This window comes from Bradyrhizobium sp. CSA207 (assembly GCF_029051685.1).
In the GTDB taxonomy this organism is placed as follows: Bacteria; Pseudomonadota; Alphaproteobacteria; order Rhizobiales; family Xanthobacteraceae; genus Bradyrhizobium.
In genome coordinates, this window is record NZ_JAACFT010000029.1 from 1 (window position 1) to 108,662 (window position 108,662).

Annotated in this window: 110 protein-coding genes and 4 pseudogenes; 58 read left to right on the top strand and 56 right to left on the bottom strand. The window is 64.0% G+C overall.

Annotated features, from left to right (window positions below):
• Window positions 1-32 precede the first annotated feature (32 nt).
• The 7 genes from GWG65_RS28550 to GWG65_RS28580 all read left to right on the top strand — a co-directional run bounded on the left by GWG65_RS28550 (window position 33) and on the right by GWG65_RS28580 (window position 6,847).
• The gene (locus GWG65_RS28550) at window positions 33-350 is read left to right on the top strand and encodes a proton-translocating transhydrogenase family protein (protein ID WP_007596278.1); all 318 of its coding nucleotides are present in this window, start codon (window positions 33-35) and stop codon (window positions 348-350) included.
• A gap of 43 nt (window positions 351-393) precedes the next feature.
• Complete coding sequence (locus GWG65_RS28555) at window positions 394-1,791, top strand: NAD(P)(+) transhydrogenase (Re/Si-specific) subunit beta (protein ID WP_275198856.1); 1,398 nt, start codon at window positions 394-396, stop codon at window positions 1,789-1,791.
• A gap of 210 nt (window positions 1,792-2,001) precedes the next feature.
• Window positions 2,002-2,799, top strand: coding sequence for an alpha/beta hydrolase (locus tag GWG65_RS28560; RefSeq protein WP_275198857.1), 798 nt, complete (start codon window positions 2,002-2,004; stop codon window positions 2,797-2,799).
• Window positions 2,753-4,234 (top strand): sodium:proton antiporter, encoded by a 1,482-nt coding sequence (locus GWG65_RS28565; protein ID WP_275198958.1) that lies wholly within the window; start codon window positions 2,753-2,755, stop codon window positions 4,232-4,234. The genes GWG65_RS28560 and GWG65_RS28565 overlap by 47 nt, the downstream gene beginning before the upstream one ends.
• Before the next feature lie 48 nt (window positions 4,235-4,282).
• On the top strand, window positions 4,283-5,380 hold the full coding sequence (locus GWG65_RS28570) for an ionic transporter y4hA (RefSeq protein ID WP_275198858.1): 1,098 nt from the start codon (window positions 4,283-4,285) through the stop codon (window positions 5,378-5,380).
• Between the two features lie 60 nt (window positions 5,381-5,440).
• Complete coding sequence (locus GWG65_RS28575) at window positions 5,441-5,725, top strand: cupin domain-containing protein (protein WP_275198859.1); 285 nt, start codon at window positions 5,441-5,443, stop codon at window positions 5,723-5,725.
• Between the two features lie 90 nt (window positions 5,726-5,815).
• A complete protein-coding gene (locus tag GWG65_RS28580) occupies window positions 5,816-6,847 on the top strand; it encodes a hypothetical protein (protein ID WP_275198860.1) in 1,032 nt (343 codons plus the stop codon).
• A gap of 27 nt (window positions 6,848-6,874) precedes the next feature.
• On the opposite strand, the gene GWG65_RS28585 is transcribed toward GWG65_RS28580, so the two are convergent.
• Both GWG65_RS28585 and rpsU read right to left on the bottom strand, forming a co-directional pair.
• Complete coding sequence (locus tag GWG65_RS28585) at window positions 6,875-7,522, bottom strand: tetratricopeptide repeat protein (RefSeq protein ID WP_275198861.1); 648 nt, start codon at window positions 7,520-7,522, stop codon at window positions 6,875-6,877.
• 125 nt (window positions 7,523-7,647) lie between these two features.
• Window positions 7,648-7,953, bottom strand: a complete 306-nt coding sequence (gene rpsU / locus GWG65_RS28590; RefSeq protein ID WP_148742902.1) for a 30S ribosomal protein S21 — start codon at window positions 7,951-7,953, stop codon at window positions 7,648-7,650.
• 262 nt (window positions 7,954-8,215) lie between these two features.
• On the opposite strand from rpsU, the pseudogene aqpZ reads away from it, so the two are divergent.
• A pseudogene (aqpZ, locus tag GWG65_RS28595) lies at window positions 8,216-8,938 on the top strand (aquaporin Z).
• 37 nt (window positions 8,939-8,975) lie between these two features.
• On the opposite strand, the gene GWG65_RS28600 reads toward aqpZ, so the two are convergent.
• Window positions 8,976-10,082 (bottom strand): 5-(carboxyamino)imidazole ribonucleotide synthase, encoded by a 1,107-nt coding sequence (locus GWG65_RS28600; RefSeq protein ID WP_275198862.1) that lies wholly within the window; start codon window positions 10,080-10,082, stop codon window positions 8,976-8,978.
• On the bottom strand, window positions 10,079-10,567 hold the full coding sequence (gene purE, locus GWG65_RS28605; RefSeq protein WP_275198863.1) for a 5-(carboxyamino)imidazole ribonucleotide mutase: 489 nt from the start codon (window positions 10,565-10,567) through the stop codon (window positions 10,079-10,081). The genes GWG65_RS28600 and purE overlap by 4 nt, the downstream gene beginning before the upstream one ends.
• Before the next feature lie 142 nt (window positions 10,568-10,709).
• Between purE and GWG65_RS28610 the strand changes: the two genes are divergently transcribed.
• Window positions 10,710-11,411 (top strand): GGDEF domain-containing protein, encoded by a 702-nt coding sequence (locus tag GWG65_RS28610; RefSeq protein ID WP_275198864.1) that lies wholly within the window; start codon window positions 10,710-10,712, stop codon window positions 11,409-11,411.
• Between the two features lie 2 nt (window positions 11,412-11,413).
• Here GWG65_RS28610 and GWG65_RS28615 read toward each other — a convergent pair whose 3' ends face one another.
• The 3 genes from GWG65_RS28615 to GWG65_RS28625 all read right to left on the bottom strand — a co-directional run bounded on the left by GWG65_RS28615 (window position 11,414) and on the right by GWG65_RS28625 (window position 12,230).
• Window positions 11,414-11,665: a hypothetical protein gene (locus GWG65_RS28615; protein WP_275198865.1), complete on the bottom strand. Its 252-nt coding sequence runs from the start codon at window positions 11,663-11,665 to the stop codon at window positions 11,414-11,416.
• A 22-nt stretch (window positions 11,666-11,687) separates the two neighbouring features.
• Window positions 11,688-11,906 carry a hypothetical protein gene (locus GWG65_RS28620; RefSeq protein ID WP_275198866.1) on the bottom strand — a complete coding sequence of 73 codons (219 nt, stop codon included), beginning with the start codon at window positions 11,904-11,906 and terminating at the stop codon, window positions 11,688-11,690.
• Window positions 11,907-12,023: 117 nt separating this feature from the next.
• Window positions 12,024-12,230, bottom strand: a complete 207-nt coding sequence (locus tag GWG65_RS28625; RefSeq protein WP_027545541.1) for a DUF465 domain-containing protein — start codon at window positions 12,228-12,230, stop codon at window positions 12,024-12,026.
• A 326-nt stretch (window positions 12,231-12,556) separates the two neighbouring features.
• Between GWG65_RS28625 and GWG65_RS28630 the strand changes: the two genes are divergently transcribed.
• A complete protein-coding gene (locus tag GWG65_RS28630; RefSeq protein ID WP_275198867.1) occupies window positions 12,557-12,736 on the top strand; it encodes a DUF465 domain-containing protein in 180 nt (59 codons plus the stop codon).
• 107 nt (window positions 12,737-12,843) lie between these two features.
• On the opposite strand, the gene GWG65_RS28635 is transcribed toward GWG65_RS28630, so the two are convergent.
• On the bottom strand, window positions 12,844-13,947 hold the full coding sequence (locus tag GWG65_RS28635; protein ID WP_275198868.1) for an NAD(P)/FAD-dependent oxidoreductase: 1,104 nt from the start codon (window positions 13,945-13,947) through the stop codon (window positions 12,844-12,846).
• 202 nt (window positions 13,948-14,149) lie between these two features.
• On the opposite strand from GWG65_RS28635, the gene GWG65_RS28640 reads away from it, so the two are divergent.
• The 5 genes from GWG65_RS28640 (at window position 14,150) to GWG65_RS28660 (ending at window position 21,407) form a co-directional block, all read left to right on the top strand.
• Window positions 14,150-16,837 carry an EAL domain-containing protein gene (locus GWG65_RS28640; protein ID WP_275198869.1) on the top strand — a complete coding sequence of 896 codons (2,688 nt, stop codon included), beginning with the start codon at window positions 14,150-14,152 and terminating at the stop codon, window positions 16,835-16,837.
• A gap of 139 nt (window positions 16,838-16,976) precedes the next feature.
• Window positions 16,977-18,455 carry a glycerol-3-phosphate dehydrogenase gene (locus tag GWG65_RS28645; RefSeq protein ID WP_275198870.1) on the top strand — a complete coding sequence of 493 codons (1,479 nt, stop codon included), beginning with the start codon at window positions 16,977-16,979 and terminating at the stop codon, window positions 18,453-18,455.
• 51 nt (window positions 18,456-18,506) lie between these two features.
• Complete coding sequence (locus GWG65_RS28650) at window positions 18,507-19,679, top strand: ABC transporter ATP-binding protein (protein WP_275198871.1); 1,173 nt, start codon at window positions 18,507-18,509, stop codon at window positions 19,677-19,679.
• Window positions 19,676-20,590 (top strand): ABC transporter permease subunit, encoded by a 915-nt coding sequence (locus GWG65_RS28655; RefSeq protein ID WP_275198872.1) that lies wholly within the window; start codon window positions 19,676-19,678, stop codon window positions 20,588-20,590. The genes GWG65_RS28650 and GWG65_RS28655 overlap by 4 nt, the downstream gene beginning before the upstream one ends.
• Window positions 20,591-20,594: 4 nt before the next feature.
• Window positions 20,595-21,407 (top strand): ABC transporter permease subunit, encoded by an 813-nt coding sequence (locus GWG65_RS28660; protein ID WP_275198873.1) that lies wholly within the window; start codon window positions 20,595-20,597, stop codon window positions 21,405-21,407.
• A 103-nt stretch (window positions 21,408-21,510) separates the two neighbouring features.
• Here GWG65_RS28660 and GWG65_RS28665 read toward each other — a convergent pair whose 3' ends face one another.
• From GWG65_RS28665 to GWG65_RS28680, 4 genes are all read right to left on the bottom strand, one after another.
• Window positions 21,511-22,362 carry a carbohydrate ABC transporter permease gene (locus GWG65_RS28665; RefSeq protein WP_275198874.1) on the bottom strand — a complete coding sequence of 284 codons (852 nt, stop codon included), beginning with the start codon at window positions 22,360-22,362 and terminating at the stop codon, window positions 21,511-21,513.
• Window positions 22,359-23,231 (bottom strand): sugar ABC transporter permease, encoded by an 873-nt coding sequence (locus GWG65_RS28670; RefSeq protein ID WP_148742882.1) that lies wholly within the window; start codon window positions 23,229-23,231, stop codon window positions 22,359-22,361. Before GWG65_RS28670 ends, GWG65_RS28665 begins: the two co-directional genes overlap by 4 nt.
• A 96-nt stretch (window positions 23,232-23,327) precedes the next feature.
• Window positions 23,328-24,713 (bottom strand): ABC transporter substrate-binding protein, encoded by a 1,386-nt coding sequence (locus GWG65_RS28675; protein ID WP_275198875.1) that lies wholly within the window; start codon window positions 24,711-24,713, stop codon window positions 23,328-23,330.
• Between the two features lie 319 nt (window positions 24,714-25,032).
• On the bottom strand, window positions 25,033-26,013 hold the full coding sequence (locus tag GWG65_RS28680) for a LysR family transcriptional regulator (RefSeq protein WP_275198876.1): 981 nt from the start codon (window positions 26,011-26,013) through the stop codon (window positions 25,033-25,035).
• Between the two features lie 118 nt (window positions 26,014-26,131).
• Between GWG65_RS28680 and GWG65_RS28685 the strand changes: the two genes are divergently transcribed.
• Together GWG65_RS28685 and dctA are read left to right on the top strand one after the other, a co-directional pair.
• Window positions 26,132-27,205, top strand: a complete 1,074-nt coding sequence (locus tag GWG65_RS28685; RefSeq protein ID WP_275198877.1) for a 4-oxalomesaconate tautomerase — start codon at window positions 26,132-26,134, stop codon at window positions 27,203-27,205.
• A 66-nt stretch (window positions 27,206-27,271) separates the two neighbouring features.
• Window positions 27,272-28,657, top strand: a complete 1,386-nt coding sequence (dctA, locus tag GWG65_RS28690; RefSeq protein ID WP_275198878.1) for a C4-dicarboxylate transporter DctA — start codon at window positions 27,272-27,274, stop codon at window positions 28,655-28,657.
• A 76-nt stretch (window positions 28,658-28,733) separates the two neighbouring features.
• Here dctA and GWG65_RS28695 read toward each other — a convergent pair whose 3' ends face one another.
• Window positions 28,734-30,674: an AsmA family protein gene (locus GWG65_RS28695; RefSeq protein WP_275198879.1), complete on the bottom strand. Its 1,941-nt coding sequence runs from the start codon at window positions 30,672-30,674 to the stop codon at window positions 28,734-28,736.
• Window positions 30,675-30,948: 274 nt separating this feature from the next.
• Here GWG65_RS28695 and GWG65_RS28700 point away from each other — a divergent pair, with 274 nt between their 5' ends.
• Window positions 30,949-31,656, top strand: a complete 708-nt coding sequence (locus GWG65_RS28700) for a CoA transferase subunit A (RefSeq protein ID WP_148742876.1) — start codon at window positions 30,949-30,951, stop codon at window positions 31,654-31,656.
• Window positions 31,657-31,731: 75 nt separating this feature from the next.
• Complete coding sequence (locus tag GWG65_RS28705) at window positions 31,732-32,382, top strand: CoA transferase subunit B (RefSeq protein WP_275198880.1); 651 nt, start codon at window positions 31,732-31,734, stop codon at window positions 32,380-32,382.
• 433 nt (window positions 32,383-32,815) lie between these two features.
• Here GWG65_RS28705 and GWG65_RS28710 read toward each other — a convergent pair whose 3' ends face one another.
• From GWG65_RS28710 to GWG65_RS28720, 3 genes are all read right to left on the bottom strand, one after another.
• Window positions 32,816-33,694, bottom strand: a complete 879-nt coding sequence (locus tag GWG65_RS28710; protein ID WP_275198881.1) for an SUMF1/EgtB/PvdO family nonheme iron enzyme — start codon at window positions 33,692-33,694, stop codon at window positions 32,816-32,818.
• 52 nt (window positions 33,695-33,746) lie between these two features.
• Complete coding sequence (gene nirK, locus GWG65_RS28715) at window positions 33,747-34,844, bottom strand: copper-containing nitrite reductase (RefSeq protein WP_275198882.1); 1,098 nt, start codon at window positions 34,842-34,844, stop codon at window positions 33,747-33,749.
• A gap of 222 nt (window positions 34,845-35,066) precedes the next feature.
• Window positions 35,067-35,279, bottom strand: coding sequence for a hypothetical protein (locus GWG65_RS28720; protein WP_275198883.1), 213 nt, complete (start codon window positions 35,277-35,279; stop codon window positions 35,067-35,069).
• A 160-nt stretch (window positions 35,280-35,439) separates the two neighbouring features.
• Between GWG65_RS28720 and hemN the strand changes: the two genes are divergently transcribed.
• A complete protein-coding gene (gene hemN / locus GWG65_RS28725; protein ID WP_275198884.1) occupies window positions 35,440-36,792 on the top strand; it encodes an oxygen-independent coproporphyrinogen III oxidase in 1,353 nt (450 codons plus the stop codon).
• Between the two features lie 248 nt (window positions 36,793-37,040).
• Window positions 37,041-37,238 carry a DUF1858 domain-containing protein gene (locus GWG65_RS28730; protein ID WP_275198885.1) on the top strand — a complete coding sequence of 66 codons (198 nt, stop codon included), beginning with the start codon at window positions 37,041-37,043 and terminating at the stop codon, window positions 37,236-37,238.
• 181 nt (window positions 37,239-37,419) lie between these two features.
• Here GWG65_RS28730 and GWG65_RS28735 read toward each other — a convergent pair whose 3' ends face one another.
• Window positions 37,420-38,130: a Crp/Fnr family transcriptional regulator gene (locus GWG65_RS28735; RefSeq protein WP_275198886.1), complete on the bottom strand. Its 711-nt coding sequence runs from the start codon at window positions 38,128-38,130 to the stop codon at window positions 37,420-37,422.
• A 132-nt stretch (window positions 38,131-38,262) separates the two neighbouring features.
• On the opposite strand from GWG65_RS28735, the gene GWG65_RS28740 reads away from it, so the two are divergent.
• A complete protein-coding gene (locus GWG65_RS28740) occupies window positions 38,263-39,474 on the top strand; it encodes an NnrS family protein (protein ID WP_275198887.1) in 1,212 nt (403 codons plus the stop codon).
• Between the two features lie 161 nt (window positions 39,475-39,635).
• Window positions 39,636-41,315 (top strand): mucoidy inhibitor MuiA family protein, encoded by a 1,680-nt coding sequence (locus GWG65_RS28745; protein WP_275198888.1) that lies wholly within the window; start codon window positions 39,636-39,638, stop codon window positions 41,313-41,315.
• A gap of 149 nt (window positions 41,316-41,464) precedes the next feature.
• On the opposite strand, the gene GWG65_RS28750 is transcribed toward GWG65_RS28745, so the two are convergent.
• The 5 genes from GWG65_RS28750 to GWG65_RS28770 form a co-directional block, all read right to left on the bottom strand.
• Window positions 41,465-42,820, bottom strand: a complete 1,356-nt coding sequence (locus tag GWG65_RS28750) for an esterase-like activity of phytase family protein (protein WP_275198889.1) — start codon at window positions 42,818-42,820, stop codon at window positions 41,465-41,467.
• An 83-nt stretch (window positions 42,821-42,903) separates the two neighbouring features.
• On the bottom strand, window positions 42,904-43,800 hold the full coding sequence (locus GWG65_RS28755) for a carbohydrate ABC transporter permease (RefSeq protein WP_275198890.1): 897 nt from the start codon (window positions 43,798-43,800) through the stop codon (window positions 42,904-42,906).
• Window positions 43,793-44,749, bottom strand: a complete 957-nt coding sequence (locus GWG65_RS28760) for a sugar ABC transporter permease (RefSeq protein WP_275198891.1) — start codon at window positions 44,747-44,749, stop codon at window positions 43,793-43,795. Before GWG65_RS28760 ends, GWG65_RS28755 begins: the two co-directional genes overlap by 8 nt.
• 153 nt (window positions 44,750-44,902) lie before the next feature.
• Window positions 44,903-46,252, bottom strand: coding sequence for an extracellular solute-binding protein (locus GWG65_RS28765; protein WP_275198892.1), 1,350 nt, complete (start codon window positions 46,250-46,252; stop codon window positions 44,903-44,905).
• 86 nt (window positions 46,253-46,338) lie between these two features.
• Window positions 46,339-47,382: a C-terminal binding protein gene (locus tag GWG65_RS28770; protein WP_275198893.1), complete on the bottom strand. Its 1,044-nt coding sequence runs from the start codon at window positions 47,380-47,382 to the stop codon at window positions 46,339-46,341.
• A gap of 258 nt (window positions 47,383-47,640) precedes the next feature.
• Between GWG65_RS28770 and GWG65_RS28775 the strand changes: the two genes are divergently transcribed.
• On the top strand, window positions 47,641-49,326 hold the full coding sequence (locus tag GWG65_RS28775; RefSeq protein ID WP_275198894.1) for a methyl-accepting chemotaxis protein: 1,686 nt from the start codon (window positions 47,641-47,643) through the stop codon (window positions 49,324-49,326).
• 148 nt (window positions 49,327-49,474) lie between these two features.
• On the opposite strand, the gene GWG65_RS28780 is transcribed toward GWG65_RS28775, so the two are convergent.
• Together GWG65_RS28780 and GWG65_RS28785 are read right to left on the bottom strand one after the other, a co-directional pair.
• Window positions 49,475-50,452: a tripartite tricarboxylate transporter substrate binding protein gene (locus GWG65_RS28780; protein ID WP_275198895.1), complete on the bottom strand. Its 978-nt coding sequence runs from the start codon at window positions 50,450-50,452 to the stop codon at window positions 49,475-49,477.
• A 96-nt stretch (window positions 50,453-50,548) separates the two neighbouring features.
• On the bottom strand, window positions 50,549-51,484 hold the full coding sequence (locus GWG65_RS28785) for a DMT family transporter (RefSeq protein ID WP_275198896.1): 936 nt from the start codon (window positions 51,482-51,484) through the stop codon (window positions 50,549-50,551).
• A 93-nt stretch (window positions 51,485-51,577) separates the two neighbouring features.
• On the opposite strand from GWG65_RS28785, the gene GWG65_RS28790 reads away from it, so the two are divergent.
• Window positions 51,578-51,979 (top strand): DUF1330 domain-containing protein, encoded by a 402-nt coding sequence (locus GWG65_RS28790; RefSeq protein WP_275198897.1) that lies wholly within the window; start codon window positions 51,578-51,580, stop codon window positions 51,977-51,979.
• A gap of 188 nt (window positions 51,980-52,167) precedes the next feature.
• On the opposite strand, the gene GWG65_RS28795 is transcribed toward GWG65_RS28790, so the two are convergent.
• Window positions 52,168-52,800 carry a TetR/AcrR family transcriptional regulator gene (locus GWG65_RS28795; RefSeq protein WP_275198898.1) on the bottom strand — a complete coding sequence of 211 codons (633 nt, stop codon included), beginning with the start codon at window positions 52,798-52,800 and terminating at the stop codon, window positions 52,168-52,170.
• A 73-nt stretch (window positions 52,801-52,873) separates the two neighbouring features.
• On the opposite strand from GWG65_RS28795, the gene GWG65_RS28800 reads away from it, so the two are divergent.
• Both GWG65_RS28800 and GWG65_RS28805 read left to right on the top strand, forming a co-directional pair.
• Window positions 52,874-53,278: a hypothetical protein gene (locus GWG65_RS28800; RefSeq protein ID WP_275198899.1), complete on the top strand. Its 405-nt coding sequence runs from the start codon at window positions 52,874-52,876 to the stop codon at window positions 53,276-53,278.
• 111 nt (window positions 53,279-53,389) lie between these two features.
• Window positions 53,390-53,794, top strand: coding sequence for a VOC family protein (locus tag GWG65_RS28805; RefSeq protein WP_275198900.1), 405 nt, complete (start codon window positions 53,390-53,392; stop codon window positions 53,792-53,794).
• Between the two features lie 61 nt (window positions 53,795-53,855).
• Here the strand turns inward: GWG65_RS28805 and GWG65_RS28810 are convergent, their stop codons facing one another.
• The 3 genes from GWG65_RS28810 to mgtA all read right to left on the bottom strand — a co-directional run bounded on the left by GWG65_RS28810 (window position 53,856) and on the right by mgtA (window position 59,133).
• The gene (locus GWG65_RS28810) at window positions 53,856-54,788 is read right to left on the bottom strand and encodes a DMT family transporter (RefSeq protein WP_275198901.1); all 933 of its coding nucleotides are present in this window, start codon (window positions 54,786-54,788) and stop codon (window positions 53,856-53,858) included.
• Between the two features lie 154 nt (window positions 54,789-54,942).
• The gene (locus tag GWG65_RS28815) at window positions 54,943-56,505 is read right to left on the bottom strand and encodes an NAD(P)/FAD-dependent oxidoreductase (RefSeq protein WP_275198902.1); all 1,563 of its coding nucleotides are present in this window, start codon (window positions 56,503-56,505) and stop codon (window positions 54,943-54,945) included.
• Window positions 56,506-56,592: 87 nt separating this feature from the next.
• Window positions 56,593-59,133 carry a magnesium-translocating P-type ATPase gene (gene mgtA / locus GWG65_RS28820; RefSeq protein ID WP_275198903.1) on the bottom strand — a complete coding sequence of 847 codons (2,541 nt, stop codon included), beginning with the start codon at window positions 59,131-59,133 and terminating at the stop codon, window positions 56,593-56,595.
• A 364-nt stretch (window positions 59,134-59,497) separates the two neighbouring features.
• On the opposite strand from mgtA, the gene GWG65_RS28825 reads away from it, so the two are divergent.
• Window positions 59,498-60,790 carry an adenylosuccinate synthase gene (locus tag GWG65_RS28825; RefSeq protein WP_275198904.1) on the top strand — a complete coding sequence of 431 codons (1,293 nt, stop codon included), beginning with the start codon at window positions 59,498-59,500 and terminating at the stop codon, window positions 60,788-60,790.
• A 37-nt stretch (window positions 60,791-60,827) separates the two neighbouring features.
• On the top strand, window positions 60,828-62,429 hold the full coding sequence (locus tag GWG65_RS28830; protein WP_275198905.1) for a hypothetical protein: 1,602 nt from the start codon (window positions 60,828-60,830) through the stop codon (window positions 62,427-62,429).
• Between the two features lie 95 nt (window positions 62,430-62,524).
• Here the strand turns inward: GWG65_RS28830 and GWG65_RS28835 are convergent, their stop codons facing one another.
• The 3 genes from GWG65_RS28835 to GWG65_RS28845 form a co-directional block, all read right to left on the bottom strand.
• Entirely contained in the window at window positions 62,525-62,800 is a 276-nt protein-coding gene (locus GWG65_RS28835) for a hypothetical protein (RefSeq protein WP_275198906.1), read from the bottom strand.
• 256 nt (window positions 62,801-63,056) lie between these two features.
• Entirely contained in the window at window positions 63,057-63,278 is a 222-nt protein-coding gene (locus tag GWG65_RS28840) for a hypothetical protein (protein ID WP_275198907.1), read from the bottom strand.
• Between the two features lie 53 nt (window positions 63,279-63,331).
• Window positions 63,332-63,577 carry a hypothetical protein gene (locus GWG65_RS28845; RefSeq protein WP_275198908.1) on the bottom strand — a complete coding sequence of 82 codons (246 nt, stop codon included), beginning with the start codon at window positions 63,575-63,577 and terminating at the stop codon, window positions 63,332-63,334.
• 143 nt (window positions 63,578-63,720) lie between these two features.
• On the opposite strand from GWG65_RS28845, the gene GWG65_RS28850 reads away from it, so the two are divergent.
• The gene (locus GWG65_RS28850) at window positions 63,721-64,146 is read left to right on the top strand and encodes a DUF5413 family protein (protein WP_275198909.1); all 426 of its coding nucleotides are present in this window, start codon (window positions 63,721-63,723) and stop codon (window positions 64,144-64,146) included.
• 61 nt (window positions 64,147-64,207) lie between these two features.
• Window positions 64,208-64,750, top strand: a complete 543-nt coding sequence (locus GWG65_RS28855) for a DUF4112 domain-containing protein (protein WP_275198910.1) — start codon at window positions 64,208-64,210, stop codon at window positions 64,748-64,750.
• A gap of 76 nt (window positions 64,751-64,826) precedes the next feature.
• Here the strand turns inward: GWG65_RS28855 and GWG65_RS28860 are convergent, their stop codons facing one another.
• The 10 genes from GWG65_RS28860 to napE all read right to left on the bottom strand — a co-directional run bounded on the left by GWG65_RS28860 (window position 64,827) and on the right by napE (window position 72,560).
• Window positions 64,827-65,123, bottom strand: coding sequence for a hypothetical protein (locus tag GWG65_RS28860; protein ID WP_275198911.1), 297 nt, complete (start codon window positions 65,121-65,123; stop codon window positions 64,827-64,829).
• 214 nt (window positions 65,124-65,337) lie between these two features.
• On the bottom strand, window positions 65,338-65,502 hold the full coding sequence (locus GWG65_RS28865; protein ID WP_275198912.1) for a DUF3309 family protein: 165 nt from the start codon (window positions 65,500-65,502) through the stop codon (window positions 65,338-65,340).
• Between the two features lie 110 nt (window positions 65,503-65,612).
• On the bottom strand, window positions 65,613-66,032 hold the full coding sequence (gene msrB, locus GWG65_RS28870) for a peptide-methionine (R)-S-oxide reductase MsrB (RefSeq protein ID WP_275198913.1): 420 nt from the start codon (window positions 66,030-66,032) through the stop codon (window positions 65,613-65,615).
• A 29-nt stretch (window positions 66,033-66,061) separates the two neighbouring features.
• The gene (gene msrA / locus GWG65_RS28875) at window positions 66,062-66,766 is read right to left on the bottom strand and encodes a peptide-methionine (S)-S-oxide reductase MsrA (RefSeq protein WP_275198914.1); all 705 of its coding nucleotides are present in this window, start codon (window positions 66,764-66,766) and stop codon (window positions 66,062-66,064) included.
• A gap of 188 nt (window positions 66,767-66,954) precedes the next feature.
• Window positions 66,955-68,070, bottom strand: coding sequence for an ATP-dependent RecD-like DNA helicase (locus GWG65_RS28880; protein ID WP_275198915.1), 1,116 nt, complete (start codon window positions 68,068-68,070; stop codon window positions 66,955-66,957).
• A gap of 304 nt (window positions 68,071-68,374) precedes the next feature.
• The gene (locus tag GWG65_RS28885; RefSeq protein WP_275198916.1) at window positions 68,375-69,028 is read right to left on the bottom strand and encodes a NapC/NirT family cytochrome c; all 654 of its coding nucleotides are present in this window, start codon (window positions 69,026-69,028) and stop codon (window positions 68,375-68,377) included.
• Entirely contained in the window at window positions 69,025-69,495 is a 471-nt protein-coding gene (locus tag GWG65_RS28890) for a nitrate reductase cytochrome c-type subunit (RefSeq protein ID WP_275198917.1), read from the bottom strand. The genes GWG65_RS28885 and GWG65_RS28890 overlap by 4 nt, the downstream gene beginning before the upstream one ends.
• A complete protein-coding gene (gene napA / locus GWG65_RS28895; protein ID WP_275198918.1) occupies window positions 69,492-72,005 on the bottom strand; it encodes a nitrate reductase catalytic subunit NapA in 2,514 nt (837 codons plus the stop codon). Before napA ends, GWG65_RS28890 begins: the two co-directional genes overlap by 4 nt.
• Window positions 72,006-72,021: 16 nt before the next feature.
• Window positions 72,022-72,351, bottom strand: a complete 330-nt coding sequence (locus GWG65_RS28900) for a chaperone NapD (protein ID WP_275198919.1) — start codon at window positions 72,349-72,351, stop codon at window positions 72,022-72,024.
• Window positions 72,352-72,377: 26 nt separating this feature from the next.
• A complete protein-coding gene (napE, locus tag GWG65_RS28905) occupies window positions 72,378-72,560 on the bottom strand; it encodes a periplasmic nitrate reductase, NapE protein (protein WP_275198920.1) in 183 nt (60 codons plus the stop codon).
• Window positions 72,561-72,766: 206 nt separating this feature from the next.
• Between napE and GWG65_RS28910 the strand changes: the two genes are divergently transcribed.
• The 3 genes from GWG65_RS28910 to GWG65_RS28920 all read left to right on the top strand — a co-directional run bounded on the left by GWG65_RS28910 (window position 72,767) and on the right by GWG65_RS28920 (window position 76,530).
• On the top strand, window positions 72,767-73,882 hold the full coding sequence (locus GWG65_RS28910; RefSeq protein WP_275198921.1) for a helix-turn-helix domain-containing protein: 1,116 nt from the start codon (window positions 72,767-72,769) through the stop codon (window positions 73,880-73,882).
• 86 nt (window positions 73,883-73,968) lie between these two features.
• Window positions 73,969-75,216: an acyltransferase family protein gene (locus GWG65_RS28915; protein ID WP_275198922.1), complete on the top strand. Its 1,248-nt coding sequence runs from the start codon at window positions 73,969-73,971 to the stop codon at window positions 75,214-75,216.
• 105 nt (window positions 75,217-75,321) lie between these two features.
• Window positions 75,322-76,530 (top strand): LLM class flavin-dependent oxidoreductase, encoded by a 1,209-nt coding sequence (locus tag GWG65_RS28920; protein ID WP_275198923.1) that lies wholly within the window; start codon window positions 75,322-75,324, stop codon window positions 76,528-76,530.
• Between the two features lie 102 nt (window positions 76,531-76,632).
• Here the strand turns inward: GWG65_RS28920 and GWG65_RS28925 are convergent, their stop codons facing one another.
• The 9 genes from GWG65_RS28925 to GWG65_RS28965 all read right to left on the bottom strand — a co-directional run bounded on the left by GWG65_RS28925 (window position 76,633) and on the right by GWG65_RS28965 (window position 82,245).
• Window positions 76,633-77,241 (bottom strand): hypothetical protein, encoded by a 609-nt coding sequence (locus GWG65_RS28925; protein WP_275198959.1) that lies wholly within the window; start codon window positions 77,239-77,241, stop codon window positions 76,633-76,635.
• 187 nt (window positions 77,242-77,428) lie between these two features.
• A complete protein-coding gene (locus tag GWG65_RS28930) occupies window positions 77,429-78,217 on the bottom strand; it encodes a 3-hydroxybutyrate dehydrogenase (RefSeq protein WP_275198924.1) in 789 nt (262 codons plus the stop codon).
• Window positions 78,218-78,294: 77 nt separating this feature from the next.
• Complete coding sequence (locus GWG65_RS28935) at window positions 78,295-79,086, bottom strand: acetoacetate decarboxylase (RefSeq protein ID WP_275198925.1); 792 nt, start codon at window positions 79,084-79,086, stop codon at window positions 78,295-78,297.
• A gap of 29 nt (window positions 79,087-79,115) precedes the next feature.
• On the bottom strand, window positions 79,116-80,285 hold the full coding sequence (locus tag GWG65_RS28940; protein WP_275198926.1) for a DUF3734 domain-containing protein: 1,170 nt from the start codon (window positions 80,283-80,285) through the stop codon (window positions 79,116-79,118).
• A 136-nt stretch (window positions 80,286-80,421) separates the two neighbouring features.
• The gene (locus GWG65_RS28945; protein WP_275198927.1) at window positions 80,422-81,048 is read right to left on the bottom strand and encodes a PepSY domain-containing protein; all 627 of its coding nucleotides are present in this window, start codon (window positions 81,046-81,048) and stop codon (window positions 80,422-80,424) included.
• Window positions 81,049-81,058: 10 nt separating this feature from the next.
• The gene (locus GWG65_RS28950) at window positions 81,059-81,607 is read right to left on the bottom strand and encodes a hypothetical protein (protein WP_275198928.1); all 549 of its coding nucleotides are present in this window, start codon (window positions 81,605-81,607) and stop codon (window positions 81,059-81,061) included.
• Between the two features lie 39 nt (window positions 81,608-81,646).
• On the bottom strand, window positions 81,647-81,865 hold the full coding sequence (locus tag GWG65_RS28955; RefSeq protein ID WP_275198929.1) for a hypothetical protein: 219 nt from the start codon (window positions 81,863-81,865) through the stop codon (window positions 81,647-81,649).
• A gap of 18 nt (window positions 81,866-81,883) precedes the next feature.
• On the bottom strand, window positions 81,884-82,042 hold the full coding sequence (locus GWG65_RS28960; RefSeq protein WP_275198930.1) for a hypothetical protein: 159 nt from the start codon (window positions 82,040-82,042) through the stop codon (window positions 81,884-81,886).
• A complete protein-coding gene (locus GWG65_RS28965; protein WP_275198931.1) occupies window positions 82,039-82,245 on the bottom strand; it encodes a hypothetical protein in 207 nt (68 codons plus the stop codon). The genes GWG65_RS28960 and GWG65_RS28965 overlap by 4 nt, the downstream gene beginning before the upstream one ends.
• Window positions 82,246-82,407: 162 nt before the next feature.
• Here GWG65_RS28965 and GWG65_RS28970 point away from each other — a divergent pair, with 162 nt between their 5' ends.
• The 4 genes and pseudogenes from GWG65_RS28970 (at window position 82,408) to GWG65_RS28985 (ending at window position 83,817) form a co-directional block, all read left to right on the top strand.
• On the top strand, window positions 82,408-82,698 hold the full coding sequence (locus GWG65_RS28970) for a hypothetical protein (RefSeq protein ID WP_275198932.1): 291 nt from the start codon (window positions 82,408-82,410) through the stop codon (window positions 82,696-82,698).
• A gap of 4 nt (window positions 82,699-82,702) precedes the next feature.
• Complete coding sequence (locus GWG65_RS28975; protein ID WP_275198933.1) at window positions 82,703-83,140, top strand: hypothetical protein; 438 nt, start codon at window positions 82,703-82,705, stop codon at window positions 83,138-83,140.
• A 65-nt stretch (window positions 83,141-83,205) separates the two neighbouring features.
• Window positions 83,206-83,331, top strand: a pseudogene (locus GWG65_RS28980) (helix-turn-helix domain-containing protein); the annotation flags it as partial.
• A gap of 12 nt (window positions 83,332-83,343) precedes the next feature.
• Entirely contained in the window at window positions 83,344-83,817 is a 474-nt protein-coding gene (locus GWG65_RS28985) for a TetR/AcrR family transcriptional regulator (protein WP_275198960.1), read from the top strand.
• Window positions 83,818-83,842: 25 nt separating this feature from the next.
• On the opposite strand, the gene GWG65_RS28990 is transcribed toward GWG65_RS28985, so the two are convergent.
• On the bottom strand, window positions 83,843-84,505 hold the full coding sequence (locus tag GWG65_RS28990; RefSeq protein ID WP_342760677.1) for a TetR/AcrR family transcriptional regulator: 663 nt from the start codon (window positions 84,503-84,505) through the stop codon (window positions 83,843-83,845).
• Between GWG65_RS28990 and GWG65_RS28995 the strand changes: the two genes are divergently transcribed.
• From GWG65_RS28995 to GWG65_RS29015, 5 genes are read left to right on the top strand one after another with little or no spacing between them, the layout of a single operon-like run.
• Window positions 84,465-85,574: a sensor histidine kinase gene (locus GWG65_RS28995; RefSeq protein WP_275198935.1), complete on the top strand. Its 1,110-nt coding sequence runs from the start codon at window positions 84,465-84,467 to the stop codon at window positions 85,572-85,574. The two genes, GWG65_RS28990 and GWG65_RS28995, sit on opposite strands and share 41 nt — an antisense overlap.
• The gene (locus GWG65_RS29000) at window positions 85,571-86,698 is read left to right on the top strand and encodes an efflux RND transporter periplasmic adaptor subunit (protein WP_275198936.1); all 1,128 of its coding nucleotides are present in this window, start codon (window positions 85,571-85,573) and stop codon (window positions 86,696-86,698) included. The genes GWG65_RS28995 and GWG65_RS29000 overlap by 4 nt, the downstream gene beginning before the upstream one ends.
• A complete protein-coding gene (locus GWG65_RS29005) occupies window positions 86,695-87,768 on the top strand; it encodes an efflux RND transporter periplasmic adaptor subunit (protein ID WP_275198937.1) in 1,074 nt (357 codons plus the stop codon). The genes GWG65_RS29000 and GWG65_RS29005 overlap by 4 nt, the downstream gene beginning before the upstream one ends.
• Entirely contained in the window at window positions 87,765-90,914 is a 3,150-nt protein-coding gene (locus GWG65_RS29010) for an efflux RND transporter permease subunit (protein WP_275198938.1), read from the top strand. The genes GWG65_RS29005 and GWG65_RS29010 overlap by 4 nt, the downstream gene beginning before the upstream one ends.
• 14 nt (window positions 90,915-90,928) lie before the next feature.
• Window positions 90,929-91,444: a hypothetical protein gene (locus tag GWG65_RS29015; RefSeq protein ID WP_275198939.1), complete on the top strand. Its 516-nt coding sequence runs from the start codon at window positions 90,929-90,931 to the stop codon at window positions 91,442-91,444.
• Between the two features lie 9 nt (window positions 91,445-91,453).
• Here GWG65_RS29015 and GWG65_RS29020 read toward each other — a convergent pair.
• A pseudogene (locus GWG65_RS29020) lies at window positions 91,454-91,633 on the bottom strand (hypothetical protein); the annotation flags it as partial.
• Here GWG65_RS29020 and GWG65_RS40495 point away from each other — a divergent pair.
• The 6 genes and pseudogenes from GWG65_RS40495 to GWG65_RS29045 all read left to right on the top strand — a co-directional run.
• A pseudogene (locus tag GWG65_RS40495) lies at window positions 91,602-91,706 on the top strand (TetR/AcrR family transcriptional regulator); the annotation flags it as partial. The pseudogenes GWG65_RS29020 and GWG65_RS40495 overlap by 32 nt on opposite strands.
• A 221-nt stretch (window positions 91,707-91,927) precedes the next feature.
• A complete protein-coding gene (locus tag GWG65_RS29025; RefSeq protein WP_275198940.1) occupies window positions 91,928-92,920 on the top strand; it encodes an ABC transporter substrate-binding protein in 993 nt (330 codons plus the stop codon).
• Between the two features lie 129 nt (window positions 92,921-93,049).
• Window positions 93,050-93,409, top strand: a complete 360-nt coding sequence (locus GWG65_RS29030) for a DUF2200 domain-containing protein (protein WP_275198941.1) — start codon at window positions 93,050-93,052, stop codon at window positions 93,407-93,409.
• Window positions 93,410-93,522: 113 nt separating this feature from the next.
• Window positions 93,523-94,311 carry a helix-turn-helix transcriptional regulator gene (locus GWG65_RS29035; RefSeq protein ID WP_275198942.1) on the top strand — a complete coding sequence of 263 codons (789 nt, stop codon included), beginning with the start codon at window positions 93,523-93,525 and terminating at the stop codon, window positions 94,309-94,311.
• A gap of 179 nt (window positions 94,312-94,490) precedes the next feature.
• Window positions 94,491-95,192, top strand: a complete 702-nt coding sequence (locus GWG65_RS29040; RefSeq protein WP_275198943.1) for a hypothetical protein — start codon at window positions 94,491-94,493, stop codon at window positions 95,190-95,192.
• A 305-nt stretch (window positions 95,193-95,497) separates the two neighbouring features.
• Window positions 95,498-96,352: a L,D-transpeptidase gene (locus GWG65_RS29045; protein WP_275198944.1), complete on the top strand. Its 855-nt coding sequence runs from the start codon at window positions 95,498-95,500 to the stop codon at window positions 96,350-96,352.
• A 16-nt stretch (window positions 96,353-96,368) separates the two neighbouring features.
• On the opposite strand, the gene GWG65_RS29050 is transcribed toward GWG65_RS29045, so the two are convergent.
• A complete protein-coding gene (locus GWG65_RS29050; protein ID WP_275198945.1) occupies window positions 96,369-96,539 on the bottom strand; it encodes an RNA polymerase sigma factor region1.1 domain-containing protein in 171 nt (56 codons plus the stop codon).
• A 247-nt stretch (window positions 96,540-96,786) separates the two neighbouring features.
• On the opposite strand from GWG65_RS29050, the gene GWG65_RS29055 reads away from it, so the two are divergent.
• Window positions 96,787-97,317 (top strand): hypothetical protein, encoded by a 531-nt coding sequence (locus GWG65_RS29055; protein WP_275198946.1) that lies wholly within the window; start codon window positions 96,787-96,789, stop codon window positions 97,315-97,317.
• Window positions 97,318-97,516: 199 nt separating this feature from the next.
• Here GWG65_RS29055 and GWG65_RS29060 read toward each other — a convergent pair whose 3' ends face one another.
• Window positions 97,517-98,422 carry a tetratricopeptide repeat protein gene (locus tag GWG65_RS29060; protein ID WP_275198947.1) on the bottom strand — a complete coding sequence of 302 codons (906 nt, stop codon included), beginning with the start codon at window positions 98,420-98,422 and terminating at the stop codon, window positions 97,517-97,519.
• Between the two features lie 583 nt (window positions 98,423-99,005).
• Here GWG65_RS29060 and GWG65_RS29065 point away from each other — a divergent pair.
• The 8 genes from GWG65_RS29065 to GWG65_RS29100 all read left to right on the top strand — a co-directional run bounded on the left by GWG65_RS29065 (window position 99,006) and on the right by GWG65_RS29100 (window position 106,460).
• On the top strand, window positions 99,006-100,172 hold the full coding sequence (locus tag GWG65_RS29065; protein WP_275198948.1) for a cytochrome P450: 1,167 nt from the start codon (window positions 99,006-99,008) through the stop codon (window positions 100,170-100,172).
• A gap of 540 nt (window positions 100,173-100,712) precedes the next feature.
• Complete coding sequence (locus GWG65_RS29070) at window positions 100,713-101,663, top strand: sulfonate ABC transporter substrate-binding protein (RefSeq protein WP_275198949.1); 951 nt, start codon at window positions 100,713-100,715, stop codon at window positions 101,661-101,663.
• Window positions 101,664-101,701: 38 nt separating this feature from the next.
• Window positions 101,702-102,655, top strand: a complete 954-nt coding sequence (locus tag GWG65_RS29075; RefSeq protein WP_275198950.1) for a sulfonate ABC transporter substrate-binding protein — start codon at window positions 101,702-101,704, stop codon at window positions 102,653-102,655.
• Window positions 102,652-103,845 carry an FMNH2-dependent alkanesulfonate monooxygenase gene (ssuD, locus tag GWG65_RS29080; RefSeq protein ID WP_275198951.1) on the top strand — a complete coding sequence of 398 codons (1,194 nt, stop codon included), beginning with the start codon at window positions 102,652-102,654 and terminating at the stop codon, window positions 103,843-103,845. The genes GWG65_RS29075 and ssuD overlap by 4 nt, the downstream gene beginning before the upstream one ends.
• Complete coding sequence (ssuC, locus tag GWG65_RS29085; RefSeq protein ID WP_275198952.1) at window positions 103,842-104,648, top strand: aliphatic sulfonate ABC transporter permease SsuC; 807 nt, start codon at window positions 103,842-103,844, stop codon at window positions 104,646-104,648. Before ssuD ends, ssuC begins: the two co-directional genes overlap by 4 nt.
• A gap of 7 nt (window positions 104,649-104,655) precedes the next feature.
• Window positions 104,656-105,492 (top strand): ATP-binding cassette domain-containing protein, encoded by an 837-nt coding sequence (locus GWG65_RS29090; protein WP_275198953.1) that lies wholly within the window; start codon window positions 104,656-104,658, stop codon window positions 105,490-105,492.
• Window positions 105,493-105,525: 33 nt separating this feature from the next.
• Window positions 105,526-106,107 carry a flavin reductase family protein gene (locus tag GWG65_RS29095; RefSeq protein ID WP_275198954.1) on the top strand — a complete coding sequence of 194 codons (582 nt, stop codon included), beginning with the start codon at window positions 105,526-105,528 and terminating at the stop codon, window positions 106,105-106,107.
• A gap of 197 nt (window positions 106,108-106,304) precedes the next feature.
• Entirely contained in the window at window positions 106,305-106,460 is a 156-nt protein-coding gene (locus GWG65_RS29100; RefSeq protein ID WP_275198955.1) for a hypothetical protein, read from the top strand.
• Window positions 106,461-106,589: 129 nt separating this feature from the next.
• On the opposite strand, the gene GWG65_RS29105 is transcribed toward GWG65_RS29100, so the two are convergent.
• Both GWG65_RS29105 and GWG65_RS29110 read right to left on the bottom strand, forming a co-directional pair.
• On the bottom strand, window positions 106,590-107,738 hold the full coding sequence (locus tag GWG65_RS29105; protein ID WP_275198956.1) for a M20 family metallopeptidase: 1,149 nt from the start codon (window positions 107,736-107,738) through the stop codon (window positions 106,590-106,592).
• 236 nt (window positions 107,739-107,974) lie between these two features.
• Window positions 107,975-108,427, bottom strand: a complete 453-nt coding sequence (locus tag GWG65_RS29110) for a nuclear transport factor 2 family protein (protein WP_275198957.1) — start codon at window positions 108,425-108,427, stop codon at window positions 107,975-107,977.
• Window positions 108,428-108,662: the final 235 nt, after the last annotated feature.

Sequence of the window (108,662 nt, forward strand, 5' to 3'; positions counted from 1 at the left end):
GAACTTCCAGCCGAAAGCCTAGGAGAGCCGCCATGGAGCACATTGCACAGGTCGTCGACCCCTTCGTCTTCCGGCTGTCGATTTTCGTTCTCGCCGTTTTCGTCGGCTATTTCGTGGTGTGGTCGGTAACCCCGGCGTTGCATACGCCGCTGATGAGCGTGACCAACGCGATCTCGTCGGTGATCGTGGTCGGCGCGCTGCTCGCGGTCGGCGTCGGCATGATCTCGAGCGGCTCGGGCTGGGCGCGCGGCTTCGGCTTCATCGCGCTGATCTTCGCCTGCGTGAACATTTTCGGCGGCTTCCTTGTCACCCAGCGCATGCTGGCGATGTACAAGAAGAAAGTGAAGTGAGCGGCGTGCACCTCGGGGTGACGAAGACAATGGGGGACCTGAGATGAACGCCAATCTGGCTGCAGTTCTGTATCTCGTGGCGGGTGTGCTGTTCATTCTGTCACTGCGCGGGCTGTCCAGCCCCGCCTCATCCAGGCAGGGCAATTTCTTCGGCATGATCGGCATGGCGATCGCGGTCGCGACCACGCTGGCCAGCCATCCGCCGGCAGACGGCCTCGCTTGGCTGCTGGTCATCCTCGGCATCGCCATCGGCGGCAGCGTCGGCGCCGTGATTGCGCGCCGGGTGCCGATGACCTCGATGCCGGAACTGGTCGCGGCCTTCCACTCGCTGGTCGGTATGGCCGCAGTCCTGGTCGCCGCCGGCGCGTTCTACGCGCCCGAGGCCTTCGACATCGGCGCGCCGGGCAACATCCATCCGCAGAGCCTGGTCGAGATGTCGCTCGGCGTCGCCATCGGCGCGCTGACGTTCACCGGCTCGGTGATCGCGTTCCTGAAGCTGTCCGCCCGCATGAGCGGCGCGCCGATCATCCTGCCGTTCCGCCATGCCATCAACATTGTGCTGGCGCTGGCGCTGGTGTTCTTCATCGTCGGCCTGGTGCTGTCCGGCAGCGCGCTCGACTTCTGGCTGATCGTCATCCTCGCGCTGGCGCTCGGCGTCCTCATGATCATCCCGATCGGCGGCGCCGACATGCCGGTCGTGATCTCGATGCTGAACTCCTATTCGGGCTGGGCGGCGGCGGGCATCGGCTTCACGCTCGGCAACTCCGCACTGATCATCACCGGCGCGCTGGTCGGGTCGTCGGGCGCGATCCTGTCCTACATCATGTGCCACGCGATGAACCGCTCCTTCATCTCGGTCATCCTCGGCGGCTTCGGCGGCGAGACCGCCGCGGCCGGCGGCGCGACCGGCGAGCAGAAGCCGGCCAAGCTCGGCTCGGCGGATGATGCTGCCTTCATCATGAAGAACGCCTCTAAGGTGATCATCGTGCCCGGTTACGGCATGGCGGTGGCGCAGGCCCAGCATGCGCTGCGCGAAATGGGCGACATCCTGAAGAAGGAAGGCGTCGAGGTGAAGTACGCGATCCACCCGGTCGCGGGCCGCATGCCCGGCCACATGAACGTGCTGCTGGCGGAAGCCAACGTGCCCTATGACGAGGTGTTCGAACTCGAGGACATCAACTCCGAATTCGCGCAGGCCGACATCGCCTTCGTGATCGGCGCCAACGACGTCACCAATCCGGCCGCCGAAGAGGACAAGACCTCGCCGATCTACGGCATGCCGGTGCTGCAGGTCTGGAAGGCCGGCACCGTGATGTTCATCAAGCGGTCGCTCGCCTCGGGCTATGCCGGCATCGACAATCCGCTGTTCTATCGCGACAATACCATGATGCTGCTCGGGGACGCCAAGAAGGTCACCGAGAACATCGTCAAGGCGATGTAGCAGCCGAGGCAGGCGGACCGTGGCCCTGAACAAGGAGTGGCGCCGGTCCCATCGCATGCCGCCGAAGGCGACGCGGGAGCAGCGCGTCGCCTGGCATGCCGCCCACGTGGCGGCGTGTGGCTGCCGCGAGATCACTTGAGTATCCGGCTCGACGTCATGAAATTGCTGCGGAGCCGTCGCAAGCCCTAAGTCGGGAGCGGCGGCGCAGTCATGGCATTCGTGAAATGGATCGTTCTCCTGCTTGTGTCCGGCTATCTCGCCGGTCTCATCGTGCTGTATGTCAGGCAGCGCGAGATGCTGTTTCCGATCCCGACCGCCGCGCGTACGACGCCGGCAGCGGCGGGCTTTCGGGAAGCCGATGAGCATGTCCTGACCTCGTCGGACGGCGAGAGGGTCATTGTCTGGCACGCTCCGGCAAAGCCCGGCCGGTCCGTCGTCCTCTATTTCCACGGCAACGGCGACTCTCTGGCCGGCCTGGTCGGCCGTTTCAAGGCCATCACGGCCGATGGCACCGGCCTCGTCGCGCTGTCCTATCGCGGCTATGCCGGCTCGAGCGGCGCGCCGAGCGAGCAGGGGCTGTTGCTCGATGCCGCGGCCGCCTACGCTTTCACGAGCGCGCGCTACGCGGCGGAACGGATCATCGTCTGGGGCTTTTCGCTCGGGACCGGCGTTGCGGTCGCTGCCGCTTCCGAGCATCCGGTGGGCAAATTGATCCTTGAGGCACCTTACACGTCGGCCGTCGATCTTGCCGCCTCGCTCTACCGGTTCGTTCCGGTCCGCCTGCTCATGCGCGACCCGTTCCGTTCCGACGAGCGCGTTGCCCGCGTCACGGTGCCGCTATTGGTGATGCATGGTACCAATGACCTTGTCATTTCGATCGTGTTCGGAGAGCGTTTGTTCGCGCTCGCGCATGAACCGAAGCAGTTCGTGCGGTTTGCGGGAGGCGGACACGACAATCTCGATTCTTTCGGCGCGATCGAAACGGCGAGGCGATTCATTGCGTCCTAGGCAATTCGGCGCAAGGTACGCGGTCCCGCTCATCGCTCTGATCGTCGCACTCCTGCCGCAGGATGCGCGCGCTGCAACCGGGCTCGACGGCGCGGCAATGCGCTGGCCTTATGCGCTGCCGTTCTCAGGCCTGCTGCTGTCGATCGCGCTCGGTCCGGTGCTGTTCGCAAAATACTGGCACTATCACTACGGCAAGATTGCCCTGGCCTGGTCGGTCCTGGCACTTGCGTCCCTCGCCTGGCTCGCCGGGGGCATGGCAATGCTCGCGGCATTCGCCCACGCCATGCTCGGTGAGTACCTTGGCTTCATCGTGCTGCTGTTCGCGCTCTACGTCGTCGCCGGGGGCATCCTGGTCAACGGCGATCTCAGGGGCACGCCATGGACCAACGCCTGCATCCTGGCCCTGGGCACGCTGATGGCGAGCATCGTCGGCACGACGGGGGCGGCGATGATCCTGGTCCGCCCCTTGATCCGCGCAAATCTGGCACGGCGCCACAATTCGCATGTCTTGGTCTTCTTCATCATCCTGGTCGCCAATGTCGGTGGTGCGCTGAGCCCGCTCGGCGATCCTCCGTTGTTCGTCGGCTTCCTGCATGGCGTCGACTTCTTCTGGACCACCCGGAACATCTGGTCGCAGACCGCGGTGGTCGCGGGGCTGCTGCTTGCGGTCTTTGTCGTCGTCGATGTCATGCGCTATCGCGCCGAGCCCGCCGTCCGTGCATCGGCCGGCCCGGTTGCGCCGATCCGGATCCGCGGTCTCGTCAATGTGGTGTTGATCGCAGCGATCATCGCCAGCCTTCTTATGTCGGCGATGTGGGAGCCGGGGATCTCCTTCGATGTTCTTGGCACCCAGATCGGACTGCAAGACCTTGTCCGCAACGCCCTGCTGCTCGCGATTGCCGCGCTCTCGGTCTGGCTCACGCCGGACGAGCACAGGCTGGCCAACGGTTTTGCCTGGGAGCCGATCCGCGAGGTCGCAAAACTGTTTGCGGGCATCTTCACCGCCATCATTCCGGTGCTGGCGATGCTGGACGCCGGCCACCACGGCGCATTCGCCTGGCTGCTGTCGGCAGTGACGGCGCCGGACGGGACGCCGCGCGAGGTCGCCTATTTCTGGTTCACCGGATTGATGTCGGCGTTTCTCGACAATGCGCCGACCTATCTGTTGTTCTTCGAGCTCGCGGGCGGTGATCCACAAGTCCTCATGGGTGAGCTTGGCGGTACGCTCGCCTCGATCTCGATGGGCGCGGTCTACATGGGCGCGCTGACCTATGTCGGCAACGCGCCGAATTTCATGGTGAGCAGCATTGCAAACGAAAGCGGCATCAAGATGCCGGGCTTCTTCGGCTATCTGCTGCGGGCAGGGGCGGTGCTGATCCCGCTATTCCTGCTGCTGACCGTGCTGCCGGTCGCGCCGCTCCTGCACTGGCATTGAATCTGGCGCGCCATTTGATACTGCTGTTCCTGAAAATGGAGCCGGTGAATGAGCGCGCATAGCCCGATGCCTCGATCGGCCTGGGTATTTCCGGCCCTCGCCGTCCTGTTGTTCGTCGCCGTCACCGCGACCGACTATACGTTCACCTTGTCGCTGGGCGGACTCGTCTTCGCGGTCATCCTGCTCGTGATCCTGTTCGGGACGGTGTTCGCGGCCGTTCATCACGCCGAGGTGATTGCCGAACGGGTCGGCGAACCCTACGGGACGCTCCTGCTGACGCTCTCCGTAACCATCATCGAAGTGGCGCTGATCACCACGATCATGCTCGGCGACAAGCCCGCGCCGGAGCTGGCGCGCGACACCGTGTTTGCCGTGGTGATGATCGTCTGCAACGGGCTGGTCGGGCTCTGCATCTTCATTGGCGGGCTGCGTTACCGGGAGCAGGGCTTTCAGCTCTCCGGCGCCAACGTCTATCTCAGCGTGCTGTTCGCGCTGGCGACGATTACGCTGATCATGCCGAACTACACGACGACCACGCCGGGCCCGGTCTATTCGGCGGCCCAGCTCGGCTTTGTCGACGTGGTCACGCTCGCGCTTTACGGGGTGTTTCTCTACACGCAGACGGTCCTGCACAAGGATTACTTCGTCCATGAACGGGCGGCGGGCGAGGGCGGCCAGGCCCATCTGTCGGGCGGAATGTTCGTGCTCAGCATCGTGCTGCTGCTGGTCTCGCTGCTGGCTGTGGTGCTTCTGGCCAAGAAATTCTCGCTGGTGGTCGATGCGGTCGGCGCCAGGATCGGTGCGCCACCGGCCTTTGCCGGCCTTCTGGTCGCGCTTCTGATCCTGTTGCCGGAAGGTGTCGCGGCCGTTTCGGCGGCCCGCAAGAACGATCTGCAGAAGAGCATCAACCTTGCGCTCGGGTCGTCCCTAGCGACCATCGGGCTGACCATCCCGGCCGTCGGCGTTGCCACCTACGTGTTCGACAAGGAACTCGAGCTTGGACTCAACGAGCAGGGAATCGTCCTGCTGGCGCTGACCTTCTTCCTGAGCATGCTGACTTTCGGCACGGGCAGAACCAACGTCCTGTTCGGGCTGGTGCATTTGGTGGTATTTGCCGTCTACGTGTTCATGGTCTTCGTCCCCTAAAGCGCGATGCGATCGAATCGCCGCGCTTCAGGCTATTGGTTGCGTCCCAGGAGGGTTCCGATGCTTGCCGCCAAATCCGAGGTTCAGATCGACAACGAGGAGGTCCGGGTCACCGAGTGGCGGCTGGCGCCGGGCAGCGCGACCGGGCATCACACCCACGGGATGGACTACGTGATCGTTCCCGTTGTCGCCGCCGAAATGACCATCGTGGCGCCCGGCGGCGAGCGCTCCAAGACGCAGCTTGCGGTCGGAAAATCCTATTTTCGCAAGGCCGGCGTCCAACATGATGTGCTTAACGAAACCTCAACCGAGATCGTGTTCCTTGAGATCGAGCTGAAGCCGTAAGTCCGGCGTTACTATTTGCCATCGATCGGTCGCAGTTGATCCCTTACTATGCCTCAAAGTTCCCGCATCAGATCGCGGGGAGTGGCCGGAATGCTGAAATACATCGCTAAAATTTCGATGGATATCTTCCCCTCGGTGCTCGCGACGATCATCGGGGCGTACATCGTTAATCATTATATCAATGCCAAGCCGGCGGCGGATGCGCCTGCGGCCGTGGTGGCGCCCGCCCAAGCCGGCAAGAACGGCAAGCCCGCCGATGTCGCCAACCTCCCGGCGCCGGGTGTCAAGGCCAAGGGCATCTCCGAGAAGAGCGTGACCGACAAGCCGGCGGCCGAGAAGCCCGCCGATCACCCGGCCGCCGAGACCAAGGCTGCGGACTCCAAAGCTGTGGATTCCAAGGCTGCCGAGACCAAGGCTGCCGAGACCAAGGCTGCGGACGTAACACCGGCCGAGACCGCGCCGGCCGGCCCGCGCGGCCGAACTTCGGCGCGTGAGAAGGCCGCCGCCGCCAAGTCCACCCCGGCTGTTGCCGCTCCCGCGACCGCTGCTCCGGTGGTCGAGGCCAGTTCGGCGCCGACTGCAGCCTCGCCAGCCGCAAGCCCCGACGCCAACGATCTCGTCCGTGCCGCGATCGAGCGTTTGCGCAAATCCTCTGAGAGCAAGTCCCCTGAGAGCAAGTCCCCTGAGAGCAAGTCCCCTGAGAGCAAGTCGCCTGAGACCAAGTCTGTCGACAAGGCGCCGGAGCTGGCGCCGCAGGAAGCTGGCCGCGCACCGGAAGCGGGACCCCGCGTTCAGGAAGCGCCGCGCGTCGTGACCGCGGCGCCGTCGATGGTGCGCCCGCTGCCGCCGCCGATCACGGTGTCGACACCGCCAACCGAGACCTATGGCAACGGACCGTCGCCGGCGAATCCGCCCTACACGGCCTCGGTCGGTAACGACAATGCCAACCGGCTGACGCCGCCGGCTGACATCCCCGTCCCGATGATTGCGCCGCCGCTCGACCTGCGTGCCGACGCTGACGGCCCGATGCCGCGGCCCAAGACCAACGTCGCCGACGAGATGTTGTCCGGCGTCAAGTCGATGTTCCACGCCGTTATTCCGAAGAGCGTCACCCCGGATTAAGAAGGCGCCTGCGTTGCGCTCGAGCCCTCAGCCGCCGACGCGGGCAAGGCCGCTGCGCGCGGCGTCGTCGCGCGGACGAAGCGAGACAGCCTTGGTGTAGGACGCCGCCGCCTTGGTCCTGTCGCCCAGCCGCTCATAGACCTGTCCTCGTGTCGTCCAGACCTGGGCATTGTGCGGCTCGGCCTCCGAAGCCTCGTCAAGATCGGCCGCAGCCTCCTTGACCTTGCCGACGGCGAGATAGCTGACGGCGCGGCCAAGCAGCGGCTCAGCCTTCTGCGGGTTGAGCCCGTTTGCCGCACCGAAATCGGCGATCGCAAGCTCGTGCTCGTTGCTGCCCTGGTAGATTAGGGCACGGCCGTAGAGAGCCTGTGCGTTGTAGGGATCGAGCGCGACAGCGCGATTGAACTCGTCGAGCGCCGCGACTGTATCTCCGGACTTCGCCAGGGCCTGGCCTTTGACCGTATGGCTTTGCGCTTCGCTGATACTGCCGGCACTGACAGCGCTTTCGGTGGCCACTGCCTTAGGCGCTTCCTGAGGCTTTTCCTTTTCGGGCATCAGCGAGCCCAGGTCGAAGGAGCAGCCGCAGAGCGCGATTGACACCAGAGCCAGCGTGAACGGTCGCTGCCAGGTTCGGCATGCGCGTGCCAGGCTGAGCTCAGGGAAAGGGAGGGCCATCTACGGTTGGCTCGCGCTGGTGCCGCATCGGTAGTGCCCCGTCCCAGAAAAGGCACCTCTACAAAACAATAACGCGGGCCCGGGGCCCGCGTTATCGAAAACTCAGTCTTGTAAATTCGGCAAGATCAGCGGGGTCCGCGCGGACCGGCACCCGGGCCACTACGGCCGCCAGCAGCACCACGATCGCCGCCGGGACCCGCGCCGAACACCGGCTTCGGCTTCATCGGCAACAGGCCTTCACGCTGCAGCTTCTTGCGGGCGAGCTTGCGCGCGCGGCGCACGGCTTCGGCCTTCTCGCGGGCCTTCTTCTCGGAGGGCTTTTCGTAGTGACCGCGGAGCTTCATCTCGCGGAAAATGCCCTCGCGCTGCATCTTCTTCTTCAGCGCCTTGAGAGCTTGGTCGACATTGTTATCGCGGACGAGAACCTGCACGCGGCATCCTCTTCGGTGGATCGGATTTGAATTCTGGTAAGTCTAAGGGGATGGCAAAAGCGCAAGCCCTTAACCTTGAGGGCGCGGATGTATCAGACAAAACTCGACATGTCCACCGGCGAAGCGGCTTATCGGGCCAAGTTGCGCCATTAAATCGGGCGAAAACTTCGCCTTGCGGTCGCATTTTGGGTGATTTGGTGCCAAAAGGCGGGCCGTTTTCCGGAGGTTGATCCGGAAATCTGGAAATCAGGGGAGACGCCACATGGATATGAAGAAATATGCCGCCGAGGCCATCGGTACCTTCTGGCTCACTTTCGCAGGCTGCGGCAGCGCAGTAATCGCGGCCGGTTTTCCCTAGGTCGGCATCGGCCTGGTCGGCGTGTCCCTCGCGTTCGGCTTGAGTGTGGTCACCATGGCCTATGCGATCGGCCATATCTCGGGCTGCCATCTCAACCCAGCCGTTACGGTCGGACTCGCCGCCGGCGGCCGCTTTCCAACTGGGCAGATCCTGCCCTACCTGATTGCGCAGGTGGCTGGCGCGATCGTGGCGGCGTGGCTGCTCTACGTCATCGCAAGCGGGGCTCCCGGGTTCGACGTCACCAAGGGCTTCGCATCGAACGGCTACGACGCGCATTCGCCCGGTCAATACAGCATGATCGTGTGCTTCATCACCGAGGTAGTGATGACCATGATGTTCCTGTTCATCATCATGGGCTCCACTCATGGCCGCGCGCCCGCCGGTTTTGCGCCGCTCGCGATCGGGCTCGCGCTGGTGATGATCCATCTCGTCAGCATTCCCGTCACCAACACGTCGGTGAACCCGGCGCGCAGCACGGGACCGGCTCTGTTCGTCGGCGGCTGGGCGCTGGCGCAGCTCTGGCTGTTCTGGGTGGCACCCCTGATCGGTGGCGCGCTGGGCGGCGTGATCTATCGCTGGCTCAGCGAAGAGCCCACCGGCGTCGTCGCGGGCGCGAAGACGGCGTGATCGGAGAGCGGGATCGCAGGCAATCGCCGCGGTCCCGTTACTTGCTTGTTGCCGGCTTGACTTCGGTGACGTGGCCCATCTTGCGGCCGGGGCGCGGCGCGCCCTTGCCGTAGATGTGGACGGTCGCGCCCGGGGCGGTCAGCCATCTCTCGTAATCGTTGATCTCGTCGCCGATCAGATTGGTCATGGTGACGAGCTCGCCGTGGCGCACGGGCCTGCCGAGCGGCCAGCCGGCGATGGCACGGATGTGCTGCTCGAATTGGGAGACGGACGCACCGTCGAGCGTCCAGTGTCCGGAATTGTGCACGCGCGGGGCGATCTCGTTGACCAGCACCTTCGGTCCGGTGCCATTGGCGAGAACGAACATCTCGACGGCGAGTACGCCGACATAGTCCAGTGCGTTGGCGATTTTACCCGCGATGCTGCGGGCTTCCTCCGCCAGCGCGTCCGGAATCGACGCGGGCGCCCGCGACACTTTCAGGATGTGGTCGCGATGCTCGTTCTCGGTGACGTCGAAACACTCGACCTGGCCCGCGGTCGAGCGCGCGGCAATCACGGAAATCTCGCGCTCGAACGGCACGAAAGCTTCCAGGATGGCCTGCTTGGTACCGAGGCTGGTCCAGATCCTGGCGATGTCGTCGCCCTGGCGGATGATGGCCTGGCCTTTGCCATCGTAGCCGAAGCGGCGGGTCTTCAGCACGGCCGGGAGTCCGATCCGGACGATCGCTTCGCGTAATGAGGCGACCGAGGTGACGTCGGCGTAAACGGCGGTGCCGATGCCGAGCCGCGTGACGAAATCCTTCTCGGCGAGCCGATCCTGGGTGGTCTCGAGGATTTTGCGGTTGGGCAGGACCGGGCGGCGCGCATCCAGCACCATCGCGGCGGCCGCCGGCACGTTCTCGAACTCGTAGGTGATGACGTCGACGTCATTGGCGAACATTTCCAGCGCCTCGACATCGGCATATTCGGCGCAGGTCGCATTCAGCACGACGTCGAAGGCCGGCGAATCCGGGTCGGGCGAGAACACCTGGCAGCGCAGGCCGAGCCGCGCCGCCGACATTGCCAGCATCCGGCCGAGCTGTCCGCCGCCGAGGATTCCGATGGTGTCGCCGGGCTTCAGCTTCACCGGTCTGGTGTCCGTCACGCCCTATCCTCCGGGCGTTCGGCAACCGCCTCGGTCTGCGCCTTGCGCCAGGCGGAAAGGCGGTCGGACAGAGCCGGGTCGGACAGCGCCAGCACGCTTGCGGCGAGCAGCGCCGCGTTGATCGCGCCCGCCTTGCCGATGGCGAGGGTGCCGACCGGGATGCCCGCGGGCATCTGGACGATCGAGTACAGCGAATCCACGCCCTTGAGCGTCCTGGATTCCATGGGAACGCCGAAGACGGGGAGTTCCGTCAGCGCTGCAGCCATGCCGGGCAGATGCGCGGCGCCGCCGGCGCCGGCAATGATGACCTTGTAACCCGCCGCCTTGGCGCCCTTGGCGAAAGCGAACAGCCGGTCCGGGGTCCGGTGGGCCGAGACGATGCGGGAGTCGGCGGCGATGCCGAGCGCTGCAAGCGTGTCGGCGGCATGCCGCATTGTGTCCCAGTCCGACTGGCTTCCCATGATAATGGCGATCGGCGCGGTCATGACGTCTATTGTGCTCGGGAAAACAGAAACATAGGCCAGATTAATGGTTCCGGCCGGCGGATCGCAAGGCGGTGGCAAGGAGAAGGGAATGCACTATCCTGTCTTGGTGAATCCCCGCAAGCCTTCATTGAGCAGGATGCCCATGAAGAAACCAAAAAGGGCGAGCGCTGCGAAGGCCAAAAAGGGCCCCAAGACCAGCGCGAGCCGATCCAGGACAGCACCCAAGCGTTCTGCAGGGCCGGCCCGTCGCGTGGCGCCGGCCGATGACGGCGCCAAGGCGGCTGTCCGCAACCTGCGGAGCAAGCTCAAGGCGGCGCTGCAACGTGTCGCGGAACTTGAGGCGGCCGCCGACACGGATTTCCTGCTCGACATCCCGAACCGGCGCGGCTTCGAGCGCGAGCTCAACCGCGCCATTGCCTATATGAAACGTTATCGCGCCAGCGGCGCGCTGATCGTGCTCGACGTGGATCGGCTGAAGCCGGTCAATGATTCCTTCGGCCACGCCGCCGGCGATGAGGTGCTCAAGGCGATTGCGGGAGTACTGAAGCGGCAGATCCGCGCGTCGGACGTGGTCGGCCGGCTCGGCGGCGACGAGTTCGCGCTGCTGTTGTGGAATCTCAGCGAGACCGATGCCAAGGCAAAGGCGGCGATTTTCGAGCAGGCGGTCGACGAATTGTCCTTCGTCTTCCGCGGCCAGCGCGTGACTGCCGGCGCTTCCGCCGGCGTCGCGCTGCTCGGCCCGCAATCCGATGCGGCTCGTGCGCTGGAGGAGGCCGACGCCGCCATGTATGTCCGCAAGGCGCAACGGCGGCATGAGCCGTGCATCAGGCTCGTCAGCAACTGACTTTAGAGCGTGGCGAGGTCTTCCGGCACGTTGCCGAATTTGCGCAACAGCGTTGCGTCACCGAATTCGCCGGTCATGGGATCGCCGGTGCGGCTGAATGCGACTGCGCCGATGTGGCCGGCACCGCGCGCCAGGATCTCGGCGCGCCGCAGCGCTGCGGCCGAGGATTGACATTCCTCAGCCGCGCCCGCGACCGGCGATCCGTCGGCATCCATTAAAAAGGGCATTGCAACGTAGTAGGTCACGTCCGACATGGCGTTGCTCCAAGGGGTGAACTCAGGCGGCGCTGCTCTTGCTCCGCATCTTGCTGCGTGAGGTCTCCGGAATGCAGCCGGCCGAGATCGCCGCCTGCAATTCCTCGAGTTCGGCTTCCAGATATTCGTTGGCCATGATCAGCGCCTTGATGGTGCTGCGCAGATTGCCGTCGCACATCGCGATCGCCTGATCGCAGGCATGTTCGTAATGGCTGTTGTCGAAAAGGGCGGTTGCTGACATGCGCGTTGTCCTTGGCGTTTGCTGAACGGTTTCCTGGGGCGTCGGGGTCCGTAAATGTTCCTATTTTGTTCTTTTCGAGTCAAGCGGATTCAACTGCCCCGAACCGACCGCTGTGGATCAGGCGATGATGTCTGGCGTGATCTGGTCTTCGATGAACGCGATGCGGTCACGCAACAGCAACTTGCGTTTCTTCAATCGCTGCAGCCGCAATAGGTCGGGGGCAGGCGATTGATGCAGTGCATCGATCGCCGCATCGAGATCTCGGTGTTCCTGCTGCAACCGGGCGAGCTCGGCTTCGAGCTCGCGCTCGTCTTCATGGGTCATGTCTGCGGTGGCCGAAAACCGATAGGCTGAGATTAAGGCTGTGGATGCCCTGTGGAAATTATCGTCCTTGCGCGGCGTGACCGCAAGCGATCTCGGATCGTGGCTTACGGATCTACTGCAAGTTATTTCCGTGGATCGCTACGGCGCCGCGCAGGCGCATTGATATCACGGATTTTTCCGGCGCGGTTCCCTTACTCACGCTTCGTTACATATGAATTTTCAAAAATGACACTGCGACGATGGATACCCATCGACAGAACGAATCGGTGATGTACACTTGCTCGTCCGGATCGAATCCAAGGTTGCCCCTACCGAGGAGGTTTCGAATGACAATTCAGGCACATCTGGTTGAATTGGAACGGAAGCATAAAACTCTCGAAAACGAATTGCACGAAGCTCTCGTGCACCTTTCAACAGACGACCTGCAAATTGTTGAGTTGAAGCGCCGGAAGTTGTTGGTCAAGGACCAGATCGAGCGATTGAAGCAAAACGAAACGCTTCACTAGTGGCCCCCGTAACAGCGTAAAGTTGATCCTATCCTTTCACGCGGGGATGAGAGCTTTGCGCTCGTCCCTGCGTAAGGCTGTGCCGTACAGACTTCTTTGCACTGGACCTAGAGTCCTGCGAACTCGGCGACGTGATCCGCGATTGCGAGGGATGACGTCAGCCCCGGCGATTCGATGCCGAACAGATTGATCAGGCCTTCGACGCCGTGATCGCGCGGGCCCTGCATCAGGAAATCCTGCGTGGCAACAGCCGGCGGCACGATCTTCGGACGAATGCCCGAATAGCTCGGCAGCAGCGCGCCATCGGGCAGCGTCGGCCAGTATTTGCGGATCGCCGGATAGAAGCGCTCGGCGCGCGAGGGATCGACCGCGTAGTCGATCGTCTCGATCCATTCGACGTCCGGGCCGAAACGCGCCTGGCCCGCCAAGTCCAGCGTCAGATGCACGCCGAGCCCGCCCGGTTCGGGTACCGGATAGATCAGGCGCGAGAACGGCGCTTTGGCGCTACAACTGAAGTAGTTTCCCTTGGCAAGGTAGGCTGGCGGAATCCGGTCCAGCGGCATGCCGTCGATGTTGCGCGCCACCGTCGTCGCCGAGAGGCCTGCGGCGTTGACGAGCAGGCCACATTGCAACGTCATCGGCGATTCGCCGCCAGCGTCGATCTCGATGACGCCGCCCGCCGCCTTGGCGCGGATCATCGGCGTGTGAAACGCAAAGGCCGCGCCCGCCGCCTCGGCCTCGCCGCGCAGCGATAGCATGTAGGCGTGGCTGTCGATGATGCCCGTTGAAGGCGAGAGCAGCGCGGCGTCGCAGGCAAGCGCTGGCTCCAGCGCGCGCGCGGCCTCGCCGGAGAACAGCTGCATGTCGAGTACACCATTGGCCTCGGCATGCGCCTTGATCGATTGCAGCTTCTCGGTTTCCTTTGCACTGGTCGCGACGATCAGCTTGCCGCAATTCCTGTGGGGGACGCCGCGCTCGGCGCAGTAGCGGTAAAGCGCGTGCTTGCCGCTGACGCACATGCGCGCCATCCAGCTCCCGGCGCGGTAGTAGATGCCGGCATGGATCACTTCGCTGTTGCGCGAGGAGGTGACGGTGCCGATGGCCTCGGCTTCCTCGAGCACGATCACCTCGCGGCCTGCCTGCGCCAACTTTCGCGCCACCGCGAGCCCGATCACGCCGGCTCCGACGACGATGCAGTCAACCCTATCCATGGTTGTACGAGATGTCCGCTAGAACTGGCGATGGCATCGGAGCCTGGAGGCGGCCGCCAAGGCCGTTTTCCGTTAACGAGGCATTTATCATGTCAGGGCAATTGCCGTACTTGATGTCACATTTTTCCGTTGCGCGTACAGGCGTTTACCCGATCCAAACCCGTGAAGCCAGACAATCCCGTACTGAAATCGCGGGTGGCTGATGGCTGAGAAGAACTGGCACGTGGGCAGCACGCTTCCGATTGCTGTGCAGGCCCTCGTGTGCCTGGCCAGCGCGGTCGCGCCGGCGCGCGCCTCTTCTTCCCTGTTCGAAGAACTCGTCCCGGTGAGCTATCTCGGCAGCGTCGACCCTAGTCTGGTCTGGGAAGCCTTGATCGGAGCAATCGCCGTCTGCTCGCTGCTGGCGGCGATCGCACTGTGGATCCATTCCGCGGTGGGCCGGGCCAAGCGGTCGCAATTGCGGCGTAACGCCTTCGTCTCCTCCGCCATGAACAATTTGAACCAGGGCGTGGTGATGACGGATGCGCAGCGGCGCATCATCTTCTGCAACGACCGATATCTCGATATCTATGGCCTGTCGCGGTCGGATCTCTGGGCCGATATGACCGGCCACGACCTCCTCAATCTGCGGCGCGACCGCGCCGTCCTCGGTGTCTCCGACGACGATTTCTACGAGAAGGCGGCCAGCCTGAACGGCCTGATCACCGAACTGCCGGACGGGCGGGCCATCCTGGTGAAATATTTCGTGCTGCCCAACGGTGGCTCGGTGGCGACACATCTCGACGTCAGCGATCAGCGCAGGCTGTCGCGGCAGCTCGCGTCTACCAAGCAGTTTCTGGAAACGGTGCTGGATCACGTGCCGGCCTGCGTCGCCGCAAAGACCATCGAGGACGGCCGTTACATCTTTGCCAACAGCGCCTACGAGCGGTTCTGGGGCTTCTCGCGGGACTATGTCGCCGGAAAGAATGCGCGCGAGCTGTTCGCGCCCAATTCGGCGGCCATTATCGAGGCGACCGACCGCGCCGCGCTCGCGGCGCCCGATGGCCAGTATCGCAATGAATTCGAGGTCGAGCGCAGCTCCGGGGCCCGCATGGTTGCCTCGATCCGGATCGTGGTCCGCAACGAGAACAACCAGCCCGAATTCCTGCTGCTGGTGTTCGAGGACATCACCGACCGGCGCTCGCTGTCGCAGGAGCTGGAGAGCACCAAGAAGTTCCTCGAGCTCGTAGTCGACAACATCCCAGTGGCGCTGATCGTGGAGCAGGTCAAGGACGGCCGCTATCTGCTCGCCAACCGCAGCGCCGAAACCATCCTCAACCGCAGGCGCGAAGAAGCCACCGGCCTGACCGCCGCCGATATCTTCAATCCCAAAGAAGCCAAGCTGATCATCGCGCGCGACGAGGCCGCCATCAAGAAGCGCGGGATGATCACCGAGGAGCACCCGATCTCCACCAAGGACGGACTGCGGTTGTTCCTCACCCGCCGCGCCACCGTGCTGGGCGACTCCGGCGAGCCGCAATATCTGATCAAGACCCACGAGGACGTCACCGACCGGCGGCAGACCGAATCGCGCATGGCGCACATGGCCTATCACGACGGCCTCACCGACCTGCCGAACCGCGCGGCCTTCCTCCAGGCGCTGACCCAGATGATCGAAGCCTGCGAGGGCACCAGCGAGGAGTTTGCCGTCCTCTGCGTCGATCTCGACGGCCTGAAGGAGGTCAACGACGTCTTCGGCCATGCGCTCGGCGACAAGCTGCTGGTCGAGGTGGCGCAGCGGCTCCAGGATGCCGCGCGCGGCGGCGTTGTGGCGCGCCTGTCCGGCGACGAGTTCGGCCTTATCATCGACGGCAAGCAGCCCGAGACGGGCCTTGCGCTGGCCCGGCAGCTCGGCGATGCCGTCGCCCGGGAATTCCAGATCGACGGCCGCGCGGTCCGCGCCGGCGTCACCACCGGCATGTCGATCTTCCCGCATAACGGCGCCGACGGCGCCTCGCTGCTCGCCAATGCGGGTGCTGCGCTGTTCCGCGCCAAGCAGAAGTCACGCGGCACGATCAGCCTCTACCAGCCGGAGATGGACCAGCAGATCCGCGACCGCCGCGTGTTGCACCAGGACCTGTCGATGGCGATCAGGAATGGCGAGCTGTCGCTCGCCTTCCAGCCGCAGGCGATCGCCGGGCATAGCGTCGCCGAAAGCGAAATCATCGGCTTCGAGGCGCTGGCGCGCTGGCAGCATCCAGTGCGTGGCCAGGTCTCGCCGGCAGAGTTCATCCCGATTGCGGAGGAGAGCGGCCTGATCGTCGAGATGGGCGAATGGATTCTTCGCCAGGTCTGCCGGGAGGCGGCGTCCTGGCCGAAGCCGCTCCAGGTCGCCGTCAATTTGTCGCCGGCGCAGTTCATGCACGGCGACGTGGTCGGGCTGGTCCATTCGATTCTGCTCGAGACTGGTCTCGCGCCCGGCCGGCTCGAGCTCGAAATCACCGAGGGCGTGCTGATCGAGGATTTCGATCGCGGCTTGGCGCTGCTTCGCCGGCTGAAGGCGCTCGGCGTGCGCATCTCCATGGACGATTTCGGCAGCGGCTATTCCTCGCTGAGCTACCTGCAGGCGTTCCCGTTCGACAAGATCAAGATCGACCGCGCCTTTGTCATCAATCTGGGCCGCAACCCGCAATCGGCGGCGATTGTGCGCGCCGTGATCGATCTCGGCCACGGCCTTGAAATGTCGATCATCGCGGAGGGCGTCGAGACGCTCGACCAGCTGACCTTCCTCGCCAAGGAGGGCTGCGACGGCGTCCAGGGTTACCTGCTCGGCAAGCCGTTGCCGATCGGGCAATATGCCGGCCTCGTCGGCCGCGCCGAGACCATGGAGCTTGCGCTCAAGACCGGCTAGAGCGCTTTCGAGCGAAGTGGATTCCGGGTAGCGTAAAGAAAACGCATCAAAACGAGAATCTGGAGCCCGTTCCGATTTCATCGGAACGGAAATGGCTCTAGTGATGGCAGGCGCTTAATTTCGCTCTCTCGACGGCTTCATGGCGGATTACGATCTCGCGATCATCGGCGGCGGCCTGAACGGTGTCAGCCTCGCGCGCGATGCCTCCGGCCGCGGCCTGCGGGTCATCCTGGTCGAGCAGGGCGATCTCGGCGGCGCCGCCTCGTCGGCGACGCCGCGGCTGGTCCATGGCGATCTGTCGGTCCTGGAACGGCGGGGCTTCTGGCGGGTGCGCCGGGCGCTGGCCGAGCGCCGGATCTGGCTCAGGATCGCGCCGCATCTGGTCAGGCCGATGCGCTTCGTGATCCCCGCTCATGCGGACGAGCGTCCGCCGTGGCTGCTGCGCGCCAGCCTGTTCGTCTATGACAGCCTCACGCACCGGGGCGGCCTGCCTGCAACGACGACCCTCGACATCACGCATCATCCGGTCGGCAACGCCTTGAAGCGTCCGTTCGGGACCGCGTTCGAATATTCCGATTGCATCGTCGACGATTCCCGCCTGGTGGTGCTCACGGCACTGGATGCCGCCGAACGTGGCGCCGTGATCCGGACCGGAGCGCGCTGCGTGCGCGCCGACAGGACCGATGTCTGGCGCCTCGCCGTGGTCGATCGCGGCCATCGCCGGGTCATCACGGCTCGCGCGCTGGCCAACGCCACCGGCGGCTGGACCTCGATGGTTGCGGAGACGGTGCTGCGGCAGCCGCAGCTGCCCGTGGCGGCCACGCAGATGAGTCAGATCATCGTGCCGCGGCTGTTCGAGTCCGACAACGTCTACGTCTTCCAGAACGACGATGGACGGCTGATATTCGCGATCCCGTTCGAGCGCGATTTCACGCTGATCGGAACGACCACACGTGCCTTCACAGGCGATCCGGCGATCGTCGCAGTGTCGGGCGCCGACGTCAGCTATCTCTGCGAGGCGGCCAGCCGCTATTTCCGCGAGAGCATCGCGCCGACCGACGTGGTGCGAGCGGTCTCCGGCGTCAACGTGACGCCGGCCTCGGCGCGACGAGGCGACGGCACGACGCTGTTCCATGCGCGCCGGCGCAAAGCGCCGCTGATCACGATGTTCGGCGGCGACGTCACCACCTCGCGCCTGCGCGCGGAGCGCGCGGTGTCGCGGCTGACGCCGTTCTATCCGATGTCACCGCGCTGGACGGCCGGCGCTGCGCTCCCCGGCGGAGATTTTGCCTGGGATCGTTTCGATATCGAGGTCGATCTCGCGCGCGACCGTTGGCGCTTTCTGTCGGAGCCACAGGCCCAGCGCCTGGTTGCGGCCTACGGCTCCCGGCTGTCGGCCGTGCTCGGCGAGGCAAAGACACGCGACGAGCTTGGTCCGGTCTTCGGCCCCGAGCTGACCGGTGCCGAGGTGCGCTATCTGATGATCCACGAATGGGCGCGTTTTCCCGAAGATGTCCTCTGGCGCCGCTCCAAGCTCGGCCTGACCATGTCTCAGGCGGACCGCGACGCGCTGGCCGCATTCATGGCGAATCTGAACGATCCGCCTCGAACCGGTTGAGCAAAGGCCGATCGGCGGCTAGCGTGCGGCGGAATCGGGTTGGCGGGGAACATGGCTGAAGAGTTGCCCAAAATGGAAGCCGCAGCGGGTGTTGCGGATGTGGAGACGCATCTGGCGCTTGACCAGCCGTTGCTGCGCATCGAGGGAGTGGCGAAGTCGTTCGGGACGTTCCGGGCCGTGGACGGCGTCTCGCTCGACATCAGGGCCGGCGAGTTCTTTGCGCTGCTCGGTCCGAGCGGCTGCGGCAAGACCACGCTCTTGCGCATGCTCGCCGGCTTCGAGGCACCGGACGAGGGACGCATCCTGCTCGGCGGCAAGGACATCGCGCAGGCGCTGCCCCATGAGCGCCCGATCAATATGATGTTCCAGAGCTATGCGCTGTTTCCGCACCTTTCGGTGCGCGACAACATCGCCTTCGGCCTGAAGCGCGCCGGCATGGCGCGCGCCGACATCGACACGCGCGTTGCGGAGATGGTGGCGCTGGTGAAGCTCGAAGGACTGGAAAAGCGCAAGCCCAACCAGCTCTCCGGCGGCCAGCGCCAACGCGTGGCGCTGGCCCGTGCACTGGCGCGCCGGCCGCAGCTCCTGCTGCTCGACGAGCCGCTCGCGGCGCTCGACAAGAAGCTGCGCGAGAGCACGCAAGGAGAGCTGATGGAGCTGCAGCGCCGGCTCGGCACGACCTTCATCGTCGTCACCCACGACCAGGAGGAAGCGATGACGATGGCGAGCCGGATCGGCGTGATGAACGCCGGCAAGCTCGCTCAGGTCGCGAGCCCCCGCGAACTCTATGAGGCGCCGCGCTCGCGCTGGATCGCGGAGTTCGTCGGCGACGTCAATTTGTTCGAGGGCGAGTTCAAACTCCGCGACGGTCATCGCCTGGTGATCGCCACGCGCGACGCCGGCACGCTGGTGGTGGCGGAGCCGCGCCAGCCGACCGGCGAAACGAGATTGTCGGTCGCGATCCGCCCCGAGAAGGTCAAGCTGTCCCGCCGCGGCCCGGTGAGCGAGGCCGGCCGTGAGACGGCGATCAACCAGCTGGACGGCGTGGTCGCGGACATCTGCTATCTCGGCGGCTCCACCACGTACAAGGTGAAGCTTGACACAGGCGGCATCGTGCAGGCTTCGGTGGCCAACAGCGCGCGCCTCGACGCCGATGCCTATAGCCTGAGCCAGCACGTCGTTGCCTGGTTCACGCCCGACGACTGCGTGGTGCTGCCGCCATGAGCGCGCGCCGCATCTTTGCGCGACCGGCGCGCTTTGCCGCGATCGCGCCCTATGTCTGGATGGTGCTGCTCTTCCTGGTGCCGTTCGCCTTCGTGCTCAAGATCAGCCTATCGCAGACCGTGATCGCGCAGCCGCCTTACGAGCCAGTGTTCGACCTGACGGCGGGACGGGCGTCGCTCGAGGCTGCCTTTGCCGCGCTGTCGATCGACAATTTCAAGCTGCTCGTCTCCGACGACCTTTATGTCTACGCTTACGTGCGCAGCCTCACGGTTGCCGTCACCGCGACCGCGCTGCTGCTTCTGATCGGCTATCCCATCGCTTACGGCATGGCACGGCTGCCGACCCGCTGGCAGGCGGTGGCGATGGTGCTGGTGATCGTGCCGTTCTGGACTTCGTTCCTGATCCGCATCTACGCCTGGATCAACATCCTCCAGCACGACGGCCTGCTCAATCAGATCCTGCTGGCGCTGCATCTGGTCAGCCAGCCGGTGGTGTGGCTCTCCACCGACAGCGCGATGTATATCGGCATCGTCTATTCCTACCTGCCGTTCATGATCCTGCCGCTCTACGCGACGCTCGCGAAGATGGAGCCGGCGCTGGAGGAGGCCGCCAGCGATCTGGGCGCACCGCCCTGGCAGGCATTCTGGCTCGTCACCTTCCCGCTGTCGCTGCCGGGCATCGGCGCCGGTGTGCTCCTCTGCTTCATTCCGATCGTCGGCGAGTTCGTCATCCCCGACCTTTTGGCGGGTTCAAATTCGCTGATGATCGGCCAGACACTGTGGCTCGAGTTCTTCACCAACAAGGATTGGCCCGTCGCGTCCGCTGCGGCCATCATTCTTCTTGTGGTGCTGTTGATGCCGCTCCTGCTGTACGAACGGCTGCAGCGCCGGCAACTGGAACAGGGGCGGTGAGGCGATGCGCAAACGCTCCCGCCTGTCCCGCTTCAACGTCGCCTCGCTCGCGCTGGGGCTGGCGTTTCTTTATTTGCCGATCCTCATTCTCGTCATCTATTCTTTCAATGCCTCGCGGCTGGTGACGGTGTGGGGCGGCTGGTCGCTGCGCTGGTACCACGAGTTCTTTGGCGACCGCGCCATGATCGAGGCGGCCTGGATGAGCCTCAAGGTCGCCGCCTCATCCGCGAGCATCGCCACCCTGCTCGGCACGCTGGCCGCCGTAGCGCTGTCGCGCGGTGAGCGCTTCGCCGGCCGCACGCTGTTCTCCGGCATGCTCTATGCGCCGCTGGTGATGCCCGAGGTGATCACGGGATTGTCTCTGCTGCTGCTGTTCGTAGCACTCGATGCCGAGCGCGGCTTCTGGACGGTGACGATGGCGCACACCACGTTGACGATGTGTTTCGTCGCGGTGGTCGTGCAGTCCCGTCTCGGCTCGCTCGACCGTTCGCTGGAGGAGGCGGCGATGGACCTCGGCTGCGATCCGGTCCGCGCGTTCGTTGCCGTCACGCTGCCACTGATCGCACCTGCGATCGTCGCGGGCTGGATGCTGGCCTTCACGCTGTCGCTCGACGATCTCGTGATCGCGAGCTTCACCACCGGCCCCGGTTCGGCGACGTTGCCGATCCGGATCTATTCGGAGGTACGGCTTGGCGTGAAGCCCGAGATCAACGCGATCTGCACGCTAGTGATTGGCCTGATCGCGGTCGTCATCGTCATCGCCTCGCTCGCCTCGAAGCTGTCGAGCGCGCAGGGCGAGAGCGCGGCACCGCTGTAGGCCCCGCCGTCATTGCGAGGAGCTCTTGCGACGAAGCAATCCAGTCTGCCTCTGCAGAGGTAGTCTGGATTGCTTCGCTTCGCTCGCAATGACGAGCGATGGCTCACGACTTCACCGCACCCGCCGTGAGCCCACCCACCATGTAGCGGCGGAAGGCGTAGTAGATTGCGGCGGGCGGCAGCGCGTAGATGAAGCCGGTCGTCATCAACAGCTCCCAGGGCGAATCGTCGGCGGCGAGGAAGTTGCCGAGCGCGACCGGGAGCGTGATCTCGCGGTCGTTCGAGAGCAGCAGGAACGCGTAGAGATACTCGTTCCAGGCGAGCAGCACCGCATAGGTGCCGATCGCGACCAGCGAGGGCATCATCAGCGGCAGGTAGACCAGGCGGAAGATCTGGAGCGTGGTGGCGCCGTCCATCACCGCGGCCTCGTCGAGCTCGACCGGCAGCTTGTCGGACGCTTGCTTCAGCACCCAGATCGCGTAGGGCGAGGCGATCGTCACCATGGCCAGGATCAGCGCCCAGTGATTGTTGAGCAGACCGTAATTGCCCATGGTGCGGTACATCGGCACGGCGAGGAACGCCGCGGGGATGAAATAGGTAAACAGCGCCAGGTTCATCACGATGCGTCCGCCGGGCACCTTCAGCCGCGAGATCGAGAACGCCGCCGCGGTGGCGATGAACAGCGTCAGCACCCCGACAGAGGCGGCGATCACCAGCGAATTCCAGAACTGAACATAGAAGTCGCGCAGAAAATAGTGCTGCTGCTTGAACACGATTTCGAAGTTGTGCAGCGTCGGATGGTCCGGCCACAGCTTGCCCGAGAACGCGTCCTCCTTCGGAGAGATCGCGAACAGGAACATGTGATAGATCGGAACCATCGTCCAGATGAAGACGGGAATGCCGATCAGCAGCAACCGCGCTTCGGTCGCGACTTCGCGTAAGGTGGGGAGCTTCATCGCGACAACCGTTTCATCATGAAGTACACGAGCGGCAGGACGAACGGCATCGCGCAGACGATGGAGGCCATCGCGAGCGAGAGCTGGTCGAGCCTGAGATAGCGGATGCCGAGCGTCGCCAGCACATGGGTGAGGTCGGCCGGCCCGCCGCCGGTGAGCAGGTAGACGCTGTTGAAGTCTCCCAGCGTCCAGATCATCGAGAGCAGCGTGCAGGTGATGTAGAGCGTCTGCATCGACGGCCAAGTGATGAAGCGGAATTTCTGCCACCAGCTCGCGCCGTCGACCTCGGCGGCCTCGAACAGATCGTGCGAGATCGCAAGGCGGCCGGTGATCAGGATCAGCGTCCAGAACGGCAGCGACTTCCAGATGTGCACAGCGATCGCCATGGTCAGCGCGACCGTCGGGTCGTTCAGCCAGTTCGGGCCGTCATCGCCGGTGAAAGAGAAGATGAGGTGGTTGATCACGCCCCATTCGGGATTGAGCATGAAGCGCACCGACAGGATGGTCGGGATCGACGGCACTGCCCAGGGCAGGATGAAGATCACCGAAAGCCATTTGATCCAGGTGCGCTGCTGCGCGAAGAAGCCGGACAGGAACAGCGCGATCAGCATCTTGATGTTGATGCCGATGACCAGGAAGATCAGGGTGTTGACCGCGGCGCGCGCGAAGATCGGGTCGTTATAGAGCGCCACATAGTTCGCCGGAGCCCGCGCCAGCCAGAGCCCGTAGCAGACGGGATAGACGACGAAGGCGAGGAAGACGAGCAGATAGGGCGCGAGCAGCACGATGCCCCAGACCTGCGCCGGGGTCAGCCGCGACGATAAGGGCGGTGAGAGGATCGCATGATCGCCAGAGAGCGTGATCGCCATTCTTTAGGACTCTTCAAAACGAATTGCCGGCCGCGAGAGGCGGCCGGTGGCTGTTCTAGCACCTCTCCCCGCGGAGCGGGGAGAGGGAAGGATCGATTAACCCGCGACCTGCTTGATGCGGACGATCAGCTCGTCGACGGCCTTGTCGACCGGAACCTTCTCGCTGACGACCCGGTTCATCGCCTTGGCCCACACGTTCTCGTTGTTGAGGATCGTGAACTTCCAGTTCTTGGTGAAGTCGAACGGCGCCGTGCCGCCGGTGAACTGGGCGTAGACGGCCTTGCGGTGCTTGTCAGCCTGCCAGAACGGGCTGGCCTGACTTTCCTTGGTCACCGGGAACCAGCGGCCAAGCGCGCCCTCGATATAGGGACGGACGTTCTCTTCCTGGAGCAGGAAGCTGATGAACTGCTTGGCCTCGGCCTTGTTCTTGGCCGCGGTGAAGACAAGCCCGGTCTTGACGTCCGAGCGGTAGCGGATAGTCGTGCCATCGGGCGCCTTCGGGAAGGACGCGGTGATGATGTCCTGCTCGTAGGCTTTCTTGCCGGCTTCGCGCTGCTCGGGCGTGAGTGCCTGATTGGTCGAATCCTCGTACCACTTCGCCGCAATCGAGATCGTGAAGTTGTGCGTCATCACGATGGTCTTGTTGTGGAAGGCAACGTTGTTATCCGGATCCTTCCAGGTCGTGGAGGATGGCGGGGTGCAACCCTTGATGTAGGTGTCGGTGTAGTCCTTCATCGCCTTGATCAGGCCGTCGCGCACCTTGGGATCGTCGACGGTGAGCTTGCCGTCGTCGTCGACCAGCTTGACATGGTAGGCGTCCATGAAGGTGTAGAACGACTGGAAGGAGTCGGTGGATTCCACGCCCATCGGCTGGCCGACGGCGTAGATGCGCTGGCCGGTCGCCTTGCGGATTGCCGGCTGCACCTTGTCGCACCAGAACGTCCAGTAGCCCACCCAGTCGGTCGGAATGTCGCTCTGCTTGAAGCCGGCCTTCTCCAGCATGTCGTTCCAGATCTGGACGTGCATGCTCTGCTGCTTCAGCGGGAAGCCGTAATAGGCCTTCTTCTTGGTGACGTCGTTATAGAGGATCGACGCATCCAGCGTGTTCTGCACGAACCGACCTTTGATCGGCTCCATGACGTCCGTGAGGTCCTCGAGCTTGCCCTCATAGGCCCATTTGCCCTGCGCCTGCACGTCGTAGCTGTCGGAATAGGCGACATCGGGCACAGTGCCGGCGTCGAGTGCCGCGACCGTCTTCGGAATCATGTCCTGGATCGCGTACTGCGACAATTCGACCTTGATGCCGGTCTTGGCTTCGAACTTCTTGATCGTATCGATCAGCGCGTCGTCTTCGGAGCGGTAGAAGCCCTTGCCCCACCAGACCGTAATCGTCTTCTGCTGCGCAAAGGCGGGTGCAGTAGCCGCAAACAGCCCGACCGCAGCGACCGCCAGTGATACTGCGCCAATAACCTTGGATTTCACGTTTTTCTCCCTCAAACGGCCGGTGTTTTTAACCGGTCGTATAAAACACTAGCCCATGGCCGCTATCCGATCTAGCGGCTTCTTGTCAGACATAGGTCGTGGGGTGAAGGCTGTGAAGATGCTTAATCCGCGCATCCGTCCGCGCATCGATCTAAACGCTGCATCAATTCGCGGCCATCAATTCGCCTCGGGGTTCTGGCTTCGCCGCACCATCCGCTACATGACACACCGAATCGCCAGAAGATCCGGCTGTCGTAGAGTGATCCGTGGGGTCCAGCTTGATAGGGGAACAGACTGGCACCGCGCCGCGGGCCAGCTATCAGCGTTTCCGCTTCAGGCCCGCCTCAGCAGCATTCGAACTCGCCTCAGCAGATCGGGGCCGCGACCTGCCTTGCCCGCTTGTCCGCAAGGGAGAGCGCCATGCCTCGAGGAGCATTTTGAGCAACTGGCTGGCATGCGGAGATAGCGTCGCCCCGCGCCTGCGCACAATTCCAATCGTCCGCGACACCTCCGGCTCGGTCAACCGAATGGTGTGAATGATCGGGTGGCCGGCGGCTGGCGTCGCGAGCCTCGGCAGCACAGCGACGCCCAATCCTGCCTCGACCAAGCCAAGCGAACCGGAGAGGTGAGCGACTTCGTAGGTCCAGTTGAGCTGCAAGCCGTGCCGCGCCATGGCATTGTCGATCAAAGCGCGATTGCCGCTGTTGCGGCCCACGGTGATCACACGGTGCGGCACAATCTCCGACCAACTCACCTGTTTGCGCGCTGCCAATGGATGGTCATGGCGGCAGGCCAGGACGAAAGGGTCTTCAACCAGTTTTTCGAATTCAATTTCAGCATGCGAAGCGCCAATGAAATTGATGCCGAAGTCGGCTTCTCCGCGCGCTACCGCTTCCAATCCTTCATTGGCGCCGATGTCCAGAATCCGGATGCGAATGCGCGGATATGCTTCGGCGAACCGGCCGATCGCTCGCGGCAGGAAATAGAATACCGCTGTCGGCACTGCAGCCACCGAGACCAGACCTGAACTTCGCGCGCCGATATCATGGATGGCGAGCACCGAGGTTTCGAACTCGTCGATGAGGCGGCGCACTTTCGGCAGGAAGTCGCGGCCCGTCATGGTGAGATTGACGTGGCGCGTGGACCGTTCGAGCAACGGCGCACCGAGGCTTTCCTCCAGCTTCTGAATGCGTCGGCTCAGCGCCGGCTGAGACAGGTTCAGCGCCTTCGCGGTGCGGACGAAGCTTCCCATCTCGGCCACGGTGATGAACGCCTTGAGGTCGAGCAGTTCTGCATTCATGGCACGCTCCTTTGTATCGATATACGGAATAATACCTCAGATATTTGCATTTCACAAAAGAGTTGGGACGGGGGATGGTCCTGGTTAGAGCAAAGGTGTCCCCGAACGGAAGAGCCCCATGAACGATCAGATCGCTATTCCCTGTGTGGTGATGCGCGGGGGTACCTCGCGCGGGCCGTTCTTTTTGGCCAGCGATCTTCCAGCCGAACCCAGGCTGCGCGACGCGATCCTGTTGTCGGTGATGGGAGGGGGACACGATCTTGGGATCGACGGCATCGGTGGTGGCAACGCCGTTATCAACAAGGTCGCGATCGTCGGACCGGCATCGGTAGCGGGTGCCGATGTCGACTACCTGTTCGCCCAGGTGCGGGTTCGTGAAGGGATCGTCGATACCTCGCCGAACTGCGGGAATATGCTGGCAGCGGTGGGGCCGTTCGCAATTGAAGCCGGCCTGGTCGCCGCCGCCGCAGATCGCACCCACGTGCGCATCCATAATGTTAACACCGGCAAGCTGATTGACGCGACGGTTGCCACTCCCGGCGGGCGGGTGACCTATGAGGGCGAAGCGCGGATCGACGGCGTACCGGGAACGGCCGCGCCCATCGAACTGTCGTTCCCCAACGCGGCCGGTGCACGCACCGGTCGGCTGCTACCGACAGGACGTCCGGTCGACTGCATCGAAGGGATCGACGTGACCTGCATCGACGCAGCCATGCCTGTCATGCTGGTCCGCGCGGCGGATCTGGGATGGACCTGCCGTGAGGCACCCTCAGCTTTCGCCGATAGCGGCTTCCGCGCGCGGCTCGAACATTTGCGCATCGAGGCCGGCCGCCGGATGGGTTTCCCGGATTCCGCGTCAATGGTGATTCCGAAACCGGTTCTGATTGCGCCCGCGGTCGAGGCGACGTTGAACACCCGCTACTTCATGCCGCACGACTGCCATAGCGCGCTGGCGGTGACCGGTGCTGTCGCGATCGCGACCGCGTGTGTGACGCTAGGCACGATCGCCGCAGAGATGGTCGGACTGCTGGCGCCGCCGGTGACGATCACGCTTGCCCATCCCTCCGGCCAGCTCGTGGTTCGGTTGGAGCCCGGGCCGGTTGCCATGGTGCAGCGGACAGCCCGGCGAATCTTCGAGGGGCAAGTCTTCGCCCGCCGATCGCGCGTGACTCATTCAGTCCTGGCGGCCTGAAGCCGGCCGCCTCCGAAGCGATCAAGAAAATCAGAGCAATAAATCAGAGCCACGGGAGAAACGAAAATGCGGAAGGAAGCGCTGGTCGGGCACCCGAACACTGAGGTGCGAAAGCCATTCTACCGGATTCTCTACGTCCAGGTGCTGATTGGCCTCATGCTGGGTATCCTCACCGGCCATTTCTGGCCTGAATTTGGCGCCGCGCTGAAGCCGCTCGGAGACGGCTTCGTCAAGCTGGTCAAGATGATGATCGCGCCGATCGTGTTCTGCACCATCGTGAGCGGTATCAACAGCATCAGCGATTCCCGCGACGTCGCCCGCACGCTGGTGAAAGCCATGGCGCTGTTTTACCTGCTGACCGTGCTCGCACTGCTGGCCGGCCTGATCGCCGTATCGCTGATCCAGCCGGGCGCGGGCATGCATGTTTCCCTCAGCACGCTGGATCCGTCGGTGGCCGCAAAATTCACCAAGCAAGCAGGGACGTCCGGATTCGCGGACTTCGTGCTGCACATTATCCCGCATTCGTTCTTCGGAGCGTTCGCCGATGGTGAAGTGCTGCCGGTGCTGCTGGTCTCCGTCCTGATCGCCTTTGGGCTAAGCCGCGCCGGCGACGGCGGTGCCGTGGTGACAAATGCAATCGACTCGTTTTCACGGGTGCTGTTTGTGTCCTTCGGCTTCATTATGAAGCTGGCCCCGCTCGGCGCCTTTGGCGCGATGGCGTTCACGGTGGGGCGCTACGGCATCAGTTCGATTGGCTCGCTCGGACTGCTGATCCTGACATTCTATGTCGCGTGCTCCGTCTTCGTGGTCGTCGTGCTCGGTACGCTGGCGCGGCTGAACGGCTTCAGCCTGTGGAAGACCATCCGCTACTTTAGGGAAGAACTGCTGATCGTGCTCGGCACGTCATCGTCGGAGCCGGCGCTGCCTGGGGCGCTGCGCAAGCTGGAGCAGCTCGGATGCCGGAAAGGGGTATCCGGCCTTGTGTTGCCGATGGGCTACTCTTTCAACCTGGACGGCAGCGCCATCTATCTCACGTTGGCTTCCATGTTCATCGCGCAGGCCTGCGACATTCATCTGTCGTGGGGGCAGATTGCGGCGATGCTCGGATTGATGCTGCTGACTTCCAAAGGGGCGGCCGGCGTGACCGGCAGCGGCTTCGTCGCACTTGTCGCGACCCTCTCCGTCATGCCGGATCTGCCCGTGACCGGCGTGGCGCTGCTTGTCGGCATCGACCGCTTCATGTCGGAAGCGCGGGCGCTGACCAGCATGATCAGCAACTGTGTCGCGGCCATTACCGTCTCGCTGTGGGAGGACGCTTGTGACCGTGAGGTGTTGGCCCGCGAACTGGGACAGAGTGGCACTCTCAAGGTCGCGGCCGGATCGAAGATCGGGGAGGCAGCGGTGGTGCAGCAGGACAAGACCTGGATTTCGACGACGCAATCGGCCGCTTGACCCCACCTTTGGGATGACATCGGCTGCAGTATTTAGCGCAGGCTGCAAAAGATATGACAGAGCGACATCTATCAGCCTAGTTGGATTTGGCGCCCTCTTTGGCGTTCTCCGCCGTCGGTGATTCCGCCGGCGCGGGGCGCTTTCCGGTGCCGGTGATGCGCTCGATCGCGGAGCGCACGGCATCGCCCGCCTTGCGGTCCTTGAGCATGTCGAGCAGGGGGGCCGAGGCCGGCGAGCGGCGGATCAGGCTTTCCGGATCGGGGAAGATCAGCGGATCGTCCCAGGGGCCCTGCACCACGAAGGGCAATTCGAAGCCCGACGCGCTGTTCAGGCTTGCCACGCCCTTCATGTCGTATTCGCGCGTCGGCACAGAGGCGGTGCCGGTCATCGTGATTTTCGCGGCAGGTCCTTCGACGCGGATGTCCTCGGCGGTCGCGACGCCGTCGGCGAATTTCACCGCGATGGTGAGATTGTCGTAAGGGGTCGAGCCATTGCGGAAATTGCCGCCGCCGGACAGCGGCCGGCGTTCCAGCCGCTTCAGCAGCTGCTCGGCGTTGAAGCCAGCGATCGCGCCGTCGTGCCCGGTCACCGTGGCGCTGCCGTCGAGCGACTGCACGAGGCCGAACGGGCTCGAGCCGGAGGCGACGAGGGACACGTTGATGGTGCCCCGTCCCGACAGCTTATTGATGCCGAACAGTTCGGAGGCGCAGGCCTGAAGATCGACGTCGGCGAACTGGAATTGCGCCTTGACGTCGGCGACGGTGTCGGCGCGCGCGATCCCGAACGAGCCCTTTGCGATGCCGCCATAGACCTGCGCCTCGCCGACCGACAGCGCCAGCGTGCCGTTGCGCAAACTTGCGCCGATCGCGGTGCGGCCGAGTTTTGACGGCCCGACCGTCAGCCGCGCCGCCGACAGCCGCATGTCGAGATCGGTGGTCGACAGTCCGTTGAGATCGAACAGCTGCCTGTTCCAGTCGCGCGCGCCGCTGGCGAGCAGGCGGAAGGTCGAGATGTAGGGGGTGAAGTCGAGCGCGTCGGCGGCGAGCGTGGCCTGCAGCGTCTGCCGGCCGTTATTGGCGTAGGTCATTACGCCTTCGGCGGCGTTGCCGTCGAGCTCGACATTGACGTTGGTAAGCGCGACCGAGGCGCCCACGACATTGGCGCGGGCCTTCAGCGCGAAGCGGCCGAAGCCGCCGCTGCCGGGCTGCGGCTGTCCAGTCCAGCGCAGCGCGTTGCGCAAGGACGGGCTGTCGATGGTGAGGATGCCCTCCATCATCGGGCTGGTGCGGTTGGCGACGCTGCCGTCGAAGGCGAGTTTAAGCGGTGCGCTGGCGATCCGCGCCTTCAAACCCGAGCGGTCGCCGGAAAGGGCCGCGACGAAATCGGAGAAACTGATCGAGCCGTCGACGCGCTCGCCGCGCCAGTCGAACTGCCCGGTCGCGGCAAAGGAGCGCGAGATCGATGGCCACGCCAGCGACAGGTCGATGTCGTCGAACTGCTCGGTGGCATGTGTAGCGGCGTCCTCGTAATTGAGCACGCCGTCCTGGATCCTGATCTCGGAGAAGGAAATCTGGTTGTCGGCGCCGGGCTTCATGGTGCGCGCAATCGTCCGGATGAACGGCGTCCAGTTGCTCTCGCCGTCCGGCTTCAGGCTGACATGGATATGCGGCCGCAGCAGCGTCAGGTCGGCGATCTCGAACCGTTGCAGCAGCAGAGGCAGCAGCCGCAGATTGGCGGTGAGCACGTCGACACGGAGCGCAGGGTCGCTGGTGCCGCCGCCCTTCAGGCCGACGTCATGGAAGGAAATGTAGCTCGCCGGCAGCAACGAGATGTCGATCGCGCCCGTGACACTGAGCTCGAGCCCGGTGACGTCGCGGATCTGCGCTTCCACCGCCTTGCGCAGCGCGTCGCGGTTGATGAGCCAGGAGGTCGCGATCAGGGCGATCAGCACGACACCGAGCAGCGCCGCGATCGGCGTCCCGAGGCGCTTCATTCCTTGAGCCAAGGTCAATGGCATGTCCTGATCGGGTTGGTCGTTGGAGCCGGAAGGGCGGGCCGGGAAACCCGCGCGCCCTGACCCAAGTCCTGTTATGTTAAGTGCCGCAACTTGATGGGTTTTCTTGTCGCTTTCAAGGCCGCAGGCCGGTTTGCCCACGGCGTGGGCAGCTTCTACCACTGGGCCGTGGGGTGGAGAACCCCGTATGATTGACGGCCTCGGACGATTTCGCCTAATAATCGCCGCCAATGAGGCGCGACGCCCGCAAGCCGAAGGTTCAGTCGAGGTTTTTTGCATGAACAAGGTCTATCCCGACGCCAAATCGGCTCTCGAGGGCGTTCTGAAAGACGGCATGATGATCATGTCGGGCGGCTTCGGTCTCTGCGGTATCGCCGAGGTGCTGTCGGATGCGATCCGCGATTCCGGCGTCAAGGGCCTGACAGTGGTCTCCAACAATGCCGGCGTCGACGGCATCGGGCTCAGCCGCCTCCTGGAAACCCGGCAGATCAAGAAGATGATCTCGTCCTATGTCGGCGAGAACAAGCTGTTTGCGCAGCAATTCCTCGCCGGCGAGCTGGAACTCGAATTCAATCCCCAGGGAACGCTGGCCGAGCGCATCCGCGCCGGCGGCGCCGGAATCCCGGCCTTCTACACTAAGACCGGCGTCGGTACGCTGATCGCCGAAGGCAAGGAAGTGAAGGAGTTCGACGGCGAGAAGTATTTGATGGAGCGCGGTCTGTTCGCCGACCTCGCCATCGTGCACGCCTGGAAGGGCGACACCGCCGGCAACCTGATCTACCGCAAGACCGCGCGCAATTTTAACCCGATGATGGCGACCGCCGCGAAGGTTACCGTCGCCGAGGTCGAGCATCTGGTTCCGGCCGGCGAACTCAATCCCGACCACATCCACACGCCCGGCATTTTCGTGAAGCGCATCGTCGAGGTCGGCACGGCCCAGAAGCGCATCGAATTCCGCAACACCCGCCCGCGCACGGCGGCTTAAGCGCATGATCCGGAAAAGTGGGCACCAGTTTTCCGAACAGATTATGCGCAAAACATAAGACTTCAGGAGAGCAAGATGGCCTGGACCCGTGAACAGATGGCTGCGCGCGCCGCAAAGGAACTGCGCGACGGCTATTACGTCAATCTCGGCATCGGCATCCCGACGCTGGTCTCGAACTACATCCCGGACGGAGTCGACGTCAGCCTCCAGAGTGAGAACGGCATGCTCGGCATGGGACCGTTCCCCTATGAGGGCGAAGAGGACGCCGACCTCATCAACGCCGGCAAGCAGACTGTGAGCGAGCTGCCGTCGACCAGCTATTTCTCCAGCGCAGACTCCTTCGGCATGATCCGCGGCGGCCATATGGATCTGTCGATCCTCGGCGCCATGCAGGTGGCCCAGAACGGCGATCTCGCCAACTGGATGATCCCAGGCAAGATGGTCAAGGGCATGGGCGGTGCGATGGACCTCGTCGCCGGCGTTAAGCGTGTCGTGGTGGTGATGGAGCATTCCGCCAAGGACGGTCCCAAGCTCCTGAAGAAGTGCAACCTGCCGCTGACCGGCGAGCGCGTGGTCGACATGATCGTCACCGATCTCGCCGTCTTCACCATCGACAAGCACGGCGACGGCGGCATGGCGCTGATCGAGCTCGCCGACGGTGTCTCGCTGGATGAGGTCAAGGCCAAGACCGAAGCCGAATTCCGCGTCGCGCTGAAGAACACGTAAAATCGCGATCGAGATAATCGCGAAAGGGCCGGGCTTCGCCCCGGCCATTTTCGTTTGGCGGTGCACGCTGGGCAAGATTGATAGTGCCGGCGAGCGAGTGAGCGGTAGGTACGGCGGCATCCTCGGTGTCGTCCTGGCGAAGGCCAGGACCCATACCGCGAGGTCTATCGAGTACCGCCGGTGCTGGTCCCGAAGGACTATCACCGCTAGTCTTCGCAAAACTCATTTCGGTGGTTATGGGTCCTGGCCTTCGCCAGGACGACACTGGGGGTTTGGCGCGGGCTGCTTCCACATCGTCATTGCGAGGAGCCCCTTGCGACGAAGCAATCCAGGCTGTGTCCGTAGAGGCAGTCTGGATTGCTTCGCTGCGCTCGCAATGACGGAGCGTTGGGCGCTGCCGTCGCTTTCAATTCGCGCAGCAGCGCCCAACTGGCTACGACCTCGCCGCCCACATCTTGCCAAGCCTCGCCGACACGCTCGCCACCCACGGCGTTTCCTCCCGCATCAGGCGGAAGCCGAGATTGGCGGGCGGGACGCCTTGCGCGCAGCCGCCGGCGCGGGCGTCGCGGATGAAGTCGGTGACGTAGGCGCGGTGGGCGCCTTCGGCGACGCGCACGCCGCAGTTCACCGTCGAGCGGCCGGCATTCCCGGCTTCGTCGACGCGCGAGCGCACGAAGCAGGTCGAGGTCCATTCCCAGACATTGCCGGCGATGTCCTCGATGCCGTGATCGTTCACGCCGAACTTGCCGAACGGATAGGCCGTGGTGTCGGCGAAATCGCGTTCGGATTCGCGCTCATAGCGGCTGATCCAGCGTTTTGCTGGATCGCTGCCATCGACCGGCGAGCCGTCGTCCTTGAACCTGCTTCCGGCGGCAAAAGCCCACTCTGCGTCGCTCGGCAGGCGATAGTGATGGCCGGTCTTGCGCGATAGCCAGTCCGCATAGGCTTGTGCATCGTGCCAGCTGACCTGCACGGCGGGGCGATCGGGTGCAACCGCCACGCCGCGATCGAGAGCGCGGCACGCGTCGTCCCGCACACAAAGCTGATAGTCGGATGACGAAACCTGATGTCGCATGATGTGAAGCGGCCTCTTGAATTGCAAGGCGCGCAGTGGCGCTTCGGCCTGCTGCCCGGCGCGCGTGAAATCGCCGGCTTCCCGATAGGAGAAGCTGCCCGGTGCGATTTCGACGATGGCAGGCTCCGCCGCGGTGCCGTCGATCGTCATCTCCGACGCCAGCGGCGCCACTGCGATCGGCCCTGCAAGTCCGGCCGCGCAGGCGAGCGCCAATTTCAACTTGAATGCAATCAGCATGGTCGTTCCCCGAAGCAAGAAGGGGCCAGTGATCACCGGCCGCTTGTCGCGTCTAGTTGGTGTTGGCAGGCGGTATCTCGGCAGGCGCCTTCACCTGGGTCATCAGATCGTCGTTCCACTTGCCTTCGACCTTGAAGTGCGCGGTGGCGCCGAGGTCGGCGGCCTCGATCAGATTATGCGTGACATAGGCGTAGATGCCGGGTTGCAGGAATTTGTACAGCGCCGCCCCCGCCGAGCCGCCGCGGATGAACCAGGTTTCGAGTCCGGTCTCCGGCGCGTTGGAGAATTTTCCGGTCTCCCAGACATAGTCGCCATGGCCGCCGATCAGATGCGGACGGCTGTCGCGGTTGGCCTGCGAATGCACGATCAGGACGTTCTCGCCGACCTTGGCGGTCAGCGCGTTCTTGCCGGTGAGCGCGCCGGCCTTGCCGTTGAACACGACGTGCGAGGGGACCAGCTTCTTCATCACCTCTTCAGTGTCGGTGAAGGCTTCGCCGGGCGAATCGTAGGACTTGAAATTGCCCTTCTCGTCGCGCGGCACGTACATGTCCTGCTCGCCGATATAATAGACCTTGTCGTATTTCAGCGCATGGCCCTTGCCGTCGTTGAGGCCGTCGCGCGGCAACACCATCACGGCGCCGTTCATGCCGGAGACGACGTGCCACGGGATCATCGGGCCGCCCGGCGCGCAGTGATAGACGAATACGCCGGTCCGCGTTGCTTTCCAGCGCAGCACGACCTGCTCGCCGGGATTGACCAGGGTGAGTGCGCCTCCGCCAAGCGCGCCGGTCGCGGCGTGGAAGTCGATGTTGTGCGGCATGGAGTTGGTGGCGGGGTTGACCAGCGTCACCTCGACATAGTCGCCCTCATGCACGACCATCAGCGGGCCCGGCATCGAGCCATTGAAAGTCATGGCCTGGAACGTGGTGCCCTTCTCGTCGATGACGACTTTCTTTTCCTCGATGGTGAGCCTGAACTCCATGATCTTGGGCGCTTGGGTCGTCGCCTGCTCGTGCGCATGCACGAAGGGCGGGGCGACCAGCTCGACCTTCTGCCGCGGCAGCTTGAGTTCGTTGGTGGCGAAAGCGGGCGTCGCCAGCATTAGGGCGGTCGCGGCGGCGCTGATCAATGCGGCTCTGCGGGTGAACATCGGAAGCATCCTTCATCTGAAATGGTTTTGATGACGGGATGCAGTCTGCGCCGATCGCGGCAAGTTGATTTGCGCTGCAACAACTTTTCGCCGGATTCGCCTTCCGTGAAGATCCTTAAGAGGTTTGCCGGGTAACGTCGGCGGAAGGATACGACCAGACGCACCGCGCGACATCAGTCGCGCCAGCAACAACTCGTTCGCATTGTCGGTGGCGTTCGATCGTCAATCTATGGAGGTCGAATAGAGAAGCTGTATCGCAAGCCAGACCGCGAGCGACAGCGCCGCGAACACAGAGGCCATGATGGTCAGGACCCGTACCAGATAGCCGGCGCCGGTTGAGGAGGCGGCGGGGACGGGACGAAAGTCGTCGAAACGGGGGATGTGGCCGCGAACATCGGTAAGCCAGAGAACGAGATCGAGCGCGAGCGACGCCATGGCCTATCTCCAGAAGGCGCTGATAAGACGTCATAATGGCTCCAATCCTGCGCCGGGACTTTGAGCGAGCGCAAAAGCCGCCCGCCCGAAAAGGAGTAATTTTAATGCCATTCGGATGTGCCGCGATGCTGCGCGGCATGAATTTACCAATGGGTAAGACATGAGGGTTGATCTCGCGGCGAGCTACGGCGAGGAACGTCTACCGCGCTACACGAGCTATCCGACAGCACCGCATTTTTCGCCTGCGATCGGCGCAGACAGTTACGCCCGGTGGCTGGCCGAACTCCCTGCCGGAGCCAGCGCGTCACTGTATCTGCACGTGCCGTTCTGCCGTGAGATGTGCTGGTATTGCGGCTGCCATACCCAGATCGTCCGCCGCGACGAGCTTGTCGCGGCCTATCAGCAGACGCTCCGCAGCGAGATCGGACTGGTCGCCGAAACTATCGGCCGCCGTATCAAGGTCGAGCACATCCATTTCGGCGGCGGTACGCCGACGATCATGGCGGCGGACGCGTTCGCCGAGCTGATGTCGGCGATGCGCCAGGCGTTCTTCGTGCTGCCCTCGGCCGAGATCGCGGTCGAGATCGATCCGCGAACGCTGACAGCCGACATGGTGGAGGCGATGCGGCTGTCCGGCGTCAACCGCGCGAGCCTGGGGGTGCAGACCTTCGATCCCGTCGTGCAGCGTGCGATCAACCGCGTGCAGAGTTATGAGCAGACCGCCTCCGTCGTCGACATGCTCAGGCGTGCCGGCATTGCGGGAATCAATTTCGACCTGATCTACGGGCTTCCGCACCAGACCGTCGCCTCCTGTCTCGACACTGTGCGACGCGCTCTCGCGCTCACGCCCGACCGCTTCTCGGTGTTCGGCTATGCGCATGTGCCTGCTTTCAAGAAACACCAGCGCATGATCAACGAAGGCGTTTTGCCGGATGGGATTGCACGTCACGACCAGGCCTGCGCGATCGCCAACGCGCTCAAGGAGGCCGGCTATGTGCAGGTCGGGCTCGATCATTTCGCGCGCCCCGACGATCCCATGGCCATGGCCTGTGAGGAGCGGACGCTGCGGCGCAATTTCCAGGGTTACACCACCGATAAAGGCGAAGTCCTGCTTGGTTTCGGCGCGAGCGCAATCGGACATCTGCCGCAGGGCTATGTCCAGAACGAGGTGCAGGTCGGCGCCTATTCGCAGGCCATTTCCGCCGGTCGTCTGGCCAGCGCGAAAGGCTATGAACTGACCGACGACGACCGGCTGCGCGCCGACATTATCGAGCGCATCATGTGCGAGTTCAGTGCCGATCTCGGTGCGATCTGCGCGCGCCACGGCGCGATGCCGCAGGCGATGCTGACATCGGCACCACGGCTGAAGTCGCTGATCTCCGACGGCGTCGTCAAGCTCGACGGCGACCGGATCGCGGTGGCCAAGGACTCCCGCTTCCTGGTGCGCAGTGTTGCGGCCGCGTTCGATGCGCATCTGGATGGCGCAAAGCAACTGCACAGCCGGGCAGTTTGAAGTCTCTCCGTCATTCCGGGGCGCGCGAAGCGCGAGCCCGGGATCCATCGTGCAGCACGTGACGTGGAGAAATGGATTCCGGGCTCGCGCCATCCAAGTCGGCTATAGCCGACTTGGATCTTCAAAGTTGCCGAACTCGGGTAAACCCGAGTTCGGGCGGCGCGCCCCGGAATGACGGAGAGAGCTTGCGCTTCGACAAAGAGATCGCCACCAACTCCGCTATCGTCCAGTCGGAACGGAGACTGTCCATGCGCTTCCGATCCGACGATCTGGTCGACGACATCATGCGCTCGGCGCCGTACACGATCCCTGTGTTTCTCGCTTTCAGGATGGCCTGTGTCGGCTGCCCGATCGCGACATTCCACACGGTGGAGGACGCCTGCCGCGAGCATGGCATCGACCGCGAAAAATTCCTCGCCGCGCTGTGCGAATGCGTGCCGGCGTGAGGTCTTCACCTCGCCCCGCTTGCGGGGAGAGGTCGAATTTGCGCCAAGCGCAAATTCGGGTGAGGGGGAGTTTCCGCGAGTCCAACTGTCAACGTGATTGCGGAGGCGGCCCCTCACCCCGACGCTCTCAGCGCGAGCGAACTCGTCGCGGCCCCGTAAGAACGGGGAGAGGGAGACGCTCTTACGCCGCGCCGCTGTCCGCGCTGCGCTCCGCCAGCACGACGATCCTGTGCGGCTCACGCAGGATGATGCGCTGGCGACCGCTCTCGACGAGGCCTTGGCTCTCCCAGCCGCTCAGGATGCGGCTCACGGTGTGCAGCGTGGTACCCGTCATCTGCGCGATGTCCTGGCGGCTGATCGGGAAGTCGATCTCGATGCCCTGATCGAGCTTCTTGCCGGATTGCTTGGCAAGGCGCAGCAACGCATGCGCGACGCGTTGCTCGACCTGCTGGGTCGACATCTCGAGGATGCGAGTGTGGCTCTCCTGAAGCCGCGCGCCGACCGTCTGCAACGTATTGGCGGCGAGCGATGGAAACCGCTCGGCCAACCGCGGCCAGGCGGCGGTCGGCCAGATCAGGACGATGCTGTCGTCGACCGCGGTCGCGGTCGCCGGATAGTGCGCCAGCCCGATCGCCGTGGCGAGCCCGAAGGTCTCGCCGGGTGCGACATAGCGCACCACGATCTGCTCGCCTGTCGGCGTGGTCTTGGCCGCGCGGACGTGGCCGTGCAGCAGCAGGAAGAAGGACTGCGCGTCTGCGCCCTGCTCGAAGATGGCGCTGTTCTTGGGGTAACGCGCCGAACGCGCCTCGCGCAGGATCTCCTCGAGGTCGTCGGGCTTGACCCCGGCAAACAGCGGCAAATGCGTCACCAATGATCTGTCGACCCTGGCCATTCTGCCTCCCTGGCGTGGCGCTTGGAGTGTGATGGCACCTGCAATCGTCCGGGTATTTGCGATAGCGCAAAACGGAACTGGCCGGCCGGCAGTATTTTTCCAAAGTAACGGTCTGATGTCACAGGAGTTGCCATGGCTGGCGCCCGATGCCGCAATTTTGAGGGCTGGCCGCTGTTTGCGAACAGCTTTCGGCCCTTCTTTCTGCTCGCCGCGATTCAGGCCGCGTTGTCGATTCTTGTCTGGCTGCCGATGTTTTATGGCGAGCTGTCCGTGACCTCAGGCTTCGCGCCGCGCGACTGGCACGTCCACGAGATGCTCTATGGCTTCCTGCCTGCGGTGGTCACGGGATTCCTGTTTACGGCGATCCCGAACTGGACCGGGCGGCTGCCGATCCAGGGCACGCGCCTGGGTGTGCTGGTGGCGGTCTGGCTTGCCGGGCGTGCCGCGGTGACCTTGTCGGCGGATATCGGCTGGGCGTTTGCGCTTGCGGTCGATGCCGCCTTCCTGGCCCTGGTCGTCGCCGCCGCAACCCGCGAGATCATCGCCGGCGGCAACTGGCGCAATCTGCCCGTGGTGGGGCTCGTGCTGATGCTGCTCGCCGGCAATGTCGCCTTTCATCTGGAGGCGCATTATGAGGGCGCGGCCGATGTCAGCATCCGCGTCGGCATCGGCGTGGTCGTGCTGCTGATCTCGCTGATCGGCGGTCGCATCATTCCGAGCTTCACTCGCAACTGGCTGGTCAAGGTCAATCCCGGCCGTCTGCCGGTGCCGTTCGGACGTTTTGACGGCGCGGTGATCGGATGCAGCGCGCTTGCCCTGATCTCCTGGATCGTGACGCCGCTGAATGTGGTCACGGCTATCGCGATGACGCTTGTCGGTGTGCTGCACCTGGTGCGGCTTTCGCGCTGGGCCGGCGATCGGACTTCGGGCGAACGGCTAGTGCTGATCCTGCATGTCGGCTATGGCTTCGTTCCGCTGGGCTTCCTGCTGCACGCCGCAGCCGGCTTCGGCGCGCTGCCGCCGAGCGCGGGCATTCACGCCTGGATGGCGGGCGCAGCCGGAACCATGACGCTCGCGGTGATGACGCGCGCGAGTCTCGGCCATACCGGACAGGCGCTGACGGCCTCGCCGGCGACGCAAGCAATCTACCTCGCGATCATCGTTGGGGCACTGGCGCGTGTCGCTGCCGTGGTGTTGCCTGTGCATAGCGATGCGCTGCTGCACCTCGCCGCCTGCGGCTGGGTCCTTGCGTTCCTCGGCTTTGCGATTGCGTTCGGTCCGCTGCTTGCCGGCAGCCGGTGGCGCGCGCTCGCCACGATGGGCGCAGCCGCTCCAGCCCGCTGAGGGACTCGCCGACGCGTTCCGCGGCCTTGGTGCCGCCGCAGCCACGCCCCACGGAAACCCCAATCGAACCAGTTCCTTCCCTGCCGCGTCTCACCACGATGGCGTGGCATTCATCGCGCGTCCGGCTGGCGGCGCGGCGATATCGGCAGGGAGGAAGTTTGATGCGCATCACCGCAAAATGTTTGGCGACGACGAGCCTGGTCTTGGCGACCACGGCGCTCGCGTTGCCGTCGTGGGCCGCCGATGTGGACGCCACATCGGCCATCGACACGGTCACCGTCTATCCCGATGGCGCCACAGTCACCCGAATCATCGCGCTGGATATTGCCTCCGGTGACAGCACCCTCATTGCGAAGGACTTTCCGCTCTCGCTCGATCCGTCCTCCCTCCGCGTCGAAGGCGAGGCGGGCGCAAAGCTCACCATCGGCACCATCGATGCGCGGCCGCCGCGGGCGGCGCCCCCGGTCAACCTACCGGAACTCGACAAGCGCATCGAAGCGCTCAGGGACCAGCGCGCCGATCTGCAAGGCACGATCGATTCCGCCACCGCCCGGCGCAAATTCGCGCAGCATTTTGCCGAAGCCTCTCCCGCCGGCATGGGCGAGAAGGGCGAGGCCCGTCCGATCACCGAATGGCGCGCGGCCTTTGCTGCGGTCGCCGAGGAGATCGCGACCGCCGACACCACCATCCGTGACGCCGCGCGAAAGCAGCGCGAGATCGACCGCCAGATCGCACAACTCGAAGCCGAGCGTTCGGCCAAGCCGCCGAGCAAGCTGGAGGTGCGGATCGACGTCGCCTCCGCCGCCGCGACCAAGGCGACGCTGCGGATAACTTACGCCGTTCGCAATGCGCGCTGGCTGCCACTCTACGACGCCAGGCTCGATACCGGCGCCAAGGACCGCAAGCCACAGATCGAGTTGATCCGCCGCGCCGAGGTCACACAGTCGACCGGCGAGGATTGGTCCAACGTCACGCTCGGCGTATCCACGGTTCGCATTGGCCGTGGCGGCAGCGCGCCGGAGTTGAACTCGCTGGTCGCGCAATATCCGCAACCGGCGAAGCCGCTGGCGCTCGGCACGGCCTCGGATATGGTGCGGCCTGCACCGGTCGTGCGTCAGATGCAACCCCATCTTTCGGCAAAGGTGGCTGAGGCGTCCGAGCCGCGCGAGCGCGCCGACGAACAGCAGGCGGTCGCCGAGATCGGTGACTTCCAGGCCACGTTCAAAATTCCCGGTCGCGTCAGCCTTGGCGCCGCCGAAGGCGCCAAGAGCCTGCGCATCGCGTCCATGAGCGTGCCCGCCGATCTCGCGGTTCGCGCCGCGCCGGTCATGGATCCGACCGCCTTCCTCGAAGCGAGCTTCAAGCAGACGGACGATGCGGCGCTGCTGCCGGGCAAGGTTGCGATCTATCGCGACGGCGTCTTCGTCGGCCGCGGCAAGATCTCGGCCTCCGCCAAGGACGACGTCGTTCGGCTCGGCTTCGGCGCCGACGACAAGGTCAGGATCGAGCGCGCCGTGCTCAAGCGCAACGAGGGCTCGGCCGGCCTCCTGGTCACGACGTCCAAGACCGACGAGCGCGCATTCAAGATCACCGTCCGCAACGGTCACGACTTCCCGATTCGCGTCGCGATCGAGGACCAATTGCCGGTCAGCGAGAACGAGGACATCGTGGTCGAGATGCTGTCGTCGAGCACTCCGCCGACCGCGAGCAACATCCGCGACCGGCGCGGCGTGCTGGAGTGGTCGTTCGATGCCAAGCCCGGCGAGGCCAAGGACATCAACTTCGCCTGGCGCGTCCGCTGGCCCAAGGACAAGGGCATGGTGATCGTGCCGGCGGGCTAGAGGGTCCTTCACCTCGCCGCCGTCTCGTTGTCATGCCCCGCGAAGGCGGGGCATCCAGTACGCCGCGGCCTTTCCGTATCACAGAGGCGTCTCGGCGTACTGGATCGCCCGGTCGAGCCGGGCGATGACCGTGTTGAGAGGGCGGAACCTCACTTCGCCTTCAGGAAATCGGCGACCTCCAGCAGCATGAACTCGTCATCGTCGGCCTTGTTGGGATCGCGGCTGGACGAGAACGGCAGGTTGTTGTCGTTGCCGACGATGATGTGGCTGTCGTCGACGCGATCGACGTTCTCGATGGTGAAGAACGGGAAGGTGTAGACGCCGTCGTTGAGCGGCTTCCTCGCCTTCTTGTCGGGATCCTTGATCTTCATCAGGTCGATATAGCCGATCTTGCGCACGGGCTTGCCGACATTGGCCTCAGTGAGCTCGATCTTGTAGACGCGCTTGAACTTGGCGAGGTCGGGGAAGCAGTTCTCGCCGCGGGTGCCTTGCGGGCAGGCCTTGTCGGCTGTGCCTTCCCCGTTGTCGCGCTCGATGATGAGTCCGGCGCTCGGGTCGATCATGTTGAAGTCGCCGATGGCGTTGCCGTTCTGCTCGAACACATATTGCCAGTAGCGGCCGGTGAACTTTTCCGCGGCGACGTCGAATTCGAGGATGCGGGAAGCTTCCTTGCCGTCGACTTTCTCCCAGTCCTTCTTGTCGGCGTCCCACAGCGGACCCTCGAGCAGGCCGTAGAGGAATTTTCCGTCCTTCGACGACGCAAATCCCTCAAAGCCCTTGGAGCGGCGGAGGTTGACGTTGGTGTAGGTCGTACCCGGGGCGCCCGGCGTCGCCGCCGCCCAGTGATCCGGCGAGCGCACTGGCTTGCCGTCGGCGACCGTCTCGAACAGCCCAAGGATCTTGCCGGTCTTGTCGGCCTTCAGGATGTAGGGGCCGAACTCGTCGCCGATCCAGAAAGTATCGCCGATGATCTGAAAACCTTCGGTGTCGAAATCCGAGCCGGTGAGGTACCGCTTCTGCGCGTCCTCATGCACGATGCGGAACGGGACGCGTCTGTCGGGATCGTGCAGGAAGACAGTCTCGAGCCGCTCGATCTTGCCGCCGGCCCAATCCATCTTGTAGCGGTTGAGATACAGCATCGAATCCGGCGAGTTGGCGCGCGCGCCCATGCCGTTGTCGGTGATGACCCAGAAAGTGCCGTCGGGCATGGTCTTGATGCCGGAATGGCCCTGGAGTGGCTGGCCCTTGAACGGCAGCGACACGCCGGTCGGACGCTCATAGGACTTGCCCATCACGGTGCCGAGCGCATCGACGCGCTTGCCGGTGGTGTATTTTCCGGAGGTCTTGAGATCGGCGGGCGCATCCGCCGGCGCGTCGATGAAGGTGGCGGCCGGCATCACCACGTGGCCGGCGAGCTTGGCCGGGAATTCGCCTTCGCTCTGCGCGAGCGCGGTGCCCGCGGTGAGGATGATTGTTGCCACGGAGGCAAGAAAAGTCGCGCGCATGGGCGTCTCCTGTTAATGGAGCCGTCTTATGCGGACCGCGTGTTGCAGTTTTGTGAAGGCGGGCGAAAGGCCGGAGCTGCTTGCTACTCCTTTACCGCGCCGGTCAGCGAAGAAACGTAGTAATCCACGAACAGCGAATAGAAGATCGCAACCGGCAGCGAGCCGAGCAGCGATCCGGCCATCAGCGCCCCCCACTGGTAGACGTCGCCGGTGACGAGCTCGGTCAGGATCGCGACCGGGACGGTCTTGTTGGCGCCGCTCTGGATGAAGGCGAGCGCGTAGATGAACTCGTTCCACGACAGCGTGAAGGAGAAGATGCCGGCCGAGATCAGGCCGGGCACCGCGAGCGGCAGCGTGATCCGCCGCAGGATCTGCAGCCGCGTCGCGCCGTCGACCAGCGCGCATTCCTCGAGCTCATAGGGAATCGACTTGAAATAGCCGATCAGCAGCCAGGTGCAGAACGGCACCAGGAAGGTCGGATAGACCAGGATCAGCGCCAGCGGACTGTCGAACAGGCCGAACTGCACCACCACGGTCGCAAGCGGGATGAACAGGATCGACGGCGGCACCAGATAGGCCAGATAAATGCCGAGGCCGACATAAGGGCTGCCGCGAAAGCGCAGCCGTTCGATGGCATAGGCCGCCAGCGTGCTCGCGATCAGCGACAGCGTCGTCGATCCGATCGCGACCATCATCGTCGTCCACAGCCAGCGCGGATAGGCCGTGTCGAACAGCAGGTGCTTGATGTGAGCGAGCGTCGGCGAGGAGATCCAGAACGGGTTGTGCTGTTTGAAATTCATCAGTTCCGCGTTCGGCTTGAACGAGGTGATCGCCATCCAGTAGAACGGAAACAGCAGGATCAGCACGAAGCAGCCGAGCGGCAGATAGATCATCATCAGCCGCCGCAGCCCGGAATCCCAGGCCATGGTATCGGGTGCGGCTTTGGCGGCGGTGGCCGACTGCGCGACGGTGTCAGTCATTGCTCTCTCCCTGCTGCCATTTGCGGCGCGCCAGGCCGAAATAGGAGAACAGCGTCGCGAACACCAGGAACGGGATCATCGACACTGCGATGGCGGCGCCCTCGCCGAGCTCGCCGCCGGCGATGCCGCGCTGAAAGGCCAGCGTTGCCAGCAGATGGGTCGAGTTGCCGGGGCCGCCGCGGGTGATGGCGTAGACGAGCTGGAAGTCGGTGAAGGTGAAGATGATCGAGAAGGTCATGACGATGGCGAGGATCGGCATCATCATCGGAAAGGTGATGTAGCGGAAGCGCTGCCAGGCGCTGGCGCCGTCGAGCATCGCCGCCTCGTAGAGTGACGGCGAGATGGTCTGCAGGCCGGCGAGCAGCGAGATCGCGACGAAGGGGATGCCGCGCCAGATGTTGGCGGCGATCAGCGAGAAACGCGCCGGCCAGGGCGAACCGAGGAAGTCGACATTGCTCGAGCGCCAATGCAGCACGTCGACCAGCAGATAGGAGATGATCGAGAACTGCGGATCGTAGATCCACCAGAACGCCAGCGCCGAGAGCACCGTCGGAACGATCCAGGGCAGCAGGATGATCGCACGCAGCAGGCTCTTGAACGGAAAATGGTTGTTGAGCAGGAGCGCGAGCCAGAAGCCGAGCGCGAACTTTCCGAACGTCGCGATTCCCGTGTAGACCACGCTGTAGAACACCGCGTTCCACCACAGGGGATCGGTGAGCAGATACTGGAAATTCTCGAAGCCGACGAAGACGCCGCGCCGGCCGATCGTGGTGTCGGTGAAGGCGAGCCAGATGCCGAGGCCGAGCGGATAGGTGAGGAAGACCGCGAGCAGGCCGATCGCGGGTGCAAGGCACATCACGACCAGGAACGGCTTGTAGTCGAACAGCCGCACGATCCAGCCGGGTTGCCGGACCGCGATGCTGCTCGATGAAAGGGTGGTTACGGACATCGGATCCTTATCCTGGTCTGACTTCCAAAGTCATTCCGGGGCGATGCGCAGCATCGAACCCGGAATCTCGAGATTCCGGGTCTGGTGCTTGCGTACCATCCCGGAATCACGACGTGCCAATTGCTCCTCGCCGGTGACGGCCGCGCCTTCGCGTTACTTCGCCGCCTGCCGCCTAAAATACCGCTTGCAGCGTTGTTCGGCTTCCGCGGCCGCGGCCTCCGGCGTGGCTGCGCCGGTCGCGACCGATGCGCACATCTGAATCAGCACGTAGTCGGCGCTGACGGCACCGGTGGCCGTCGAGATCGGGCCCTTGTAGCCGTCATAATAGGTGCTGTTCATCGTGTCCTTGAACAGTTTCACCTTGGGATCCTGCGACCACACGGCGGCCTCGGCATAGGCGGCCAGCGGCTGGGCCCAATAGCCGGAGTTGGCGTTGAGCCACGGCTCGTATTGGTCCTTCTCCAGCATGTATTGCAGGAAGGCCTTTGCGGCGTTGGGGTACTGGCTATGCTTGAACGCCATGGCGTTCAGCGTCAGTCCTGCCATCGGAGAGATCTTGGCCACGCCCTTTGGCAGCAGCTGATGCTCGCTGTCGTCGGCGATCGCCTTGGTCGCAGGATCGTTCTTCAGCGAGAAGTACAGCGAGACGCCGTTGGCGGTCAGCGCGATCTCCTGCGAAGAGTAGGCCCGATTGTTGCTGACGTCATTCCACGACGTCGTGCCGGCGATGAAGGTCGGGTAGAGCTGCTTGACCCAGTTCAGCGCGGCGATCGTCTCCTTGCTGTTGATGGTGATGTTGCCCTCCTCATCGAGCAGGGAGGCGTTATGCGACCACAGCGCCCAGTTCGCGAAACCGTTGCCGTCGCCCTTGGCGTTGCCGAGCGCGAAGCCCGCCGGCTTGCCGGCCTTGTGCAGCTTCTGGCACAGGTCGACGATACCGGCATGGTCTTCCGGCACCTTGTCGAAGCCGACCGATTGCAGGATCGATTTGCGGTAGATCAGCGGACCCGCGGTGGCGCCGAACGGCAGTCCGATCCAGGCGTCGCTCTTGTTCCTCTTGCCGTAGCGCTGCGCCAGCGGCAGCCAGCCGCCATAGCGCTTGCCGAGATAGTCGGCGACATCGGTCAGCTCGATCAGCTTGTCGATATAGATGTGCGGTGCATCGGAGAAGCCGATGATGATGTCGGGGCCGGCGCCGGAATTGGCGGTCACCGCGGTCTGCTGGTTGATGTCCTCCCAGCCGACGAAGTCGACCTTGACCTCGACCCCGGTCTCCTTGGTGAACTTGGCCGCGTTGGCGCGGAACACGTCTTCGTCGGCCTGGACGAAACGGACCGGCCGCAGCATGCGCAGGGTCGCGCCCTTCTCGATCGGCAGTTTCGGAGCGGGGGCATCCGCGGCCTTGATCGCGGATTGAGCATTCGCCGGTGTACCGGTTGCCGCGATTGCCGCAGCGGACAGGCCCAGCGCCAAGGCATCACGACGTGTGATGTCGTTCCTCATCAGTTCCTCCCTGTGATGTCTCCCTTCCCGGCGTTGCTCGCCGGTGAAGGGTCGTTCCGTTTTGCGGCGCGTTCTGCGCCAGCCGCCTAGCTGTTCGGCCCGCGATCCATGCTGACGGGCTGCCAGCGGCGGAGCGCGGTGCTTTGCAGCACCGACGGGTTGACGCAGCTTACCGGCCACATGCCCTGAAGCACCAGTGACAATTCGTAGCCCACGCGCCGCTTGCGCGCCTCGTCGAACCGTGCCGAGGCGGATGCGACATGGGCGGTCAGGGTGACGTTCTCCATGCCGAGCAGGGGATTGTTGTGCGACGGCGGTTCCTTTTCCAGCACGTCGAGGGCGGCGTGCGCGATCCAGCCCTCCTGCAGCGCCTTGATCAGGCTCTCCTCGTCCACCGTGGCACCGCGGCCGGTATTGATGAAGATCGAGCCCTTCTTCATCTGCCGAAAGTGCTTCTCGGTCAGCATGTGATGCACCTCGGGCCGGGCAGGTGCATGCATCGAGACGAAATCGGATTGCGACAGCACCTCGTTCAGCGTCGCCGGGATGACGCCGTGGTCGTACATCAGCGTCTCCTGGATGAAGGGATCGTAGGCCATCATGCGCAGGCCGAAGGGGGCGGCGCGCTTTGCCACCGCACGCGCGACACGGCCGAACGAGACGAAGCCGAGCGTCTGGCCCATCAGCCGCGGAACCTTCAACAGCGCCGGCCGGCCCTCGGCCCAGCGGCCGCTGCGGACCATGCGGTCCTGCTCGACCAGACGGCGGAAGCCGGCGAGCAGCAGCATCATGGCGTGGTCGGCGACTTCCTCGATGAACGTGTCCGGAATGTTGGTGACGGGAATGCCACGCGCAGTGGCGGCCTTGACGTCGACGCTATCGACGCCGACCGAGCCGAGCGTGATCACCTTGCAGCTCTCCAGCGCGTCGATGATCGACTTGGTGATCGGGATGCCCTTGGCGTAGATGGCGTCGGCTGTTTTCGCGGCGGCGATGAACTCGGCTTCGCTCGCCGGCGCCTCGATGATCTCGGCATCGATCGGATCGAGCGCCTCGCGCTCGTAGGAATAATCGCTGCCTGCGACCGTGAAGCTCGCGCCCTTCGGCGTCACCACCCTGTATTTCGGCATGTTCTGCTCCCGATTTGGTTTGTCGGTTCTTGTTCTATGACCCGCACCTGTGCCGGGCCTTTGCGCCTTTTACGCGAAATCCGCGCGGTTGCGTACAATCGGCGGTTGCGGAAGGCGGAGAATATCCGCCGGTCTTCGCGCGACTTCCGGGCTTCTACTGAGGCGTCGTAACAGGTTGCTAATGGGTCCAACACTAAAAGTTTGATTCAAAATCAATTCGACCCGTGCATTTGCATTTCCCCATTCCGGAGCCATCCCGTGAAATTGAGCAATCTGAAGATCGCCTCCAAGCTTGGCATCCTTGTCGGCGTCACGTTGTTCGGTCTGTGCATTTCCGGGGTTCTCGCCGGATATCTCATGAAGCAGGAGATGGTGAGCGCGCGCATCGATCAGGCCAAGGCGATCGTGGAGTTGGGGCGCAACTATGCTACTGCGCTCAAGAAGCGCGTCGACGCCGGCGAGATGACGAAGGATGCGGCCATGGCCGAGCTTCGTCGTTACGGCAATGCGATGACCTACGACAATGGCTCGGGATACCTGTTCGGCACGTCCTATGATGGCATCACGCAGCTCGCTCCCGATCCCAAGCAGATCGGCGCGAACCGCATGGAAGTCGTGACCAACGGCCGCAAGCTCTCCAAGGAAATCATGGATGGGGTCAAGGCCAACGGCGAGATCCTGCTGCACTATGAATACATGAAGCCCGGCCAGCAAACGCCGATCCGCAAGATTGGCTATGCGGTGGCTATTCCCGGCTTCGACATGTATCTCGGCACCGGCGCCTATCTCGACGACATCGACGCCAAGATGGGCCCGGTCTACTGGCTGCTCGGCCTTGCCATGCTCGGCATCGTCATCGTCGCCGGCAGCGTCGCCTGGCTGCTCGGCCGCAGCATCAGCCGTCCGCTGGCGCTGCTCGGCGCCCGCATGAAGGATCTCGCCGACGGCAAGCTCGAAGGTGACATCCCCGGCGTCGGCCGCGGCGACGAGGTCGGCGCGATGGCTTCGACCGTCCAGATCTTCAAGGACAACGCGGTCCGCATCCGCGACCTCGAGCAGACCGATGCGGCCGCCAAGGAGCGCGCCGCGGCGGAGCGTCGCAGTGCGATGGAAGACATCGCCAACGACTTCGAACGCAGCGTCAACGGCATCGTCCGTTCGGTCTCCTCGGCCGCGGCCGGCATGCAGACCACGGCGCAGTCGATGACCGCGACCGCGGGCGATGCCTCCTCGCGGGCGGCAACCGTCGGTGCGGCCTCGCAAAAGGCCTCCGGCAATGTCGGCACGGTTGCCGCCGCCGCCGAAGAGCTGTCGAGCTCGGTTGCGGAAATCTCCCGCCAGGTGACGCGCTCGACCGAGGTGGCGAGCAGGGCTGTCAGCGATGCCGAGCGCACCAACGCCACGGTGCAGGAGCTCTCCACCGGCGCCGAGAAGATCGGCGAGGTGGTCAAGCTCATTCATTCGATCGCGGCGCAGACCAATTTGCTCGCGCTCAACGCCACCATCGAGGCGGCGCGGGCTGGTGAATCCGGCCGCGGCTTCGCCGTCGTCGCTTCCGAGGTCAAGGCGCTCGCCAACCAGACGGCCAAGGCCACCGAGGAAATCTCCGCCCAGGTCGCGGCCATGCAGACCTCGACCAGCGATGCGGTCGCGGCGATCGGCGGCATCACCCAGACCATTGCCGAGATGAGTGAGATCACCGCCGGGATTTCGTCGTCCATCGAGCAGCAGGGCGAAGCGACTCGCGAGATCGCGCGCAACATCCAGTCGGTGGCGGCCGGCTCGAACGAGATCAACACCAATATCGGCAGCGTCGCCTCGGCCGCGGAAGCGACCGGCGCGGCCGCCTCCGACGTGCTCTCCAACGCTCGCGAACTGGACAACCAGTCCGGCGCGTTGCGCAGCGCCGTCGACGGCTTCCTCGCCAAGGTCCGCGCGGCTTAGGCCGTAACTGTCATGCCCCGCGAAGGCGGGGCATCCAGTACGCCGCGGCCCATCGGGTCAATCACTACCGTCTCGGAATACTGGATCCTCCGCTCCAGTGCGCAATTGCGCACAAGGCGGAGGATGACAGCATCCGAGGGGAGCAGCGCTACTGCTTCTCGACGCCCGCGTTCGTGATCAGCTTCTCCCACAACACGAGCTGCTCACCCACGAACGTGCCGAGCTGCTCCGGCGTGCCGGAAAAGGCGTCCATGCCGAGCGTCGCGAGCTGGGCCTTGATCTCCGGCTTCTCGACGATTTTCCTGATCTCCGCGTTGAGCCGCGTCACGATCTCTTTCGGCATGCCTGCGGGGCCGAAATAGCCTTGCCATGACGAGATGTCGAAGTCCGCCACGCCGGCCTCCTGCATCGAGGGCAGGTTCGGCACCAGCGGCGAGCGGTCCTTGGTGGTGACTGCGAGCGCGCGCAGCGCGTTGCCGTTGACGTGTGGCAGGCCGGTCAGGATATCGACGAACATCATCGAGACGCGGCCGCCCATGACGTCGTTGAGTGCCGGCGGCGAGCTCTTGTAGGGCACGTGCAACAGGTCGAGCCCGGCATTATGCGCAAAGGTCGCACCCGACACGATCGCCGATGACGAGCCCGAGGCGTAGCTCAGCTTGCCCGGATTGGCCTTGCCATAGGCGATGAGCTCGCCGACCGTCTTTGCCGGCACGTCCGGATGAACGACCAGCATGAACGGCAGGTCGCCGGTGCGCGCGATCGGGGTGAAGTCCTTGACGGGATCGTAGGTCAGGCTCTTGAGCAGATAGGGATTGGCCGAATGCGTGGTGTTGGTCGTCACCAGCAGCGTGTAGCCGTCGGGCGCGGCGCGCGCGACAAAGGTCGCCGCGATCATGCCGTTGGCGCCCGCCTTGTTCTCGATCACGATGCCGACGCCGAGTGCCTGCGACAAATGATGCGAGATCAGCCGCGTCGTGGTGTCAGTGCCACTGCCGGCCGCGAACGGCAACACCAGCGTGATGTTGCGGCTGGGATAATTGTCGGCCTGGGCCGTGGATGCGGCGGCGAGACAAAGCACGGCCGCGCCGGCGGCGCACAGGTTACGGATCAGCGCTGAAAGCATGTTTGGTCGTTCCCTCTTTTTCGTTGGCAGGGAACCTAGCCGGTCCAAATCGAAACTGAAAGATGGCAGACGGGCGGACGCGTCCGCAGCGCGGAATTACTTCACCGCCGAACCCTGCCGCGACGCGATCACGACGCCGGCGAGGACCAGCGCGTAGCCGATCAGGTGGAACGGCTGCAGCTTTTCGCCGAGCAGCAGGATCGCCATCGCCGAGCCGAACACCGGCACCAGATGGAAGAACGGCGCAGCCCGGTTCGGCCCGATCAGCGCCACGCCGCGGTTGAAGAAGAGATAGGCCAGCGTCGAGGGGAAGATCAGGATGTAGCCCAGCGTCGCCAGCGTCACCGTATCGAGTTGCATGACGCGGCCGCTCCAGGCCTCCCAGATCGCCGTGGGCAGCAGCATCGTTGCGCCGCAGCAGGTGGTGAACGACAGAAAGGAGAGCTGATGGATCTTGGGCCGGCGCGGGATGAAGGCGGAGTAGATCCCGAACGCCACCAGCGACGAGGCGAACATGATGTCGCCCCGGTTGAACGTGATGCTCGCGAGCGCCGCGAGATCGCCGCGCAGGATGATGATCAGCACGCCTGCAAGCGAGATCGCGATCCCGGCGAGCTGCGCAGCCGTGAGCCGCACGCCGAACAGTACCAGCGACCACAGCGCCACGAACAACGGCCCGGCCGACTGGATCAGCAGCGCGTTCAGCGCCTCGGTGTATTGCATCGCCCAATAGGAGATCGCGTTGTTGAAGGCGAAGCCCACCAGCGACAGGAACAGCATCAGCGGCAGGCTTTTGCGTATGCTCGGCCAGTCGCGCTTCAGGTGCGGCCATGCGAACGGCAACAGGATCAGGAACACGCCGTACCAGCGGATCGTGGTCACCGTCAGCGGCGGCACATGCACGCCGACATGGCGCGCGAGCACGATGTTGCCGGCCCAGAACAGCGAGCTCAGGCTCAGCAACAAATAGGGCTGGTTATTGAGCCAACTGGCCGGATTCGAGGCGGTTGGCGCGGGCGAAGCAATCGTCATCGGCGTTCGACGCAAGCTTGCGCCGGATTGCCGCTATGACACAAGTCACGCGGTCGCAATGCTACAATGCACGCATGACCTGAGGAGGCGTCATTGCCGGTTAATATGTTGAACATCGAGGGCCTGGAGCAGCTCGACCGGCATGCGCCGGTCGTGATGCTGAACCTGATGCGCTTCCACGAGCGTTCGCGCGACGGCGACGGTTCCGGATGGGACGCCTATTTGCGCTACAGCGCGATCACCGTGCCGATGATCAAGGCGCGCGGCGGCACACTGCTGTGGACCGGTGAGGCCAAAGCGGTCGCGCTTGGCACACGTGACGGCAACGAGTGGGATTTCGTCGCGCTGGTCTATTACCCGTCCGTCGCGGCCTTCCTCGACATGATGGCGTCAGAGGCTTACGAAAACGAAGCCGACCCGCACCGCCGCAACGGCTGCGCCGAGCACGTTATCATCGCGACCAGCGAAGCATACAGCAAGTTCAGGACGAAGTAGCGCGTTCTACTTTCCCTCTCCCCTTGTGGGAGAGGGTGGCTCGCCGCGGAGCGGCGAGACGGGTGAGGGGTTGTCGCCGCGCATGAACATCTTGCTTCAGTATTCACGGAAGCAACCCCTCATCCGGCGCTTCGCGCCACCTTCTCCCACAAGGGGAGAAGGAAAGAGACTCGCGGTCGCAACGGCGTTTACGTCTTGCGCTGCGTGTTTTCGCGCTCATCCAGTGCATCCACGGCGGCGCGGCACGCGGCCTGCAACAAGCGGCAGACATCCTCCAGCGACCGCCGCGGGCGCAGCGCCGCAAACGTGGGATAGCTCGTCAGCACGAAGATCAGGTCGACCGTGTCCTGCAAGGCCGGCTTTGCCGCGCGCCTCTCCACGATGCGCGTCACCAGCCCCATCAGCAGCTCGCGTCGCCGCTCGTTGCGCTCGACCAGTGCCTCGCCGAATTCGGGATCGGTTGAGATCGCCTGGTTGAGCCCGCCGACGGCGGGGTCGTGGCCCCAAAAGGTGCAGAAGGTCTCGATGACGCGGTCGAGCGCCGCGCGCGGATCAGTGATCGCCATGACCTCGACCAGTTCGAACAGACCGCCTCGGTGTGCAATGTCGTCGAACACCGCCTCCAGCAATCCGCGCCGCGATCCGAACTGATTGTAGACGGTCAGCCGCGTCACGCCAGCCGCCTTCGCCACCACGTCGAGGGAGAAGGTCGCGATGCCCGCGTCCTTCCGCAACAGCCTGGTGCCGGCAGCGATGATGCGTTCGCGCGTCTCCGCCGCGGCGGAGGTCCGGACCGAGCTCACATAGCTGCGTTTTGGCATGGCCCTGCCATTCTCTTGACGTATTGATTATACATATTGTATATCTAATTTAGAAGCCAGTTTGGAGCTTGCCATGCAGACTGCCCTCGTGATCGCCCTGTCGCTTCATGTGTTGTCGTCCGTGTTCTGGGCGGGATCAAGCTTTGCGCTGGCGCGAACCGGTGCAGCCGGCGGCGAGCAGCTCGTCGGGCCCCAGCTCGGCGCGGCGACGATTGCGATCCTCACCGGCGGCTATCTCGGGCATCTCGCTCATTCCGGGAGTTTTGGCGCGGCCGAGCGGGTGCTTGCGGTTGGCGCGGTCTGCGCACTGATCGCGGCCGCCGTTCAGGCCGCGATCGGCCCTCGGGCGCTGTTGAACTTGCGCCGTGGCACGAGCGAAGCGGCGGACGTGCATTCGCGCATCGCGACCGCCCAGCGCGTCGCCGCCGCTCTGCTCGCCATCACCGCCCTCTGCATGGGCGCGGCGCGCTACATCTAGGGTCAGGACTCATCGACAAGAGATGATGGCGAAGTGCCACGACGACATAGAGGCCGACGAGAAGTTTCTGAAGCAGAGCGCGGCATCCCACCGCTGAAGAGAAGGAAAACGATGTCCATGATGATTCTGTTAAACCTGCCGGTGCGCGATCTCGCCGCATCGACGGCGTTCTATGTGGCGCTTGGCGGTACCGTGAACCCTCAGTTTTCGGGCGAGAATTCGACCTCGCTCATGTTCGCGGACACGATCGGCGTGATGCTGCTGACCCACGATCACTATCGCGAATTCACCAAGCGCCCGATCGGTGACGCGCGACGCGACAGTCAGGTTTTGATCGCCCTTACCGTCGATGACCGCGACGCCGTCGACGCAACACTGACTCGTGCGGTGGCGGCGGGCGGTCGCGCCGATCCCAACCAGGCGCAGGATCTCGGCTTCATGTATAACCGCCACATTGAAGATCCAGATGGCTACGTCTGGGAAATCGTATGGATGAATCCGCCGGGCAACACCTGAACGTAGAAGGCTGTGCAATGACCGCGACCAGGCAGGGACTCGTTTTGATCGGAGCCAGAGCCTAGCTCGCCTGCTTCCTCGACGCCGCGAACACGCCCGACAGCACCAGCGCGAAGCCGATGAAGTGGAAGGCCTGAGGGCGTTCGCCCAGAAACGCCATCGCCATGATCGAGCCGAACACCGGTACGACGTGGAAGAACGGTGCGGCGCGGTTGGCGCCGATCAGGCGGACGCCGCGGTTGAAGCAGAGATAGGCGAGCGTCGAGGGGAAGACGGCGACATAGACCAGGGTCAACAGGTTCGGCCCGTCGAGCTTCATCACCGGACGCGCGAACAATTCCCAGATCTCCAGCGGAATGAGACAGGCGGCGCCGCAGCCGAAGGTGAAGGCGAGGAACGACAGGCCGTGTATCGCCGGCCGCTTCAGGGTCAGCACCGAATAGAGCGCGAAGATCAAAAGCGCGAGGAGGAAGATCAGGTCGCCCTTGTTGAAATCGATGTTCGACAGCGTGGTGAAATCGCCATGCAGCAGGATGGTCAGCACGCCGCACATCGATAGCAGCACGCCGAAGGCCTGCGCCGCGGTGAGCCGGATACCGAGGATGACCAGCGACCACAGCGCCACCAGCAGCGGCGCGGCCGACTGGAGCAGCAGCGTGTTGAGCGCCTGGGTATGCTCGAGCGCCCAATATTGCAGGGTGTTGAAGGCGCCGATGCCGGTGATCGAGAGCGTGACCATCAGGCCGAGCTTTTGGCGGATCGCGGGCCAATCCTGCGCGAGATGCTTCCAGGCGAACGGCAACACCAGCAGGAAGGCGAACAGCCAGCGCAGGAAGGAGAGCGTGACCGGCGGGATGTGACCGGCGGCGAGCCGCCCGACAATGGCGTTGCCGGCCCAGCACAGCGCGGTGATGCTGAGCAGCAGATAAGGCTGGTTGGCGATCCAATTGTGGCCGGGCGTGGCGGCGCCTGTGCTCTGGTCGGTGGCGGACATTGTAATTGTTATGGCCCCGGTCATGCGCCGAGGCACCCCGGCCCGGCGATGCCCGGGCCGGCTCGTAGCCCGGCCCGCTCAAAGACACTGAAATATGCCCGATATCAATGGCGCGGGGCGCATCGCGACCATGCGTCGTCGTAGCGATGGAACATCAGGCCGTTTCAGACCGCGGCGCATCGTGCGCCATCGCGTCCGGACGCATTGCGGCCCGCGCGGCCCAGCCGCCGCCGAGAATCGCTCCGGTGAAACCGCCGCCATGGGTGAAGGCGGATGCGAGGTAGAGGCCACCGATCGCGGTTGCGGCGAGCGGCATGAAGCCGCGCGTATGTGGCGCGAATCCGTAGATCGAGCCGCCGGGCGTGTTGAGGTAGTGCGCAAAGGTCTCCGCGGTCGACATCTCGCGCTGAGTCACGGCACCGGCAATTCCGGGGAAGTGCCGGTCGAGATCCGCGATGACGAGGTCCATCCAACGCTCCCGGCGGGCGCTTTTTACGGCGGCGGAAAGGCCGGCCCAGTTCTCGATCCGATCGACCCCGACAACCGAAGCCAGATAAGGCGGATGCTCGTTCAGCCCGGAATCGATCTGGTCATAGGCGACGAAGCCATAAGGCGTCAGGCGGCCGAGCGGATACTCGCCCAGCAAAGCCCCGGCCTCGCGAAAGCCGGACAGCGTGGTGAGCCAGGCCGGCAGGACGCTGGTCGAATAGTGCGAAACTCCGAACTCGCGGGAAGGACGGTTCAAGCCGATCGACACGGTCCACAGCGAGATTGATGGAAGCTTGCCCTGATAACGGGCCAGGAAACCGGCGCGCTTGTCCTGTGGCAGCATCGCGGCCAGCACCGACGGCGCCGCGTTGCCGAACACGATCGGGGCGAGCTCTTCGCGGATGTCGTTGGCTCCCATCGCGCGATGCCGCACCCCGCGCACGCGGTCACCATTCATCAGGATCGTCTCGACCTCGCGGCCCGTCTCCGCCTCGCCGCCGGCGTCGCGGATGATCGCGACCAGACGGTCGCTCAGCACTTGCGAACCGCCGCGGATATAGTGGCCGCCGCCGGAGAGATACGAGGCCTGTGGAATCGCGAACGGGATGAAAGGCATCTTGTCGGGGTCGTCGGTGTAGTAGCCGAGGTTCGATGCCAGTGCGAGCTTCACCGGCTCGCTGTCGCCGAACAGCCGGGAGAGCACCTCGCTCAACGTGGCGTGGCGGTCGCGGATCAGCGGCCACAAGCGCCATGGCAAGGTCGGCGCATTCCAGAGCCACCAGTTGCGGTCGTCCTGATGCTCGCTCATCAACGAAACTGCCTGGCGCACCGCATCGATACGTTCGAAATACTGCGTGATGCCCTTGGCCTGCGCTGGAAATTGTGATTTCGCGGCGGCTGACGCGGCCTCGATCCCGCGGGGCATTACAAAGGGGCGCTCGAACAGGGGACTGCGTACCTCGTGCAGTGCGCCGACCTCGACGAAGGGCATGTCGTCGATCCCGAGCGTGCGCAGGATCGGCAGCTTGGGATCGCCGACATCGAGGCCGTCGATCTCGTGCAGCGACGCCTCGACCGCCAGTTGGCCATGACGATAGACCGTGGCTGCGCCGCCGAAATTGTGATTGCGTTCGAGCACCAGCACCTTGTGACCGGCGCGCGCGAACAGCGCCGCCGCGGTGAGGCCGCCGAGCCCGGATCCGATGGCGATGGCGTCGAAGCTACGCATGATCGTCTCCCCAGATTGATTGCCTCCCAACCATCGACCCGCGAAACAGACGCTGCGTTGACGCGCGTCAAGCAGCCCGGACGAAAACTAATGAGGCCCGGCCCGGCCTGTCGTGTGACCGTCACGCATCATGGCTTTCCGCAGCGAGCGGATCGCAAGCGGCTTCACCAACTCGGCGCAGGCGAGATAGGCCACGACCAGCAGCGCGATGCCGGCCATCATCATCGGTGGCGGTGCAACAAAGCCGAACCAGGCGCCGACCGGCGTAAACGGAATGACCATCGCGACCAGCAAGGCGATCAGCGAGGAGGCCGACAGCACGGGATCGGGCCAGTTGCGCCAGGGTCGGCCATTGGTGCGGATGATGAAGATGACCAGGATCTGCGTCGCCATGGATTCGATGAACCATGCGGTGCGGAATTCTTCGGGCGAGGCGTGAAACAGGAGAAGCAGTGCTCCGAACGTCAGAAAATCGAACACCGACGACAGCGGCCCCATGATTGCGGCAAAGCGCGCCAGCCGCGTCATGCTCCAGACTTGTGGCTGCGCGGTCGCCTGGCGCGAGACCTGATCGAAGGGAATGCCGAGCTCGGAGAGATCATAGAGCAGATTGTTGAGCAGGATCTGCGTCGGCAGCATCGGCAGGAACGGCAGCGCGATCGAGGCGATCGCCATCGACAGCATGTTGCCGAAATTCGAGCTCGCACCCATGCGGACATATTTCAGGATGTTGGCGAAGGTGCGCCGGCCTTCTTCGACGCCGTCTGCGACGACTTCGAGATCGGAGGCCAGCAGGATGATGTCGGCCGCAGCCTGGGCCACGCCGGTCGCACCTTCGACCGACAGGCCAATATCGGCGGCCTTCAGCGCCGGTGCGTCGTTGATGCCGTCGCCGAGGAAGCCGACCACATCCCCGCCTGCCTGCAGCGCCTTCACGATCCGAGACTTCTGATCAGGTGCGAGCCGGCCGAAGGCGTCGGCCGATTGCACCTGCACCGCCAGCGCCTCGTCGCTGAGTTCTGCGATGTCGGCCCCCGATAGCACGCGCTCGGCATTCAGCCCGACGAGGCCGGCGAGTCGCTTCACCACCACGGGGTCGTCGCCCGACAGGATCTTCAGGCCCACTCCGCCGGCGGCGAGGCGGGCGATGGCGGCCGCAGCCGTCGGCTTCGGCGGATCGGCGAAGGCGCAAAAGCCCTCGAACACGAGATCGACCTCATCGGCGGTCTCGACCTCGCACGTTGCGCCGGTCCAGGGCCGCGAAGCGATGGCGACGCTGCGCAGGCCGTCCGTCGCGAGCTCATGCGCCCGGGCGACCGCGAGAGCCCGGGCGTCGTCGTCCACCACGCACAGCGGAAGCACCGCCTCCGGTGCGCCCTTGACGATGAGCAGCGCGCCTTCGGGGCCGGTGGCGAGCACCGATCCCAACCGCCGCGAAAAGTCGAACGCCTGCCGCCCCGCCAGCGTCCAGTCCCGCACGGCATCCGGCTGGGCGGCGACAAGAGCGGCATCGAGCGAGCCGCGATCGCCGCCGAGTGCGGCTGCGACGGCGCCAAGTCGCGCGGCGCGGGCGTTGTCCTTGCCGGCGGCGTCGATGCTTTTTGTCAGCGTGATTTCGGCCGAGGTCAGCGTGCCCGTCTTGTCCGTGCACAAAATGGTCATGGCGCCGAGATCGTGGATCGCGGCAAGGCGCTTGACGATCACCTTGCGTCCGGCCATGCGCAGCGCACCGCGCGATAGCGTTACCGTGGTGATCATCGGCAGCAATTCCGGCGTGAGCCCGACTGCGAGTGCGACGGCGAACAACAGCGAGTCCATCACCGGGCGGCCGAACAGCACCCGGACGGTCAGTACAACCAGTACCAGCGCGAGCGTGGCGCGCGCGATCACAAGTCCGAATTCACGCAAATCGCGCTCGAACGGCGAAGGCGTCTGGGTCTCAGCCAAGGCAGAGGCGGCCGCCCCGAACACGGTGTCGCGCCCGGTGTGGACGACGAGCGCAATGGCCTCGCCGGTCTGCGCTACCGCGCCACGAAACAACGCGTTCGATTTGTCGTCGGGGTCGGCGCATTGTCCGGCGCGCTTCTGCACCGGATAGGGCTCGCCGGTGAGCGCCGCTTCCCCGGCGGTGAACGCCACGCAGTGAAGGATCAGCGCATCGGCCGGAATGATGTCGCCGGCGCGGACGCGCAGGATATCGCCGGGGACCACCTGCTCGACGTCGATCTGGCCAAACGCGCCGTCGCGCTTGACCTCGGCCTTCAGCGCGACCGAGCGGCGGAGGATTTCCGCAGCCCGGACGGCTTGGCCTTCCTGGATCGTGTCGAGCCCGATCGAGAGCGTCAGGATCAGGACGATGATGAGACCGCCGATCTCGTCTCCGGTGAGCATCGAGACGGTGCCGGCAACCAGCAGGATCAGCGACAGGGGCTCCAGCAGGCGGCGGAAGACCGCGTGCATCGCGCCTTCGGTGCGTGGTGTCGCGTCGCTGTTCGGCCCGAAGCGTTCCGCGCGCTCGGAGGCCTCGGCGGTGGTCAGGCCGGTGAGCCCACACCCGAGCCGGCCGGAGAGCTGGTCGGACGAGAAGCGCCAAAAAGACTTGTCGGCCGGCTCGGATGATGGGGGCACGGAATTCCCACGGATGGAGGCGGCCAATACAATGACCGCGATTGGATCGCATGACGATGACAGCAAGGCTTGCCGCATCGAGCCTGACGCCGGGTTGATGCGGGTCAATCCTGCCAGAGGCCGGGAAAGTTGGGCGATGGGACGTCCAGGGCTTTCAACCGGTCCGGAGGACCGTCCTTGAACGTTTCTGGATTTTCGGGGGATATCAAAGGCTTGAAGCTGGTTCTGGGTCCGAAAAAAGTCCCGTTCTTGCTTGCCTAGAGAGGCTGCTTCCTTTATCCGGTTGGACCTGCCTTGCGTGCGAACGGCCCTGGGCCGGGAATTGGGCTGGGCGCATCTAAAATCTTCGAAGGATTACCCGCGAATGGCCAATGTTGTCGTCGTCGGCGCCCAGTGGGGTGACGAGGGAAAGGGCAAGATCGTCGACTGGTTGTCGGAGCAGGCGGACATCGTCGTCCGTTTCCAGGGCGGTCATAACGCCGGCCACACGCTGGTGATCAACGGCAAGACCTACAAGCTCGCATTGCTGCCCTCCGGCGTGCTGCGCGACCAGAAGCTGTCGGTGATCGGCAATGGCGTGGTGTTCGATCCCGCCGCCTTCCTCGACGAGGTCACCAAGCTGCGGTCGCAGGGCGTTGCGGTCTCTCCGGACAATCTGCGGGTTGCCGAGAACGTCACCCTGATCCTGCCGCTGCATCGCGAGCTCGACGCCTTGCGCGAGTCTTCCAATGCGGCGACCGCGATCGGCACCACCCGCCGCGGCATCGGCCCCGCCTATGAAGACAAGGTTGGCCGCCGCGCCATTCGCCTGATGGACCTCGCCGATCTCGACACGCTGCCGCACAAGATCGACCGCCTGCTCGCCCATCACAACGCGCTGCGTCGCGGCCTCAATTTGCCGGAGTTCGACGGCAAGGACATCCTGAAGGAATTGAGCGCGCTCGCGCCGCAGCTCCTGCCCTATGCCGAGACGGTGTGGCGGCTGCTCGACATCAAGCGGCGCGAGGGCAAGCGCATGCTGTTCGAAGGCGCGCAAGGCGCGCTGCTCGACGTCGACCACGGCACCTACCCTTACGTCACCTCGTCCAACACGGTAGCGGCGCAGGCCGCGACCGGCTCGGGCCTCGGCCCCGGCGCGGTCGGCTACGTGCTCGGCCTGTGCAAGGCCTATACGACCCGCGTCGGCCAGGGCCCGTTCCCGACCGAGCAGGACAACGAGACCGGCCGCAGGATCGGCGAGCGCGGCCGCGAGTTCGGCACCAATACCGGGCGGCCGCGCCGCTGCGGCTGGTTCGACGCCGTGCTGGTCCGCCAGGCGGTCCGCACTGGCGGCATCAACGGCCTGGCGCTGACCAAGCTCGACATCCTCGACGGCTTCGACTCGATCGAGGTCTGCACCGGCTACAGGCTGGACGGCAAGGAGATCGACCATTTCCCGGCCGGCGAGGGCGCCCAGGCCCGGGTCGAGCCGGTCTACGAGACCATCGAGGGCTGGAAGGAGCCGACCGCCAATGCGCGGTCATGGGCCGACCTGCCAGCCCAAGCGATCAAATATGTCCGCCGGATCGAGGAATTGGTGGGGTGCCCGGTGGCGCTGCTTTCCACCAGCCCGGAACGCGAGGATACTATCCTGGTGCAAAATCCGTTTGAGGCTTAACGATATCTTACCGGGACGTGCGTATAGTTGAGTTGAAATGGCTGATTACTATCCGCTGATCGCCCGCGCTATTGCCGCCCTGGATCCCAACGCTCCCGGCGAAAGCCGTCGCGCGCTCTATGAACGGGCGCGCACGGCGCTGATCGCGCAGCTTCGCAGCGTGCAGCCGCCGCTTTCCGAATCCGAGATCACCCGCGAACGGCTGTCGCTTGAGGAGGCCGTTCGCAAGGTCGAATCCGAGGCCGCCCAGCGCGCCCGCGAGGCCTCGCGTCCAGGCGGCGGTGCCCGCAGCGGCAGTGGCGACGCCTTCCGCAGGGCCAGCGCCCGCGCAGCCGAGGGCAATCCGCCTGCTGCGGCCCAGCAGGGTGCGCCACCGCGCGCCCGTCCGGCTCCTCTGCCGCCGCGTGCGGACCGCCCGTCCTTCGGCAGTGACGATCAGGTCGATCGCGACGCCCAGCGTTCGCCGCGGGCCCCGCGTTTCGATGCGCCGCGCCAGCCGGGTCCGCCCGCTCCGCCGCCGATGCCCGAGCCGCCGGCAGGCGGACGCGCTGGCGCCCGTCGTCCGCCGGATGCCGGACCGCCGCTGCCACAGGCCCCGGGCGTACGCGGCTTCCGCGACATCACCGCGGACGCCAACGATCTCGGCGGCGCCGCCGCGCAGGCCAACCGCGCCGCGCGCCGCACCTATGCCAACGTGCCCTCGCCCTCGCCGGAATTCGACCGGCTCGAGCCGAGCCTGGAAAACCGCGTCGGCGAGGGGGATTCGCCCTATTCCTATGACGAGTCGATCGAGGAGGCCGAGCGCTATGCGCCGCAGGCGCCGCGCCCGCGCATAGCGCCCGACCGCGACGTCAAGAAGCGCGCCCGCTCCCGCTCGATCTTCCCGTTCAAGAGCGCGATCGCCGTCGGCATCGTTCTGATCCTGGTTGGCGCCGGCATTCTCTGGGGCAAACAGCTGGTCCAGACTGCGAGCGGCCTGTTCAAGTCCTCGCCGACCCAGGTGGTGGAAGCCCCGAAGGATCCGTCGCAGCCGCAGAGCAAGCCCAAGATTCCGGACCGCGTCGGCCAGCCCTCGGCCAGCGACCAGCCGGTTGCGCCGGTGGCGCAGAAGGTCGTGCTCTATGACGAGGATCCGTCCGATCCGAAGGGCAGGCAATATGTCGGCTCGGTGGTGTGGCGGCTGGAGCCGATCAAGGCGTCGGGCAACCAGAAGGCCGACGTCGCCGTGCGCGCCGACATCGAGATCCCCGACCGCAAGTTCAAGATGACGATGTCGTTCCGCCGCAACACCGATTCGTCGCTGCCGGCGAGCCATACCGCGGAATTGACCTTTATCCTGCCGCAGGATTTTCCCGGCGGCAGCGTCTCCAACGTGCCGGGCATCCTGATGAAGTCGAACGAGCAGGCGCGCGGCACCCCGCTCGCGGGGCTCGCGGTCAAGGTCACCGACGGCTTCTTCCTGGTCGGCCTCTCCAATGTCGACGCCGACCGCGCCCGCAACGTCCAGCTCCTGAAGGAGCGCTCATGGTTCGACGTGCCGCTGGTCTACGCCAACCAGCGCCGTGCCATCATCGCCATCGAAAAGGGCGCCCCCGGCGAACGCGCGTTCAACGACGCGTTCGCGCAGTGGGGCGATTAGGCGCTACGCCCGGCTGAGATTCTACGCCTCTCCCCTGGCGTGGAGAGGTGAATCGAATTCTCTCGCTGCCGGCGGTTCAATCGAAATGAACGGGCCTATTGCGCGGCGGCTTCCCGCTTGCGCGATGCTGCTGCGGCTGCGTGCTCGCGGTCCATCACGGCGCGGCAGCCGGCGCTGACATGCGACCTGTTCCGCACCATGCAGGCGGTGATGCGCGGGATGTCGGGGATTTCGCTCGAGCACAGCCGCATCGCATCGCCCGAGCACATCTGCTGCGCTTGGGATGAGAAGGCGAGGCCCGGCGAGGTCTGGAATACGACGGTGGCAGTCGCGAAGGCGAACAGCGTGGCAATGGTCCGGTAGCGTGTCATGTAGAATGCATCCCCAAGTTATGTGGGCTTGAGCCACTTGATTTTGGGGCGCCGCACGCAGCTTGCTCTGCCGCATGTCGCAGCCATCACACGGGGAACCCAATCCCGCATGTGGCTGCTCGATCTCTCGTGATGTTCGAATCGAAGGTGCTGCGCCGCCCGAGCGAAGTATGCGCCATTGTCATGAGGCTGCAATGGGACGCGCAAAGGAATTCGCAATTGTTGCAGCTTCGTCACGTCCAAGCGGCGCGTTCCGTCAAACAGACGACACGCTCGCTTGTTCCGCGTCGGGATCTCCGAGTGCTGCGGCGTGTTCTTCGACGGCGGTGACGCCCTTCGCCGTGAGTTCGAACAGATCGCCGTCCTTCACCACATAGCCGCCGGCGATCAGCTCGTCGATCTTGCCGTGGCGGTCGTCGGCAAAGGCAAAAGACTGGCTGATGTCCCTCAGGATCGTGAGCTGTTCGTCGCGCAGCATGTCTGACATCTCAGATCTCCAAGGGGTTTTGTCGGATCTCCGGGGCTTGATGCTTACATCCCGTGGCTCTCGAACACCTTGCTGCAAGACCTCGACAGCTTGCCGCGGTGGGCTTGCAGGCAGCTCTGCACCGCACTGTCATTGCCAAGGTCCTTGCGGCACAGCCGCGAGGCATCGCGCGAGCAGGCCTGCTGTTCCTGCGGCGTACCAGCATGACCTTGCGCGAGAGCAGGCGGGCCCGACAGGCCGCTCAGGGTCGCCAGCGTGATCATCGTCAGAAGGAACAGCTTGCGGGACATCGGTCGCTCCAAATCGGACAGGTTAATTTCAAGTCCTGTCTGAACTCGTCGCCTTGCCACTTGTTCCCCTCGGATGGGGTACGCCCCGCTATTCAAGGTTCCCGCGCCACTGCTATAACGACGGCGAAGGATGAGGATGCCTGATGAAACGCTATTTCGTGTTTGCGCTCCTGGGCCCGTTCGTGGGCGGGTTCCTGCTGCTGCTGACCACGACCTATCAGTCCGGCTACTGGACCCAGACCAATCTCGGCGAGGTCGGCAAGCTGTTCGCAGTGTTCTTCAAGACCTTGCAATACAGCTATCTGTTCGGCTTCCTGCCCTCACTGATGATCGGCGCGGTCGACGACATCCTGGTCCACGTCAGGCGGATCGGCCCGGTGCTGCGGATGCTGATGGTCGGCGTGTTCGCCTTCATCCTGGCGTCGCTGACCTACAGTTCGCGCGGCCCGGACTCGGGCGCGGTGCAGTTCATCTTGTACGGCCTCGTCGGTTTCGTGCCGGCGGTGGCGTCATCCTGGCTCGTGCACAAATACATCCAGGAGCCGCAGCCCGCGGCGGCCTCGACCTGAGGGCGCGACCTTCGACCACGCCGCAGCAACCTCCACCGCGCTGGCGCGTTCCCTGAAGGCCATGACCATGTCCGACGACGATATCCTTGCTCCGCGCCGACCCCGTTCAGGGGGCCGCTCACGCACGAACTCTTCTAGCGCCGAGGCGGAGGGGCCGATCATCGACCAGGAAGGCCGCGAGATCCGTCCCGAAACGCTGGAGCAGGGGTTTCGCGAATTTCGCGTCGAGTTCGGGCAAGGCAATCCGTTCGGCAACCTGACGCGGGAGCAGCGGATCGCGCGGATCGAGGCGATCGCAAAGCTGCTCGACGTCGCCTTCGTCCTGCCCGGCACCAATATCCGCTACGGCATCGACGGCCTGATCGGGCTGATCCCGGTGGTCGGCGATATCATCACCACCGCGATCTCGCTGTGGCTGGTGCGCGAGGCCCGCGCGCTGGGCGCGCCCTGGTACCTCACGGCGCGCATGCTCGGCAATGTCGCGGTCGACGGCGTGGTCGGCATGGTCCCCTTCGCAGGCGACGCCTTCGACGTCATGTTCCGCGCCAACATGCGCAACGTCCGCCTGCTTCGGCGCTGGCTCGACAAGCAGCCGCGCATCTGAGGCGCCTCTTGCACCAAAACGCAAAAAGCGCGACGGCTTATTGGGCCATCGCGCTTTCAAAGGCTTGCGGAAAAGCTTACGCCGCGTCGGCGTCGGCGTTGGCGTTGGTCTCTGCCGGCTTGCGGTGACGGGGCAGCGGGAAGGCTTCGCTCTCGTAGAGCGAGCGGATGCCGTTCTGGTCGAAGCGCGCTTCCTCGACCTGGAGATAGGCGCCGTTCAGCGAATCCGTCGGCAACTGCTCCATCGCGAACTGGACGGCTTCGGCCGCGGTGCCGAACCGCCGATAGGTGAAGCCCGCCCGCTTCTTCTTGCGGATCGCGGCGGGAAACAGTTCGGCGGAGGTGTTGAAGTTGAACGGACGCAGTGGACGCATGGTCAAAGACCTCGTGATCTTCTCTGGGGCTTTAAGCGCGTGGGGTTTGAGAGGGCAGAGGCCACGATCGAGTGGGCCCGCCGCACATGTCATTTTCGTTTTCTAATATAGGCCGTTTTGACAAAATTGCGACCCCTGCGATCGGAGATGATGAATCCGCGCATGGCAGCCCCGCATCTGGAATAAGCAAAGCAATTCCAATGGCTTGTATGGTTTACAGCTTGCCAAGCAGCAGCAGGACGAGCAGCACCACGAGTACGACGCCGCCGATCCCCATGCCGGAATGGCCCATCCCATAGCCGTAGCCGCCGATGCGGCCCGACAGGCCGCCGACGAGATAGATGATCACCAGGATGATCAGGATGGTCCCGAGGGTCATGGCATCCTCCCCTGGCGGCCGCCGAATTGTGAGGGTCGGGCGCACCGCCAGAAGAGAAAAGCACATCGCGCCGCCGGGTTCCATGACGGAACTGGGCGGCGCGCAAGGTTTTATTTCGGCTCGAGCTTCAGCGCCGCGGAATTGATGCAGTAGCGCAGCCCGGTCGGCCCGGGGCCGTCCGGAAAGACATGGCCGAGATGGCCGCTGCACTTGGCGCAGAGCACCTCGGTGCGGATCATGCCGTGGCTGACATCCCGGTCCTCGTCGACATGGCCCTCGACCGCGGGCTCTGTGAAACTCGGCCAGCCGCAGCCGGAATCGAACTTGGCGTCGGACTCGAACAGCACATTGCCGCAGCCGGCGCAGACGTAGGTGCCGGAGCGGTGGTCGTGCTCATATTCGCCCGAGAAGGGACGCTCGGTCGCCTTTTGCCGCAGCACGGCGTACTGCATCGGCGACAATTCCTGCCGCCATTGCTCTTCGCTCTTGATGATCTTGTCGTGCGTGGTTTTCGTCTTGGTGTCGGGCATGGGTCTCCCGTCGGTTGGTGACCTTGCGATCAGTTGGTGGCTTTGCTGGCGCTGACCAGCGTCGGCTTCTCGATGTAATTATCCGCGAACAGCTTTTTCAGGTTCTCGACCTTCGGAATGTCGTTGTAGGCAATATAGGGCTGGCTTGGGTGCAGCGTCAGATAGTCCTGGTGATAGGCCTCCGCCGGATAGAACGCTTCCAGCGCGCCGACCTTGGTCACGATCGGCTTGTTGAAGACCTTGGCGCCGTTGAGCTGGGCGATATAGGCCTCCGCGACCTTCTTCTGCTCGTCGGTGGTGGTGAAGATCGCCGAGCGATATTGCGTGCCGGTGTCCGGGCCCTGGCGGTTGAGCTGGGTCGGGTCGTGCGCCACCGAGAAGTAGATCTGGAGGATCTTGCCGTAGGAGATCTTCTTCGGATCGTATTTGATCTCGACCGATTCCGCGTGGCCCGTCGTGCCGGACGAGACGCTGCGGTAGTCCGCGGTCGCCTTGGTGCCGCCGGCATAGCCGGAGACCGCATTGACGACGCCTGCGGTGTGCTGGAACACGCCCTGCACGCCCCAGAAGCAGCCGCCGGCGATCACGGCGGTCTGGATCCCGCTCGCCGGCGCCGCATCCACGGCGGGGGCGGGGATCACGACCGCATCCTCCGCGGCCCGTGACGGCGCGGCAAAGGCCACCGTCAATGCGGTGGTGGCGGCAAGCAGGGTCAGGAGGGCGGGTCGGCGCATGGCGGATCCTCTTTCGAAGGTGTGACAAGTCTAGGGCGGTTGGGCCCGGGCGAACAGCCTGCCCGGCGAGCGTTTTTCGTTACCCTGAGATACGGCAGTTGCAGGCCGTTGTTACGCCGCCACGGACACGAGTCCGTGAAACACGCGGGGCAGGACCCCGGGCTACGACGTTGCCACGGCCTTGCCGACTAAATCACAATGCTCAGCCGCTTCGCCGCGCGCGTGATGCCGGTGTACAGCCACCGGGCCCTCGAGTCCTGGAACGCAAAACTCTCGTCGAACAGCACGACGTCGTCCCATTGCGAGCCCTGCGATTTGTGCACGGTCAGCACGTAGCCGTAGTCGAACTCGTCATAGGGTTTGCGCTGCTCCCAGGCGATCTGCTCGACGCCGCCCTCGAAGCAATCGGCGCGCACCGAGACTTTGGTCACCTTGTGGCCAAGATCCTCGTCCGGCGACAGCCGCATGCTGAGGATGCGCGATTTCGAGCGCGAGGTGTTGCGCGACTTCACGCGCCACAGGCCACCGTTGAACAGGCCCTTCTTGCGGTTATTGCGCAGGCACACCAGCTTGTCGCCGGCGACCGGGAAGGTATCCTCGATGTCCTGCCGCTGCCGCACCCGCATATTGTACGCGCGTCGCGTGTTGTTGCGGCCGACCAGGACCTGGTCGGCGGCCATGACGCGGTCGGGATCGAGCTCCTTGCGCGACACCACCTCGCTCTCGCCGTAACGGCCGATGTCGAGCTCGCGGCCTTCGCGGACGTCCATCGACATCCGCACGATCGGATCGTCCTGGGCCTGGCGATGCACTTCCGTGAGCATCGCGTCGGGCTCGGTGTTGGTGAAGAAGCCGCCGCCCTGGATCGGCGGCAGCTGTGCGGGATCGCCGAGCACCAGCAGCGGGCAGTCGAACGACATCAAATCGCGCCCAAGCTCCGCATCGACCATCGAGCATTCGTCGATCACGATCAGCTTGGCCTTGGACGCGGGCGCGTCGTCCCAGAGCTCGAAGCTCGGCTGCTCCTCGCCGGATTCGCGGGCGCGGTAGATCAGGGAATGGATGGTGGAGGCGTCGTCGCAACCCTTGTTGCGCATGACCAGCGCCGCCTTGCCGGTGAAGGCGGCGAACTTCACCTCACCGTCGACGCCGTCGGCGATGTGCCGCGCCAGCGTGGTCTTGCCGGTGCCGGCATAGCCGAACAGGCGGAACACCGGCGGCGTGCCGCCTCGGCCCGGTTTGGCCTTGAGCCAATCGCCGACAGCTTTGAGCGCGGCATCCTGATGCGGGGTAAATGTGGGCATGTCTGTCTTGAGGAAGGGCGAAATCGAAGCGATTCGCCACCCCTCAAACTAACCATTCGCCCCGCCGGTTCAAGCGCAGGACAATCGCATTCAAGCCCCATTCTCTGCGGCCCATCCTTCGAGACGCCCGCCTTTGGCGGGCCCTCAGGACGAGGACAGTACGCGCGGCTGCAATTTCCACAGGCAAGATGCCGCTTAGCCTCATCCTGAGGAGACCGCAAAGCGGTCGTCTCGAAGGACGAGGCGCTGGCTCAGACCCCGCCAAGATTTGCGATAGCCCTTGATGCAAGCGGCCGAGACTGTCCTATTGCCAGCCGGGAACGCCGCGCATGTCGGGCAGATGGTGGGCGATGCCCTTGTGGCAGTCGATGCAGGTCTTCTCGCCCGTGAACAGGAAGCGCTGGTGCGCCACCGAGGCCCGCGGCGACTGCTTGGTGATGTCCATGGAATCGGCGCTGTGGCAGTTGCGGCATTCCAGCGAATCATTAGCCTTGAAGCGCGCCCATTCATGGGCCGCAAGCTCGAGCCGATGATCAAGGAATTTCTCGCGGGTGTCGATCGTGCCGAAGATCTTGCCCCAGACCTCCTTGGAGGCCTGCATCTTGCGGGCGATCTTGTCGGTCCAGTTGTGCGGCACGTGGCAGTCCGGGCAGGTCGCGCGCACGCCGGATCGGTTTGAGAAATGGATGGTCGACTTCAGCTCGGCGAAGACGTTCTCGCGCATCTCGTGACAGCCGGTGCAGAACTTTTCAGTGTTGGTCAGTTCCAGCGCGGTGTTGAAGCCGCCCCAGAAGATCACGCCGGCCGCAAAGCCCGCCAGCACCAGCACGCCGAGCCCGAACACCGAGCTCGGCCGGATCAGCACCAGCCAGAGCTCGCGCGCAAAATCCCAGCTTCGCGCGATGAATCCGCGCCTGGCCTTCAGCTTTTCATGGGGCTCGCCAGCGGTCGTCGTCATCGGCGGCCCCCGGGGCTTGCGCGCGAGAGCAGCGTGTCGATGTCGGTGAAATCGTTGCTGACCGGCGGCGTGGCGGTGTTCTGCGGCACGTGGCACTCCGTGCAGAAGAAGCGCCGCGGCGAGATCGAGCCCAGGAACTGGCCGTCGCGATCCATGAAATGCGTGATCGAGACCATCGGCGCCTGCGATTCCGCGATGCGCGCCCGCGCATGGCAGGACAGGCACTTGTTGCCGTTGAGATCGACCTGATAGCCGTCGATGCTGTGCGGGATCACCGGCGGCTGCTCCGGATAGTTGCGCACCTCCCTCTCGGAGGTGTTGCGGTTCGGCAGCATCGGCGGCGCCGGACCCTCGTCATTGAGCGGGGCCGGGCCGCGCAGGCCTGATGTGACAGTCTGCGCAGTCAGGGAGCTCGCGCCGGCGGCGATCGCGAAGGCGAGCAGGGCGATTGCGGATCGTTTCATCATGACAGGCCCACCCGCTCGATGCGCACGGCGCACTTTTTGAAATCGGTCTGAAGCGAGATCGGATCGGTGGCGTCCAGCGTCACCTTGTTGATCAGCTTGGATTCGTCGAACCAGGGCACGAACACCAGCCCGCGCGGCGGCCGGTCGCGGCCGCGCGTCTCGACGCGGGCCCGGATGAAGCCGCGGCGCGACGTCACCTTCACCTCGTCGCCGCGGCGCAGCTTCATGTCCTGCGCGTCGTCGGGGTGCATGAAGCAGACGGCTTCGGGAAACGCCTTGTAGAGTTCGGGCACGCGGCGCGTCATGGTGCCGGAATGCCAGTGCTCCAGCACGCGGCCGGTCGAGAGCCAGTACGGATATTCGTTGTCGGGCGATTCCGCCGGCGGCTCGTAGGGAAGGGCGAAGATGCGCGCCTTGCCGTCGGGATGGCCGTAGAACTGCACCTCGGTGCCCTGCTTGACGTAGGGATCGCTGCCCTCGCGGAAGCGCCACTTCGTCTCCTGGCCGTTGACGACGGGCCAGCGCAGTCCACGCTCGCGGTGATAGGTGTCGAACGGCGCAAGGTCATGGCCATGGCCGCGGCCGAACGTGGCGTATTCCTCGAACAGGCCCTTATGCACGTAGAAGCCGAATGCCTTGGACTCGTCGTTGAGATAACCCGGCTCGATGTCGGAGACCGGAAATTTGTCGACCTGGCCGTTCCTGTAGAGCACGTCGAATAGCGTCTTGCCGCGAACTTCCGGCATCTTGCCGATCAGCTCCTCGGGCCAGACTTCCTCGATCTCAAAGCGCTTCGAGAATTCCATGAGCTGCCAGAGATCGGATTTCGCCTCGCCCGGCGCAGCGACGAGCTGATGCCAGAACTGCGTCCGCCGCTCGGCATTGCCATAGGCACCTTCCTTCTCCACCCACATCGCGGTCGGCAGGATCAAATCGGCGGCGAGCGCGGTCACCGACGGATAGGCGTCCGAGACCACGATGAAATTGTCGGGGTTGCGGAAGCCCGGGTAGGTCTCCTCGTTGGCGTTGGCTCCGGCTTGCAAATTGTTGTTGACCTGGACCCAATAGGCGTTGATCAGGCCGTCCTTCAGCATCCGGCTTTGCAGCACGGCGTGAGCGCCGGGCTTGTCGGGGATGGTGCCGTCGGGAAGCTTCCAGATGTGCTCGGCATGCTCGCGATGCGCCTTGTTGGTCACGACCATGTCGGCCGGCAGGCGGTGCGAGAAGGTGCCGACCTCGCGCGCGGTGCCGCAGGCCGAGGGCTGGCCGGTCAGCGAGAACGGGCTGTTGCCGGGCGAGGAGATTTTACCGGTCAAAAGGTGGATGTTGTAGACGAGGTTGTTGCACCAGACGCCGCGGGTGTGCTGGTTGAAGCCCATGGTCCAGAACGAGACCACTTTGGTCTTGGGATCGGCATAGAGCTCGGCGAGCGCCTCCAGCCGGTTCAGCGGCACGCCGGACATCTCGGCCGCCTTCTCCAGCGTGTACTCCGAGACGAACTTGACGAACTCGTCGTAGCTCATGTCGGTGGAATCGTTCGCCTTCGCTGCGCCCGTCGCCTTCTTCTGCAGCGGATGCTCGGGCCGCAAGCCATAGCCGATGTCGGTCTGGCCGCGCTTGAACACGGTGTGCGCGGCAACGAAGTCCTTGTTGACCCGACCGGTCCTGATGATGTGGTTGGCAATGGCGTTGAGGAGATAGAGGTCAGTCTGCGGCTTGAACACCATGCCGATGTCGGCGAGGTCGAACGAGCGGTGCTCGAAGGTCGAGAGCACGGCGACGCGGACATGCGGCGCGGAGAGGCGGCGGTCGGTCAGCCGCGACCACAGGATGGGATGCATCTCCGCCATGTTGGAGCCCCACAGCACGAAGGCGTCGGTGGCCTCGATGTCGTCATAGCAACCGGGAGGCTCGTCGATGCCGAAGGTGCGCATCATGCCGGCGACCGCGGAAGCCATGCAGTGCCGCGCATTGGGGTCGATGTTGTTGGTGCGGAAGCCGGCCTTGAACAGTTTTGAGGCGGCATAGCCCTCCCAAATCGTCCACTGGCCGGAGCCGAACATGGCGACACCGTTGGGCCCACGCTTCTTGATCGCCTCCTTCCACTTCACCTCCATGATGTCGAAGGCTTCGGTCCACGACACCGGCGTGAACTCGCCGTTCTTGTCGTACTTGCCGCCGCTCTTGCGCAGCATCGGCTGGGTCAGGCGGTCATGGCCGTACATGATCTTGGAGAGGAAATAGCCCTTGACGCAGTTGAGGCCGCGATTGACCTCGGCCTTGATGTCGCCGTGGGTTGCGACCACGCGGTTGTCCTTGGTCGCGACCATCACCGAGCAGCCGGTGCCGCAGAAACGGCAGGCGGCCTTGTCCCATTTCAGTTCGGATGTCTCGCGCTCGGCAACGAGATTGGCGGCAAGCGCCGGCGCTGGGAGCCCAGCGGCGGCGGCCGCGATCGCGGCGGCCTCGAGCTTCAGCATCTGGCGGCGGTCGAGTTTTGGCGATGTCATGACGGCTCTCCCGGCCTTAAGCCGTTTCGATGGCGTGAAAGACCAGCACTGCGGAATAGACGTGCGGCAGCGATTGGATGGTGTTGAGCAGGGTGCCGAGGCTGCCGGCGTCCGGCGCTTCGGTGACGACGACGAGCTTGCCGCGCGGATCGCGGCCGTGGATCTCGCAGCCGGGAAGCGCGACGATCTCGGCTTCGACCTCGACGAGGCGCTCGGGACGCGCCTGCACGATCATGCTGGCGATCTCGCAACCCGGCGGCGGAACGATGCGCTCGGCGCTAAGCACCCGGCCGGTGATCAAGGCGCGGCGATTGAGTGTGGCTTTGTTGAGTAAGCCTTGGGCCATGATGCCTGTCTTTCGCTGTTCGGAGATCAATGCGGGGGAGGCGGGCCGGGCGGGCCCGCGACCATCTGGTAGATCCAGACGGCGAGGCCGTAGGAGCCGACCGTTCCGATCGCGAGGACGGGCATCACGACCGCGGTCAGGAACAGAAACGCAAAAATCTCCATGCGCTTACGGCGCACGCGCCCATGCGTGTCGTCAGGGGCCGACATATCCGGTCTCGCTGAAATTTTGGGGGATCGGGACGGCATCCGGGCCGTTGCCTTGCTGCACTTTTGGTGCATTCGGGCCGTGTTTGCGTTGATCTGGATCAAGGGGCCGGTTTGCGACGATGGCGGCCGCACAAGTTTGGGTTGTGCACGCGCGAAGGCGATGCGAGAGTTGAGTTCTCGAACGGAGACTGGGGAGACTCGAAGGCGTGAATGGTGTGGGGCTCACGGCCGTCGATCTCGGGCTTCGCGGCGCAACGAGCGGCGTGTTCCTGTTGATCATTCTCGTGGCGCTGCTGCGTCGTGCGGCCAGCCAGCAGGCTTTGCTGGGCATGGCCATGTCTGCTGGTGGCGTGTTCTACGCCATCGCGACCGCGCCGTTCTTTCCAAAATCCTCATGGTGGTGGGTGCTGCCGATCCTGTCGGCACAATCCGCCGTGTTCTGGGTGTGGGCGCGCGTGGCGTTCGACGACGATTTCGTACTTAGGCGATGGCACGGCGCCCTGTGGCTGAGCATCGTGGCCTTCGGGTTTGCGATCACGCTGGGCTGGGCGCACTGGCCTGCTTTGGCCGGGGCCGGCGGTCGAGTCCTGGCGCTGGTCGCCCTGGCCCTGGCTCTCGCGGCCGCAGTGCAGACGGTCAAGACCTGGCGTGCCGATCTGGTCGCGCGGCGCCGCCGACTGCGGCTGGCGATGCTTGCGATCAATGTTGGGCTCATCGCGGTCGTCGCTGGTGCCGGCTTCGCCGCAATTCCCGTCGCGGTCCCGGGCGCGCCCGGCAGTCTCCCGACCGCGCTCGGCCTGTTCGTGGTGGCCATGCTCGCCGGACTGGGGGCTTTCGCTACGCAGCCGGCCGTGCCCGTCGACGCCACGGCGGCAATCGCATCCAGCGACGCGCGCGGGGCCGCTCGTGCTCCCACGGGACGGGTCGTCGTCGACCCGATCCTGCTCCGGCGCCTCGATCATCTGATGACCGTGGAGCGAACCTACCGGCAGGAAGGTCTTGCGATCGGATCGTTGGCGGCACGGCTCGACGTTCCCGAGCATCGGCTGCGCCAGGCGATCAATGAAGGGCTGGGCTATCGCAACTTCAATGCGTTCCTCAATCGCTACCGTATCGAGGATGCCAAGCTGGCGTTGTCCGACGTGACGCAGCGGGATGTTCCGGTGCTGACCATCGCCATGGATGCAGGTTTCCAGTCGATCGGACCTTTCAATCGCGCCTTCAAGGCCAAGACCGGCGTGACGCCGACCGAATTCCGGCGCGAGGCCTTGAGCCGGCCCGACATGGCTGAAATCAGCCAACCGCGCCGAGAAATCGGCTAGCCGATTTCTGGATCTGGCGAGAGGGCCATTCCCCGATTGGGCAGACTGTACGGCAGAAACCCTGTCCAGCCGGAACGAGTCCATCCATGTCCCATTCGACCGCTGCCGCCCCTCCTTCTGAACGGCTCCACGCTCTCGATGCGCTCAGGGGTGGCGCCCTGCTGCTTGGCATCGTCCTGCACGCGGCATTATCATTTGTGCCCGCCTCGGCCCAGTTCTGGTTCGTCCGGGACACCCATCCAAGCCTGCTCCTCGGCCTGGTGTCCTTCACCATCCACGTCTTCCGGATGACCACGTTCTTCCTGATGGCCGGCTTCTTCGCCCGCATGAGCTTTCATCGCCGCGGCACCCGGGACTTCGTCCGGGACAGGCTGCAGAGAATCGGACTGCCGCTCGTAATCGGCTGGCCGATTATATTCACGCCGGTCAGCCTGATCGTGATCTGGGCAGCTTATTTGCCAAATGGCGGGCCGATCCATGGCGTGCGCAATTGGCCGCCGGTGCTGCCGAATTTTCCCCTGACCCATCTCTGGTTCATCTATGTGCTGCTGGAGCTCTATGTCGCCATGCTGCTGGTGCGCGGCGCGATCGTCTGGCTTGATGCGTCCGGCAACTGGCGGGCGGTCCTCGATCGTCTCTTCGCGGGGATCATGCGCAATCCGCTGGCGCCTCTGGTTCTGGCGATCCCGATCGGCATCGCTTTCAGCCTCGACCAACGATGGGTCAACGCGATGGGGGTGAGGACGCCGGATCAATCGCTCATCACCAATGCGCAGGCCTGGATCGGTTTCGGCACCGCCTTCGGCGTCGGCTGGCTGTTGCATCGTCAGGCCGATCTGCTGCGCCTCCTCGAGCGACGCAGGCTCCCGCACCTCCTGCTTGCGGTCGTCCTGATCCTGATCAGCTTCGTGCTATCAGGTGTGATGTTGTCCGCGCCGGGCGCGCCAAAACTGCCGTTCAGCTTCGCCACGCTCAAGCTTGTCTGCGTGGTTCTGTATGCACCGGCAATATGGATTTCGACCTTCGCGGTCATCGGTCTCGCGCTCCGCTTCATGTCTGGCTTCAGCCCGACCTGGCGCTACCTCGCCGATGCGTCCTACTGGCTCTATTTGATCCACTTGCCGATCGTGATGGCGCTGCAGGTCGCCCTGTCACAGCTCAACTGGCCCGGGTTGATCAAGTTCGCCATCATTCTCGGCATCGCGATTCCGCCGATGCTGGCGAGCTATCATCTGCTGGTGCGCTTCACCATCATCGGTGCGGTGCTGAACGGCCGCCGCGCACCACGCGAAGCGGTGCCTGCCGCCGAAGTCGCAGGACCCGTTGCGCCATAGTGCGAGACGCGGATCGTCCTCCCGCACGGCGGAATTGCGCTTCCGTAGACAGCACCGCCTCACCCATTAAGATGAGCGCAAGAAAAATAATGCGGGAGAGGCGTCATGAAGTTCGGCATCTTCTACGAGCTGCAACTGCCACGGCCCTGGGTGGCGGGCGACGAACTCAGGCTCTACCAGAACGCACTCTCGCAGCTCGAGCTCGCCGACAAGCTCGGCTACGACCACGCCTGGGTGGTCGAGCATCACTTCCTCGAAGAATATTCGCACTCGCCCTCGCCGGAATCCTTTCTCGCCGCCGCCAGCCAGCGCACGCAAAAGATCCGGCTCGGGCACGGCATCCTTCAGCTCACCACCAACCATCCGGCGCGCGTTGCCGAGCGGGTCGCGGTGCTCGATTTGCTCTCGAACGGCCGCTGCGGGTTCGGCATGGGTGAAAGCGCGTCGATCACCGAGCTCGAGCCGTTCGGCCGCGACATGGAAACCAAGAAGGAGGTGTTCGAGGAAGCCGTGGCCGCGATCTTTCCGATGTTCAAAGATGCCGGCAGCGAGCATCACGGCAGGTATTTCGACATCCCCTTGCGCAATGTCGTGCCGAAGCCGGTGCAGAAGCCGCATCCGCCGCTATGGATGGCATGCTCGCAGCTGCCGACCATCGAACGCGCGGGCCGTCACGGCTTTGGCGCGCTCGGCTTCCAGTTCGTCAGCGCGGATGCTGCGCATGCCTGGGTGCACGCCTATTACAACGCCATGACCAAGCGGCTGCACAAGCTCGCCGACTACGAGATCAATCCGAACATGGCGCTGGTGTCGTTCTTCATGTGTGCCAGGACCGACGAGGAGGCGCGCGCCCGCGCCGACGGCGCTACGTTCTTCCAGTTCGCGCTGCGCTTCTACGGCGCCGCGCAGAACCGTCAGCGTCCGGCGCCCTACACCGTTAACATGTGGGACGCGTACAACAAATGGAAGCGCGATAATCCGGAGGCGCAGGAGGCGGCGCTGCGCGGCGGCCTGATCGGCTCGCCAGAGACGATCCGAAAGAAGCTCAAGCGCTTCCAGAGCTCGCATATCGACCAGGTCATCCTGCTCAACCAGGCCGGCAAGAACAGCCACGAGCACATCTGCGAGTCCTTGGAGCTGTTCGGCCGCGAGGTGATGCCGGAGTTCCAGAACGATCCCGCGCAGGACGTCTGGAAGAAAGGCGTGATGAGCGGCGAGATCAAGCTTGAGGAGATCGACACCCAGGCCTTCACCGACCGCTACGGCAAGCTCGCAATCAACGTCGCGCCGGCGAAGGCGGCGGCAGCGGGGTAGAGAGTTCGAGGTCTCGCGGCGTGGGGGCCCGGTTTGGCAGCGTACCGCCGAAGTGGCGATGCGCCACGTCCGCGGCACAAGGCTCTCTTCAACTGGTTTACCTCAGCTCTTTGAGCCAGGCCCCTTCAACGCGTTCCAGGCGGCGTGATTGGCTTGATCGAACGCCTTGCGGGATTCGGCCAGCGCAGCGCTTAGCACGGACCAGGACTCGCTGCCCGCCTGCTTCAGCTTCTCCAGGCGTGCTTCGGCCTCAGACGCGTCTGACTTCATTTGCTTGAGCGCGGCATCGACATCGACGCTGCGGGCCGCGACCGCCTTGCCTGCTGCCTCACGAAATTGACCCGCCGCCTCGCGCCATGCTTTCGTCTGGGCCGCTGCAATGTCCTTGAATGTGGCCTGCTGCTGCTCGATCTGCTTGCCGGCGCTTTCGAAGTAGGTTTTCATCTGCGCTTCGAAGCCGGTCCAGTGCTTTTCCAGCTCCGGCTTGGCGCGCGCCCAGGCGGCTTCGCCGGCTTCCGCTTGCGTCTTGAGCTGCGCCTGAAATTCATCCCGCCTCCTCTTCAGATCGGCGATGATCTGATCGGCCTTGACCATGGACTCCGCTTTGGCCTCCGTCGCCTTCACCTCGAACGAAGCCAACGCGGCATCCATCTCGTCGATCCGCTCCTTGGCCGAATTGAGGTAAAAATGCATGCTGCTCTGCTCTGACATGGCCGATCTCCATTGATTAGCCGATAAGCTGATAACCATCACACGGCTTGGCGTTTCTCCCTTGACTTGCGTCAAGCTGCTCGGTGCGTCTGCGTCTGAAACCACTTGAGAAAGGAGTATTGACGTTCCAAGTGACGCTGACTTCCTGGCTGTCGCGCGGCGCCCGATAATCGACGGGCGGCGGGTCCTACGCAGCCGTCCAGCCACCGTCGATCGCAAGATTGGCACCGGTGATCTGCGCGGCCTCGTCGCTGCACAGAAACAGTGCGAGCGAGGCCACCTGCTCGACGGTGACGAATTCCTTGGTCGGTTGGGCCGCGAGCAGGACGTCGCTGATGACCTCATCTCTCCGCATGTTGCGTGCGTTCATTGTGTTCGGGATCTGCTTTTCCACCAGCGGCGTCCAGACGTAGCCGGGGCTGATGCAGTTGCAGGTGATCTTGGACCTGGCGAGTTCCAGCGCTACCGTCTTGGTGAGGCCGTCGATGCCGTGCTTGGCTGCGACATAGGCTGACTTGAACGGCGAGGCGACGCGCGAATGGGCCGAAGCCGTGCTGATGATCCGGCCCCAGCCGCGCCTCTTCATGCCGGGCACCGCGGCACGGATGGCATGGAACGCGGCGGATAGGTTGATCGCAAGGACTGCATCCCATTTCTCCGGCGGAAACTCTTCGATGGGAGAGACGTGCTGGACGCCGGCGTTGTTGATCAGGATATCCACACTGCCGAAGGTCGCCTCACTTAGCGCGATCAGCCCGGCGATTTCGATCGGCTTCGCCATGTCTGCGGGCGAATAGATCGCCTTGACGGCGAACTCGCTTTTGATCGCAGAGCACTCTTTCTCGACCTCGGCAGGCGTCCCCATCCCGTTGAGCACGATGTTGGCGCCTGCGGCTGCCAAGACGCGCGCACATGCGAGCCCGATGCCGCTGGTCGAGCCGGTCACGACGGCTGTCTTACCCTTCAGAATAGTCATTTCACTCACTCTTGTCTGTCTATTGCCCGAGCGGGAGAAGCGTCGGCCATTGAGAGCGCCCGGTTGTGGACCCGCGATCAGGTGACCAGACTTCGCTCCGAAGCCCGGAAGGCACGTCGCGCTGGCTCTTGCAGATAATCATGGGCCACTCTGCCAAGGCCCAGCGTGAGATCTGCGCGGATGTGAATCGCGGAGACGATCTCCAGGACGGGAAGATCGGCAACCGGCGCCAAAGCGTGAGGCGTGAGGGAGAGAGCCGCGGGGCCGGTCCAGGCGCCCTTCAACACGATCTGTTCGAGGTGGTATTCGACGAGCTCGCAGATCCGCGGGCTGCCATCGACATGCGGAATGATCTTGAGCAGAAAGTTGGGCTCCTCGAGCGCGGCCTTGACTTGGCCGAGGTCGGCCTCACGATGTTTGTAACCCATCGTGCCCGTCGCAACCCTCAAGGGACCGTAATCGAGAGTGCCGATCAGCGTGTCGATCTCGGTCCGTAATGTCGGCTGGCCAAGCTTTTTCGGAAAGCCCCAGAGTTCGCGTCCGCCGGCGATCGGGCCTTCGTCGTTAAGGAACATGCAGTGGTTGTAGCCGCCTTTACGGCCACGGAACGTGACCGGAATGACCTGGCCGCTTTCGGTGTAGTCGCCAAAGCCATTCGAATCCGGCATGCGGATGAATTCATACTTGACGAGCGCGTTGCGGTCATCGAGTTCAAGCGGTTCAGGCACCAGGGCGCGCAGCTTTGCCGGGTCGGTGCGATAGCTAATGATCAGGTACTCGCGATCCACAAACCGGTAAGGGCCTGGCGGATAGGCCGGGCTGGTGAGCGGCATCGCAAAGGCGCGCTTGCGCACATCACTCTCACGCATGGGGTTCTCCGTGCGCCAAATCAGCGGTCCTACTCACGCCCATCGTGCTCCAGATCGAATGTGAAAACCCCATCCGGGGTGACCGGGCGTGCGAGCACCTCGGGATGACGCAGGGTGCGCAGCGCATCGTGGTAGCCGGCGCGCCAATGGTCTTGCATCGAGAGGCGGGAGAACTCGTAGTCCTTGGAGTGGCCTTCGTGGTTGCGGGCCCGATAGATCAGGTGAACGATATTGTAGACGTTGGGGGACACCGCGGTGTTCAGGAGCTTCACGTCCTCGTGCTCTCTGAGTTCTTCGGGGATCCGGTCCAGGAGCGCAGTGAGCGCACGTCGCAGGCGCTGCACGTGCTTGAATTGGTCAGTGCTTGCGCGCGTGCGGCTTGAATACTGAATTTCCTTTTGACGCGTGACGACCTCGGGCAGATTGCTCGGAAGCTGGCCCTTCGCGCTCCAGAGATCGACCTGAAATGCCAGCATGTCCTGCGGCGCACCCCAGTCGATCACCCATTGCAGCGGCGTATTGGACACCAGCCCGCCGTCCCAGTAATGCTCGCCCTCGATCTCTACTGCGGGAAAGCCCGGCGGCAGCGCACCGCTCGCCATGATGTGCTCCGGCCGGATCGTATGGGTGCTGTTGTCGAAATAGACGAAATTGCCTGTTCTCACATTGACCGCTCCTGCACTGAACCGCGTCATCCCCGCGTTGAGACGATCGAAGTCGATCAGCCGCTCGAGGGTGCTCTTCAATGCACGGGTGTCGTAGAAGCTGGTTGCTTCGGTGGTGCCACCGGCATGGAGCCAGGGCAGGAGGGGGCGCGCGGAGAAAAATCCGTTTGCGCCGCATGCTGCGGCAAGGCCCGCGCTCATCTGATTCAGGACGTTGCGCGCATTGTCGCTGCGCATGTCGAGAAGTGAATTTCCGGACCAATCCCAGGGCGCGGTGGAAGTCACCTGCGTCCAGAAATCGCGAAGCCGGTCGACGCGCGACTCTGGCGGGTTGCCTGCGATGATCGCGGCATTGATCGCGCCGATCGAAATGCCTGCCACCCAATCGGGGTGGATGTCAGCTTCGGCGAGCGCCTCATAGACGCCAGCCTGGTAGGCCCCGAGAGCGCCGCCGCCTTGCAGCAGCAGCGCGATGCAATCGAATGGCAGCCGCCGTTGGGTGGTCGGCAGGTGTGATCGGGGCTGGAAATTCATGGTCTGGCTTGCTTTCGGTGATCGAGGCTGAAGGGCAGGTAAACGTCAGTCAGAAAAGAAACTATACGGTATAGTATATATATTGGCCGCGGGGGTCTCGCAACTCACGAGATCGTGCTCGGTGGCCGACCAGCGCTTAGTGTTGGACCGACCGCTGCCCCACCTTGGGCGGCTCCAGCATGACTTCCTTCAAGCGGTCGCCGCTGGCGATAACGACCACGAAGTTGAGTTTGCCGTCCTGTTTCATCAGCCCACCGGCGAGAGCGTTTCCCGCCGCGGCTTTCTCGGCGACCCGCACCGCGTCCGACAGCTCCTGCTTGATCCACTTCAGCGCGATGATGTTGGCGAGATCTGCGCGATCGAGCTCCTTGAGCGATGACGCGATTTCCGCTTGCGATATGCTTCCGGTGTTCGCATCTATGACATTCTCAAAGACCCGCTCGTTCTTGATCGTGCGCACGCGGTAGACCGGCGGACCGGATATCTCGAAGCTGATGTCTGCGGTCCTCGACCCATCGTGCAGACGCTCCGCAATCGCCATTGCCTGACCGAGCGGGACCTTTGTGGTGTGGAATTGCTCCAGCACACGGCGAACGGCGGCCTCTTCGACATTGCCCTGCGCGGTCGCGCTTTGCTGTTCGGCGTCGGCAGGGGGCGGCATGACGCCGGCCAGAGCACCAGTGCCGGCGAGGGCAGCGGAACAAACGATGAGGGCAAACAACTGCTTCTTGGGCATCGCGCGTAATCCTGTGATGTTCTTCATGATTGGTGGCCTAGTTCGGCACCAAGGCGTACCGGCTGGCTTGGAAGCCCGGATGCCGGGCAGATCGCCGCAGCTTTCGGGCTCGTGCCTGAGCGAGCTTGCTCCACCGCGTCGTGATCTGATGTGGCCTCCCGCCCCGCCCTGCTTGCTCCTGAACGGCCGGCTGCAACTGGGCCAGGCTTTCGCGGAGGCGCAGATCGGTCGTCGCCGCCGCCGGGCGACCGTCACCGACGTCCGTCACGACGCCCGCGACTTCAGGTTCGGGCTGCTGCGATGGAGCCTCGGCGCTGTGGTGCTCGGTGGGCGCCGGGAGAGGTTCAATCCCGCTGGTATCGATGACGACGGCTTCGGGTCCACGCAGCTCCGAGTGGATCCGGATCGGCGGCAATGCGGAATGCGAGTCCGTGAGCCGGCTCGGCAGAGGTGCAGGCAGCACCCAATCGGCCGCCAGAAGCAGCAAGAGCAACGCACCTCCAACCGATAGAAAATAGGCCCGCAGGGGAAGCTCGGGTTCGACAAGGCCGTTCGCGTATCGCGACAACACGGATTTCCTGCTCACGTTAGCCAGCTCCCAGGCATGGAATGATTCCGTCTCGTTTCAGATGCTCGAGGGCCGCGGATGTCGGCGCGCGCGTTCGGCATCGAGATAGCCGCGCTCGTCGAGCCATTCGATCGGGCAATAGGCCATCGCCTTAGGATCAATGATGTGTCCGTCGCGCTTGAGGGCCGTTCGCGTGCCCGTGAGGCCGGTCCACACGGAAGCGCCGGTGGACGGCTCCACGTGCATGACGTCGAAAACTTCGATGAAGTTGAGCATGTCGGAATTCCACGATGCTCAGGCGGCGGGCGGGGAAGGGTGCTTGACCCCTTCAAGTGCGACGCCTCTGCGGTCGAGTTCGGATTCGATCATGTCGAATATGGATTCGACCGGCGCGAGCCACACCGTGACCCAACAGATGATGCAATCGCGAGCGAGCAATAGCCCCTGGGTCATGCGAAGCCCCTTCGGTTGGCCGCATGCCGCATCGGCGCGGGTTCGCTATCGGCGAGCGCATGCACCCAGGCGAGCACCGAGATGGTGAGACCCAGCAGCAGGCTGACGCCCACGAGCGACACGGCCACAATCAGATTGAGCGATGCGACGGCAATCCCAGGCCAGGGATTTTCCCGCACGAGCGCCAGGAACAGGCTTGACATCTTCGATCTCCTAAATAAACTACACCGTATATTTCATATACAGCGCGGATCGCGGGATGTGTCAAGAGCAGAGACTCACAACCCCGTGTTCGCCCTGGTCGGGCGCAAGGCGGCGAGGCCGTGCTTCCCGCTCGGATGCGTTAACTGGAGAAAGGATCGGATATGTTGAAGAAGCGGATGGTACTGTCAGGTTTGGCGCTCGCTGCCTTGGGCACCGCTGCGTTTGCTCAGGAGGACCGCGGGACAGCTGAGCAGAAGGCGGCATGCACGTCTGACGCGTTTCGCCTGTGCGCGAGCTACATCCCCGACGCCACCAATGTGGAAGCCTGTCTCAGGCAAAGAAAGTCGGACCTGAGCGAAGCTTGCAGAGCCGTCTTCGAGCACGCAGCCGCTGCGGCTTCCGTCAGGACCGTGGGCTCGCACCGCTATCATGGCGCAAAAGATGAGGAATGATCGCATGAACACGATCTATTTTCCCGCTTTCGCCGCGTTCGGGGGCTCGGCCTTCGGAGCGATTTCCACGATCGTGACGGGATGGGTGACCCGTCGCCGCAGGGTTCGTGAGCGTTATCATGCCCACGCGGTCTCCAAGCGTGAAAAGCTGTACCGCTGCTTCATTGAGGAGGCGTCCCGGCTCTATGCGGACGCGCTGACCAGCGACAAATCCGAGATCCCGGCGCTGGTGAACTTGTATGCGCTGATCGGGCGTATGCGGATCCTGTCCAATGATGAGGTTGTCCATGCAGCGGAGCGGGCGGGACGGCTCATCATCGAGACTTACCTTGCACCGAACACGTCGTTCGTCGACCTGCCGGGCTTCATGGAGGAGATGGATCCGCTGCGCGAATTCGGCGAGGCCTGCCGGCGTGAAATGCATGCGACTCCGGAGCGTTGAGGCCGAACATGCCGAAGGCACAGACTACACGCCGGACTGGATCGTCGTGCACGCGTGAAAGAATCATGCAGGCTGCGATCTGCTTGTACCGGCAGATCGGGTACCGCAAGACCACGGTCGCCGACGTCGCTCGCGGCGCATCCATGTCGCCGGCAAATCTCTATCGGTTCTATCCGTCGCGCCAGGCGCTCGAAGAGGCCGTCGTGACGGAGCTGCTCGAGCAGGTTTCCATGGCAGCTGCAAGTGCAGCGCGAAGCGGCCGCTCCGGCCTGGAGCGGCTGAATGCGGCGTTGAGTGCGATCTCCCGGCTGCATGAAGACCGGCTGGCAAACGATGTCCGATTGCACGAGCTGGTGGTCGCCGCAGGACAAGCGAACTGGCTGGCCAGCCTGTCTCACGCCGATCGGCTTCGCGGCGTCGTTCGATCGATCATCGCGGCCGGGCAGCTGAGCGGGGAGTTTCGGGGCGGGAGCCCGATGGCGCTTGCCTGCTGTCTGCTGGACGCGATGGACGCTTACCTCAATCCGTCCCGTATCAAGGCCACCGCCCTTCGGCCAGCCTTCAGCGAGATGATGCGCTTTTGCGCGAAGGCGCTTGGCAACACAACGTTCGCTAACACGGCGCCCCCTCAACTCATCAACATTCCCGCCGATTTGCGCTACAAATCCGCCTGTTGAACCCAGCGCTCGATGGGGCGCCGGCTCACGGCGTCCAGTCTGCCTCACAGGCCGCGAGGAAAAAGCCGACCCGTTCGCGCACGAACGACGGCAACTCCCGTCGCAGCTCTTTCGGTGTTTCACCCACCAGCGAACGAAACAGCATCGGCAACAGGATCAGATCCAGAAAAATCTGAGCGGTGGCAAGGCTCCGCTTGCCGCTGAACGGGCCCTTGGGCGAGCGCGCAAGCTTCTGCGTGGTTTCATTCAAGAGCTGGGAAACGGCGCTGACGGAGCGATCGCGCGCGGCATCGTGGACGTTGCGACTCAGCTCGGGGAAACGCTGCGCCTCGGCAATCGTGGCGCGAACCATCCCCAACGATTCTTCGATGACCTTCGCCACGATCGCTGTGCCGAGACTCATCAGCTTGTCCTGAAGGGTGCGGCCCTCGGGCTCGAAGCCGTCGAAATCCGTCAGCTCGCTGATGGTACGGGCCACCACCGCCGCGAACAGTGCCTCCTTGCCAGGGAAATGCGCATAGATGGTCGGCTTGCTCGCCGGCGCCAGCTCGGAGATGTCGTCGATGCTGGCGCTGCGATAACCCTTCTCGAGAAAAAGCTGCTGGGCTGCATCGAGGATCCGGACCTGCACGTCGCCGGCAAGGTCTTTGGTCGGTCTGCCCCGTTTCGGGCTGCTCTTTTTCGTCATCCGTCGTTCTCCCAATCACGAGTCTGTGCGCACGCAGATCGCACTTGACATGCTCGGCCGGAAAAGGCAAGAAAAAGAAAATATACGGTATAGTTTATTTAATCAGGCCTGCTGGTCAGGACCCGCGGCCTTCCGGATGGTCGAGGCCGCAAACGCGTTTGCGTTGGCCCCGCGACCATCCGGTCCACCTCAGGAGATCACGGTGAATACGTCGACCCCCGATCCGGACCGTCCACAACGCGGCATCCTGCTGCGCGAGCTGCGTCACAGGGTGGATAAAGGGATCGCCTCGGCGATCGATCTGGTCTCGGCCGCGGTCGTCCGGGCTGAGGGGGCGGAAGCAAAGGCCGCCTTGAGCGATGTGGTCGAGCTGCTGCACGGACACGCGGAGCTGCATCGGGCGCTGGCCATGCCGCAGAGCGAAGCCCTCAATGACGCCGCCACATACATTCGCAGACTGGGCTGCGCTCTGCGCCAGTCCTTGCTGGATCGAATGGGGATCCGGCTGACGTTCACCACCGAGTCCCTTCCGCTCCAATCGGAGCGATGCTGGCGGCTTGGTCTGATCGTCCACGACCTCATCGTCAACGCAGCGAAGCATGCCTATTTCGACGCGCGCTCCGGCGAGATCAAGGTCAAGCTGTCGCGCATCGGCTCGGTGGCGAATTGCGTAGTGCTGGATAACGGCTCGCGGCCGGTGCGGGCGGTTCTGGGTCGCGAGCTCCAGATCAGCAACGACCTTGCCAAGGGGCTTGGCGGGCGGATCGAGCACGGCTTCGCCGCCGAGTTCACATCCGTCGTTCTCTCGTTTCACTTGAGCGAGCGGGAGCGCCAGGCGAGCTGGTCGATGGCGACGCGCCGCATGCGGTCGCCGCGTTCGCTGAAATTCAGATCTTCCGGGACGTCCGGCGCGGACTCCGGTCTCTCGGATCAAATCGAGCCGCCGGCCGCGATCCGAACGGATCCCAATTCATCGGCAGCCCGGCCGAACGAACCGGCCTCGCTCGGCAGGGGCCCGGACGTCTTGGGCAATCTGCTGTCACCCTCTCACCGCATGGACGCGCTATGAACCCGCGCTATTTGAACCACGCCAAAACCGGTCGAACCGGGCGCTTGCTAAAGCCTCTCGGCGGCATGGCGCTGGCGCTTGTCGCAGCCACGCTCGGCGGCTGCGATGATCACACCGCCACTCTCCCCGCGCGCGCCGCTTTCGTGCGCACGGAAATCGTGCAGCCGCGGGATCGGCAATCCTCGATCACCTTGACCGGTGAGGTGCAGGCCCGCTTTCGGGCGGATCTCTCCTTCCGCGTCAGTGGGCGCGTCCTCGCGCGCTATGTCGATGTCGGGACCCACGTCAAGGCGGGCGAAGTGTTGGCCCTGCTCGATCCTGCCGAGCAGGAAGCCGATGTCGATGCTGCGACCGCCGCTGTTCTCGCCGCAGAATCCCAGCTGCGTGTGGCGAAGGCGACCTTCGAACGACAGAAGGCGCTGATCGCAAGCGGCTTCACCACGCGCACGAGCTACGATCAGGCGCAGGAAGGATTGCGCACCGCGGAAGGCGCGCTTGAAGCGGCAAGAGCGCAGTTCGGAACCTCAAAGGACGCTCTCAGCTACACCGCACTGCGGGCCGAAGCGGACGGTGTCGTCACCGCGCGCAGTCTGGAGACCGGTCAGGTCGTGCAGGCTGCGCAGCCCGTGTTTTCGCTGGCGCAGGATGGTGATCGGGATGCGGTCTTTGACGTCTATGAGTCGATCTTTCTCGGCACGGCCGACGGCCGCGACGTTTCGTTGGCGCTGGTCTCCGATGCGGACGTGACGGCAACCGGCCACGTTCGGGAGGTCTCGCCGGCCGTCGACGCCAGGAGTTCGACCATTCGGGTCAAGGTGTCCATCGACGACCCGCCTGCAGCAATGACGCTCGGAAATCCCGTCGCCGGAACAGTGAAAGCGAAGGTCCAGCGGCAGATCGCATTGCCCTGGCGTGCATTGATGGCGGTGGGCACCAGGCCTGCGGTCTGGACCGTCGATCCGGCGACGCGGATGGCCGCGTTGAAGCCGGTAACAGTCGCCGGCTACGAGGCCGGAGAAGTGTTGATCAAGGCGGGTCTCGAGCCGGGCGAGCGCGTCGTGGTCGACGGCGGCAAGCTTTTGAGCGTGGGCCAACTCGTGACTTATGAAGGAGATCCCTCATGACGAGCCGGGACATGATGATGGCGGGTCCGCTTGCATGTGCGCTCGCACTTTCCGGTTGTCAGCAGGAGGCAAAGACGCCGGAGCCGGTGCGGCCCGTCCAATCGGTGGTTCTCGAAGCGGACCACGCCGACGATGCGGTCGCGGTGGGCGTCGTCGAGCCGCGCTACAAGACAAACCTCGGCTTCCGCGTGCTGGGACGCCTGACCACGCGTCCGGTCTCTGTCGGCGATCTCGTGAATGAAGGACAGACGGTCGGCGTCGTCGACCCGACGGCCCTCGAGCTCGCGGTTCGCTCGGCCAAAGGGCAGCTTGCCAAGGCCGAGGCGCAGTTCGCCACCGTCAGGGCGACGGAGGAACGGCAGCGAAAGCTCATCACCACCGACGCGACCACAAAGCAGACGCTGGACAACGCCGAGCAGGCGCGGGCCGGCGCCGAAGCAACCGTGGCGCACGATCAGGCAAATCTGACCAAGGCGAGCGAGCAGCTCGGCTATTCGCAGATCAAGGCCGACTTCGCCGGTGTGGTCACCGCAGTCGGCGCGGAAGTCGGCCAGGTGGTGTCGCCCGGCCAAAGCGTGGTGACGATCGCAAGGCCCGACATCCGCGAAGCCGTCGTCGATCTCGGCCAGGACTTCCCGTTGCCGTTGGAGATCGGCTTGCCATTCATGGTCAGCCTGCAACTCCTTCCCGCGGTTCAGGTCGAAGGCAGCATTCGCGAGATTGCGCCGCAAGCCGATCCGGTGACGCGGCTGCGCCGGGTCCGCATTGCGCTCGGCAATCCGCCTGACAGCTTCCGGCTCGGCGCGACCGTCACGGCAAAGCTCGGCAAGCAGCAAGGCGCGGTTCTTCGCCTGCCTGCTTCCGCGGTGCTCGCCAGGGACGGCGCAAATTTCGTCTGGGTCGTCGATCAGACCAGCACGGTCTCGCTGCAAAAGATCGATGTCGTGGCCGATCAAACCGGCGCGCGCGTCACCGGCGGACTCGTCGCCGGCACACGCGTCGTCACCGCGGGGATCCACAGCCTCAAGCAAGGACAGCAAGTCCGCATCGCGCAGGATGAGAAGTCATGAAGTCGTTCAACCTCTCCGACTGGGCGCTCGGTCATCGTTCGCTCGTCTGGTATTTCATGATCGCCTTCATGGCGGCGGGACTTTTTGCCTACTTGCAGCTGGGGCGGCAGGAAGACCCTGACTTCACCATCAAGACCATGGTGATTCAGGCGCAGTGGCCGGGCGCCTCGCCTGAAGAGGTGACGCGTCAGGTCACCGACCGAATCGAGAAGAAGCTCGAGGAGCTGGAATCGCTCGATTACACCAAGAGCGTCACGGTTGCGGGCCAGACCACCATCTTCGTTTACCTGCGCGACAGCACCAAGGCTGCCGACGTCAAGCCGACCTGGATCCGGGTCCGCAACATGATCGCGGATATCAGGGGCGATTTCCCGCAAGGGGTGATAGGGCCGGGCTTCAACGATCGCTTCGGCGACGTGTTCGGCAACATCTATGCGTTCACCAGCGACGGCCTGAGCCAACGACAGCTGCGCGATCAGGTCGAGGACATCCGGGCCAAGGTCTTGACCGTGGCCGATGTCGGCAAGGTCGACATCCTCGGGGCGCAGGACGAGGTGATCTATCTCGAATTCTCCACCCGCAAGATCGCGGCCCTTGGCCTCGACGTCCACGCCATCATGAATTCGCTGCAGGGACAGAATGCGGTCGCGCCGTCCGGCGTGTTCCAAGAAGGGCCCGAGCGGATCAGCGTCCGGGTCAACGGCCAGTTCACGTCAGAGGCAAGCCTGAAGGCGGTCAACCTGCGCATCAACGATCGCTTCTTTCCCCTGACCGACGTCGCAACCATCACGCGCGGCTATGCGGATCCGGCCAAAACCTTGTTCAGATACAATGGCGAGCCGGCGATCGCGCTCGCCATTGGCATGAAGTCCGGCGCCAATCTGCTGCATTTCGGCGAGGCGCTGAAGCAGGAGATGTCGAGAATTACGGCCGACTTGCCGGTCGGCGTCGGCGTTCACCTCGTCGCCGATCAGCCCATCGTCGTCGAGCATGCCGTGTCCGGCTTCACCGAGGCGTTGTTCGAGGCTGTGATCATCGTTCTCGGCATCAGCTTTCTCAGCCTCGGCATGCGCGCCGGACTGGTCGTCGCGATCGCTATTCCGCTGGTCCTCGCCATCACCTTCGTCGTGATGGCCTATGCCGGCATTTCGCTGCAGCGAATTTCGCTCGGCGCCCTGATCATCGCGCTCGGGCTCCTGGTCGACGACGCCATGATTGCCGTGGAAATGATGGTCGCGCGGCTCGAGGTCGGCGATCCCCTGGAAAAGGCGGCAACCCACGTCTACACCTCGACCGCCTTTCCCATGCTGACGGGCACGCTGGTGACGGTCGCCGGCTTCATTCCGATCGGGCTCAACAACAGCAATGCGGGCGAATTCACCTTCACGCTGTTCGTCGTCATCGCGGTCTCGCTGATCGTCTCCTGGATCGTGGCGGTGCTGTTCACGCCGTTGCTCGGCGTCACCATCCTGCCCGCCAGAATGAAGGGCCATCATGAGCAGAAGGGGCGCGTGGCGCAGTTGTTCGCGCGTCTGCTGAAGTTCTGCATGCATCACCGTTGGGCCACCATCGGCGTCACGGTTGCGGCCTTTCTGCTGGCGCTGGTCGGCATGAACTTCGTGCCGCAGCAGTTCTTCCCGTCGTCCGATCGTGCCGAGCTGGTGATCGACTGGAATTTGCCGCAGAACGCGTCGATCGACGATTCCAATGCGCAGATGGCGCGCTTCGAGCGCGAACAGCTTCAGGACAACAATTCGGTCGATCACTGGTCAACCTATGTCGGCATCGGCTCGCCGCGCTTCGTCCTGTCCTTCGACGTCCAGACCGCCAACAGCTGGTTCGGTCAGATGGTGGTGGTAACCAAGGGCGGCATCAAGGCGCGCGATCAGGTCAAGGCACGGTTCGAGGACTACCTGAAGAAGACGTTCCCCGGGACCGACACCTACGTCAAACTGCTCGAAGTCGGCCCGCCCGTGGGGCGTCCCGTGCAATATCGCTTGAGCGGGCCTGACATCGCCAAGGTGCGAGATCTCTCGCAAAAGCTTGCCGGCATCGTGCGAAGCAACCCGGATCTTGGCAATGTCGTGTTCGACTGGATGGAGCCGGCCCGCGTCGTCAAGGTCGACGTGCTCCAGGACAAGGCGCGCCAGCTCGGCGTGACCTCGGAAGACATCGCCACGACCTTGAACTCCGTGCTTGAGGGCACGCCGGTCACCCAGGTGCGCGACAGCATCTATCTCGTCAACGTCACGGGACGAGCGACGGCGCCGGAACGTGCAACCATCGACACGCTGCGCGATCTGCAATTGACCGGGCTCGGCGGTCAATCCGTGCCGCTCGGGGCCGTCGCCAATCTGCGCTACGAGCTCGAGCAGCCGACGATCTGGCGGCGTGCGCGGATCCCCACCATCACGTTGAAGGCCGGCATCGTCGGCGACGTCCAGCCCAAGACAATCGTGGACCAGCTCGCGCCGAAGCTGGCGGAGTTCAGCGAGGCGCTGCCGGCGGGCTATTCCGTCAAGATCGGCGGCTCCGTGGAGGAGAGCGCCAAGAGCCAGGCCCCGATCGTGGCCGTCGTTCCGCTCATGCTCTTTGTCATGGCGACAGTGCTGATGATTCAGCTGCAGAGCTTCCATCGCTTGTTCCTGGTGTTCGCGGTCGCGCCGCTCGCCGTCATCGGCGTGGTCATGGCGCTGCTGCCGAGCGGCGCCCCGCTTGGCTTCGTTGCCATCCTCGGCGTGCTCGCCCTGATCGGCATCCTGGTGCGCAACTCCGTGATCCTGATCGTCCAGATCGAGGATCTCAGGAAGGAGGGGCGGCCGGCCTGGGACGCGGTGGTGGAGGCGACCGAGCATCGGATGCGGCCGATTCTGTTGACCGCAGCGGCCGCAAGTCTCGCGCTGATTCCGATCGCGCGCGAAATCTTCTGGGGCCCGATGGCCTACGCGATGATGGGCGGCATCATCGTCGGCACCCTGCTGACGCTGCTGTTCCTGCCGGCGTTGTATGTGGCGTGGTTCCGGATCCAGCCCGTTCATGGCGACCCATCATCGACGCACGAGCCCGCGTCGCCTCTGCACGAGGCGTCTTCGCCGGAGATGATCTCCGTGTCCAAGCCGGTGCCGGTTCTCGAAACACAGATCTAGCAAGGGAAAGTACAATGCCTCGCAACATACCTCAGATGCTGGCTCTCAGCGCGACGCTCGCAACCCTGATGCTGTCGCCACATGCAGCGTTCGCGCAGTTCCCTCCGCCACCTCCGATGGCCGGGCCGCCGCCGATTGCAGCCGGCGGGCCACCTCCGCTAGCAGCCGGAGGTCCGCCGGCCTTCGCGGCCCGTCCTCCGATGGGACCTGGCGGTCCGCCACGTGCCGGCCTCGGCGGCCCGGCGCCTCGTCTCGGTGCCGGAGCTGCGCCACGCGGTGCTCTCGCGGCGGCCGGGCGCGGCGGGCCCGCGGTGGCGAACGGCGCTCGCGCCGCATCGGTCACCTACAACCGCTTCGGAGGCTATGGCCGCTATGGCGGAGCCCGATACGGCCATCGCGCCGCCTACGTGGCCGGCGCTTACGCCGCCGGAGCCGCCGCCGGCTACGCTTATGGTGGCTCGCGCTATTCCTCGGACAGTGACTGCTACTACGTTTACAGGCGCTATCGGCGCGTTATGGTGTGCGAATAGATGGGCTCATTCGGCCTTCCCGGCCGAGGCGACATAGCTGATCGCCACGTCCGCCCCCTGGTCGGCAAGCGCCTCGGCCGTGGCTGAGCCCTGCCCGCGCGAGCTGCCGGTCGCGAGCGCGCGACCTTGCACTTCACTCCATTCGCTGCTGCCGGCGGCCAAGCCCGATGCCCTGGCGGCATTCGTCATGGCGGTCACTCACTGCATGGCGGTGCAGGCTAAAACCGGCTTCAGCCGCGACATGGCCGACGGGTCGTTCTAAGCGGAGAACTGCAGCAACCACCTGATCGATCCTTGTGTGCGCGGCATTCACACCATCCGCATTTGGCTCCAAACCGGACCGCGATCCCGAATACCCACACATGGCCCTTGCCGCCGTGCTAGCTTGGCAGAACTCGCCTCGACGGCGCTGCAGCTGCGATCTCGAATTTGGCGAGCGTTTCGGCAATTGCACGTAAACTCGACGTCGACAGGGGGAACGCCATGAAGTCGATAGGAAGAGTATCAGCCGCCGCATTCGCACTCAGCTTGATCTGCGGCCTGTCCAATGCGCAGCAGAATCCCAGGCGGGTTGGCATTTTGATAAATGGCGGTGATACGCCTTTGTTCAATTCGATAAAGAAAAACCTTCTGAGCGACTTTGCAGGAGTCGGATATGTTGAAGGGCGCGACGTCGTTATCGAGCCGCGATTTGCCGAGCTGAAGCTTGAGCGTCTTCCGGGGCTCGCCTTGGAGCTGACGGACGCGAAGGTGGACCTGATCCTGGCGCTCGGTGGGCCTGCAGCAGTTGCAGCCCAGAAAGCCACATCCACAATCCCCGTGATCTTCTCGATCGTGACTGATCCAGTTGCCTTGAAGCTTGTTGCTTCGATGGACAGGCCGGGAAGCAATGTCACCGGCATCACCAGTCTCGATCCCCAGCAAGCCACCAAGCAATTCGAACTTCTGAAAGAGACATTTCCGGGAATCAAGCGCGTCGCGATCTTGAGCGACCAGACTATTCCCGGCGCCGATGAGCGCGGGTTCGCACCCATCGATCGCGCCAACGATGCCGCAGCACGAGGCTTGGGCCTGGAACCCCAAATAATAAAGCTCAAGAGTGCGGCCGATCTGGATGCGGCTTTTGCGGCAATTGCGACGGAGCGCGCCGAGGCCTTGCTGGTCCTGGAAGTGCCGGTGGCACTCGCGGCCCGGAAGCAGATTAGCGAACTCGCGATCAAAAACCGCTTGCCGGCAATGTTTCCAGGCGGCACCGCGGATGCGGCCGGTTTGATAACCTACGGTACCAGCGTCGCCGATAGCTGGCGCAGATTTGCTGTCTTTGCGGACAGGATTTTCAAGGGAACGAAACCGGCGGACTTGCCGGTGGACGTCATCACAAGACGAGAATTGATATTCAATCTTCAGACGGCCCAGGCAATCGGCGTCACCATTCCGTCAGAGATTTTGAAGCGGGCAGACCGGCCCGTGCAGTAATCCATTTGCGTTATTGATCGGTGCCATGCCGACCCCGCTCCGGGATGTAGGCCGTGCGCTGCACGAGCGGCGGAGGGGTGGTATGATCGCGAGTCTTCACGGCCGTAACCAGCGATCCCCGGAGCGCTCATGGCAAAACACCGGATCTATACGACGAGCTTCGCAAGCGTTTACCCGCTTTACGTTGCGAAGGCCAAGAAGAAAGGACGCACCAAGGCCGAGGTCGATCAGGTCATCTCCTGGTTGACGGGCTATGGTCAGAAGGAGCTGGAAGCCCAGCTGGAAAAGCAGACGGACTTTGAAACCTTCTTTGCGAAGGCCCCGAAAATCAATCCGTCGCGAGCCCTGATCACAGGCGTGGTTTGCGGCGTCCGGGTGGAGGAGATCAAGGAACCAACGATGCGGGAGATCCGCTATTTGGACAAGCTGATCGACGAGCTGGCCAAGGGCAAAGCAATGGACAAGATTTTGCGGAAAAACGAGCCCTGAGCCGCGACCCGCTACCAGCTCGGCGGCCTTGCGCGGCCCATCCCGACGACACCTGTCTTCCGCCGCGCGGCCGTTGCTGATAACTTTCGGCAAAAGGCGACAGGGAGAAAACGATGCGCCCTCACGGGACGCCCGGAAATGCGGCGGCTGGCGATGTCACGCCCGCGGTGCTCGCAATCGGTCGCGCGGATTTTCCCAATGTGCTGATCGACACGCTGCGCGGCCAGGCCGGGGTCGGGCATTGCATGGTGTTCGCGCTGAATCGCGCGGGCGCGGCGCACTGCCTGCTCGATGCCGGCAACATCCCGATCGGCGGCGATCTCGGCGCCGCCTATGCCGGGCAGTTCCACGAAGCCGATCCGAACCGCGATGCGTTGTTCGAAGGCGAGGGGGCTGCGCCGATCGTGCTGCCCGCCTTCGCGCCGCGCATGTACGGCGCGCGCTACCGCAAGATGTTCTTCATCGATTCCGGCATCGTCGACAAATGCGCGACTGCGATCTGGGTCGACGACACCTGCTTCTACGTCAATTTCTACCGCATCGCCGCCCAGGGCCGCTTTAGCGATGCCCAGCGCGCGCGGCTTTGGGCCATCGCACCGGCCATCAGTGCGAGCGTGGCACGCCATTTCCAGCACGGCTCGGCTGCGACGACCGACCAGACCCTCGCCGCGCTGTTCGCCACGTCCGCGCCGCTCGCCGATCTCACACCGCGCGAGCGGGAGGTCTGCCGCCGCATTCTCTCAGGCTTCAGCTCCGAGGCGATCTCCCGCGCGCTCGGTATCAGCCTGCATTCGACGCTGACCTATCGCAAGCGCGCCTATCAGCGGCTCGGCATCTCCTCGCAGAGCGAACTGTTTGCGATCGTGCTGCGCCTGCTCGCGGGGCCTAGCCGCGTGAACTAAGGGGTACTCTAAGTCCGCGATCTCTGCTTCCGAGACCAAAGTGGACACGCGGCCCGCGCTTCGGGAGCGTCGCGTTGTGACCCGAAACAGACTTCGGCAATTTTCGCCTGCTCGCGGCAAATGAGGGTTAACCTTCCGTTGTTTAAGTGGAAGGTGTCAACCACATCGCAAAGTGCACCATGAGACTCTTCTGGATCGCTGCTTTAGCCGCTTATGCATCGCTGACGGTGGATGGAGCCTGGGCGTTTGAATTCTCGGTTCGCTGTCAGGGCAAGCCACCAGGCGGGGCCTATTTCGCAACATTCGATACTGACGCGAAGACTACCGTCTTTGAGTCACCATCCGCCAACGAGACAACATTCGATGGTGCAAATGTGTTCGCCGGAGAGATTGTCCCCTCTGGCGATCTGCCAGATGGCAAAATCGAGTTCACGCTACGTGTCGTTGGCGGAAAGTTCACTCTGACCTATGACGTCAACGCAAAGAGAATGATTTGGCCCGGGTTTAACGACGCGCCAAGTCATCCCTGCACAGTCACAGCTGCGAGAAGCATTCTAGAATTCCGGGCTTTTGGTTCGGTTCTGCACCCGATCACCATCAAATGCGCGGAAGCAGGCTACATGTATCTCACAATGGACCTGGAATCGAAGAGAGCGCTGTTTGAACGCGATCAAGGGCCAATTTACCCGGCAGAGGTTTCAGCCGTCCGTGGCGATGATATCGAAATCTTGATGAAGGGGAGTACGCCAGGACGGATATCATGGAGCAGAAGCCGCCGAACGATCACTTTCGAAAGCGCTGATGGCAACAGAGGCTCCCCGAAAGAGTGCGAAGAAATAGCGCCACGCACCATGATTGAATACCATAACAGGCTACGGTAACTCCTAGCGCCGTTGCGGGGGGCTCCTGACCGGCGATGTCAGTATTTAATGTCTGCATCTGGCCCTTCAGCGAAGTAGCGGCGCCTCTCGTTGAGGTCCGCTCAGTGAGGCACGGCGGACGAGATTTGCTCAGGTTGAGTTCTTCGCATTTCGCGCCGTTGACGAAACGGCGGAGCGTCTCCGCTCCGCCCGAATAAGAGTTCGGCGTTAACCACAGCTAACGGTTTCAGTCTGAGCAACATCGCTTCGAAGTTTCTTAAATTTTGCTGGGTACCTCTCTTGGGCATGGTGACCTGGGGAAAGATATGAGTAAGCGGGCCAAGCGTGGGAAGGCAGAGACGCGCGCACTGCCAATGGTCGCGAGAGTTGCAATTGGCACCGTAGCCGTCGCCGGAGTGGGGTACAGTTTGCTGTCTCGCCCGGCGAGCGTGCAACCAATACGGAAGCCGTCCGCGTCCCAAGCCCAGGCGTCGTCAACTCCGGTTTATGTGGCAACTCCGGTTCATGCATCGGCGCCAGCTCCGATTCCGGCCGCGGCGCCTCTGGTCGAACCGCCAAAAGCCCCTGATGGTCCCGGAGCATTCGTCCGGCAGGTGGTTGACTACGCCAGCCGCCAGACGCCGGGCACCGTGATCATCGATACCGGAAACACATTCCTTTATTTCGTTCTGAACGACAGGCAAGCGGTGCGCTACGGTATCGGTGTCGGCCGCGAAGGTTTCACATGGTCCGGTGAGCAGGCCGTGGCCCGTAAAGCAGAATGGCCGGATTGGCATCCGCCTGCGGAGATGGTCTCGCGTCAGCCTTATCTGCCGCGGTTCATGGCGGGCGGGCCCGGCAACCCGCTCGGCGCTCGGGCGATGTATCTAGGCGAGACGGAATATCGAATTCACGGCACCAACAATCCCGATACGATCGGGAAGCGGGTCTCGTCCGGCTGTATCCGGCTGACCAATGACGACGTCGTGGACCTCTATGAGCGGGTGAAGATCGGAGCGAAGGTGATCGTGCTTCCGGCAACCGCTGCCCGTAGACCCTCCCCCGGAGCGCCGACCGACGCCGCTTTTCGATTGCCGGACCCGGCATCGCCGTCGAAGCGGCCCTCGGCGGCCAACGCGCAGATGCCGTCATCCGGACCGAAGATCGCCGAGGCCCAGTAACTCAGTCCTCCGTCCTTTAGTCTCCTTCAATCCAAACCCCCGCTGCACTCAGAGCGTTGAGAACGCGTTCAATGTCTTTGGGGTCAAGTTCTCTGCTGTCGCACAGCTGATTCAATTCATCGAAGGTAATCTTGCCGTTCCGTTCACCGATTTCGATGGCACGTCGAATGATTTCCGCCACGCTCATGTTCTCTCCGCTTCTGCAGCCTCTACTATACGGGGAGAGAGACGGGTTCTGACCCATAAGCGAAGATCGAAACTTCGTCCTGCGCGGCCGCTGCCGAGATAGGACCGGATCTCCGACCCGGTGCCAAGCCGATGCGGACATGGCCCAACAATCGATAAAGTTGGAACCAAATCGTAAAACTCACCGAAGTGGAGACCCCCTATCAGATTGGAGATATGGTAATCTGGTCGGAAGAGATGTTGGCCACATGTCTCGCGGCTCCTCGGCGAAAAGACCTTTGCTTATCGAGAAAATCGAGCTGTGGTCGTCGAAAAGCCGCGTTGTCGATGGCCTCTGGATCGGATGTTTTTCATCGGATGATCGCGAGCGAACCCTGCAACGCGTCGAAGCCGCGCTGCGGCTGATCGAACGGTTTGCTCCACTTCACTACCGGCGTATCAAGAAGAGCCTTTCTCGAATCTGGGTGCAACTGGTTCCGCACGGAGCCGGCTGCTATCAGCATTCATTGAACGCCTGCCTGCTTGACCCGCGTGTCGTCGATTCTGAAACGACAACGGTCGAGTGGATCGCATCCGCCATCGTGCACGAGGCGACCCACGCAAGGCTCGCGAACCGGGGTATCCGCTACGACGAAGCCGTCCGCCTCCGGATCGAACGGATCTGCGCTGGAAGAGAGCTGGATTTTGCCCGGCGTCTGTCAGGCGTCGACGCCTTGAAAGAAGAGATCTCTCAGAGACTTGATTGGTGCCGTGACGGAAGCACTCACTATACTGACTAAAATATGCGGCAAAGCATGGATCAGGGCAGTGCGGAAGCGCTCCGTTATCTGGGAACGCCAGAATGGGCCATAGCTCTGGTGTTCAGGGCAAGAGACCTACGCAACGGATTCCGCCGGTTCACACGACGTATAGCGGGTGCTTTGGAGTGATGAACTCGGGTACGAAACGAAATGGGGCGGCTCTGGCGGGAAACCCTAACTAACCCGACGATCGCTTCTCCAGAGCCGCCGCGATACTCTCCAAGACAGCGTTCCTGCGCTTACTTTCGACGAGTTCATTCTCGCACATCTGAACCATCGTCGGCCCGGACCACCGTCCGAGCGCATGGGCGTCCCTCCGGCAACACAGCCAGATCACCACTGCCAAAAAGACAACAGCAGCGAGCCATGATAGCGCCTGCCCCCGGTCAAAGTCCGCGATGGCGCCACGGAGATCGCCCTTGGATAGGTACGCAACGGCGCGATTGCTGTAGGCGTAGTAGTCGTGCGCATATTCCGGATCAAGTGCGATCACCCGGTCGTAGTCGGCGATGGCACGATCAAAATTGCCCTTGGCAAAGTAGGCATTGCCACGGGCGGTGAGGGCGAAACTGTTGTTCGCATCGAGCTCGATACTCTCGGTGTAGTCCGCGATGGCACGGTCATTGTCGCCTTTGGCCTGGTAGGCGTAGCCGCGCTCGCCGTATCCGGCCCGCCTTCCATAATCCGACAGGCCGCCTTCGAATGCCTGGTTGGCGTCCGCTATCGCTCGGTCGTACTCGCGCCGTTCGTTGTAGATATGCGCTCGATTGAGCAGCGAGCCAGCAGCTTTCGGGTCAATCCGGATCGCCTCGGTAAAGTCCTTCAAGGAGCGGTCGACGCGATCGACGAAGCTTGTCCGCGACCAGGAATAGCCGCGCGTGTGATACAGGGTGGAGAGGTCTTGGTCCTTATAGTCGCCGCTTTCGATCGCGCGCGTACAGGCGGCGATGGTCGCGGCAGCGGCTTCCTTCGATCCTTTCAAGCACGCCTGTCGATCATCGGCTGTCGCTGGTCCGCTGACGGCAGCGGTTGCTGCGAGTGCCAAGGCCACCAGCCAGACATGCGCGGAAATCCGCGAGCACATACCCTTTGTCTCCGCGATGGCCGGTGTGCGAGCTAACCCGGAGACGGCTTTTCCAGAGCTGCCGCGATCCTCTCTAGCAATGCATTCGTACGCCTGTTTTCGGCGACCTGCTGCTCGTAGAGATCGACCCAACTCGCCCCGGATGATGAGCGCCGACTCGCACGCGAGTACCACAGCCAGGTGCAAACCAGGACCAGGAACGGCAACCAGGACACGATCAGACTGACCACCCAGGGCTGCGAACCACCGGTCGGTGCGTTGATGAACGTAAACCAAACCAGGAGAGCACCGACGAGACTGATCCACACAGCAACTAACAGAAGTCGAAAGCGAGGCTTGGTCATTCCAGTCACGGTCGTTCCCTTTGGCGGTTGGTCTAGGGAGGTCCATGCTATCACTGGTTGATGCAGCTTCCCATGCCGTCGCGTACGCCGTCGTTGCAACGTGGTTAGCCGTTCCTTTGCAGCGAGCATCCGACTCGTGACGACACGCCCAATGCCGTCCGTCCCTATCTCTAGGGACAGACGCCGGCAGCGGAGTTCGCTAGTCTGTCCTGAAGCATACGAATCCAGGGGAGGCCGGTTTGAGCACTGCGCCGCGCATCGACATCGACCCTGCCGCGTTCTGGGCCGATCCCTATCCGATGCTCGCGACAATGCGCAAGGAAGCGCCCATCGCTTTCGTGCCGCAGCTCGGCTCGACGCTGCTGACCAGCCGCGACGACATCTCGATCTCGGAGAAGCAGATCGACGTGTTCTCCTCGCACCAGCCCGCAGGCCTGATGAACAGGCTGATGGGCCACAACATGATGCGCAAGGACGGCGAGGCGCATCAGGTCGAGCGGCGCGCGATGTTTCCGACGGTGTCGCCGAAGACGGTGAAGGCGCACTGGACCGCCCAATTTCAGGCCCATGCCGATCGCATCATCGCCGCGATCGAGCCGGGGCGGATCGATTTCATGCGCGACTTCGCGCTGCCGTTCTCCAGCGAATGCCTGAAGTCGATCACCGGCCTCACCAATATCGGCTTCCAGGACATGGATGCATGGTCCCAAGGCATGATCGAGGGCATCGCCAATTACGGCGGCGATCCAGCGGTCGAGGCGCGTTGCCACGCCGCGACGTCAGGCATCGATGCTGCGATCGACGACATGCTGCCGGTGATCAGCAAGCATCCGGACCAGAGCATCCTCGGCGTTCTCGTTGCCTCCGGCATGCCGATGGAGAGTGTGCGCGCCAACGTCAAGCTCGCGATCTCCGGCGGACAGAACGAGCCGCGCAAGGCCATCGCCGGCACGGTGTGGGCGTTGCTGACTCATCCCGAGCAGCCCGATCTCGTCCGCAAGGGCGAAGTCTCCTGGCTCCAGGCGTTCGAGGAGTATGCCCGCTGGATCTCGCCGATCGGCATGTCGCCGCGGCGCATCGCAAAGCCGTGGACGATCCGTGACATCTCATTCGAGCTCGATGAGCGCGTGTTCCTGATGTTCGGGTCCGCCAACCGCGACGAGAAGCATTTTGAGCGGGCCGATCAGTTCGACATCAAGCGCGACGTGTCCAAGAGCGTCGCTTTCGGCGCCGGCCCGCATTTCTGCGCCGGCGCCTTCGCCTCACGCGCGATGATCGCCGACGTCGCGCTGCCGACCGTGTTTGCACGAGCGAAACAGCTCGAGCTCGCCGACGACGAGCCGGTGCGGATCGGCGGCTGGGCGTTCCGCGGGCTGCAGAACCTGCCGGTGAAGTGGCCGCATTAACGCATCGGTGCTTCGACCAGCGTGATTGAGGCACACGCTTGCCGCAACGCCGGTGTCATCGCCCGCGAAGGCGGGCGATCCAGTACGCCGCGGCAGTCGTGTGAAGCATTGACGTCCCTGGGATACTGGATTCCCCGCCTTCGCGGGGAATGACAGCCAGGCGGTGGATGGAGCTTCGCACCGCAACAGCTCCCAGACCCGATGATGCCATCTTGCTCCTGTTTTGCCCGACGAGTAAAACAAAATTCGGATAATGCGTAAGTCGTTGTTTTCGCACGCCCCGGCTACTGTGCATGGGGTTGTTTTCGTGGTTTTTGGTTCCGGCCGCGAGTCTTCAGACCGAACGCGCTCGGCCTTCACATTCGCGTGCAGAAAAATTCCATCCTTATTCACTCCGCCGCTTGAAAGATTAATCATGCGCGCCGCACGCGCGGCAGTGCGCGCATCGCTATTTTCCCAGGCGTCTCGACACCTCCGGTAACCCGCACCATCATTCCCGAACGCGAATGAAGGACGGCCGCACGCGGCCGGGAGTGTTGAATGCAGCGTCGGGACTTTCTCAAATTGTCCGCTGGAATGGCAGCCGCAGCCGCGTTTACCGCGCGCGCCAACGCACAGGGCGCGGTGAAGGAAATTCGTGTCGGCTATCAGAAGAACGGCGTGCTGGTCATCTCGCGCCAGCAGGCCGCCTTGGAAAAACATTTCGCAGCCCAGGGCATCGAGGTGAAATGGGTCGAGTTCTCGTCGGGCCCGCCGATGATGGAGGCGATGAATGTCGGCAGCGTCGATTACGGCGCGGTCGGCGATTCCCCGCCGGTGTTCGCCCAGGCCGCCGGCGCCGCGATCGTCTATGCCGCCGGCCAGCCGATCACCAACGGCTCGGGCATTTTGGTGCCGAAGGACTCGCCGATCCGCACCATCGCCGAGCTGAAAGGCAAGCGCGTCGGTTTCACCAAGGGTTCGAGTGCCCATAACATCGTGGTGCAGACGCTCGAGAAGGCTGGGTTGACCTATGCCGACATTACCCCGGTCTATCTGACGCCGCCGGACGCCGGCCCTGCCTTCGCCAATGGCAGCATCGAGGCCTGGGCGATCTGGGATCCGTATTTCGCGATCGGCGAGACCAAACAAAACGGCCGCATCCTGATCAATTCGCGCGAGGTCACCAAGACCAATTCCTTCTACATCGCCAATCGCGATTTCGCCAAAAACCATGGCGCGATCCTGCAGCAGATCGTCGATGTCACGACCGCGACCGCAAAATGGGCCGAGCAGCACCGCGACGAGGTCGCCAAATCGCTGGCCGCGGTGACCGGCATCCCGCTCGATATCCAGACCATCGCGGCCAACCGCTCGAACTTCGTGGTCGGCCCCGTCACCGACGACATCGTCGCAACCCAGCAGGGCGTCGCCGATCGCTTCCACAAGCTCGGCCTGATCCCGAAGCCGATCGTCATTCGCGACATCGTCTGGCGCAGCACGGCGACCTGATCGTGCCCACCAGCTTTCCCATTCACAAGGGTTTGAACATGAGGCGTATCATTCAGCGTCTGATCGCGGCGGTCCTGCTGTCGATCGGCATCGTGGCCGCCGCGGTCGGCACGTCCTACGGGCAGGACAAGGTGGTCCGCATCGGCTACCAGAAATACGGCAAGCTGGTGCTGCTCAAGAGCAAGGGCACGCTGGAGCCGAAGCTCGCGACCGACGGCTACAAGGTGGTGTGGACCGAGTTCCCGTCCGGACCGCCTCTGCTCGAGGCGCTCAATGTCGGCGCGATCGATTTCGGCAATACCGGCGAAGCGCCGCCGATCTTCGCGCAGGCCGCCGGCGCGCCGATCCAGTATGTCGCCTATGAGCCGCCGGCGCCGAAGGGCGAGGCGATCCTGGTGCCGAAGGACAGTCCGTTGAAGTCGGTCGCCGATCTCAAGGGCAAGAAGGTCGCGCTGAACAAGGGCTCCAACGTTCACTATCTCCTGGTCGAGGCGCTGGAGAAGGCGGGCGTCAAATATTCGGAGATCGAGCCGGTGTTCCTGGCTCCGGCGGATGCACGCGCCGCCTTCGAGCGCGGCGCGGTCGATGCCTGGGTGATCTGGGATCCGTTCCAGGCAGCGGCGGAAGCGGCCACGCGGGCGCGAACGCTCACCGACGGCACCAACCTCGTCGCGAACTACCAATTCTATTTCTCCTCGAAGAAATTCCTCGATGCCAACCCGAAGATTGTCGACGCCGTGCTCGCCGAGCTCAGCGCAGTCGACGATTGGGCGAAGGGTGACATCCATGCGGTGGCCGAGCAACTGGCGCCGACGATCGGCCTCTCAGTCCCCGTGGTCGAGGTGGCGCTGAAGCGGCAGTCCTACGGCATCAAGCCGATCACCGATGCCGTGATCGCCGACCAGCAGCAGGTTGCGGACGCATTTCTGGCGCTGGGCCTGATCCCGAAAGCAATCAAGATTTCCGACGTGGCGCGGAGGCCAGGATCATGAGCAAGACCATCAGCAACAAGACCACGAGCAAGCAAGCTAACGCCAACATCCTGTGGTTCCTGCCGACCCACGGTGACGGCCGCTATCTCGGCACCGGCATCGGCGGCCGCGAGGTCAATTTCAACTATCTGCGCCAGATCGCACAGGCCGCCGATCAGCTCGGCTATTACGGCGTGCTGCTGCCGACCGGCCGATCTTGCGAGGATTCCTGGATCGTCGCCTCCAGCGTCGCGCCGTTCACGGAACGGCTGCGCTATCTGGTGGCGGTCAGGCCCGGCCTGCAATCGCCGACCGTTGCGGCGCGCATGACTGCGACGCTCGACCGCATCACCAATGGCCGGCTCCTCGTCAACGTCGTCACCGGCGGCGATCCCGTCGAGAACAAGGGCGACGGCATTTTCCTCGGGCATGACGAGCGCTACGAGGTCACCCGCGAATTCCTCAACGTCTATAGCGACCTGCTCGCCGGCAAGGCCGTCAATGTCGAGGGCAAGCACATCCGCATCGAGGATGGCAAGCTGCTGTTTCACCCCGTGCAGTCGCCGCGCCCGCCGCTCTATTTCGGCGGCTCGTCGGATGCCGGCATCGATGTCGCGGTCGACGCCGTCGACAAATATCTCACCTGGGGCGAGCCGCCGGCGCTGGTTGCGGAAAAGATCGCGAAGGTGAGGGAGGTCGCCAACTCGCGCGGCCGCAAGCTCTCCTTTGGCATCCGGCTTCATGTGATCGTCCGCGAGACCAATGAAGCGGCCTGGCGCGCCGCGGGCGATCTGATCAAGCACGTCAGCGATGACACGATCGCCACGGCGCAGAAGAATTTTGCGCGGATGGATTCGGTCGGCCAGCAGCGCATGGCGCAGCTCCACGGCGGCAAGCGCGACAAGCTCGAGATCGCCCCGAACCTGTGGGCCGGCGTCGGCCTCGTGCGCGGCGGTGCCGGCACGGCGTTGGTCGGCGACGCCCAGACCGTCGCGTCCCGCATCAAGGAGTATCAGGATATCGGCATCGATACCTTCATCATGTCGGGCTATCCGCATCTCGAGGAGGCCTATCGCTTCGCCGAGTTGGTCTTCCCGCTGCTCTCGCTCGAGCACGGCAGCAACGTGACGCGACTGCATCCCAACAACGGTCCGTTCGGCGAGACCGTCGGCAGCGATTTCCGTCCGCAGCACAAGGTGTCGCAGTCATGAGCCTGATCGACAGCGTTTCGCTTCCGCGCAGCATCCGCCTGCCGCGTGTCGACGGCCTGGTCCAGTGGATCGTGCCGCTCGCCATCATCGCGATCTGGCAGGTGGCAAGCATTACCGGCTTCGTGCCGACGCGGGTGCTGCCGGCGCCGAGCGACGTCGCGCTGGCGGGGTGGAAGCTGCTGCTGTCCGGCGAGCTCGTGCGCAACATCTGGGTCTCGTTCTGGCGCGCCTCGACCGGCTTCCTGATCGGCGGCAGCATCGGCTTCGCGTTTGGCCTCGCCAACGGCCTGTCGCAGCTCTCGGCCAGGCTCACCGACACCACGCTGCAGATGGTGCGCAACGTGCCGCATCTGGCGCTGATCCCGCTGGTCATCCTGTGGTTCGGCATCGACGAGAGCGCAAAACTGTTCCTGGTGGCGCTTGGCGTGTTCTTCCCGATCTACCTCAACACGCTGCACGGCATCCGCACCGTCGATCCCCAGCTGATCGAGATGGGCCGCATCTACGGCATGAGCGACGGCGAACTGTTCCGCCGGGTGATCTTCCCGGGCGCGCTGCCCTCGATCTTCGTCGGCATCCGCTTCGCGCTCGGCATCATGTGGCTGACCCTGATCGTCGCCGAGACCATCGCGGCCTCATCCGGCCTCGGCTACATGGCGATGCAGGCGCGCGAGTTCATGCTGATCGACGTCGTCGTGCTCTCGATCCTGATCTACGCCCTGCTCGGCAAGCTCGCCGACAGCGCCTCCCGCGTGCTGGAGCGGCTGACGCTGTCCTGGCACCCCGCCTTCCAGAAACGTTGAGAGTGACATGCAGACAGCCCTTCGGACGTCCCTTGCCGAAACCGAGCGCGCCAGCCGTGCCAATTTCGCACCGACATCCCGCGTGCTGCGCGAGGAGCGGCCGGCACCGATCAGCGGCCTGCCGCTCGGCATCCGGGCTTTGCGCAAGTCCTACGGCGACAACGAGGTGCTGCGCGGCATCGACCTGCACATCGCCGCCGGCCAGTTCGTCGCCATCGTCGGAAAAAGCGGCTGCGGCAAGAGCACGCTGCTGCGCCTGATTGCAGGCCTCGAAAAGGTCGATGCGGGCAGCGTCAGCTTCGGCGACGCGGTGAAGCCGGAGGACATCCGTGTGATGTTCCAGGAGCCGCGGCTGCTGCCCTGGGCCCGCGTGCTCTCCAATGTTGAGGTCGGCCTCGGCCGTGATCGCGCCTCGTCCGACGCGCATTTACGCGCCGAGAAGGCACTGACCGAGGTCGGGCTCGCCGACAAGCGCGAGCAGTGGCCCTCGGTGCTGTCGGGCGGCCAGAAGCAGCGCGTGGCGCTGGCCCGCGCGCTGGTCTCGCGTCCCCGCGTGCTCGCCTTCGACGAGCCGCTCGGTGCGCTGGATGCGCTGACCCGGATCTCGATGCAGCGGTTGCTGGAGCGCGTCTGGCGCGATCAGGGCTTCACCGCGATCCTGGTGACCCACGACGTCTCCGAGGCGGTCGCGCTGGCGGACCGGGTGCTGGTGATCGAGGACGGCCGCATCGCCCACGACGTTACGGTTAACGTGGCCCGGCCCCGCGAGCGCGGCTCGGTCGAGCTGGCAAGCCTCGAAGGCTCGATCCTGAGCCACCTTTTGTCGGCGGACGATCGTACCTAAATAGAGAGGAACCCCGCTTCGGGGGAGCATGCCATGAATGTAGTCCCCCGCGATCTCATGACCGAAATCCCCGTCTCGTCTGCCGATTTCCGCGGCGCCATGCGCCACCTCACCGGCGGCGTCAGCGTCATCACCGCCGGGCGGGGCAAGGACATCACCGGCATGACGGTGACATCGGTCACCTCGCTGTCGGTCGATCCGCCGACGCTGCTGGTCAGCATCAACCGCGATGCCTCCTCATTCCCGCTGATCAGGCGCCACGGCGCCTTCGGCGTGAACATCCTCAATGCCGATCAACTCGATATTGCCGAGCGCTTTGCCGGCAAGGGCGGGCTGAAGGGCGCCGATCGCTTTGCCGGAGCCAACTGGGTGACTTCTGTCTCGGGCGTTCCGCTGCTGGTCGGCGCGTTGTCGGCGGTCGATTGCGAGGTCGAGGAGATCGTCGAACGGCATTCGCACGCCATCATCATCGGCCGCGTCAGGGACATCAGAAGTTCGACCCGGACGGCCGCGCTGGCCTATTGGCACGGCCAGTATGTGGCGGTCGACCAGGACGAAGACGCGGCCAAGCTCGCAGACGTCAGCGTTCCCGCGCGCGGCCGGCGCGGCATTTGATCGCCGCCGGCCGCTAGAGCGTTTTCGAGCGAAGTGGACACCGGTTCGCGTAAAGAAAACGCGTTAAAACAAGAATCTAGAGCACCGTTCCGATTCCATCGGAACGGTGCTCTAGCGCGCAGGCTGGCCTTTTCCCCGTCATCGCTCTAGAAGCGCAGCCTGAGCCTCCCAAACCGGGAAGGCGATGGAGCGCCATGATGAAACGCGTCGCGACCTGGGCCTTCTACGCCGTCGGCGCGCTCGCGATCGCCTATCTCGCGCTCTACGCCTATGCGCTGTTTCGCGGCCAGCCGATCGTCCCCGGCGACCCCATTCACATCTTCCGCAAGCCGGACGCGCCGAACTATTCGTGAGATTCCCGGGGGATGCGTAGGGTGGATTAGTCCTGTGGTTGCGCGAAGCGCAGTCCGCTGGTGTAATCCACCACTTCCGTCGCCACGGGAGAAGAGGTGGGTTACGCTGCGCTAACCCACCCTACGAGATCACCCCCGCAAGATCGCCAGCGCCAGCGCCTGCGCGCGCGGCACGATGCTGTCGAGCTCGAGATATTCCTCCGGCGTATGCGCAAGCCCGCCGACCGGGCCGAGGCCGCAGATGGTCGGCGTGCCGACCGCGGCGGTGAAGCCGGAATCGGCGCAGCCGCCGGAGAACTCGCCTTCGAGCGTGGTGAGACCGGCCTGCTTTGCGGCCGCCTGATAATTTTCGAACAGCGCCTTCGAGGCTTCGCTCTGCACCACCGGCACGAATTCGCCCTTGATCGTCAGCGTTGCGCTGGTGCCCGGCACGTAGGAGGTCGCGACGATTGTCTCGATCGCTGCCATCACCGTGGCGCGATCCGCCGGATCGATATAGCGCAGGTCGATCTGGCCTTCGGCGTACGGCGCTGTGGTGTTGACGGACTGGCCGCCCGCAACCAGGCCGACATTCAGCGTGATGCCTTTGGCAAGATCGGTCAGGGCGTGGATCTGGACGATCTTGTGCGCGAGCTCGCCGATCGCACTGACGCCCGCGGCGAAATTGGCGCCGGAATGCGCGGCTTTGCCGGTGATGGCCAGATGCATGAAGATGCCGCCCTTGCGGCCGGTGACGACGTTGCCGGTCGGGCGGCCCGGCTCGGAATTCAACACGGCGCGCGCCGCGCGTCCTTCGCGCTCGATCACCGGGCGTGACGACGGCGAGCCGATCTCCTCGTCCGAGGTGATCAGCACCTTGATCGGATGCGGGCTGCCGCCGAATTTGTGGAAGGCGGTCGCCACGAACACGTTCATGACGAGGCCGGACTTCATGTCGGCGACGCCGGGCCCGTAGGCGCGGTTATCTCGAATCGTGAACGGACGGCGCCCGGCCTCGCCCTTGCCGAACACGGTGTCGCGATGCCCCATCAACAGCACCGGCTTCTCGTTGCTGCCGGGTTTTGCGATTTCCGCATGGATCGCATCGCCAAAGCTGTCGTGATGTTCGCGCCGGAACGGAATGCCGTGCTCGGCAAAATGCCGCTCGAACCGCGCACCGACCGCATCGACGCCTTCCTTGTCATAGGACCCGGAATCGATGTTCACGACGTCGCGCAACAGATCGATCATCGCCTGCCGCTGCGCCGCCAGCCAGTCCGTGATTTGAGCTTCAGACATTGTCACCTCGCGTGGTTTTCAGCGCGCTTATAGGGCTTTGCGCAGTCGCGACCTAGTCGCCGGATGCGGTGCGGCCATGTCGAGGCTGATCTCCGGCCGGGTATCGCCTCGCTTTCTCCCCACACACAGCCGTCATCCTCCGCGAAGGCGGGGGATCCAGTACGCCCGCGGCTCCTCAGGGAATGTGGTTTCTCCAGTCCCGGCCCGCGCGAGCCTCCAAGGATGGGGAAAATGTCCTAGACGCCGTCCGCCCGCTCGCCCACGATCAGCGGGCCGATCTCGCGTTCCAGCACCTGCTGCACCAGATCGTAGGAATCGATGATCTCGCGGATCTGCGCCACCTGGCCGTTGCGAAAGGTGTAGAACACGGCCATGTCGACCTGAATGATGCGGTCGTTGCTGCGCTTCCTGAAGAACACGCGCAGATAGGCCGCGACCGTGTCGCCCTCGGCGACGATCTGCGGCACCTGGTAGCGGACCTCGGAGTAGCGCGCCTGCACCGTGCGCCAGAACTCGCCCAGCTCCGTCTTGCCGTGGCAGGGGCCCATGTGCGGCAGCACGTCGATCGGCGCGTGGGTGAGGAAGTCGACGTCGTCGCTGCAGCACGCCAGCGCGGCCTCGAGATCGCTGCGCACGATGGCGTCGAGCAGATGCAGCACGCGCTGGCGATTGAGCTTCTCGACCGTCATTCCGCCTGTCCTCATTGGCCGCGTGGCGTTTGCACAAAGCTAACGCGCGGTTTTGCGCGCGGGCAATCCGCAAAACCACAGGGATGTTGCAGACGATATGACGCGCCAGCGCAATGCCAGGTTCATGGCTGCAATTACCGGTTGTGTAGCCGCGCGCCTGCACGAATTCACGCATTCGGCCGGATGGCATCGGCCGTCGGCTCCCTCGCCCCGCTTGCGGGGGGAGGGTGGGGTG

Bases quoted from the DNA above. Each gene is read 5' to 3' on its own strand.
- GWG65_RS28805 (WP_275198900.1), top strand. From the start codon at position 53,390: ATGTCCATGATGATTCTGTTAAACCTGCCGGTGCGCGATCTCGCCGCA.
- GWG65_RS28925 (WP_275198959.1), bottom strand. From the start codon at position 77,241: ATGTCAGAGCAGAGCAGCATGCATTTTTACCTCAATTCGGCCAAGGAG.
- GWG65_RS28620 (WP_275198866.1), bottom strand. From the start codon at position 11,906: ATGTCAGCAACCGCCCTTTTCGACAACAGCCATTACGAACATGCCTGC.
- GWG65_RS29055 (WP_275198946.1), top strand. From the start codon at position 96,787: ATGTCTCGCGGCTCCTCGGCGAAAAGACCTTTGCTTATCGAGAAAATC.
- GWG65_RS29075 (WP_275198950.1), top strand. From the start codon at position 101,702: ATGAGGCGTATCATTCAGCGTCTGATCGCGGCGGTCCTGCTGTCGATC.
- GWG65_RS28770 (WP_275198893.1), bottom strand. From the start codon at position 47,382: ATGCCGAAATACAGGGTGGTGACGCCGAAGGGCGCGAGCTTCACGGTC.
- GWG65_RS29035 (WP_275198942.1), top strand. From the start codon at position 93,523: ATGCGCCCTCACGGGACGCCCGGAAATGCGGCGGCTGGCGATGTCACG.
- GWG65_RS28975 (WP_275198933.1), top strand. From the start codon at position 82,703: ATGAACACGATCTATTTTCCCGCTTTCGCCGCGTTCGGGGGCTCGGCC.
- GWG65_RS28990 (WP_342760677.1), bottom strand. From the start codon at position 84,505: ATGACGAAAAAGAGCAGCCCGAAACGGGGCAGACCGACCAAAGACCTT.
- GWG65_RS28735 (WP_275198886.1), bottom strand. From the start codon at position 38,130: ATGGCCAGGGTCGACAGATCATTGGTGACGCATTTGCCGCTGTTTGCC.
- GWG65_RS29040 (WP_275198943.1), top strand. From the start codon at position 94,491: ATGAGACTCTTCTGGATCGCTGCTTTAGCCGCTTATGCATCGCTGACG.
- msrB (WP_275198913.1), bottom strand. From the start codon at position 66,032: ATGCCCGACACCAAGACGAAAACCACGCACGACAAGATCATCAAGAGC.
- GWG65_RS28890 (WP_275198917.1), bottom strand. From the start codon at position 69,495: ATGATGAAACGATCCGCAATCGCCCTGCTCGCCTTCGCGATCGCCGCC.
- GWG65_RS28795 (WP_275198898.1), bottom strand. From the start codon at position 52,800: ATGCCAAAACGCAGCTATGTGAGCTCGGTCCGGACCTCCGCCGCGGCG.
- GWG65_RS28625 (WP_027545541.1), bottom strand. From the start codon at position 12,230: ATGACCCATGAAGACGAGCGCGAGCTCGAAGCCGAGCTCGCCCGGTTG.
- GWG65_RS28880 (WP_275198915.1), bottom strand. From the start codon at position 68,070: ATGCCCACATTTACCCCGCATCAGGATGCCGCGCTCAAAGCTGTCGGC.
- GWG65_RS29060 (WP_275198947.1), bottom strand. From the start codon at position 98,422: ATGTGCTCGCGGATTTCCGCGCATGTCTGGCTGGTGGCCTTGGCACTC.
- GWG65_RS28730 (WP_275198885.1), top strand. From the start codon at position 37,041: ATGCGCTTCCGATCCGACGATCTGGTCGACGACATCATGCGCTCGGCG.
- GWG65_RS28685 (WP_275198877.1), top strand. From the start codon at position 26,132: ATGAACGATCAGATCGCTATTCCCTGTGTGGTGATGCGCGGGGGTACC.
- GWG65_RS28935 (WP_275198925.1), bottom strand. From the start codon at position 79,086: ATGCGTGAGAGTGATGTGCGCAAGCGCGCCTTTGCGATGCCGCTCACC.
- GWG65_RS28860 (WP_275198911.1), bottom strand. From the start codon at position 65,123: ATGCGTCCACTGCGTCCGTTCAACTTCAACACCTCCGCCGAACTGTTT.
- GWG65_RS28815 (WP_275198902.1), bottom strand. From the start codon at position 56,505: ATGCGTAGCTTCGACGCCATCGCCATCGGATCCGGGCTCGGCGGCCTC.
- hemN (WP_275198884.1), top strand. From the start codon at position 35,440: ATGAGGGTTGATCTCGCGGCGAGCTACGGCGAGGAACGTCTACCGCGC.
- GWG65_RS28550 (WP_007596278.1), top strand. From the start codon at position 33: ATGGAGCACATTGCACAGGTCGTCGACCCCTTCGTCTTCCGGCTGTCG.
- napE (WP_275198920.1), bottom strand. From the start codon at position 72,560: ATGTCGGCCCCTGACGACACGCATGGGCGCGTGCGCCGTAAGCGCATG.
- dctA (WP_275198878.1), top strand. From the start codon at position 27,272: ATGCGGAAGGAAGCGCTGGTCGGGCACCCGAACACTGAGGTGCGAAAG.
- GWG65_RS28650 (WP_275198871.1), top strand. From the start codon at position 18,507: ATGGCTGAAGAGTTGCCCAAAATGGAAGCCGCAGCGGGTGTTGCGGAT.
- ssuD (WP_275198951.1), top strand. From the start codon at position 102,652: ATGAGCAAGACCATCAGCAACAAGACCACGAGCAAGCAAGCTAACGCC.
- GWG65_RS29050 (WP_275198945.1), bottom strand. From the start codon at position 96,539: ATGAGCGTGGCGGAAATCATTCGACGTGCCATCGAAATCGGTGAACGG.
- GWG65_RS28585 (WP_275198861.1), bottom strand. From the start codon at position 7,522: ATGGCCCTCCCTTTCCCTGAGCTCAGCCTGGCACGCGCATGCCGAACC.
- msrA (WP_275198914.1), bottom strand. From the start codon at position 66,766: ATGCGCCGACCCGCCCTCCTGACCCTGCTTGCCGCCACCACCGCATTG.
- GWG65_RS28720 (WP_275198883.1), bottom strand. From the start codon at position 35,279: ATGGCGTCGCTCGCGCTCGATCTCGTTCTCTGGCTTACCGATGTTCGC.
- GWG65_RS28560 (WP_275198857.1), top strand. From the start codon at position 2,002: ATGGCATTCGTGAAATGGATCGTTCTCCTGCTTGTGTCCGGCTATCTC.
- GWG65_RS28800 (WP_275198899.1), top strand. From the start codon at position 52,874: ATGCAGACTGCCCTCGTGATCGCCCTGTCGCTTCATGTGTTGTCGTCC.
- GWG65_RS29095 (WP_275198954.1), top strand. From the start codon at position 105,526: ATGAATGTAGTCCCCCGCGATCTCATGACCGAAATCCCCGTCTCGTCT.
- GWG65_RS28660 (WP_275198873.1), top strand. From the start codon at position 20,595: ATGCGCAAACGCTCCCGCCTGTCCCGCTTCAACGTCGCCTCGCTCGCG.
- GWG65_RS28940 (WP_275198926.1), bottom strand. From the start codon at position 80,285: ATGAATTTCCAGCCCCGATCACACCTGCCGACCACCCAACGGCGGCTG.
- napA (WP_275198918.1), bottom strand. From the start codon at position 72,005: ATGACATCGCCAAAACTCGACCGCCGCCAGATGCTGAAGCTCGAGGCC.
- GWG65_RS28610 (WP_275198864.1), top strand. From the start codon at position 10,710: ATGAAGAAACCAAAAAGGGCGAGCGCTGCGAAGGCCAAAAAGGGCCCC.
- GWG65_RS28745 (WP_275198888.1), top strand. From the start codon at position 39,636: ATGCGCATCACCGCAAAATGTTTGGCGACGACGAGCCTGGTCTTGGCG.
- ssuC (WP_275198952.1), top strand. From the start codon at position 103,842: ATGAGCCTGATCGACAGCGTTTCGCTTCCGCGCAGCATCCGCCTGCCG.
- GWG65_RS28855 (WP_275198910.1), top strand. From the start codon at position 64,208: ATGACCATGTCCGACGACGATATCCTTGCTCCGCGCCGACCCCGTTCA.
- GWG65_RS29090 (WP_275198953.1), top strand. From the start codon at position 104,656: ATGCAGACAGCCCTTCGGACGTCCCTTGCCGAAACCGAGCGCGCCAGC.
- GWG65_RS28615 (WP_275198865.1), bottom strand. From the start codon at position 11,665: ATGTCGGACGTGACCTACTACGTTGCAATGCCCTTTTTAATGGATGCC.
- GWG65_RS28970 (WP_275198932.1), top strand. From the start codon at position 82,408: ATGTTGAAGAAGCGGATGGTACTGTCAGGTTTGGCGCTCGCTGCCTTG.
- GWG65_RS28920 (WP_275198923.1), top strand. From the start codon at position 75,322: ATGAAGTTCGGCATCTTCTACGAGCTGCAACTGCCACGGCCCTGGGTG.
- GWG65_RS29000 (WP_275198936.1), top strand. From the start codon at position 85,571: ATGAACCCGCGCTATTTGAACCACGCCAAAACCGGTCGAACCGGGCGC.
- GWG65_RS28635 (WP_275198868.1), bottom strand. From the start codon at position 13,947: ATGGATAGGGTTGACTGCATCGTCGTCGGAGCCGGCGTGATCGGGCTC.
- GWG65_RS29110 (WP_275198957.1), bottom strand. From the start codon at position 108,427: ATGACGGTCGAGAAGCTCAATCGCCAGCGCGTGCTGCATCTGCTCGAC.
- GWG65_RS28915 (WP_275198922.1), top strand. From the start codon at position 73,969: ATGTCCCATTCGACCGCTGCCGCCCCTCCTTCTGAACGGCTCCACGCT.
- GWG65_RS28575 (WP_275198859.1), top strand. From the start codon at position 5,441: ATGCTTGCCGCCAAATCCGAGGTTCAGATCGACAACGAGGAGGTCCGG.
- GWG65_RS28845 (WP_275198908.1), bottom strand. From the start codon at position 63,577: ATGTCCCGCAAGCTGTTCCTTCTGACGATGATCACGCTGGCGACCCTG.
- GWG65_RS29025 (WP_275198940.1), top strand. From the start codon at position 91,928: ATGAAGTCGATAGGAAGAGTATCAGCCGCCGCATTCGCACTCAGCTTG.
- GWG65_RS29030 (WP_275198941.1), top strand. From the start codon at position 93,050: ATGGCAAAACACCGGATCTATACGACGAGCTTCGCAAGCGTTTACCCG.
- GWG65_RS28655 (WP_275198872.1), top strand. From the start codon at position 19,676: ATGAGCGCGCGCCGCATCTTTGCGCGACCGGCGCGCTTTGCCGCGATC.
- GWG65_RS29015 (WP_275198939.1), top strand. From the start codon at position 90,929: ATGCCTCGCAACATACCTCAGATGCTGGCTCTCAGCGCGACGCTCGCA.
- GWG65_RS28885 (WP_275198916.1), bottom strand. From the start codon at position 69,028: ATGACGACGACCGCTGGCGAGCCCCATGAAAAGCTGAAGGCCAGGCGC.
- nirK (WP_275198882.1), bottom strand. From the start codon at position 34,844: ATGTTCACCCGCAGAGCCGCATTGATCAGCGCCGCCGCGACCGCCCTA.
- GWG65_RS29005 (WP_275198937.1), top strand. From the start codon at position 86,695: ATGACGAGCCGGGACATGATGATGGCGGGTCCGCTTGCATGTGCGCTC.
- GWG65_RS28750 (WP_275198889.1), bottom strand. From the start codon at position 42,820: ATGCGCGCGACTTTTCTTGCCTCCGTGGCAACAATCATCCTCACCGCG.
- purE (WP_275198863.1), bottom strand. From the start codon at position 10,567: ATGACCGCGCCGATCGCCATTATCATGGGAAGCCAGTCGGACTGGGAC.
- GWG65_RS28945 (WP_275198927.1), bottom strand. From the start codon at position 81,048: ATGAAGAACATCACAGGATTACGCGCGATGCCCAAGAAGCAGTTGTTT.
- GWG65_RS28580 (WP_275198860.1), top strand. From the start codon at position 5,816: ATGCTGAAATACATCGCTAAAATTTCGATGGATATCTTCCCCTCGGTG.
- GWG65_RS28835 (WP_275198906.1), bottom strand. From the start codon at position 62,800: ATGACACGCTACCGGACCATTGCCACGCTGTTCGCCTTCGCGACTGCC.
- GWG65_RS28900 (WP_275198919.1), bottom strand. From the start codon at position 72,351: ATGGCCCAAGGCTTACTCAACAAAGCCACACTCAATCGCCGCGCCTTG.
- GWG65_RS28955 (WP_275198929.1), bottom strand. From the start codon at position 81,865: ATGCTCAACTTCATCGAAGTTTTCGACGTCATGCACGTGGAGCCGTCC.
- GWG65_RS28850 (WP_275198909.1), top strand. From the start codon at position 63,721: ATGAAACGCTATTTCGTGTTTGCGCTCCTGGGCCCGTTCGTGGGCGGG.
- GWG65_RS28840 (WP_275198907.1), bottom strand. From the start codon at position 63,278: ATGCTGCGCGACGAACAGCTCACGATCCTGAGGGACATCAGCCAGTCT.
- GWG65_RS28700 (WP_148742876.1), top strand. From the start codon at position 30,949: ATGAACAAGGTCTATCCCGACGCCAAATCGGCTCTCGAGGGCGTTCTG.
- GWG65_RS28555 (WP_275198856.1), top strand. From the start codon at position 394: ATGAACGCCAATCTGGCTGCAGTTCTGTATCTCGTGGCGGGTGTGCTG.
- GWG65_RS28755 (WP_275198890.1), bottom strand. From the start codon at position 43,800: ATGACTGACACCGTCGCGCAGTCGGCCACCGCCGCCAAAGCCGCACCC.
- GWG65_RS29070 (WP_275198949.1), top strand. From the start codon at position 100,713: ATGCAGCGTCGGGACTTTCTCAAATTGTCCGCTGGAATGGCAGCCGCA.
- GWG65_RS28825 (WP_275198904.1), top strand. From the start codon at position 59,498: ATGGCCAATGTTGTCGTCGTCGGCGCCCAGTGGGGTGACGAGGGAAAG.
- GWG65_RS28930 (WP_275198924.1), bottom strand. From the start codon at position 78,217: ATGACTATTCTGAAGGGTAAGACAGCCGTCGTGACCGGCTCGACCAGC.
- GWG65_RS29100 (WP_275198955.1), top strand. From the start codon at position 106,305: ATGAAACGCGTCGCGACCTGGGCCTTCTACGCCGTCGGCGCGCTCGCG.
- GWG65_RS28785 (WP_275198896.1), bottom strand. From the start codon at position 51,484: ATGACGATTGCTTCGCCCGCGCCAACCGCCTCGAATCCGGCCAGTTGG.
- GWG65_RS28780 (WP_275198895.1), bottom strand. From the start codon at position 50,452: ATGCTTTCAGCGCTGATCCGTAACCTGTGCGCCGCCGGCGCGGCCGTG.
- GWG65_RS28680 (WP_275198876.1), bottom strand. From the start codon at position 26,013: ATGAATGCAGAACTGCTCGACCTCAAGGCGTTCATCACCGTGGCCGAG.
- GWG65_RS29045 (WP_275198944.1), top strand. From the start codon at position 95,498: ATGAGTAAGCGGGCCAAGCGTGGGAAGGCAGAGACGCGCGCACTGCCA.
- GWG65_RS28865 (WP_275198912.1), bottom strand. From the start codon at position 65,502: ATGACCCTCGGGACCATCCTGATCATCCTGGTGATCATCTATCTCGTC.
- GWG65_RS28710 (WP_275198881.1), bottom strand. From the start codon at position 33,694: ATGCTGATTGCATTCAAGTTGAAATTGGCGCTCGCCTGCGCGGCCGGA.
- GWG65_RS28570 (WP_275198858.1), top strand. From the start codon at position 4,283: ATGAGCGCGCATAGCCCGATGCCTCGATCGGCCTGGGTATTTCCGGCC.
- GWG65_RS28810 (WP_275198901.1), bottom strand. From the start codon at position 54,788: ATGTCCGCCACCGACCAGAGCACAGGCGCCGCCACGCCCGGCCACAAT.
- GWG65_RS28705 (WP_275198880.1), top strand. From the start codon at position 31,732: ATGGCCTGGACCCGTGAACAGATGGCTGCGCGCGCCGCAAAGGAACTG.
- GWG65_RS28645 (WP_275198870.1), top strand. From the start codon at position 16,977: ATGGCGGATTACGATCTCGCGATCATCGGCGGCGGCCTGAACGGTGTC.
- GWG65_RS28765 (WP_275198892.1), bottom strand. From the start codon at position 46,252: ATGAGGAACGACATCACACGTCGTGATGCCTTGGCGCTGGGCCTGTCC.
- GWG65_RS28830 (WP_275198905.1), top strand. From the start codon at position 60,828: ATGGCTGATTACTATCCGCTGATCGCCCGCGCTATTGCCGCCCTGGAT.
- GWG65_RS28960 (WP_275198930.1), bottom strand. From the start codon at position 82,042: ATGACCCAGGGGCTATTGCTCGCTCGCGATTGCATCATCTGTTGGGTC.
- GWG65_RS29010 (WP_275198938.1), top strand. From the start codon at position 87,765: ATGAAGTCGTTCAACCTCTCCGACTGGGCGCTCGGTCATCGTTCGCTC.
- GWG65_RS28760 (WP_275198891.1), bottom strand. From the start codon at position 44,749: ATGTCCGTAACCACCCTTTCATCGAGCAGCATCGCGGTCCGGCAACCC.
- GWG65_RS28695 (WP_275198879.1), bottom strand. From the start codon at position 30,674: ATGCCATTGACCTTGGCTCAAGGAATGAAGCGCCTCGGGACGCCGATC.
- GWG65_RS28740 (WP_275198887.1), top strand. From the start codon at position 38,263: ATGGCTGGCGCCCGATGCCGCAATTTTGAGGGCTGGCCGCTGTTTGCG.
- GWG65_RS28640 (WP_275198869.1), top strand. From the start codon at position 14,150: ATGGCTGAGAAGAACTGGCACGTGGGCAGCACGCTTCCGATTGCTGTG.
- GWG65_RS29105 (WP_275198956.1), bottom strand. From the start codon at position 107,738: ATGTCTGAAGCTCAAATCACGGACTGGCTGGCGGCGCAGCGGCAGGCG.
- GWG65_RS28965 (WP_275198931.1), bottom strand. From the start codon at position 82,245: ATGTCAAGCCTGTTCCTGGCGCTCGTGCGGGAAAATCCCTGGCCTGGG.
- GWG65_RS28630 (WP_275198867.1), top strand. From the start codon at position 12,557: ATGACAATTCAGGCACATCTGGTTGAATTGGAACGGAAGCATAAAACT.
- GWG65_RS28665 (WP_275198874.1), bottom strand. From the start codon at position 22,362: ATGAAGCTCCCCACCTTACGCGAAGTCGCGACCGAAGCGCGGTTGCTG.
- GWG65_RS28670 (WP_148742882.1), bottom strand. From the start codon at position 23,231: ATGGCGATCACGCTCTCTGGCGATCATGCGATCCTCTCACCGCCCTTA.